We start from the raw sequence: 115,343 nt of genomic DNA, 5'->3' as shown, positions 1-115,343 counted from the left end.
CGTTTCAACGGCATGGCCGTTGCCGTCATCGGCCAGGAGAAGGGCCATGACACCAAGACGCGCCTGAAGCACAATTTCGGCAGCCCGCGTCCGGAAGGTTATCGCAAGGCGATCCGCATCATGGAAATGGCCGATCGTTTCCACCTGCCGGTGATCACCCTCATCGACACCGCGGGCGCCTATCCGGGCGTCGGCGCCGAGGAACGCGGCCAGGCGGAAGCCATCGCCCGCTCGACGGAAATGTGCCTGGGCCTGAAGGTTCCGATGGTTTCCGTCGTGATCGGCGAAGGCGGCTCCGGCGGCGCGATCGCGATCGCCACCGGCAACCGCGTCTACATGCTCGAACATTCGATCTATTCGGTCATCTCGCCGGAAGGCGCGGCATCGATCCTCTGGCGCGATTCGACCCGTGCCCGCGAAGCTGCGACCAACATGAAGATCACCGCCGAAGACCTGAAGGGCCTCGGCATCATCGACGACATCATTCCGGAGCCGGTCGGCGGCGCGCATCGCGAGCCCGAGGCCGTCATCGCCGCGACGGGCAAGGTCATCGCTTCGGCGCTGGAAGATCTCGGCAGGCTTTCGGGCGACGAAGTGCGGGCTGCGCGCCGGCAAAAATTCCTCGATATCGGCCGCAATCTCTAGTCGACAGACCTCTGCCACCCAATCAGCCAAATTTGGCCATATTGCTGATAACATTGGAGGGCGGGCGGTTTTAGTGGACAGGCCGGCGCAAGCGGTTAAGAATATCTAAAGATTACCGCTTCATTATCGTAGTCCTGTACCGAACTCGTTCGTCGTTCCAAGTCTATGTGGTCCGTACCGATGCGCCTGAAACACATTGCTCTCGCTCTCCTCGTGGCTACCGCCCTGACGGGCTGCAACGATACGCTCGATTCCGCAAGCATCGATCTGAAGAGCGTCAAGAACAAGGTCGAACAGCCCCTGCCTTCGAGCATTCTCGCCGAGATGCAGAAGAAGAACATGCCGCGCAATTCGCCGATCATGATCCGCATCCTCAAGGAAGAGGGCAAGCTGGAGATCTGGAAGGCAAGGGCCGACAACCGCTTCGAGGTGATCAAGAGCTACGACATCTGCGCTTGGTCGGGCAAGCTCGGCCCCAAGGTCAAGGAAGGCGACCGCCAGGCTCCGGAAGGTTTCTACAGCCTGACGCCGGCGCACCTGAACCCGAATTCCAAATATTATCTCGCCATCAATACCGGCTTCCCGAACCGTTACGACGCCGCAAACGGCCGCAACGGTTCGAACCTGATGATCCATGGCGCCTGCTCGTCGTCCGGCTGCTATTCGATGACCGACGAACAGGTTCTGGAAATCTACGCTTTTGCGCGCGACGCCTTCAAGGGCGGCCAGACCTCCGTGCAGCTCCAGGCTCTCCCCTTCCGCATGACCGCGGAGAACATGGTGCGCCACCGCGACAGCCAGAACTTCGACTTCTGGAAGATGATCAAGGTCGGCTACGACAATTTCGAAGTCACCAAGCGTCCGCCGGAAGTCAATGTCTGCGAGAAGAAATACGTTTTCAACCAGCAGCTCTCCGGCAATGGCACGTTTGCTCCCGCCAGTGCCTGCCCCCCCATGTCGACGCCTCCCGCGCTCGTCTCCGCGCTGACCTCCTACGAAAAGACCTATCAGGTCGCCTACGAGAAGGCCCTGGAGAAGTTCGACGGCAAGGTCTGGTATGAGCCGACAGAAGCCGAGCGCAAGGCCGTGGTCGCCGACAAGCGCAAGGGCCGCGATATCGCCTATGCCCCGACGGGAACCTCGCTCGAAGCCGGCAAGCTGCTGAGCCAGTCGGAATTCCAGGAGATGATGGAAAAGCGGATGGCCTCCCAGAACAAGCCGGCCAATACCGTGCTCGCCTCCGCAGGCCCCGTCACGTTTCGTGCCGGCTCCGCCGCCGACCGCATGAAGCAGGACCGCCTGCCGGCTGCAGCAACGGCCGCTCCCGTCGCACAGAGCACCGGTACGGTCCCGACCATCGCCACCGCCCAGGGCACGACCACCACGGTTCCGATCCCCGCCCAGAACCCGCTCGCCTATGCGGCACCGCCGATCAGCGAAGAAAAGAAGAAGCCGTTCTGGAAGTTCTGGAGCCAGGAATGACCCCGACCACCGATGGCCTCTACGACTTGAGAGGCCTGAAGTGTCCCCTGCCCGTGCTGAAGACGCGCCGCCGGCTGAAAGCCATGCAAAGCGGCACGGAGCTTGCGATCGAAACCACCGATCCCCTGGCCGGCATCGACATCCCGCATTTCTGCAATCAGGAAGGCCACGAACTGGTGCGCTCGGAAAAGACCGAGACAGGACACCGGTTTCTGATCCGCAAGGGTTGAGCGGACCTACATCCGCAGGCCGGGAACGGCGAGCGGATTGTCTTCCAGCGCCGCGCGATCCGGCCGGTCGACACGCGGCTGGCCGGTGAATGCTGCAAAAAGATCCGAGACGAAAGCTTCTTCCAACCCTTGAGTGATCAGCACCATGCGCGTGCGCCGGTCGGAGCCGCTTGGCCATTTCGGCAGGCGCTGCGGCGGGTGGAAGACGCTCTGCACCCCATGCAGCACCAGCGGCCGATCCGGGTTGTCGGAGAGCGCCACGATCGCCTTCATCCTGAGCAGCTTCTCGCCGTGGGCCGAGCGCAGCAGGTCGATGAACATCTCGATCGCCATCGGATCGATCGGCCTGTCTTGGATGATCGAGAAGGAGCGGATGTCGTCGCCATGGCGGTTCACGTCATGATGAGAGTGCTCATGGCCATGGTGATGATCATCGTGGTGGTCGTGACCATGATCGTGGTGGTCATGCTCTTCGGCATCGTTGGCCAGCTCATCGTGCAGCCAGCGGTCCACATCGGCGATCTTGGTCGCCGGGTCGTAGAGGCCGTTCACCAGAATGGCCGCCGTGCCGGCCTCGTCGCTATCGCCATCGACGATCGCAGCCCGGGGATTGAGCGCCGCGAGCCGGCCTTTAAGCGCCGCCAGCTGCGACGCATCCGCCATCGAAAGCTTCGAGATGATCAGCCGGTCGGCCACCGCCACCTGCTTCACGGCCTCCTGATGACGGTCGAGCGTCGAAACGCCGTTCACCGCATCGACCACGGTGATGACGCCGTCGAGTTCGAAATTCTGGGCGATGACCGGATTGCCCATCACCGACTGCATGACCGGAGCAGGATCGGCAAGGCCCGTGGTTTCGATGACAATGCGACGGATCGGCCTCAGGCGGCCGGTCTGGATGCCATCCATGATCGAGGCGAGCGAATCCACCAGCTCGCCGCGAACGGTGCAGCAGAGGCAGCCATTAGCGATCTCCAGAAGCGCATCGCCCGAAGCCTCGACCAGGAAATTGTCGATCCCGACCTCGCCGAACTCGTTGATGATCACGGCCGTATCGCTGGTACCCGGATCCTTCAGGATGCGGTTCAGCAGCGTCGATTTTCCTGCACCGAGAAAGCCGGTGAGGATGGAGACCGGAATCCGGCTCGGGGCAGAAGACATGATTTATTCTCGTTCAGAATGTCGGGCGCGGCTGCGGGATCGGCACGTTGGTGGCATTGGCGGCAACCGCTGCTTTCTTGGCGCCCTTGGGCGGCGGCGGCGGAGCCTCACCGCCGGAAAGCAGGGCCAGGAATGTATAGACCGGCGGCCGGGCCATTTCATGGAGATAGGGCGAATGCTGAATGGTGCGGCCCGCATCGTCACGCGTTTCGCTGCGCACCTTGGCGGCCTTCGGATTGCAGATCTCGGCGCTGACGTCTTTGACCGGAGCCGTATCGCCATAGGGTGGGAGCGCCGAGAGCGCCACGCCTTCCGGCGTCGTCGAGGTCAGCCCCTGCTGCAGGAGGTTGGCGGTATCGTCGGCGCGGCCGGCCAGGCTGTCCGAGCCGAGCACCACGGAAATCACCGAACGGCCGTCCCGCGTCGCGGAACCGATCTGGTTGAACCCGGAGGCGCAGATGAAGCCGGTCTTCATGCCGTCGGCGCCGTCGAACCGGCCTATCAGCGTGTTGAAATTGGGATATTGCTTGGCGCCGGTATCGATGCCTTCAAGCGAGAAATAGCCCTGGTATTCCGGGAAATCCTGCTTGAGCCTCAGCGCCAGCAGCGCGAGATCCCGGGCAGTCGAGAACTGGCCCGGGCCCGGCAGGCCATGCGGATTGATATATTGGGTCGAACTCATGCCGAGCGTCTTGGCCTGGGCATTCATCATCGCCACGAACTGTTCCTGCGTGCCCCCGACGGCCTCGGCCACCGCAACCGCCATGTCGTTGGCCGACTTGACGAGCATCATCTTCAGCGCGTTGTCCAGCGTCATCGTCGTGCCGGGCGTGAAATACATCTTGCTCGCCGGCTGGTCGGTCGCCCTCTTACTCATCACGACAGGCGTCTCGAGCGAGAGCTTGCCAGCCTTCATCGCCTTGAAGGTCACGTAGGCGGTCATCAGCTTGGTGAGTGAGGCCGGATACCATTTGAGGAACGCATCCTCATGGGCGATCACCCTGCCGGTCTTCGCGTCGACGACGATCTTCGGATTGGCGGCGACGTTTCCGGCGGAAGCGACAAGGGCAAGCGCCGAGAGGGCGCAGATCAGCCGGGTGGCAGAGGCGGATCGGAGGCGAAAAGTCTGCAATGTAGTTCCTCGTTCGAACGGCTTAACGAGTGTGGCGCATATGCGGCCTATATGGCCAAGCAATGGCAAAGAAGATTGATTACGTCAATCATGACAGGCACACTCCGGCCGGGAGGACTTGTCATAACCGCGTGACCAGCCAGCAACAGGGAACAGTATGCCGATTTTGAACCGGGCCGCCGAACTTCAGGCCGAAGTCAGCGAGTGGCGACGATATCTTCATGAAAATCCTGAGATTCTTTACGAGGTCGAGAACACCGCCTCCTTCGTGGAACAGAAGCTGAAGGAATTCGGCGTCGACGAAGTCGTGCCCGGCATCGGCCGCACCGGCGTCGTCGGCATCATCCGTGGAAAAGGTCCGGGAGGCCGCACGATCGGCCTCCGCGCCGACATGGACGCCCTGCCGCTCACCGAAATCACCGGCAAGCCCTGGGCGTCGAAGGTCCCCGGCAAGATGCACGCCTGCGGCCATGACGGCCACACGTCCATGCTCCTGGGTGCGGCGAAATACCTCGCGGAAACCCGCAATTTCAACGGCACGGTCGCCCTGATCTTCCAGCCCGCCGAAGAGGGTGGCGCCGGTGCGCTCGCCATGGTCGACGACGGCATGATGGAGCGTTTCGGCATCGATGAGGTCTACGGCATGCACAACATGCCGGGCATTCCGCTCGGTCAATTCGCCATCCGCAAGGGCGGAATCATGGCGGCGCCCGATCGGTTCACCATCACCATCAAGGGCCGCGGCGGCCATGCGGCCCAGCCGCACAAGACCATCGACCCGATCTTCATCGGCTCGCAGCTGGTCGGCAGCCTGCAGGCGATCGCCGCCCGCAACGCCGACCCGGTCCACTCGATCGTCATTTCCGTGACCCGCTTCGACGCCGGCACGGCGTATAACATCATCCCCGACCAGGCGACGCTGTGGGGCACGGTCCGGACGCTGAGCGAAGAGACCCGCGATCTTGCGGAAAACCGTATCCGCCAGATCGTCGAGGGCATGGTCATCGCCCATGGGGCCGAGGCCGAGATCGATTATTACCGCCAGTGCCCTGTCACCTTCAACCATGACCTCGAAACCGACCACGCGATCGGCGTCGCGGCAGAGGTGGTCGGTGCGTCGAACGTCGACACCAATGTCGAGCCGACCATGGCCGGCGAAGACTTCGCCTTCATGCTGAAACGCCGCCCCGGCGCCTTCATCTTCATCGGCAACGGCGATACGGCCGCGCTCCACAACCCCCATTATGATTTCGACGACGAGGCGATTTCCTACGGCATTTCCTACTGGGTGCGGCTGGCCGAACAGCGATTGACGGAATGAGGGAGACAAAAGGCTTGGCTAAACGCCTCGCCTTTTGTATGGAATTCCTCATGTGGTCCCATAGCTCAGCAGGATAGAGCGCAGGATTCCTAATCCTGAGGCCGATGGTTCGAATCCATCTGGGATCACCACCCTCATTTATCGCGCAATCCCCGACGTCTGATCCATCCGTTTTGGAATCGCTCAAAAGGTTTGTCCCTACGAGCGCTGTTGTGTCCCTGACGCTTCAATAGGTCTGTCCCTAAAGTAAAAACAGTTGAATTTCTCGATTTTCTCGAAATCCCAGCCTGCGAAATAAGGGTTGCGCAAAGACCTGATGTCTATTGCTTACACGCACTGCGGTTACTACATTTTTCTTCAAATTGTAGTGGAGAATCAGGCATGAAGGATTTCGAGAAGCGGAATGCCGGGTTCTCCGGGTTGGCAGGACTGTTTAATCAGGAGCCGACGCCGCCGGACCCGTTTGGACTTAGCTCGATATTTGATGCGTTAAAGCAAGACTCCGTCAGGACCCGCAGTTCGTGGAATGACCGCTTCTCCCACTGGGAGACCGCCGAGAGCACCACTGAGACGAAAGCGATTGAACGGGCGCGTGACATGGTCCACAGCGCACTTCGGGAAAACAAGTGGCTTGCGAACGAGGGCGTGATGCTCGGCCCGCAGGGCAGCTTCACCAACCGCACGAACGTCAGGAACGAGGCTGATATCGACCTGCGCGTACAGCACCCGTCGCTTCGGATCGAGTGCGACTCCAATGTCAATTTCCAAGCGGCTTATCAGGCTGGCACCTACTTCGACTCGGGAAGGCCGTTCGCCGATCTCGCCCAAGATATGCGTAACGAGATATCGCGCGATCTCAAAGCCCACTTCGGTAAAGGTGCCGTGGACGACACTGGCAAGAAAGCGATCCGCGTGGACGGGGTCGCTGGGAGCCGCGGCGAAGTGGATGTAGTCCCTTGTTTCACGCTCCACCACATCCGCGCCGGTGCTGGCTTCGTACCTTTCAACACCGTTCACGGCGTCGCCATTCTCTCCACAGACGGCAACTGGACAATGAACTACCCGGAGCAGCACATCGCGAACGGTCGGCTGAAACGCACCACAACAGGCCACCAGTTCAAGCGAATGGTCAGGATCGTAAAACGGCTCCAGACTGACATGGAGGAGTACGGCGTTCTTGAGGAACGCGTGCCGTCGTTTCTGATAGAATGCCTCATCTATCTCGTCGAGGACCATCACTTCGTCTACAACGAAGATCGCTATGACCGCCTAAAACGTATCCTCGGCCGTATTTCCGAAATCCTGTCGCAGGGAGGCTTCCTGTCCTCGTACCTGCTTCTCGAAATTAACGGCGTTAAGCCGCTTTTCGGTAGCGGCCAGGCTTGGACATTGGAAAAGGCCCAGCGGTTCGTGAGCTCGGCGCTTCGCCATCTTGGCAATCGCTGATGTGGTCCCTTTTCCAGCGCAAGACCCAGTTACTGATCATTGTGCCGGCCTCAATCCTCGCGGCGTGGGGACTTGAAGCCGTTTGGTTCTGGTACTTCGGAGAACAGACAACACCACTAAAGTGGATTTCGTTCGTTATATCCATCGTCGGCGTTGTCATGGTGGCCGTGGCCGAACTGCTCTGGTTCAGGCTTGCTCGGATTATGCCCCTCATGCAGACAAAGATGTTCCCCGATCTCAATGGAGAGTGGGTCGGGCATTTGAAATCCACCTGGATCAATCCAGAGACGGGGACGACGCTGCCGCCTATCCCCACTAGCCTGAAAATAAGCCAGACCCTCTTTACGACCAGTGTTACCTTGAAGACGGGAGAGTCGTTTTCGAAATCGACACGCGTGTTCCTCGAACCGGACTATGAAAACCGTCGCTACCGTGTCTGGTACAGCTATAACAATGATCCGCAAGCCCAGTTCTGGCATCGGAGTTCCCAACACGAAGGTGTCGCTTATCTTGACTTGGATTGGGATACGAACCGGAATCGACTTACAGGTACGTATTACACAGCCCGAAAGACCACAGGCGACATGGATGTAAGGCGGCAACCTTAGCCAGCGCGCTTTGGAGTTCGCCAATCATCGCCGGAGGAGCGGTTGTAGGCGCTCAAATCCTGCAGGGAAAAAGGGGTGTCAAGGCTTACGAGGAAAGTCTACTCGACAGCACTTTCGTCACTGCCGTCGCCGATTGATGTTGCGATAGCAGACCCTGCGAGTGGGATGATCAGATGGACACATCACCAGTACATCGCAACGATCTCGACATCCAAAAACCTCTCATCGGGAACAGGCGCGTCAACTACAATAGCTTGATCTGATGAGCTATCCGCCTTGGTCTGTGATGGAAACAACGTTAGGCCACTGGCATTCCTCGCGCTTTCCCTAAGTTTTGCGTCGAGATCAGCATCGGCCTCCTGGCCAATCATTGCAGAAATCTCATTCCCAATAGCGCCGAAGGCACTCCGTTGCCCGGAGACAGTTTCAGCCCTCTCTCTCAATTCTTCGATTCGGGCACTGACGACTTCGAACTCCTCGTCTCCCAGCGATCTTTCCAAGCTCGTAAGCAGACCAGACACGTAGTGATGCAAGGCTAGGCCGAGTCGGACTTCGTTGACATTCTCTTTACGCACCGTCGGTGTGCGGCTGAAGGAAATGCGACTTGCCGAATTAATATGATCGACGAGATCAGGCGCAATATCCTTCATAAGATCGGCAAGCTTCACTGGCATCCATGATTCTTGCAGGCCGCTTTTCGAGACCCTACCAAGCATCGTAAACTCGGCATCTGAAAACAGTACGCGACGGATATCTTTCCAGTAAGCAAGATGCTCGGTAACACCTACCAGGACCAGCGGCTTCGTTTCGACATCAAGGTTAGCGATCGCCTTCTGGTGCACCACGTACTCGATGCCACCGACCTCAATCACGCAGTATTCGACCGCCTCACCCCGGATAGGAATCAGTCCCGCGAGAAGGCGCTGGAGTAGCTTGCCCACTGCTTCAGCTTCCTCCACATCAAAAACGGCGCTGTTCCCAGCAGCGAAAATCCGCGGATAGTCTTTGGCCATACCGATAAATTCGGAAACCAACGTACCTAAGTGGAACACCCTATCGGCAGACAATTTCACTTTGAATTCTACAAGAATCCCACGTTGCAAATTCTCGGAGGAAAGGGCTGCCGATGGCCTTCGGCAGCCCTTCACGTCTTCCAAGTCTGTAAAATGAACAACATCGCTAATAGGTTCTACAAGGCGGAGGCCAGGCTTGTCGTAGAATTCTCTAAACCACGATTGAACCGTCGCTTTCCGCGAGGTCTGAAGTGTACTGCTATTACTGGTTTGAAAGCGAGAATTGACCTCAGATTTGGCAACCATCACATCAGAGGCGAGTTTAGCCTGAAACTCGCCCAGGTCGGACGCAACCTTTTGCTCGGATGTTGAGTCCGTAACGCCGCCCACCTGAGACGACAGCAGGCTGCGCAGACTTACCTCATCCAGATAGACAAACTCCCTTAAAGGCGCGGGGCGCACAGTAGATTCGGGCTCTACCGGATGAATGGTTCGCTTGCCGAAGAGCCGTCGGTACCAAGACACCATGTCTACTGTGCCTCCACTATCAACGTCTCGCGCCGAGGCCGAGAGTTTACCCGCTCGAATGCCATCGCAATGTCTTCCTGATTAATCTTGTCTCGGCCATCGGATGCTGCCACCAGCGCCGCCTCGGACCATAGAGCGGTAAGCTCCGCCGCGGACCATCCGTGGGATTGATGAGCTAAATCTTCGAGAGGGAGGTCATCCGTTACCCGCAACCGTTTTGCGCCGACTTGGAGGATGGCAAAGCGGTCCGCGAGAGTCGGCTTGCCGAACTCGATTTCCCAATCGAAACGACCTGGCCGTGTGAGGGCGGGGTCAAGTGATTCCACCCGATTTGTCGATGCTATCACGACGATGTTTTGGTCGTCGTTGAACCCGTCCATGAGCGTTAGCAACTGACCGACAAGACGTTTTGAAGCTTCATGCGAATCTTCCGCACGGCGCTCAGCGATGCTGTCGATTTCGTCGAAAAAGATAATTGCACGCCCTTTGTCGCTCTTGGTTGCGACTTCAAACAACTTCCTTATCGTTGCTTCGGTGTCTCCCACCCACTTGCTGACGATTGATGGTCCACTGATAAGATAGAAATCTGCGTCGGTTTCGTTCGCGATTATACGCGCGAGATATGTCTTCCCAGTTCCTGGTGCTCCGGTAAAGAGAATGCCTTTTATCGGTTTTGCCCCAATAGTCAGCAGGCGATCCCGATTTTTGAACTGCGTTGTGATGAGCTCGCGAGCGCGCGCAATGACGCGAGGGTAGCCGCCGAAGTCTTCGAACCTCGGTCCGGCCCCAGTTTTCTCAACCAGGTACTCTCGGCGAAGGTCGTCCGGATCAATCTCCAATTCTCGAGGACGAATTGGTCTTTCCGATACTATCGAGACAACTCCTTCGAAATCGTTGAACTCGACAGTATTATTGACCGAAACTCCCAACTCCCGATGGTTCTCGACTCGCTTGAGCCCAAGTCCGTCCTCGACGAAAAAACTGCCATCTGACTGCAAACATCGCACGACAGCCGTGGAATTTGGAACCTTGAAGAAATTGGGAGGCGCGGGCTGATAGCTGTTTTGCCCAAGTAAGATCACCTGCCCTTCATCGGGCATTCTTCCTTCCTCAATGACGTTGATGTGAGCGACGTTCCCGTTTTGATACAGCGCATGAAAGGAACTGCTTTCTTGATCGACCGCCAACACCCTTACTGGCACGCCGACGAAACGCTCCTCCGAGACTTCGCTCAATTTCCGACACTCCTCGGCAACATAGAAATCATGAACCAAGAACACGCTAAGAGTGTTGGGCTCTCGAAGATACTGTGCCAGCTCTGATATCCACCGGTTCTGACTGCGTAATCCTTCCGAGAACAACGGTTGTGATCCCCCACCCACCGAATATTCAATGTGTTCACAGCCAAACTGGTGGAATATTTCCTCCCGCCAACGATCAGGCTTGTTTTCTCAGTGGCCTGCAATCATGAATTGATCAATGAAACTGGGAGACCCCTCATGAGCAATCCATTCGAACAGCAGCCTTTTGACGGCGCGGAATTCATCGACAATCCCGAACCGCGCTGTCCATGCCTCTTACTGTTGGACGTATCGGGTTCGATGCGGGGCAAGCCCATCCGGGAACTGAACGAAGGCCTTAACCAGTTCCGCGACGAACTTTTCGCCGATTCACTCGCGGCGAAACGTGTGGAGGTCGGCTTGGTCACCTTCGGACCCGTCACCATCGTCAACGATTTCACGGGCGTGCAGAGCTGGATCGCTCCCGAATTGCGCGATCAGGGCGACACGCCTATGGGTCGCGCGATCGAGGAAGGTTTGAACATGCTCCGCGAGCGCAAGAACGCTTATCGACAGAACGGAATCTCATACTATCGCCCATGGATTTTCCTGATCACGGACGGCGGCCCGACCGATAGCTGGCAAGCCGCCGCGCAAGCCGTGAAATCCGGTGAAGCCGAGAAGGCCTTCAGCTTCTTTGCTGTTGGCGTCGAAGGGGCAAACTTTGACATCCTCTCCAAAATCAGCGTTCGCGACCCCCTCGTTCTCAAAGACATGCGCTTCCGCGACCTGTTCAGTTGGTTGTCCAGCTCGTTGAGCTCGGTGTCCCAGTCGAACCCCGGAGATGCCGTACCATTGTCCAATCCGGCAGCCCCCGACGGGTGGGCCTCGATTGCATGACAGGTGCATGGCGTTGGGCGGGCGCTAGATCGAAAGGCACCTCGCACGAGAAAACAGGGTTGCCCTGTCAGGACTACGGATGCGCAAAGGAAGTCGACGGTCCCGTTGGCCCTGTTTTCATAGCCGTGGTTTCCGATGGCGCAGGCAGCGCAATCCATGCGGATGTAGGCTCGAAGATCGCATCGGTTACCATGTTGCGGTTGGCACAAGACTTCCTCCGTCGATCGCCACGCTCGGAGCTTGGCGAGGAAACGACGTGGGAGTGGCTCGATGCCATCCGAGACAATATCAACGCCGAGGCCGAGCGTGTCAGGCTCAAACCGAGGGACTTCGCCGCCACCATCGTTGCCATCATTGCCGACGACTTAGGCGCGACAATCATCCACGTGGGTGACGGAGCAATCGCGATCAAAGCGATCAACAGCGAAACCTGGTCTGTACCCTCGTGGCCATATCAAGGCGAATACGCCTCGACAACGAGCTTTATCACGGATGATCCTCAACCCAGGCTCGACTTCGTGGCGATAGATGATCCGGTCTCGGCATTTGCGGTCTTCTCGGACGGCATTGAACGGATGGTTCTTGATTTCACCAATCGTACGCCGCATACCCCCTTCTTCGACAGGATGCTAAAGCCCGTCATGGCGCTATCGACCCCAGGTAGGGATGCCGATCTGTCGATAGCCCTCCGGAGCTATCTGTCCAGCCCAGCGGTTTGTGAGAGGACGGATGACGACAAAACACTGATCCTTGGGGCCCGTCTGTGAGCGATACATTTTTCGCCAACGGGAAGAAGATGGTCCTCGGGCCTTTACTTGGAAAAGGTGGCGAAGGTGCCGTCTACAACATTTCGGGCAGCTCGGACATCGCCGTCAAAATCTACAACGATGGGAAGGCGCCTGAACGTCACGAGAAGATCGTGGCAATGGTAGCCGCGGGGCTATCCAGCACAAGCGCCTATGTCGCATATCCGCTCGAGGTCGTGAACAGGCAGAATGGAAAGTTCGCTGGCTTCACGATGAAGAAGGCCGCGGGTTTTAAGACGGTTCATGATCTCTACGGGCCAGGAAGCCGTCGAGCAGAATTCCCAACGGCGGATGTCCGATTTCTTGTCAGGGCCGCGTACAACCTCTCCGCTGCGATAGCCAGCATCCATAAGTCGGGGTGTGTGGTCGGTGACATCAACCATTCAGGCATTCTGGTTTCCACCCAGGCACTTGTCACTCTGATCGACAGCGACTCCTTTCAGTTCAGGGACAGCCGCCGTACATATCGTTCCTTGGTCGGCGTTGCAGAATACACCCCAGCAGAATTGCAGGGAATATCGTTCGAAAACTCAGATCGCACGACCAATCATGATGCCTTCGGGTTGGCAGTATTGCTTTTCCAACTCCTGTTCCTCGGCCGACACCCGTATTCCGGGCGCTACCATGGTGGCGGGGATATGGACATCAAGACGGCCATTTCGCAGAGGCGCTTTGCGTACAGTTCCAAGCGCTCGGAAACACGAATGGAACCACCACCATACGTCCCCGCGCTAGATGACTTCGGCGACGAGGTGCGAGATGCATTTGAACTCGCGTTCTCCCGCAAGGCCGAATCGGGCAACGGGAGGCCTTCGCCAGTAGACTGGGTCGGCGTCATCGACCGCCTGCAGTCGAACCTGGTCACATGCAGTATTGATCGCTCGCATCACTACCACAAAAGCAAGGCCAGCTGTCCTTGGTGCAAGCTGGAACAGGGAATTGGCCGATCGCTGTTTGCCGCGCAGTTCGTCACACCGACCTCTATGGCCAACATCGGCGAGATCATCGCCCAGATCAGTCGGCTAAGTTCACCGCCTCGCCCGCCCAGCGCCGAGAACATCATGCCGTCGATGCGCGACCTCAAGGTATCGGACGCTGCCAAATCGAAAAAGAGCGGCCGAGCGATGAGCATGGCTGCCGCGCTCGCCGGGTTTGGTGTCGGTCTTTATGTGGCCGCAGCAATTCAAGGGCTAGTCGGTATCATCATCGCCGGGGCGTCGCTCATCTATTTCTTCTCCGCAAAGGGCGACGCGGGACCGTTTGCAACTGAACTGAAGGCCAGTACCGCCGAGTGGAATAATCAGCGGCAGATATGGGAAAAACGCGCTGGGCCAGAGCAATTCGAGGAAAAGAGAGCCCACTATCTTAGGCTGGCATCAGCTCACGCCGGACTTCCCCAGCGAGAGAACGAGAAGCTTGCTGAACTCGAACGTAAGAAACGCGATCTGCAAATGCGCAAGCATCTGGAATCGCATCTGCTCGACCGCGCGAAGGTCGCTGGTATCGGCCCAGGCCGTAAAGCAACTCTCGCCTCTTTTGGAGTGGAAACCGCGTGGGATGTTAAGTCCAGGCAGATTACGAACATCCCCGGGTTCGGCCCCGCCATGCAGGAAAAGCTTAGGAAATGGTCGAAGTCGGTTGAGCATAAGTTCGTGTTCAACGCCAATATTCCGACCGATCCCCAAGCGATCCGCGAGGTCAAGAATGACATCGCGAAGCAGCGCGCGGAACTTGAACGCGACTTGATCAAGGCTCCTTCCGACCTGCAACGCCTTATCGACGAGGCTACCCGACTGCGAGAAAATCCACCTCCCGACCTTGTGACCGCATATCGACGCATGAAACAGGCAGAGTTGGACAGTGGTCGAACGGGATAGAAAGCATGAGAGTATTTGACCTGCCGCCCGTTATCACGTGAGATCGCGCAAAAGAATTGTACCTATGAGCGCTGATGGGTGCCTAAAGCCTCGCCCTGAACTAACCTAGCGTCTCGGCCTTCTGCGGAGCCGACACGGCTTTCCGCCGGGTGGAGGCCAGTTCGTCACGCCTCTTTCTAAGCTCAGCGAAATAGGTCCTCACCGTCTCAACTTCGCGCTTCATATCATCGACGCTGGGAGAATAGGGCAACCTGCCTTTGGACCAGTCGTGACCGGAAAGCTCTGAGGTCTTGCGCATTCCGAAATGTATCGTGGTAAAGTCACTGTCCCTGACCTCAACCCCACTCAGAGACTGTGTCATCACTCCGGGCTGGAAGCGGCCGACAACACCATTGAGAAGCATCTCCTCGACCAAGCGCTCCCAAGTCTCTCTCAGCCCAGTGAAAAAATCGGTGATTTCACGTTCGTAAGCCTCGGTGTCTTTTGATGCCCTACTGGCCATGGATGTCAACTTGATGTCCAGCGCGGCCAAGCGATCCTTGGTGGACTTGACTTGCCATGGTGCATCGTCGTTTCGAACAGTGCCAAAGCCATGTTCTTCCGTTTTCACGATCCAATGTCGTAAGACATCGACGTGAGCCTCCATGGCCTGATGCCAGAGTTCATAATAGAAGCTCAATTCATGGGTGAATACGATCACCTGACGGTGCTTGGCTTCCGCAAGGATACGGGTGGCCACCTGCCGAACATGCTTATGGTCGAGCGAGGAAACGGGGTCATCTAGGATCACGCCGTCATGGCCGTCAATGGAACCGATTTCGGCGAAGAAGCACGCGAGCGACAATGCACGAAACTCGCCTTCACTCAAAATATTCGAGGTCTTCGCTGAAATCGACTTCGACAGGTCGGGCCCAACATAACTGACCCCCTTATCGGTCCGTCCAGTCACAACGACAGGGAGATACTCTATTCCCAAGTCGCCTATTTCCTTCTGTAGCCTCCTGCGGAAGTCTTCGGTCAGGTGCTTCTCGCACAGTTCAGTATTTTTGGATGAGATCGGCGCGCTATGGCGAGAAGCAATGCATCCGGAAAGCTTCAACAAGCTCACCAGTTGGCTCCTTCGTTGGAGGACCGCTGGAAGATTGTCATGGAGCTGCTTGCGTCCGCGAAGATCGCGGAGTTCGATCTTGAGGCGGTTCAAACGTTCCGGATCAGTCGCGGCAGCCTGATCAGCCGCTGCGGCGGCGGCTAGCGCGCTTGCCCAAGTTTCCACCTCGCTGGACTTGCCCGGTCCCAGTACGCCGAGGAACGTCACGTCTTGGAGTGCCTCGGCAGACTTCGTAAGAGCTGACCGAAACTCATCAGCGGATACCAACCAGTTGAGTAGGTCGTTCACGACGCTCGCTTCTGCGCTGCCTTCCACGAAGAAAGGAGTCAAAGCACTGACGATTTGATCGGCCGACGGCAGGGTCAACTGTCGTAGAAACAATACCTCGGAGGTCAGAGACGCAAGCGCTGACTCAGCTTGCTTTGCCGCTTCGTTCGCAATGAGTGCTCGGAACTTAACGAGCCTGTCGAACGCCCCATGAGATAGTTTCTGCGCGCAAAGGGGGCAAACGTCGTGATCGCCATGCGATGGCAATTCCGCCCCATGAAACGCGTTAGCGTACACCGCTACCGCATATCCAAACATCTGCTTCCACGGTTCAGAGCCGATTACCGTTGCAAGCGGGTCTTCGCGGAATTCGAGGCTCGCGGCAAGCGTCGCTGCTTGCCGGGTTGCGACGCATTTCGCTATTGTAGAGTTCAACCGTGTGATCGCGTCGGCGGACAATAGGTTTTCCGCATGTACGAGCTGCTCTTTGAGCTTTTTCAGAATGCCGACACCGCGAGTCTTCTCTTTGGCAAGAGCTGCCCGGTCGCTACGTATATCGTCCTGGACCAACTCGATCTTCGTGTCGTCAGCTGACGACCAAAGCGCGAGATTCTGAAAAGCAGTCGCGCTTGGAATGGATTTCAGAGCGGTCTTCTCGTTGAGCTTCCCGATGGCTTCGGCTTGTGGGGTGTCCCGCTCGATGTCGGGCAGAGGGCTGCCGACAATCGTCTTCAGCGGCTCCATTTCGTCGTTCAAGCGTCGGATTAGTTCCGTGCACGCCTTGACCACCCGCGGCAGCACATCCAACCCAGCCGGCAGAAACTCGATTTTGTCTTGCTTATCGGCATAGAGAGGTGCCAAGCGGCTGTCGAAGACGCTCACCCGGGACAAGGCTTGCGGAGGCGGAGCGCCCGTTTCCCACCGATGATCCTGGACCTCGGCTTGCCCTACTTTGAAGCGTACCGTGAGAGATGGCTTGGAAAGTCTGTCCGCCGAGTAGGCATTCTCGAGCACGACTTCGTCATTGCGCTCTCGCCGAGCGCGGCAAATCTGCTTTAGAAGCTTGCAGTAACCGCTTTTGCCACTTCCGTTTTCACCGTAAACGATCGTCAACCCATTGACCGCGAAAGACAGCGTTTGTCCGGATGCCAACTGCATCGCGCTACGAATGTCGTTAATCGAACCGAGCACTACAGGATCAGCGCCGTCAGCCCTATGCAACACGTGATCGACAGTAAGCGGGACTGGATCACCCGGCGCAACTGCGAGTTCGATTCCATTTGCAGCCTTAATTATAGCCAAGACCTCAACATAGTCATTTTCGACCAGATCAGGCTGCGTATAGATGCGCCGGAACAAATCCTGTTCCCAGGTTGGTCTCGTCTTCGCAAATGCGAGCAGATCATCGGTAATGCTCATAGAATCGCTTGCCCAACGTTTGTGATTTGGACAAATTACACTCGCAGAGTGTGCCTTCAATCCCTCAACTAAGTCGCGAACATGTTATTATTCGCCACTCCTGTTTTCTGGCACCGTAGCCTTAACCACCTTCGCCGTTTCTTTGAAAGGAACTCTTGCGCAGTCCATCTAAAACTGGCAAGTGACCACCCAAGGTAGAGTGGCTGAGTGGTTGAAGGCATCGAACTGATACTTCGACGGGGAGTCGCTTCTTCCGAGGGTTCGAATCCCTCCTCTACCGCCACCTGAAGCGCATGCGCGCTAGAAGTGGTATTCAGGCGGGAGCGACCAGGGAAACCTGCCCGCCTGATAGTTCAATTGGCTTACCTCGTATCCGATCGGCTGTTTCATTGTGTCATAACTTGAAGCCTCATCACTTTACCGTGGTGTTGCGGGCCGACGATATTTCAGGAACAATATGCGCTCAAACCCTCGCGCCTCGCAAACCAGTGCAAACATTGACATTAATGGAAAACGCGACCGAACTGCGCGGCAGCTAGCAGTGCACGCAAAAAGAAAAAGCCGCGTTAAGCGGCTTTTTCTCGAAAAGGTATCTCTACCGCCACCCAGCAAAAGCTGAGGCCAACTTACGTCAGCGCTTGTCAGGAGACCGCTTGCGCGGGTCGCTTTCTCCTTATCAAGCAATTCAAACTTAGAGCCCCACGACGACTCCGTCAAGATGGCATGGACCAAAAACAACTATAGCCACCTTGTGGGTGGCTATAGGACCTGCCGCCCGCTTGCACGGTTCGACGATTAGCTTTTTGCTACGGGCTGAATGTATCGATCTTGCGCGCATGCGTCAACCCATGCTTTAAACCCCTCGGCAGGGAAGGGGTTCCATGAAAATCTGTTACGTCGACGAGGCAGGCTGTACGGGTCACCTTCCCTCGGCCACCTCCGACATCCAGCCCGCACTTATCTTCGCCGGTATTATTGTCGACTACAGCAAGTTGCATGAGATCACCGACCGAGTGATTGCATTGAAGCAACGCTTCTTTCCGAAGGCGCTTCCAATAACAACCAAGCACATGGCTTGGGTTCTGCATGAGGTCAAGGGCGCTGAACTCAGGAAGGCAATATGTAGCGGCAATCGCAACGAGCGCCGACACGGCTTGGGCTATCTACAAGAAATACTCGAACTTATGCAATCTTGCGACATACGCATTACCGGACGTGTATGGATCAAGGGAATCGGTGCACCTATCAAAGGCGTTCCGATCTACACGTCATCGATCCAGTCTATTTACAGCGATTTCCAGAGCTATCTGACGTCGACCAATGACACAGGATTTGTGGTGCTGGACAGCAGGTTGAAGCATCTAAACACGCAAGTCGCACATTCAATATTTACGCAGAAATTCAAGGGAACAGGAGATGCGTACGATCGCATAATCGAATTGCCCGCTTTCTCGCATAGTGAAAACCATGCTGGGCTACAAGTGTGTGACACTTTGTGCTCTGCGATATTGATGCCCATGGCGCTTCACACATACTGCTCGGGATATGTTCAAAGCGTTCATATCAGGCCGCGCTACCAAGACATAAAGGAAAAGTTCGGTGTCGAGGTGATGCGCCTTCAGCATCGATACACGGAGGCCAGTGGCCGCCATCGCGGAGGACTCGTCGTGGCTGATGCTCTTGGTGGCCGCCCCGGGGGGCTCCTGTTCAGATGACGATTCGCGAGGTCAAAAATGGCATCGCGAAACAGCGCGCGGAGCTTGAACGCGACTTGATTAAGGCTCCTTCCGACCTGCAACGCCTTATCGATGAGGCTACCCGACTGCGAGAAAATCCACCTCCCGAGCTTGGGACCGCATATCGACGCATGAAACAGGCAGAGTTGGACAGCGGTCGAACGGGATAGAAAGCATGAGAGTATTTGACCTGCCGCCCGTCATCACAGACCTGGTGCTGGCCCGCAACCGCCTCAGACACCACTATCTTTCCGCATCGCTGGATTTCACATTAGATGGAAATCTGATCGGCGACATCGGCGAGGCCGTGGCGGCTGAACTGTTCGGACTACAACTCTCACCACGAAACGGAACAGGGATCGATGGCCATGCTCCGGATGGACGAACCGTCCAGGTGAAAGCCACGGGCACCAATCGAGGCCCTGCCTTCCGAATGGTTGATACCCGAGCTCAACATCTCCTGTTTTTAGAATTCGACCTAGACAACCTGAAAGGCGAAATCGTCTTTAATGGGCCAGAAGAGGTTGCTTTACGCTTCCTGGCTCCGAGCTGGGTGGGGCAGCGCAGCTTGACGAAAAGACAGATCAGGCAGGCGGACACAATGGTTGCGGAAAATCATCGACTGTCACGAATTCGCTGACTAGCGGTGCCTACCAAGCTGGAAAACGGTGACACACTGCTAGAGAAAACGATAATCCCGGATAGGTTGCCGTAGGAAAAATTCACAGTGCCCGGTTGACTCTCGAAAATTGTTCGCTATTTGTTCTCAACATGCAAAACAACCCGACCCACCTCATACGAATAGGTTGCCCCTCGTTGCCGCGATGATCGCGGCAACGACCACCCCTTTTGTCCGAGGATGTCATGGGAATTGCCAAGCAGGCCGCCACGCCGCGCGCCGCCAGAAACTCCGTATCAATCAGAACCTATCCGCCAACCGGAACGGTCAAGTGTGACGGCGTGAAGCTGTTCCGTTCCCAGTCGGCCCGTGATGTCGGCTGTATTCTCGATGTCAATCCGTCGGTGACGGCGTGGCGGTGCATGCCGCAGACATTCGACCTCGGCGGAGCCGTCCATCTTCCCGACTTCCAGGTGTTCGAGGAGGACGGAGGAACCATGTTCATCGACGCTCCCGACAGGGCAAGGTCGGTCGATGCCGCCCTTATGGAGGCCGGAGCCGCTCGCCTTGACGCGGGATATCGGCTGCTGTCGCGCGGCGAGCTTTACGATGGCTTCAGGCTGCTGAACGCAAGGGACCTCCTGCGCTATGCGGGCCACGTCATTCCTCTCGGCGATCGGCTGAGGTTGCTGGCCGCTCTCGACGAACACGGCTCGCTGCCGCTCGCGGAGTGCCTCAAGGCCTTCCAGGAAACGAAGCCCGTCCCAGGGATCGCGGCCCTCATCCTCCATGGCTACGTCGAGGTCGATCTCGACGATGCGCCGCTCGGTCCCGAGACGGCTGTGCGCAGGATATCGCGGTAACCGACCCCGCGTTTCCTTGTTCCCAAGCCATAAGAGAGCGTTTTCATGTCCTACAGGTCAGCCAGTCCGCGAAACTCCCCGCCCAGCCTTGCCGTCGCGGTCGCTCGCTGCGGTGTCCGCAACGCCCTGCGGCCTTTCCTTCGTCGTCCCGACATCTGCTACGTGGCGGTGCTGCTCGTCCCCGAAGGCACAGCGGACTACTACAGCCGCGCGGTATCAAGCCTCATCCGTGATCCCGTCCCTATCGACGAGGATTGCAACGAGACCGCCGTCGTCATGACCCTCTCCGACCAGACGATCGAACCGCGCACCCTGTGCGACCGCCTGAGGCATGGTCGTCAGGTGGTCGTCGTCACCGAAAAGGCCGACAGGCTCCCGCCCGAGTTCCTGGCAGGCGCCGACCTGGTCAGGAATGTCGTCAGGCCGACCCTGCAGCATCTTATGGCAGCCTCAAGGACGGCGAAGGTGCCAGGCATGACGCACGAGTTCGCCGAGTTTCTCTCGACCCAGTCCTTCGACATCATCGCGGCCGTGATCAGGCCGACACGGCCGCTTCTCAATTCGGTCCGACAGTTGCGGCGCATGGCGGAGAAGCGCGTCGAGCCGCCTGCGCCAGTGGACAAGCCGTCCGCCCTGCGTCTTGAGGAAACCCACGGCTACGGCGAGGCCAGGGACTGGGGCCTGCGGCTGGCCGAGGACATCGCAAGCTGGAAGCGCGGAGAGATCGCGTGGGAGGACGTGGACAGAGGTGCGCTCCTCTGCGGGCCGCCGGGATGCGGGAAGACCACCTACGCCAAGGCGTTGGCAGCCTCCTGCGGTGTTGAACTCGTCGTGGCCTCGGCGGGGCGCTGGCAGGCCGCCGGTCATCTCGGGGACTACCTAAAGGCGATGCGTGCCAGCTTCAAGCAGGCACAGACCAAGGCACCGTCGATCCTGTTCCTCGACGAGTTCGATTCGTTCGGCAGCCGTGAAGTGGCGGTGAACAGCGACAACCAAGACTACAAGCGCCAGGCGGTCAACGCCCTTCTCGAATGCCTCGATCCGTCCGAAGGGCGCGAGGGAGTCGTCGTGATCGGGGCCACGAACGACGCCTCCGGGATCGATCCGGCCCTCATGAGACCGGGTAGGCTCGAAATCCGGATTGACATCCCCCTGCCGGACTCGGTTTCGCGGGTGGGTATCCTGCGCCAGCATCTCTCGGGACATGTCGTCGATGGAGCCCTGGCCCGCTTCGCCAGGGCTACGCGTGGCTGGAGCGGCGCGGACATCGAGAAGCTGGCCCGCGACGTGCGCAGGCTGGCAAGGCGCCGATGTGTTCCCGTCAGCGAGGCGCTTGTCATGGAGGCCCTGCCGGCACGCCGGTTTCTGAGCGATGACGAACTGCGGCGCGTAGCCGTCCACGAAGCAGGACACGCCGTTGTCGGGACCTTGCTGTTCCCGGATAGTCTCCTTCACGTATACGTCGAACGGGACGTTCCCGCGAACTCGGTCAGCCGTGTCGTGGGCGCAGCGGTATTCCAGCATGCGACCGAGACAGTCAACACGCCTGCATATTACGACAACAGGATCGCCATGATGCTCGGCGGGATCGCGGCGGAGGAACTCGTCTTCGGCGACCGTTCAGACGGTGCCGGTGGCGATCCCTTGTCCGATCTCGGTGTCGCAAGCGATGTCGCCACGCGCATGGAGCGCTGCCTCGGGCTTGGAGAAGCTCTTTCCGTCGAGTTCGGCAATGGAAGCCGTCCACTTGAATACCTCCGTGAGCGTGATCCTGAACTCCGCCGCCTAGTTGAGGTGCGCTTGAAAGCGCAGTTCGACCGTGCGGTCGGGATGCTCGATGGAAGGCGTACCGACCTCGATGGCCTCGTGGAAATCCTTGTGACCAGAGGACGAGCTACGGGCGATGAAGTCAGGGAAATGCTATCCGACGCATCCGAAGATACCGCATCCGTCGCCCCATGACGGCTAGCGGGAGGTGCCGATCTCAGCCCTTGCAGGGATCGGCACCGAAGAAGTTAATAAAGCACGCGTGCGAAGGGTCCGCTTTAAGGGCTTGTTAATTTTCGACGCGTAGACAGCCGGTCCGCGCCGATGTGCACCAGAACAGTGCACTGGCGATACGGCCACACCGCCTCGGACCCAGGCGGCACAGAAACGGAGAAGCAGAATGCTCATACTACGAATAGGAGGTTTTGACTTCTCCGAACGAGGCTAGCCCTCTTCTGAAAAGGCATCTCCTCCAGCCGATCTTGCATGTCGCATGATGACAAGGTGGAAGGAGCCGAGCATGAACATCGCCCATACGGTCGCCCGTAACATCGCCCTCAAGAAGGCCGGATTCGGCTTCATTGTCGACGGCCGCCGCGCGCCTGTGTCGACGGCCGCGACCTCGCGCCAGTACGAGACTCCCGTTCTCCAGCTGAAGGTAAAGCACGGCCGTACCGAGGCAGGGGGCTGTAAAATATCGCGGCGGCGCTGACACCAGTCAGAGCCGCGACATCCCGCTTTTCTGGAACGAGCCGACCGAAGGACACGCCACGCGTCGTCCGGCGCTTCGTCAGGCCAAGACCGCGCGCGGCTTCACGATCTTCAACGGCACCGTGGTTTTCCACGAAAGCGAGCTTGAACATCGTGTGTCGACGATCATCCAGGCGCGTGCCGACGTGCGGGAACTCCATTCCCAGTTCCCCGTCTTGCCGTTCGCTGACGACGATGGCGTGCTCCACGACCACACCTTCGATTTCTACGTGGTGTTCGACGACGGCTACCGTGTCGCCATCGCGGTGAAACACGCCCGCAAGCAGGCGCAAATCCTCGACATGTTCGACCGGATCGCAAGTCATGACTTCTCCCACGTCGCGGACGACATGCGCCTCATGACGGAGGAGGATGCGACCTACGAGGCCTTCTATAACGCCCACGACATCCTGCGCGCCCGGGAGCATTTCGACGAGGCCGAGTATGAAACCACCCTCTGGATCGCCAAGCGTCTCGTCGGCCGCTTCAGGTTCGGAGAGTTGCTTCGAGGCTGTCCCCACATCGGAGCGCGGCGCGATGCCGTGTGGCAGCTCATCGATCACGGCCATCTGGTCCCGCTCTCCCCGGGGCGCATTTCGGACCTGACCTGGCTGACCGTGCCGTCCTGACTGTCCACTCCCGCGCCCCTTATCGTTTCCAACGGAGCCAAGAGCCTCGATGCCGAACTACGCCCTGCCCGCACGCGTATTCCACTACTCGATCGTCGAGATGGACGATACCGACCGCTTCACGAGCGGCGGCCAAGACTACGTTCCCCTGCGAGCCGACGGCGACGGCTACGTGATGCGCCACGAAGACGACGGGCGCGAGGTCTTCATGGGCCATGCGGAAATCCACCGCAAGCTGACGGAGAAGCGGGCGGCTATCCGCTACGGGTACAACAGCGTTCCCGAACAGAAGCTCCGCCTCATCTGGGGCGACGAGACTTTCGAAGGCCTTGATCCCGAAAAGCGCGTCCTCCCGAGCTTTCGCGAGAAGCTCATCCTTCGTTACGAGGACGAGTGTATGAAGGTTGGGAAAGCGCTTCCGCGCTCGGAAAAGAAGCTCCAGCCTCTTCTCGACACATGGGCCGAGGATATCAACAGAGGCACGCAGGGCGAGCGTCGCAAGCGGGGTGATCGCGGGGCCATGTCGTTCGGCGCGCCGTCGGTGCGCCAGTTCAACCGCGACTATGCCGATTACATGGGATGTGGACGCAAGACGCTCGCGCTGGCGCATCGTCATCACGGCCCCGGCAAGCGTCTGTTCATGAGCTGCCCCGAGAGCATGGCGGTCGCATACCGGGGCGCGCGTCGGTACCTGTCGCGGAAAAAGCCCACCAAGGCCCATTGCTACCTGCTGTATCGGGCCGAGCTTTTCGAGGTCAACGAGAAGCGGACGAAGAAACTGCACCTGGTCTCGAGAACCAAGTTCGAATCCATGATCAACCGGTTCGACGAGTTCGAGAAGGACGCGAGCCGCCACGGCGAGAAATGGGCTATCGACAAGTACGCCCGGAACCTGCGGACTTACGACATCCTCGCCCCCGGGCAGCGTGTGGAGATCGACGAGGTCAATATGGACCTCATGACGATACTGGTCGAAACGGGCCTGTACGAGGGGCTTCCCGAGTGGGTGCGCGCGAGAATCCCTAAGGTGCGCATCTGGTTCGTGGCTGCGATCGACGTGGCGACTAGATATGTTCTCGCGCTCAGGGCGACATTCAATCCGACGGCGAACGCCGCCATCGCCGCGCTTCGAATGATCATGACGGACAAGCGATTGCTGTCGCAGTCGGTGGGGGCAAAGACGCCGTGGATCGGCATGCTGAGACCGAAGGAGGTCTATTCGGACAACGGATCGGCGTTCATCGCCGAGCGCACCCGTGCCGTCTTCAAAGGCGCACTCGTCAGCCCGACATGCCCACCTGCCGGGGACCCCGCACGCCGCCCGTTCATCGAGAGCCTTTTCCATTCCGTCGGCCCGATGATCGCACAGTTCTTCGACGGGCGCACCTTTGGCTCGGTTGCCGAGAAGGGTGACTACGATCCGGAGGAGTTCGCCTCCCTGACCACGGACGAGTTCGTCCGGATGTTCACCTACGCGATCTGCGACATCTACCACAACAAGCCCCACGCGTCGCTCGGCGGAAACTCCCCGCACAATGCGTGGGTCCGGGCCACGCAGGAGTATCGCGTGCGGCCAGTGCCGTCGGACGAGGAGATGCTCCACATCTTCGGCGTGCCTTCGAAGCGGCCCATCTCCGACGACGGCATCACCTACAAGGGCATCACCTACGGGAGCGACGAACTCAACGTCCAGCGGATGCACCACGGCAAGAAGGAGTTCGAGATCAAGAGCGATCCTGAGAATGTCCGCTGGATCGCCGTAAAAGGCGAAGAGGGCTGGTTCACCGTGGAGAACACCGTCGGCATCAATGACGACATTACGCTTGCGGAATGGATCGCGGCCCGCAAGGAGGAACTGGCACACAACGCCACTGAGGCCGAGGACGGCATGGCGGCAATGTACGAGGCCGTCAACAGGCTTCGGCGCGCGGGAGAGTCCGCGACCGTCCGCGCCCACTTGAGCCCCGCCATTCCCGATGCAGAGGAGCATGAACGCATGGAGCGCGAAGTCATGCGCGGGTGGAAAGCCGGCACGCGACTTGCGGGTCCTCTGCCAGAACTTGTCTCGGAGATGTCGCCGCCCGCCGATCCTCTCCGCGGTCCCCCGAGGCGGGCGTTGCCCATCAACCACCTGAAATCCACCCCAGCCGCAGACCCCGCCCAGTCCGAGGAAACGACACCATCGCGGCCGATCCCGATCGTTTCCACTCTCGACTACAACGAGGACGACTGACATGACCGACACCAAGTACATGGAAGCTTCGGATTTCGCAGCTCTCAAGGCCAGTGTCCGTGCCGGTTATTTCACGACGGGCCGCGATGGAAAGCTCGCGTCCTATCTCCGGGAAATGGCCGTCAACGTGACGGACTGGGAACAGGGTGCCGGTTCGAAACGGCGTGCACTTTTCGTCATCGGGGATTCGGGCAGCGGCAAGACCCGCTCGCTACAGCACCATTTCGCCACGATGCCCGAATTCCGTCCGTACAGGAACGAGCACAGCGAAACCGTCTCGCCAGTGCTCAGCATTGACGCGCCGCGTCCTTGCAATACGAAGGCCCTGGCGATCACGATCATCACTGCGATGGGCCTTCCCACCAGGGAGCGTATGACGGAACACGCCCTCTTCGCGGTCCTCAAGTCGCAGCTTCGCGAGCGTGGCGTGAAGTACCTCCACGTAGACGAGATGCAACACGTCATGCGTCATAACACTCCGGCGGCGATCCGGCACGTGCAGGACACGCTCAAGAGTCTGATCCAGACTACAGACTGGCCGCTGCATACGATCTATTCGGGGGTCTCCGAGCTGGCGGAACTGCTCAAGGGCGATCTCCAACTTGCCAACCGTTCCCGCGTCCTGCGGTACGACGCACTCAGCTGTCCCGCAGACGCGCAGTGGATCGCGAGCATCCTTCAGAAGGTAGGAAACGAGGGATGCGGGCTGTCCTTGTCCGCCGAGCTTCTTGACGACGATTTTCCGGAGAAGCTTTGCCTCGCTGGCAACGGAGCGTTCGGATCGATGATCGCAATGGTGCAGGAGGCATGCTTCCGCGCGCTCGAGCGGGGCCGGAAATCGGTCACGATCAAGGAGTTCGCACGCAACTACGAGCGCGATACGGGATGCATGCCCCGTGACAACGTATTCACCGCCTCCCGCTGGCGCGACCTCGTGCCGGGTCACGCGCTTGCAGACCTCGCCTGAACAGAACCTCCGTCGCAAAGGAAGTCCCGATGAAGCTGCCTGTCTCGATCCCGCTCCACGACAATGAAACGCCGCTTGGTTTCGTATCTCGCCTCGCCGCTGCGAACGGGTATCCTTCACTAGAAGCCTTCCTCGGTTGCACCGAAACAAACGCACTCTCGATCATGCGCGGTGATTCAGGTTCGATGGCACTGCTGGAGGCCTGGACTGGGGAGAAGCGCAACAGGCTCGGTCGCTTCGCCGTGCAACGCGCCGACGAAAAGCTGCATTTCAGGTTGGGTGACGCGGTATTCGGCCGCGACCATCGCCGCGGTAACGCACACCGCTTTTGTGTCCAATGCGTTCAGCAGGACCTTCGGATTGAAGAAGGTCGCAAGGTCTCACGCCCGTACGTGCGGGCATGGTGGGAAACGAAAGCTATCGGGACATGCCCGCCCCACGGTTCGCGGATTACCGAAGTCGCTTGCGACAACAACAAGGATGACTTCGCTCTCTTTGTTTGGTCCAACGAACATCTGTTTGCCAACGATCATAGGGAGGTGGAAAGCCGACCGTCGCAGGAGCTTGACAGATACCTGATCGGACGCATTCGAGGTGAAATCGCCAACCCTTTCCTCGACAACCTTGAGGCATACGTCGTTGCAGGGCTTTGCAAGTATTTCGGCCGTTTTCTGCGTCGATATCGCGGTGCCGCGGTCAGCGACGACGGATCGTTCGAGACCCTTGACGATGCGGAGTACGGTTTCAACGCCGTGAAGCTGGGCGAAGCCCACATCTCGGAACTGGTTTCTGAGCTTGTACTCGGTAAAAGCTTCTCCGTGGAAGACGGTGCTTCCCCGATGGACCCCATCACGCGCTGGCTTCGGCGCAATAACGATGTTCCGGCCTACGCATCTCTCGTCGAGCTCTTTCAAGACCTCGCGGAAAGAAACATGCCGCTGGGTGAAGGCCAGATTTGCATTCTGCCTACGCGCAGGCGTTACCGTCACACCGTACGCTCGGCGAGTGTCGAGTACGGCTTGAGGGAGCAACGCATCGTCGGGCTTTTGACGAAAGCCGGCCTTCTGAAATCAGAGGAGGCAACAACTACAAAGGTCTCCTTCGACGCGGAACTGGCGAAGCCCATTCTGGAAGCGGCGCAGGATGCTCTATCCCTGACCGAGGCGGCGGCTATTCTGGGTTTGAAGGGAGCACGGTTGCACGAGATTATCGATGCCGGCTTTCTACCCCGCGTCGAGGCAGATCGCGGCGACCTGCGCATCTACACCCGCATCTGGAGGCAGGACCTGATTGGTTTTCAGCGCCGCTTGTTTGAGCGAGCGAAGACCGAGATCGATCTCGATGGCTACCTGCCGATTGTAAAGGTGGCCCACAGGTGCAACTGCCAGGTAAATGAAGTGGTCGGGATGATTTTGGACGGCCAACTTCATGGTATTGCCCGATCCGGCAACGGTGTCACGTTCGCTAATCTCTTCGTCAATTTGAAAGAAGCCCAAGGGAAGAGGCGTCTTGCAGTTAGACTGGAGATCGGAACCAATCTGCTGTCGATTGCGGAGGCTGCCGACTTATTGAATACCGCGAAATACAAAACCTACCCTCTTGTCGCCAGTGGAGTCCTTTCGTCGGTTACGAGACTCAATCGTTCTTCACGCCGCATGCAACCGTTCATCGAGCCGAAGGCTCTCGAGGATTTTCAGCGCCGTCACATTTCAGTTGCCGAAATCGCCTCGGTGTATGGCACACGCGCTGACGTAATTGTTCGACGCATGGAGTTGCTCGGCATTGAGCCGAGCTTCGACCCTGGGTCCCGACCAGGAAGATACTATTGGCGGAACGATCTGGATAAGTTCACGTTCGAACGCGCATCGGCATAACACCGCCATCATTCATTCGACGTTTTCAAAGGCTCCGTTTTCGGGGCCTTTTTTTGTTGCCTTGATTCTAGGGACACATCTGGGACAGAGCTACTAAAGCTTCAGGGACAAGCCAAACTGAACTTCCAAAAATAATGCAATATAATCAATGGCCATCTGGTTCCTCTGGGACAAACCTACCTAACCGCTCCACGTTTCGGCCTCCTTACGGTGCGAACGACGCCGCGACGGGCGGCTCCCAGCAGCGCTGCGATCAGCCAGCCGCAGAAGAGCCCGCCTGCCGCCCAGGTGAGGCCTGCAAAATCGACCGGCACGCCCGGCACGTAATCGCGCCAGGCATTCGCGAATGTCGTCGAATCAGGATTGCGCATCACCACGAAAGGCTTGGTGAACGGCGGCGCCAGCGTCAGCTCCTTCTGCTGCTCGGCGAGCATCTCATAACGCGAAAAAGTGCGCCGCATCGCTTCGCCCTGATTGCGCAGGAAGGTCTGCGGCGAGGCGGAATAGATGTTGAGTGCCTCCTGGCGGTCGAGGCCGTTGTGATTGGCCTGGGCGTCGAATTCCGAGATCAGGATCTTCAGCTCATCGAGCGCGCCGCCGATCCGCTGGCGGTATTGCTGCGCGAATTCCGGCGCCTGCGAGAAGAAGATCCCGCCAAGCAGCGCCATCGCCATCGTCAGCATTCTTCCGAGCATGAGCATGGCAAAACCTCGGTTGTTTTGCCGATCAACGACGTGGGAGCCTCAAAGGTTGCCTTGTTTCACACGCACATGCTCCATGCGGAAGCCGAGTCCGATCAGCCGACCGGCGAGATGGGCGAGCAGCGGAAAGCGGGCGATGCCCCGGATGAAGGCAGGCGGACCCTTGCTTTTGCGATCGTCCGCCTGATCCGTTCGCCGGCTGCTCCTCATCATCAACTGCAGCTTCTGCGTCGCCCTGGTCGGGAACCTGCGCCGCTTCTCGACGGCGGCGAGGTCGGCATCGGCGAGGCGCTTTTCGCGGAGCGGCGCGGCCAGGATATTGGCGGCCGCTACCGCATCCTGGATCGCCAGGTTGACGCCGACGCCGCCGATCGGCGACATGGCATGCGCCGCGTCACCGATGCAGATCAGTCCGGTCCGCCACCATTGCTTCAGCCGGTCGATGCGCACCGTCAGCAGGCTGGTATCCTCAAAGCTGCGGATTTCCTGCATCCGCTTGGCCGGCAGCGGCGAGACATCGACGACCATCCGCCGGAAGGCCTCGATGCCCTTCTCGCGGATGTCCGCAAACGTGGTGCGGCGGATCACATAACCGCATTGCCAATAGTCGCCGCGGTCGATCAGCACGAAACCCTGGCGAGGGCCGGCATGGCCCATCACCTCGCTCGGATCACCCTTCTGCTTCGACAGCTTCATCCAGACGACTTCGCTCGGGATACCGAAACTCTCCACATCGAGGCCGGCCTTTTCCCGCACGACCGAGTTGCGGCCATCGGCACCGACGACAAGCGTCGAGCGGATGGTGAGCTCTCCTTCGGGCGTCTTGAGGACGAGGCCGGAGATCGCCCCCCGGTCCTCCAAGACGTCCGTCACCCTAGCCTGCATGATCAGCCGGAAATTCGAATAGCTCCGCGCTTTTTCGGCAAGAAAACTCAGAAAATCCCATTGCGGCATGAAGGCGATGAAGCGGTTCCTGACCGGCAGCCTCGAAAAATCCGCGATCGTCACCGTCTTCCCGCCCATCTCAGCGGACAATTTTGGCGCCCGCGTGTGCGGCAGGTTTAAAAATTCGTCGATCAGGCCGAGCTCGTGCATCACCTCCAGCGTCGAGGGATGGATCGTATCGCCGCGAAAATCGCGCAGGAAATCCGCGTGCTTCTCGACGACCACGACATCGACGCCGGCGCGCGCCAGCAGGAGGCCGAGCATCAGGCCTGCCGGACCGGCGCCGGCGATCACGCAAGTCGTCTGGATTTCACGGTGTTCGCTCATCATCCCACTTCGCGCCAAGAGCATCCGTTGTGCAAGCTGCACTTGGTCGCAGGCGGGCCGAATTCAAGCCCGCTCTTGTGAGCCGTGGCTTTCGCTTGTAGACCGAAGACAGCTTTAGGAAATGGAAGACAGCATGGCCGACACCGGCAAGCGCCGTATCAGCATCCTCGGTTCCACCGGCTCGATCGGCGTCAATACGTTGGATGTGGTGAACCAGCTAGGTGGCCGCGAGACCTTCGAGGTCGTGGCAATCACCGGCAACAGCAATATCGCCCTCCTTGCAAACCAGGCTAAGGCATGCGGTGCCAGACTGGCCGTGACGGCCGACGACCGTCAGTATGCAACGCTGAAGGATGCGCTCGCTGGAAGCGGCATAGAGGTCGCCGCCGGCCGCGAGGCGCTGATCGAGGCGGGCGCTCGCCCCTCCGACTGGGTGATGGCGGCGATCGTCGGCACCGCCGGCCTTGCGCCGACGCTGGCCGCCGCAGAACGCGGCGCCGATATCGCGCTCGCCAACAAGGAATGCCTGGTTTCGGCCGGCGAACTGTTCGTCAAGGCGGTCGCAGAAGGCGGCGGACGGCTGATCCCGGTCGACAGCGAACACAGCGCCATCTTCCAGTCACTCGAAGACGACCAGCACCACGCGGTCGAACGCATCGTCCTCACCGCCTCCGGCGGACCCTTCCGCACCTGGACCCGCGAGCAGATGGCGGGCGTCACCGCGGATATCGCCCGCGCCCACCCCAACTGGTCGATGGGCCTGAAAATCTCGATCGGCAGCGCCTCGATGTTCAACAAGGCGCTGGAGATGATCGAGGCGAAACATCTCTTCGATCTGCGGCCGGACCAGATCGAGGTCATCGTCCATCCGCAATCAGTCATCCATTCCATGGTCGGTTATGCCGACGGCTCGGTGCTGGCCCAGCTCGGCTGTCCGGACATGCGCACTGCGATCGGTTATGCGCTGACCTACCCGAACCGCACGAAGCTCGATGTCGAACGGCTGGATTTCGCCAAGCTCGCAAGGCTCGATTTCGAGGCGCCGGACGAGATGCGTTTCCCGGCACTGAGGCTGGCACGAACCGCGCTCGAACGCGGCGGCATGCAGGGCGCCGTGATGAACGCTGCAGAGGAGATTTCCTTCCACGCCTTCTGCGCCGGGCGCATTGGTTTTCTCAACATGGCGGATGTCGCCGAGCAGGTGATGGACGACATGATGGGCTATGGCGCCGCGAAGACGATGGACGAAGTGTTTGCGGCAGATGCCGAAGCCCGTCGCCGCGCTGGAGAGATCATCGCGCAGAGGGAATTGGCTGCTTAGAGCGTAGCCGATCAAAAGCGCCGGTTAGCTGCCGAGGCGGCAACTCCCAACTTTCCTCATTCCTGTGACGGGCACAGGGATGAGGGCGGTGAGGTTAGCGGGACCGATCGAGAAATATCAAGCCACGTGCCGCGCCAGGGCGCAGCGAGCCCAGAGCTGGTGCAGCGAGCCGACCAGGTGCTCGATGTCCGCATCGCTATGCAGCGGCGTCGGGGTGATGCGCAGGCGTTCGGTCTTGCGCGGCACGGTCGGATAGTTGATCGGCTGCACATAGACGTTGCAGGTGTCGAGCAGGATATCCGAGATCCACTTGCACTTGGCCGCATCGCCGACAATGACCGGCACGATATGGCTGGGGTTGTGCATGTGCGGGATGCCTTGGCTGTCGAGCATCGTGCGCAGCTTCTTGACGCGGTCCTGATGGCGGACCCGTTCGAACGGGCTGGCCTTCAGATGCCGGATCGAGGCGATCGCCCCGGCTGCCAGAGTCGGCGGCAGCGCCGTTGTGAAGATGAAACCGGAGGCGAAAGAACGGATGAAGTCGCAGAGCGCAGCGGAGGCGGCGATATAACCGCCCATCACGCCAAAAGCCTTGCCGAGCGTGCCTTCGATGACCGTCAGGCGGTCCATCAGGCCTTCACGTTCGGCAATGCCGCCACCACGCGGGCCGTACATGCCGACCGCATGCACTTCGTCGAGATAGGTCATCGCGCCGTATTTGTCGGCAAGATCGCAGATTTCCTTGATCGGCGAGATATCGCCGTCCATCGAATAGATGCTTTCGAAGGCGATCAGCTTCGGCGCATTCGGATCGGCTGCCGCAAGCTTCGCTTCGAGATCGTTGAGATCGTTGTGCTTCCAGATCACCCGTTCGCACTTGGCATAACGGATGCCCTCGATCATCGACGCGTGGTTCAGCGCATCCGAGAAGATGATCAGGCCGGGAATCTTCTGGCCGAGCGTGCCGAGCGTCGCCCAGTTCGACATATAACCGGAATTGAAGATCAGGCCGGCTTCCTTGCCATGCAGATCGGCCAGTTCACGCTCAAGCATGACGTGGTAGTGCGTGGTGCCAGAAATATTCCGGGTGCCTCCCGCACCCGCGCCACAGTGATCAATGGCTTCCTTCATCGCCTCGATCACGGCGGGGTGCTGGCCCATGCCGAGATAATCGTTCGAACACCAGACCGTCACTTCCTTCGGACCATCGGGAGTATGGCGCGTGGCGCGGGGAAAATTGCCGCGGTGCCTCTCCAGATCGGCGAACACCCGGTAACGGCCTTCACCATGAAGTCCGTCCAGCTCGCTCTTGAAAAATGCCTCGAAGTCCATGCTCACACTCCAGAACCTGCCTCGGTTTTGGTTTCAGCCGCGCTTTTCGTCAACCCCGGACCTCGCGAATAGAACCAACCTGCGGCAAAAGGCCCGCTTTTTTTGAATTATTCCAATAAAAAAGTAAGCGATTCCGTAAGTACGAGAATTGATCCACGTCAAGCAGCAAAAAGAAGAGCGGTTTCCCCGCTCTTCCAAGCTTTTTACCGCTGCTCTCGATTCGCCTCAACCGGCAGACGCCACCGCCCTTTTTGCCATGACCTTTACGAGGTTGGCGCGGTATTCCGCGTTCGCGTGCAGGTCCGACATCAGGTTGGAGGCATCGACCACGACATTGCTCAGCGCATCCGGCGACCAGTTGGAAGCCAGCGCCTGTTCGAAGCCCGGATGACGGAAGACGCCGGACGAACCGGCGCCCGTCACCGCAACGCGCACGCCGCCGGCGGTTTTGGCCACGAACACACCGGTCATCGCAAACCGCGAGGCCGGGTTGTTGAACTTGGCATAGCCCGCCTTTTCCGGCGCGTCGAAGGTGACTGACGTTACCATTTCGCCCTCTTCCAGCGCGGTCTCGAAAAGACCGGTGAAGAAATCGTCGGCCGACAGCGACCGACGGTCTGTGACGATGGTCGCGCCAAGCCCGAGCAGGCCGGCGGGATAATCCGCCGCCGGATCGTTGTTGGCGATCGAACCGCCGATCGTGCCCATGTGGCGCACATGCGGATCGCCGATATGGCCGGCGAGCTTGCAGATCGCCGGACAGATGGCGGCAAGCTCCCGCGAGGCGGCAACATCCGCATGCGGCGTGGCGGCGCCGATCGTCACCTTGCGGCCTTCGATCCGGATTCCCCGGATGGCCGGAATGTGGCGAAGGTCGATCAGGTCGCTCGGCGCGGCGAGCCGCTGTTTCATGGTCGAAATCAGCGTCATGCCGCCGGACAGGTATTTGCCCTCCTCATTGGCGGACTTGAGCTTGACGGCATCTTCCACCGAGGATGCACGATGGTAGCTGGTAGCGTACATGTCTGTTCTCCTCAGTGAGCCGTCTGCAATGCCTGCCAGACCTTCATCGGGGTCGCCGGCATGGTGAGCTTGTTGTGGCCGATCGCATCGGTGATGGCGTTGATAAGCGCCGGCGGCGAGCCGATTGCACCGGCCTCGCCGCAGCCCTTGATGCCGAGCGGATTGCCCGGGCAAGGCGTGTTCTGGTGCGACAGGCTGAAGGACGGCAGGTCGTCGGCGCGCGGCATGGCATAATCCATGTAGCTTGCCGTCAGAAGCTGGCCGTTCTCGTCATACTGCACGTTTTCGAGCAGCGCCTGGCCGATGCCCTGCGCGATGCCGCCATGCACCTGGCCCTCGACGATCATCGGGTTGATGATATTGCCGAAATCGTCGGCCGCGACGAACTGGACGATATCCGTCTCGCCGGTATCCGGATCGATCTCCACCTCGGCAATGTAGCAGCCGGCCGGGAAGGTGAAGTTGGAGGGGTCGTAGAAGGCGGTTTCCTTCAGGCCCGGCTCCATGCCCGAAGGCAGGTTGTGGGCGGTATAGGAGGCGAGCGCCACCTGGAACCACGGCACCGATTTGTCGGTGCCTGCGACCTTCAGTTCGCCGTTCTCGATGACGATATCCTCTTCGGAGGCCTCCATCAGATGCGCGGCGATCTTCTTCGCCTTGGCCTCGACCTTGTCGAGCGCCTTGACGATCGCCGACATGCCGACCGCACCGGAACGCGAACCGTAGGTGCCCATGCCCATCTGCACCTTATCGGTGTCGCCGTGGACGATGTTGATGCTCTCGATGGGCACGCCGAGGCGGCCGGCGACCAGCTGCGCGAAGGTGGTTTCATGGCCCTGGCCATGGCTATGCGACCCCGTCAGCACCTCGATTGTGCCGACCGCATTGACCCGCACTTCCGCCGATTCCCACAGGCCCACGCCAGCACCCAGCGAACCGACCGCGGCAGACGGCGCGATGCCGCAGGCCTCGATATAACAGCTCATGCCGATGCCGCGCTTCTTGCCCCTGGCTTCGGATTGCGCGCGCCGGGCGGCAAACCCTGCCCAGTCGGCGGCCTGCATCGCCGCATTCAGCGAGGCTTCGTAGTCGCCCGCGTCATAGTTCATGATGACGGGCGTCTGGTAAGGGAAGGAGCGGATGAAATTCGTCCGGCGCAGTTCCGCCGGCGAGACGCCGAGTTCGCGGGCCGCCGTCTCCATGGTCCGTTCCAACAGATAGGTCGCTTCCGGACGGCCGGCGCCGCGATAGGCATCGACCGGTACCGTATTGGTATAGACGGTGCGGACATTGGCGTGGATCGCCGGGATCGCATACTGGCCGGACAGCAGCGTCGCGTAGAGATAGGTCGGCACGGCCGAGGAGAACAGCGACATATAGGCGCCGAGATTGGCGATCGTATCGACCTTCAGCGCCGTGATCCGGTTGTTGGCATCGAAGGCCATTTTCACTTTCGACACGTGGTCGCGGCCATGGGCGTCGGTCAGGAAGGCTTCGGTGCGGTCCGAGGTCCATTTCACCGGCACGCCGGTCTTCTTGGACGCCCAGAGACAGATGATCTCTTCCGGGTAGATATAGATCTTCGAACCGAAACCGCCGCCGACATCCGGCGCGATGACGCGCAGCTTGTTTTCCGGCGCGACGTTATAGAAGGCGCTCATCACCAGCCGGGCCACATGCGGGTTCTGGCTGGTCGTGTAGCAGGTATAGTGATCCTCGGCCGTATCGTAGATGCCGAGCGTGGCGCGCGGCTCCATCGGGTTCGGCGAGAGGCGGTTGTTGAGGATCTCGATCTCGGTGACATGCGCGGCCGCGGCGATCGCCTGGTCGACCGCATCCGGCTCGCCGATCTGCCAGTCGAAGATCAAATTGCCGGGCGCTTCCGGATGGATCTGCGGAGCGCCGGAGGCAAGCGCTGCAACCGCCCCGGTCACGGCCGGAAGCTGTTCGTAGTCGACGACCACGGCTTCCGCGGCATCGCGGGCCTCGCCATACGAGTCGGCAACCACGATCGCGATCGCATCGCCCACGTAACGGACCGTATCAACTGCCAGCGGATGCCAGGCGCCCATCTTCATCGGCGTTCCGTCCTTGGAATGGATCATCCAGCCGCAGATGAGATTGCCGATGCCATCCGCCTGAAGCTGCTTGCCGTCTAGCAGGTCGATGACACCCGGCATGGCTTTCGCCGCGGTTGCATCGATGTTCTTGATCTTGGCATGCGCATAGGGGCTGCGGACGAAATAGGCATATTTCATGCCCGGGACGGTCATGTCGTCCGTATAGCGGCCCTTGCCGGTCAGAAAACGCTTGTCTTCCTTGCGGGTAACGCGTGCACCGATTCCTTCGACACCCATGTTCATCTCCTCCCGAGATGGTGATTAGTGGTTGGATAGTGGGTAGGAATTAGAAGGTAGTGAGTAGTTCAAGAGCCGAAGCGCCGTGTGAACCAACGCTCACTAACAACTACTCACTACTCACTCAGCCGCCTGTCGCCCGGTTGCCATTTCGGCATCGGCGGCAAGGATCGCCTTGACGATATTGTGGTAGCCGGTGCAACGACAGATATTGCCTTCGAGCCCGGCGCGGACCGTCTCTTCGGTCAGCGTCCCGCCTTCGCGGTTGATCAGGTCGACCGCCGTCATCACCATGCCCGGCGTGCAGAAGCCGCATTGCAGGCCGTGATGCTCCTTGAAAGCGGCTTGAACCGGATGTAATTCGCCCTGGCCGGCGAGGCCCTCGATCGTCGTGATCGTCGAGCCGGATGCCTGCACCGCCAGGATCGAACAGCTCTTCACCGAAAGGCCGTCCATATGGATGACGCAGGCGCCGCACTGGGTCGTGTCGCAGCCCACATGCGTTCCGGTCAGACCAAGTTTTTCGCGGATAAAATGCACGAGCAGGGTGCGATCCTCACACTCGCCGCTCATCGCGCGCCCGTTCACGGTCAGCGTCACTTTCGTCATATGATCCTCCTCGTGTCCCTCCCGGACACGTACTCATCATTTGCTTTTTTACTAAGGGGATCAACCGCTACTTTCTACGGAAACGGCAATATTTTGGTCGGCCATCAGACAAGCGATCGCCCTCCCGATTCCACCGAATGCCGAGTAACTGTCGGCAAACCAAACCAAAAATCCTGGCTTAAAATATTGAGCTCATATGGACTCTTGCACATAGCGACCTATTGTTCCCATTGATGGTTGTTGCAGAATTGGCCCGCGGAAACGTCTGGAGCCTGCAAGACAGCCGGAAAAGACGAAGAACAAACAGGAGGATCTCATGAAGAAGGCCTTGGTGCTTTTGATGGTCGGCGCTTCGCTCGCGAGCTGCACGGCAACTGAACAGGGTGCCGGCATCGGCGCAGCATCCGGCGCCGTGATCGGTGGCCTTGCCACCGGCAATGTTCGCGGCGCTGCCGTGGGCGCTGCGATCGGCGGCGTTTCCGGCGCCTTGATCGGCTCCGTCGCCGAACAGCCGGGGCAGTGCTACTACCGCGACCGTTATGGCCGTCGCTATATCGACAGCTGCCCGCGCCGTTACTGATAAACGCGTGGATTGCAGCCAAAAATGCAGCCCCGGAGCACGCTTCGGGGCTTTTTCTTTCATGAAATCATTGCCAAGGGGTACCCGGCTTCGTCTTTTGCAGTTAGATAGTTCGCTTCGTCGGATGCTATGAGGGCTTCCAGCCGGGGGAATCCACAGTCAGTTTGCGTATGCGGAACGAAAACACTGGGCGGACAGAAAAACGGAAGCTGAGGGGAGCAGGCACCGCCGCGATGCTCGCCGCTGCACTTCTCGTCTTCCCGCCGCTTTCCGGCAACGCCTACGCTTTCAAACTCTTCGGCATCACGCTGTTCGGCGACAATGACGATACCGTCGAAGTGATCGATCCCGTCCGTTACGACGCGACGCTCGAAGCCGGCAGCGCGGACAAGGACCTCAAGAAGCGCCTCGAATCGGCCGCTTCCCTGATGACCGATGAAAAGCAGCCCGTCTCCGGCGATCTCGGTGTGATCATCAAGGCGCGCGAAGATCGCGACCGGTTGATCGCCGTGCTTTACGAAGAGGCCCGTTACGGTGGCACGGTGCATATCTCGGTCGCCGGCACCGATATCGATCGTCTGCCGCCCAACCCCACCTTCGATCACACAGGCCCCGTCCCGGTCGCCGTCCGTATCGACCCCGGCCCCGTCTTCAAGCTTGGCTCGGTTCGCTTCGACGGTGACGCGGCCGGCCACGATCCGGAAAAATACGATCTTGTTCCCGGCGGCGAGGCAGGTTCGCGCCTGATCCTCAAGGCCGGCGAACAGCTTCTCGTCGATCTGAAGAACGAAGGCCGCCCGCTCGCAAAGCTGACCCGGCGGCAGGTGACGGCCGATCATCGCACCAATACGATCGACGTCGTGCTCGGCGCCATCGGCGGTCCGGTCGCGCCGTTCGGCAGCGTCGCAGTCAAGGGATCGCGGACCGTCGATGCCGCCTTCATCAGCCGGTATTCGCGGCTCGACAAACACGGACAATATTCTCCGGTGCAGTTGAAGAAGGCCAACGACCGCCTGCGCGAGCTCGGCGTCTTCTCGAGTGTGACGATCCACGAGGCGGATAAGCTGGCGCCGGATGGTTCGTTGCCGCTGACGATCGAGGTCTCGGAAGGCAAGCATCGCTATTTCGGTTTCGGCGCCGAATATTCCTCGATCGACGGCGCCGGCCTCGAAGGATACTGGGGCCACCGCAATCTCTTCGGGGAAGCCGAATCGCTGCGCATCGAGGGCAAGGTGTCCGGCATCGGCGCGACCACCGACGTTACCACCTTCGATTATTCGGCCGGCATCATCTTTACCAAGCCGGGCGCCTTCGTACCGGAAGCGACCTTCGAATCCCGCCTGGAAGCCAAGAGCGAGACGCCCGACGTCTACGAGGCGCAGACCATCATCTACTCGGCCGGCCTTGCCTACGAGCTGAACGAGACCGACAAGCTCAAGGGCGGCGGCGAGATCGCCTATATCGACGCCGACGACGCCTTCGGCAACAACCAGTATCTCACCCTCAGCCTGCCGATCGGCTTCGAGCGCGACGCGCGGGACAACAAGCTCGATCCGACCAAGGGGTATTACGCGACGCTGTCGGCCAAGCCGAGCTACGAGCTGATGGACGGCACGATCTTCTCGTCCTTCGAGGGCTCGATCTCGGGCTATCTCGGCCTTGGACAGGAGGACCGCGTCGTGCTGGCCGCCCGTCTTGCCGCCGGAACACTGGTCGGCGGAAGCGACCTTGAAAGAATTCCGGCGACGCGCAGATTCTTCGCCGGCGGCGGCGGATCGGTGCGCGGATACGCCTATCGGGAAATTTCGCCTTACAACAGTGCCGATGAAGCCACAGGTGGACGATCTTATACTCTGGGATCTTTCGAAGTGAGGGTAAAAGTGTCAGAAAACATAGGCATTGTACCTTTTGTCGATGTCGGTACGGTATCGACCGGAATCGTGCCTGATTTTTCTGATATACGTGCTGGTGCAGGGGTCGGCATAAGATATGCCACGCCTTTCGGACCACTCAGATTGGACGTTGCGGTTCCGTTGCAGCGCTATGACGGCGGCACCCAATACGGTATCTATGCGGGCATTGGGCAAGCATTCTGAAAGGCAGTCGAAAGGGTAACGTTTAAGGCATGATGCTGATGGTTCGCCTGTTGAAATGGATCTTGAAGGCCGCGCTTGGCGTGGTCGCGATCCTGTTCGTCATGGCATTGGGCGTCGTCCTCTTCGTGGCCCTCACCCCGGTCGGCGGGCGTGTCGCCGCGGACCGCATTTCCGCCATCGTCTCCACGCCTGATCGCGGCATCTCCTTCACCCGGCCGGAAGGCCTTCTGACCGGCGATCTTCGTATCGATGCCCTTACGCTTTCCGACGACATGGGTCCCTATGCCCAGATCGGCGGCATCAAGATCGACTGGTCTCCGACGTCATTGGTGACCGGCGTCTTCCGCGCCGAGCATATCTCCGCCGACACCGTCAATTTCATCCGTGCGCCGCGTCCGCCGAAAGCTCCGGTTACCAACCAGGCGACGACCACGAGTTCCTCCGGATCGCCCCTGCCCGTCGGCATCCGCGTCGCCCAGATCGACCTGCCGGACATCAACCTCTCGCAGGCACTTTCGGGACGCGACTTCTCCCTGTCGGTCAAGGGTTCGATCAACGCAACCGGCCCCGACATTTCGCTAGATCTGCAGGCGACCCGCAAGGACGAGCCGGATGCCAAGGCTTTCGCCGACGTGGTCTACGCGCCGTCCGAGAACCGTCTGACCCTCAAGGCATCCGTCTCCGAGCCGCAGGGCGGGCTGCTTGCCCGTCTGCTGCGGCTTCCCGGCGCTCCTGCGGTGGAACTGGCGCTCGGCGGCGAAGGACCGCTTTCCGACTGGGCCGGCAAGTTGCAGGGCAGTGTCGGGGGCATTCCCGTCATCTCGGTCGACGGCAAGCATGTGCTGGTCGAAAACGGCAGGCACAGGGTGGAGGTGACCGGCGGCGGCCAGCTGTCGACGCTTCTTCCGCCCGCCTTCCGCCCGCTGTTCGGCGGTACGACCGATATCAACATCGCCGCGATCTATGCGCCGTCCGGCCGGGTGGATATCGAACGCGGCGAACTCACCTCCGGCGCCGTGAAGATCGCTGCCAAGGGGGCATGGGACCAGACGGGCGACAACAGCCTCACGGCCAGCCTCAACGGCGTGAAGGGACCGGTCGACTTCGTCTGGCCGATCAGTGGTCAGGAGAGCCGCTTCTCCTTCGAGAGCATCAATTTCACGCTGACGGGCGCTGCCACCTCCGCCCGCTTCAACGCCACCGCCGCTTTGAGCGCCGCCGACCTGCCGCAGGGACGCTTCGGGCAGATCCGCCTGCAGGCGGAAAGCGAAGACCTCAACCTCATCAGCCGCTCGGGCAGCATCCGCAGCCGTTTCACGGTGGCCCGCACGGATTTCACCAGCGACGACCTCGACCGGGTGATCCGCGGGCCGGTGACGCTGGATGCGCCGCTGAGGCTGGCCCCGCCGGCGATCGGCCTGGATGCGGCAACCTTCGACAGCGGCAATGTCAACGGCACGCTGTCCGGCGCCTATGACATGTCGAAGCAGGCAGTGACCGGCAATTTCCGGGTTTTCGCCAATCCCGCCGTTCTGCCGCCCGCGCTGGTTTCGAAATTCGAAGGCAAGCTTTCCGCCGAAGGCTATGTCAACATGGTCAGCGGCGGCCGCATCAGCCTCGAGAACTTCGTGATGCGGTCGAACGCCATCGAGGCGCATGGCAACATGCTGCTCGAAAACCGGACCGTCACCGGGCGCCTCGCCGGCCGCGTGCCGGACCTTAAGCGCTGGCTGCCCGAGGCCGAGGGGGCTGCCGGTTTCGATATTTCCGCCAAGGGGCCGCTGGCCGCCATGGGCGTCAAGGCCGTGGTCAATTCCGCCGACGCGCGGCTGGTCGGCCGCAAGCTCCAGGACATGAGCTTCGTTCTCGAGGGAACCGCCGATCCGAACGCCCCCAAGGGCAAGCTGACGGCCATAGGGTCACTCGATGGCCAGCCGATCCGCATCAATGCCGACGTTGCTTCCGTGCAGGGCCGCACCAGTGCGCCGGCGATTACTGCCGAGATCGGCCCGAACAAGCTGACCGGCGCCCTGAACTTCTCCCCCGCCTTCCTGCCGGAAGGCCAGCTCACCTTCGACTTCCCGGACGTCTCCCTGCTGGCAGCCCTCGCGGCCCAGCAGGCGCAGGGCGATCTCAAGGGAACGGTGGTGTTCAGCAATACCGGCGGCAAGGCAGGCGCTGCGATCCGGGCCTCCGGCAATGCCCTTCGCCGCGGCACGATCGAGATCGCCCAGCCCAATATCGACCTCGCCATTCCCGACATCAAGGCGATCGCGGCCCAAGGCACGGTTCGTGCCACCCGCATCGGCGCGGGTTCGGTCGGCGTCAACGACGTCAACCTCGGCGTCACCCAGGGCGGCAACAAGACCAATTTCAACCTCGCCGCCCAGTATGACAACGCCCCCCTCACCGCGGTCGGCGACATCCAGACCGGCGCCGATATGTCGGTCGGCATCGAGAGCTTCACGGCGGCACCGCGCAGCATCGCTGTCCGGCTTGCCGCGCCGACCCGCATCGCGGTCGCAAACGGCGGTGCGCGTCTTGCCGATCTGACCATAGCAACCGGGACCGGCAGCGTTACCGTCAACGGCACGGCCGGCTCGGCGCTGGATCTGACCGCCAATGTCAAAGCCCTGCCCGCAAACCTCATCAACGCGTTCGTGCCCGCAATCAACGCGGCCGGCACGATTTCCGGCACGATCAACGCCACCGGCGCCGCGTCTGCCCCTGCTATACGTTACGATTTAGAATGGAGTGATGCACAGCTTCGCCAGTCGCGCGACGCTGGCATCAATCCGTTTCGAGTCCAGGCAAGCGGCAGCTTCGCCAACGGGACAGTCACACTAGACAAGACCCGCCTGACAGGTTCGGGCGGTCTCGACCTGTCCGCCGCCGGCAAGGTCATCCTGAAGGACGGCATTCCCGCGCTCGACATCAACGCCCGCGCCAATGCCGTGCCCGCCAGCCTGGTCAACGCCTTCGTGCCGAGCCTCGGCGCCCGCGGCACGATTTCCGGCACGGTCACCACGACGGGGACGCCACAGGCCCCCGCCGTCCGTTATGACCTGCGCTGGGCCGATGCCGGCGTTGCGCAGACCACGTCCGCAGGCATCGCCCCCTTCAACATCACCGCCGGCGGCACGTTCCAGAACGGCACCGTCACCGTCGATACCCGCCTTTCGGGCGGAGGCGGCATCTCGTTGTCGGGCGGCGGCTCCGTCTCGCTCGCCGGCGAAAAGCCGCTCAATCTGAAATTCAACGGGCAGCTGCCCTTCTCGATCCTTGCCGGGCAGATGGCCGCGCAAGGGTTCGTGCTGGAAGGCACCGGTAATGTCGATCTTGCGGTCAGTGGCACGGCGGCGGCACCGGCGATCACCGGCACCGCATCCTCGTCCGGCGCCCGGCTGGTGGATGTTCGCCGTAACCTCGCCCTGACGGACCTTGCCGCCAATGTCGCCTTCGACGGCAAGAGCGCTAATATTTCCAGGCTCACGGCCAAGCTCTCGGGCGGCGGCACCGTCTCGGTCCAGGGCTCGGTCGGCATCACGCCGGGCTCGGGCTTTCCGGCTGATCTGAAGATCACCCTTGCCCAGGCATCCTATGCCGATGGCGCGCTGTTTGCCGCGACCGCGGACGGCGCCCTGACGATCACCGGCCCGCTCACCTCAGGCCCGGTCCTCGGCGGTAAGGTAACGCTGACAAAGGCGGCAATCACCGTGCCCGCCCGCCTGCCGACCTCGCTATCCGCCATCGATATCCGCCATCGCAACGCGCCGCCCGACGTGCTGCGGCAAATGGAGAAGCTGCGGCCGAAGGGCGCCAGCGGCAGCTCGAACCCGATCGCGCTCAATCTTCAGATCAGCGCCCCGAACGGCATCTTCGTGCGCGGACGCGGCATTGACGCCGAACTCGGCGGTGATCTGACCGTCACGGGCACAGCGATCGCGCCGGTTGTTGCCGGTGGCTTCAAGATGCGCCGCGGTCGTATCGTCATCCTCGCCAAGCGAATGGATTTCACCGATGGCGACATCACCTTCGGCGGCGGCCTGATCCCGGTTCTCAACATGGAGGCGAACACGACCTCCGCCGCGACGACGATCACGGTGAAGGTCACCGGCGTCGCCAACGACCCGACGATCGCCTTTTCCTCTTCCCCCTCCCTGCCGCAGGACGAGGTTCTGGCCCGGCTGATCTTCGGCCAGTCGATGTCGCGGCTGTCGCCACTGCAGATCGCCCAGCTGGCCGATGCCGTCACCCAGCTGGCCGGCGGTGGCTCCACATCGCTCCTGGAGACATTGCGCAGCAATCTCGGTGTCGACGATCTCGACATCAATACGGACGCGACCGGTCAGACCACCGTGTCGGTCGGCCGCTATATCAACAACCGCACCTATATCCAGGTGGAACAGGGCGGCGAGAGCGGCGCGGAAGCGACGATCAACCTCGATGTCGGCCGCGGTGTGAAGCTCAAGGCCGGCGCCGGCACCGAAGGCGGCAAGGCCGGCATCTTTTATGAGCGCGAATACTGATTTCGCATATTTGTGGATTCCCGCTTGCTCGGGAGAAACACATGACCTCCACGGACATCACATTGATCGGCGTGCCTCCCGAAGAGGCAGGTGATCTGCAGGATAGAAGCGATGCGAAGAACCTGCCGATCGTGGCTGCGTTCACGCGCGCTAACATTCGGCTGCTGTGGTTCGAAAGGAATATCCGGATTTCTTCCGTGCTAATTATGGCGCGATACGTATTTCGAAAAAGAAGAAGGATAGCTTAATACTTTATGCTCGAGAAATTTAGCAAATTCCAAGAAACATACGTATTTCCCCTATTTGGAATATAAATATCTATTGACCTCACGTTAATTTTTAAAGGCTATTTTTGCGGTACTCAAGTGTCGCCTGCAGCACAGCGCTTTTCTCATACGGAGACAGTTGACAGTTCGAGCCAAAACACGAACTCACGGTCGGGAGCAGCAAGCCGGATGTCCATACTTTCACTCCCAGGTGCTGACGCAAAAGCAGTACTTGCAGCGCTCAACAAGTCGCAGGCCATTATCGAGTTTGACTTGTCTGGAAACGTCCTCACGGCCAACGAGAACTTCTGCAAGACGCTTGGCTACGCGCTCTCCGAGATCGTCGGCAAGCATCACAGCATGTTCTGCGACCCGGCCTACGTGAAGTCGCAGGCCTACAAGGATTTCTGGGCGAATCTCGGCAAGGGCAATTATGATGCCGCCGCCTACAAGCGCATCGGCAAGGGTGGCCGGGAAATCTGGATCCAGGCCACGTACAATCCGGTGACCTCGGGCGGCAAGCCTTACAAGGTCGTCAAATTCGCAACCGACATCACCGCCGCGAAGCTCAAATCCGCCGAAGACGAGGGCAAGATCAACGCCATCTCGCGCACCCAGGCCGTCATCGAATTCACTCCCACCGGAGATATCCTGACCGCCAACGAGAATTTTCTCGCCTGCCTCGGCTACCAGCTTTCGGAAATCGTCGGCAAACATCACGGCATGTTCTGCGAGGCATCCTTCCGCAACAGCGCTGAATACCCCCAATTCTGGAAGAAGCTCGCCGGCGGTGAAGCGATCGCCGCCGAATTCAAGCGCATCGGCAAAAGCGACAAGGCGGTCTGGATCCAGGCGTCCTACAACCCGATCTTCGACGCCGACGGCCGCGTCTTCAAGGTGGTCAAATTCGCGACCGATATTACCGAACGCGTCCGCGCCGTCGATGACATCGCCGGCGGCCTGACCGCTCTTTCGAACGGCGATCTGACGGTCCGCATCGAAAGGCCCTTCATTTCGACGCTCGAACAGATCCGCATCGATTTCAACGAAGCCATCGCGAAACTCGCGGATGCCATGGGCACCGTCGGCGAGAATGCCGTGGGCATTGCGGGCGGCTCCAGCGAGATCCGCCAGGCTTCCGACAGCCTTGCCAAGCGCACCGAACAGCAGGCGGCGGCAGTCGAGGAGACCGCCGCGGCGCTGGAAGAAATCAGCCGCACCGTGACCGATAGCGCCAAGCGCGCGGAAGAAGCAGGCAGCCTCGTCTCGCGTGCGAAAAAGAGCGCCGAACATTCCGGCGCCGTGGTCCGCAACGCGGTGAGCGCGATGGGCCAGATCGAGAATTCCTCCCGGGAAATCTCCAACATCATCGGCGTGATCGACGAGATCGCCTTCCAGACCAACCTCCTGGCGCTGAATGCGGGTGTCGAGGCGGCACGCGCCGGCGAAGCGGGCAAGGGTTTTGCCGTCGTCGCCCAGGAAGTCCGCGAACTCGCCCAGCGTTCCGCCAGTGCGGCCAAGGAAATCAAGACGCTGATCTCGACGTCCTCCGAACAGGTCAAACAGGGCGTCTCGCTCGTCGGCGAAACCGGCAAGGCGCTTGATGAGATCATGTCCCAGGTGGACGAGATCAACGGCAATGTCGCGGCGATCGTCGAGGCGGCCCGTGAACAGTCGACGGGCATCAAGGAGATCAGCAAGGCCGTCAACTCCATGGACCAGAACACGCAGCAGAACGCTGCCATGGTCGAGGAAACGACCGCTGCCAGCCATAGCCTGGCACGCGAAGCCGAAACCCTGCGCGATCTCCTGGGACGATTTAGATTTGCGCAACATTCTTCACGTAAGATTGCAATAGCGCGACCTGATGCACGACCCGTTGCATCGCCGGCACGCAAACTCATGGCAACGGTCGCGCGGACCACAACGGGTGCCGCCGCTGCCGCTCAGGCAACGGATAGTTGGGAAGAATTCTGATGGCTACGACGATCAACTCCACAAGCTACAGCGGCGAAACGCTGGAAATCATCGCCTTTCGTCTCCATGACCAGGAATTCTGCGTCAAGACGACGACGATCCGCGAAATCCGCGGATGGGCGCCTTCGACGCCGATCCCGCATGCACCGGCCGATGTCATCGGCGTCATGAACCTTCGTGGTTCCGTGATCCCGATCATCGATCTTGCCTACAAGCTGGGCATGAAGAGCACGGTTGCCAACGAGCGCAGCGCCATCGTGGTGGCGGAAGTCCACAACATGGTCATCGGCATGCTCGTCGACCGCGTCTCGGACATCCTGACCATCCCTTCGAGCCAGGTTCAGCCGGTTCCGGAAATCTCCGCCTCCTTCGACAAGTCCTTCTCCGAAGGCATCATCGCCAACGAGAACGGCATGATCTGCTTCCTGAACCTCGCCAAGATGTTCAAGGGCACCGAAGCCGAAGATCTGGCTGCCTGATTTCTGGCGAGCGAGGCTAAAGGAAGCGCCGACGGCACATCGCGCCGCAGCGCATGACGATATCAAGGCCAAGGCGGTTGGCTGGAAAGACCTCTAAGCCGCCACGCGACTTTGAAGCCCGCAGCGTTAGACCGCCGCGGGCTTTTTTCATGACTATTCCTTCGGTTCGAACGGAGCCGGCCGGCGCCCGGCGCCCTGGCGGGCCAGCATCCAGCCGGGATATTCCGGAGCAAGCGCGCTCACCTCGTCGAGCTTTGCCATATCCTCGGCGTCCAGCTTCAGCTTTACCGCCTTCAAATTCTCTTCGAGCTGTTCCAGCCGTTTGGCGCCGATGATGACGCTCGTCACGAAGGGTTTCGCCAGAATATAGGCCAGCGCCACTTCCGCGACGCTCGCGCCGTGCCGGGCGCCGACCTCACGCATGGCGGCAACGCAGGCCCAGGCGCGATCCTTGTCGACCGGCGGAAAGTCGAAAGTGGCACGGCGGCCCTCGCCATTGCCCGGCGCGCCGGGACCATACTTGCCGGAGAGCAGCCCGCCGGCGAGCGGCGACCAGACCATCAGGCCGAGCTTCTCCTCCTGCATCAGTGGCACGATATCGCGCTCCAGGTCGCGGCCGGCGATCGAATAATAGGCCTGCACCGTCTCGAAACGGGCATAACCCTTGCGCTCGGAAATGCCGAGCGCCTTCGCCATCCGCCACGCGGCCCAGTTGGAAAGGCCGATGTAACGGACGAGACCGCGCGACACGAGATCGTCGAGCGCCCTCAGCGTCTCGTCGATCGGCGTCACCGTATCGGTGCCATGCACCTGGTAGAGGTCGATATGGTCCATCTGCAACCGTTCGAGGCTCTGCTCGACCGAATCCATGATGTGACCGCGCGAAGCGCCGCGATCATTGGGCTTGTCGCCCATCTGGCCATGGAATTTGGTAGCGATGACCACGTCCTTGCGCGGCACGCCGAGGTTCTTGATGGCCTGCCCGAGGATGTGCTCGGATTTGCCCTGAGAATAGACATTTGCGGTGTCGAAGAAATTGACACCCACTGCAAGCGAGCGTCCGACGATCCCATCTGCGGCAGCCTGGTCGAGACCGGCGACGGCAGTCCAGGGACCACCCGACGCATTCTCCCCGAACGTCATCGTGCCGAGGCAGATTTCGGAGACGAAAAGACCTGTATTGCCCAATTGATTGTAGCGCATGGAGAACTCCCGTGTGCACTGAAGATATGAAGAGATAAAAGCAGTCGTTCGGAGCCGGATCGGGCACGCGGGCGCGTGCATCTCCCAGGGAAAGCGACGTCGGGCTCCGGAACGCAATCTAGTCCGGAATCCGCCGCCGTCAATCGGAGCCGCCTCCGTTTTCATCCTCACATTTTCGTGCAGGGCAAAAAGAAAGGGCGGCACAAGCCGCCCTCCTTTCATGCTTTTCGATGGATCTCAGCCGAACAGAACCAGGCTGCTCCGCAGCGTCACCCAGACGCCCCAGAGAAGCGGGATGCCGACCACCGCCCAGGCAAGCGCCGCCTTGGCATCCAGACCGCCGGTGCCGATGCCGAAGGAACCGGTCGGGCCGGCATTCGCGGCGGCGGTCTTTGCCTGCAGCGAAGCGACTTCATGGTCCGACATGAACCACTTGTCGGAAAGCGGACGGACCAGCGAATTGGCGATCAGCCCCAGCACCAGCATGCCGGCAAGAATGTACATCGTGCCGGTATAGAGCGCCGGCCCGGCCGGGACGCCCGCCGTGAGCTGCGCTTCGCGGATGTAGTTGACGACGACGGGACCGAGAATGCCGGCCGTCGCCCAGGCCGTCAGCAGACGACCGTGGATGGCGCCGACGAACTGCGTGCCGAAGATATCCGCCAGATAGGCGGGTATGGTGGCGAAACCACCGCCATACATGGACAGGATGATGCCGAAGGCGAGCACGAAAAGCGCCTTGTTGCCCATGTCGGCAAGCGTCGGAGCGAGCGCATAAAGCACGATGCCGAGCACGAAGAACGTGTAATAGGTGTTCTTGCGGCCGATCTTGTCGGAGAGTGACGCCCAGAAGAAGCGCCCGCCGATGTTGAACAGTGACAGCAGACCAGCAAAGCCGGCTGCGATCGTAGCGATCTGCGCCTTCTGACCAGTATCGAGCTGCGAGAAGGTCAGGTTCGGCAGGCCGATCAGCGATCCGGCGAAGATTTCCTGCAGCATCGGCGACGCCATGCCGATAACCCCGATGCCGGCCGAAACGTTCAGGCACAGAACCAGCCAGATCATCCAGAACTGCTTGGTCTTGTGTGCATCCCGCAGGTGGACGTGCTTGGTGGTGATCATCGTCGTCTTGGAGACCGGAGGCGTCCAGCCTTCCGGACGCCAGCCGGCCGGCGGGATGCGATAACCGAAAGCCCCGCCCATCATGAAGCAGAAATAGATCACCGCCATGCAGATGAAGGTCTGCCATACGCCGACCGAAGCATCGGTCTTGAAATAGTTCATCAAGAGGTTGGCAAGCGGAGCACCGATCATCGCACCGCCGCCGAAGCCCATGATCGCCATGCCCGTCGCCATGCCGCGGCGATCCGGGAACCACTTGATGAGCGTCGAGACCGGCGAAATGTAGCCGAGACCAAGGCCGACGCCGCCGATCACGCCGGCGCCGATCCACATGAGCCACAACTGATGGGTCATGACGCCGATCGCTGCGACGATAATGCCGCCGCACCAGCAGCAGGCGGAGACGAAACCGGCCTTGCGCGGGCCGACCCGTTCCAGCCAGCCGCCCCAGATCGCCGCCGAGCAACCGAGCAGCACGAAGAACAGCGTGTAGATCCAGCCGAGGTCTGCGACACGCCAGTTGCAGCTTGTCGTGAACAGGGCCGAGATGAGATTGAGACTGGCGCAGGATGGATCCTGCGTGGTACCCAGAGCGCGCGAAAGCGGCAGCCAGAAAACGCTGAAGCCGTAAGCCATGCCGATGCAAAGATGAATGGCCAAAGCTGCTGGCGGCACGAGCCAGCGATTGAAACCTGGTTTTGCGATAATACGTTCCCTATCGAGGAGCCCGACATTGCCTGTCAGGCCCTCGTCCGTCGTTCCTGCAATTGCCATTTAAAATATCCTCCCTCGGATGATGGCTAGGCTCTATCCCCCCTCCGGCCCCTCACCTGCCGGATGGATGAATTCATGCGGCGCTCTCCGGAATGCTTGGTTCGGAAAGCGATTCTCCTTCGGCAGGCCCCTTGCCGCCCGGCGCACCTTCCGCCGCATCTCGACCGACGCCGACGCCCGATCCGACCTTGGCCTCCGGCCGGCGGATCAGCGTCGAGGCCTCGATGACGAGCGGCAGCAGCCCTGCCCCGCCCTTGTCGAGATGCTCGAAAAGATGCCGGCGCATGCGCGGCTCCCAGAACTTGTTGATATGCGTCGCGACGCCTTCGGCGCGCACCTTTTCCGGTTGCGACAGGAAGAAGGTGGCGATCTGGTTGGCCATCCGGACCAGTTTGTCGAGCACCAGTTGCTCGGGGCTTTGGTCATGCGACATCGGCGACAACTCCAGTGGTTATGCGATCGGTACGCGTAAAAATCTCGAAATCCTCGCCGCGCGTCAGCGCGATCAGCGTCATGCCCGCCGCTTCCGCCGTGCGGATGGCAAGTGCGGTGGGGGCGGAAATGGCAATCAGCACCGAACTTCCGAGGATCGCCGTCTTCTGCACCATCTCGACGGAGATGCGGCTGGTGACGACCACGACACCCTCTGATCCCTTGACGCCCTCGCGGATGACCGCTCCGGCAAGCTTGTCGAGCGCATTGTGGCGTCCAACATCCTCGCGCACGGCAAGCAGCCCCTTGCCCGGCAGATAAAACCCGGCCCCATGTACGGCATGGGTTTCCCGATGCAGCGGTTGGGCGCTATTGAGTGCGGCGACCGCCTCGCTCACCTCTTTCGGGCTCAGAGCCATTGCCACTGAGGAAACATCCGGCACCGGGCGCATGGCCTGCTCGATCGACTCGATGCCGCACAGCCCGCAGCCAACCGGCCCGGCCATATGCCGACGGCGAGCCCGCAGCGCATCTTCCTTGTCCTCGGCAAGCGTTACCTGCACATCGAGGCCGGCACCTTCCTCGACAACGGAAATGCTCTCGATCTCCGCCATCGACGTTATGATGCCTTCCGTGAGGCTGAAGCCAACCGCGAAATCCTCGAGATCAGCCGGAGAGCCCATCATCACGGCATGGGTCGAGCCGCCATAGGAAAAGGCGATCGGCACCTCCTCCGGCACCACCCGCGAGCCGGCACGGGTCACGCCGTTACGGCGCGCGATCTCGGGGGCTGTGGCGGTGGTGGGGAATTCAGCCATTGGACGTTGGAGCAAGGATACCCCCCTCTGCCCTGCCGGGCATCTCCCCCTCAAGGGGGGAAATTGGCAAGAAGCGCCATCTTCGCCCAATTCTCTGCACTCGTCGAAAACGAGGCGTTGCCGCGAGTCGATCTCCCCCCTTGAGGGGGAGATGCCCGGCAGGGCAGAGGGGGGTATGACGCGCGCCGACAGACACTATTCCGCCGCCTCCAGCTTCCCCGCAATCCGCCGGGACCGCCGCGACAGTTCGTCGTAATCCTCCTGCCACTCGGTCGGGCCGTTCGAGGGCGACACCTGTACCGCCGTCACCTTGTATTCCGGGCAGTTGGTCGCCCAGTCGGAGAAGTCGGTGGTGATGACGTTTGCCTGCGTGTTCGGGTGATGGAAGGTCGTGTAGACCACGCCCGGCGCGACGCGATCGGTGATCAGCGCCCGCAGCGTCGTATCGCCCGAACGGCTGGCAAGCTTGATCCAGTCGCCTTCCTTGATGCCGCGCTGTTCGGCATCGTGCGGATGGATTTCCAGCCGGTCTTCCGCATGCCAGGTAACGTTCTCGGTGCGCCGCGTCTGGGCGCCGACATTGTACTGGGACAGGATGCGGCCGGTGGTGAGCAGCAGCGGGAAGCGGGGACCGGTGCGTTCGTCGGTTGCCACATATTCGGTGCGGATGAACTTACCCTTGCCGCGCACGAACCCGTCGACATGCATGATCGGCGAGCCGACCGGATGCGCCTCGTTGCACGGCCACTGAACCGAGCCCATCTTGTCGAGATAGTCGTAGGAAACCAGCGCGAAGCTTGGCGTCGAGGCGGCGATCTCGTCCATGATCTGAGATGGATGCGCGTAGTTCCAGTTCAATCCCATGGACTGCGCCAGCTTCTGGGTAACTTCCCAGTCCGCATAACCGTTCTTCGGGCTCATCACCTTGCGGACGCGGTTGATGCGGCGCTCGGCGTTGGTGAACGTGCCGTCCTTTTCGAGGAAGGTCGAACCCGGCAGGAAGACGTGGGCGTAATTGGCGGTTTCGTTCAAAAACAGGTCGTGGACGACGACGCATTCCATCGCGGCGAGGCCGGCCGAAACGTGCTTGGTGTCCGGGTCGGACTGGAGAATGTCCTCGCCCTGGATGTAGATGCCCTTGAACGTGCCTTCGACGGCCGCATCCAGCATGTTCGGGATGCGCAGGCCCGGCTCGTTGTTGAGCGTCACGCCCCAGAGCTTTTCGAAAATGTCGCGGGTGGCATCGTCCGAGATATGGCGATAGCCCGGCAGTTCGTGCGGGAACGAACCCATGTCGCAGGAACCCTGGACATTGTTCTGGCCGCGCAGCGGGTTCACGCCAACGCCCGGACGGCCGATATTGCCAGTGACCATGGCTAGGTTGGCGATCGCCATGACGGTCGTCGAACCCTGGCTGTGCTCGGTAACGCCGAGGCCGTAATAGATCGCGCCATTGCCGCCCTTGGCGTAAAGCCGGGCTGCGCCGCGAACGAGATCTGCCGGCACGCCGGTATATGTCTCGGTCGCCTCCGGGCTGTGTGCGTCTTCCGAAACGAAACCGGCCCAGTCCTCGAATTCGGACCAGTCGCAGCGTTCGCGGATGAACTTTTCGTCGAACAGGCCTTCGGTGACGATGACATGGGCGAGCGCCGTCAGCACGGCGACGTTGGTGCCGGGCTGCAGCGGCAGGTGATAATCCGCCTCCACATGCGGCGTGCGCACCAGATCGATGCGGCGCGGATCGATGACGATCAGTTTGGCGCCCTGGCGGAGCCGCTTCTTGAGGCGCGAGCCAAATACCGGGTGCCCGTCGGTCGGATTGGCGCCGATGACGATGGCGACGTCGGTATGCTCGACCGAGTCGAAATTCTGCGTGCCGGCCGAAGTGCCGAAGGCCTGGCCGAGGCCATAGCCTGTCGGCGAATGGCAGACGCGGGCGCAGGTATCGACATTGTTGTTGCCGAAACCGGCGCGGATCAGCTTCTGGACGAGGAAGGTCTCCTCGTTGGTGCAGCGCGACGAGGTGATGCCGCCGATCGATTCACGGCCGTATTGATACTGGATGCGTCGGAATTCCGAGGCCACATGTGCAAAGGCCTCGTCCCAGGTCACTTCCCGCCACGGATCGGAAATCTTCTCGCGGATCATCGGGTTGAGGATGCGATCCTTGTGGGTCGCATAACCGTAAGCGAAGCGGCCCTTGACGCAGGAATGACCGCGGTTCGCCTGCCCATCCTTCCACGGCACCATGCGGACCAGCTCTTCGCCGCGCATTTCCGCCTTGAAGGAGCAGCCGACGCCGCAATAGGCGCAGGTGGTGACTTCCGAATGTTCCGGCTGGCCGATCGCGATCACCGACTTTTCGGTGAGCGTCGCCGTAGGGCAGGCCTGCACGCAGGCGCCGCAGGAAACGCATTCGGAATCGAGGAAAAGTTCGTGGGCGCCCGGCGAGACGCGGCTGCCGAAACCGCGGCCCTCGATCGTCAGCGCGAACGTGCCCTGCACCTCTTCGCAGGCACGGACGCAACGGGAGCAGACGATGCACTTCGACGGATCATAGGTGAAATAGGGATTCGACTCGTCCTTAGGCATCCACTTGGCGTTGATTGCGCCATCGTTGCGGGCTCTGACGTGGTTGTCGCCTTCATAGCCATAGCGAACGTCGCGAAGGCCTACCGCGCCGGCCATGTCCTGCAATTCGCAGTCCCCGTTGGCGGCGCAGGTGAGACAGTCGAGCGGGTGGTCGGAGATATAGAGTTCCATCACGCCGCGGCGAATGTCCTTCAGCCGGCCGGTCTGGGTGTGCACGACCATGCCCGGCATGACCGGCGTGGTGCAGGAAGACGGCGTTCCGTTGCGGCCTTCGATCTCGACGAGACAGAGGCGGCAGGACCCGAAGGCATCGACCATGTCGGTGGCGCAGAGTTTCGGAACCTTAATTCCGGCCTCCATGGAAGCGCGCATGATCGAGGTGCCTTCCGGCACGGTGATGGCGCGGCCGTCGATGGTGAGGGTCACCTGCGCTTCGGAGCGCGAAGCCGGCGTGCCGTAGTCGATTTCATGAACGAGGGACATGATGTTACTCCGCCGCTTCGATAAGGGGTGCCGGAGAAAAATCCTCCGGGAAATGATTCATCGCGCTCATCACCGGATAGGGCGTGAACCCGCCGAGCGCACAGAGCGAACCGAACTTCATCGTGTTGCAAAGATCAGCCAGCAGCGCCTTGTTCTTCTCCGGCTCGATACCCTGGGCAATCTTGTCGGCCGTCTCCACCCCGCGCGTCGAACCGATGCGGCAGGGCGTGCATTTGCCGCAGCTCTCGATGGCGCAGAACTCCATCGCGAACCGCGCCTGCTTCAGCATGTCGGCCGAATCGTCGAACACGGTGATGCCGGCATGGCCGATCAGCCCGTCGCGGGCCGCGAAGGCTTCGTAGTCGAACGGCGTATCGAACAGCGCGCGCGGGAAATAGGCGCCGAGGGGCCCGCCCACCTGCACCGCCTTTACCGGCCGGCCAGTCGCCGTACCGCCACCGATATGATCGACGATCTCGCCGAGCGACAGGCCGAAGGCCGTCTCGTAAAGTCCGCCATATTTGACATTGCCGGCGATCTGGATCGGGATCGTGCCGCGCGACCGGCCCATGCCGAAGTTTTTGTAGAACTCGGCACCGCGGTCCATGATGACCGGCACCGAAGCAAGCGAGATGACGTTGTTGACCACGGTCGGTCGGCCAAGAAAGCCCTGAAGCGCCGGCAGCGGCGGCTTGGCGCGCACGATACCGCGCTTGCCTTCCAGCGAATTCAGCAGCGAGGTTTCCTCGCCGCAGACATAGGCGCCGGCGCCGGAGCGGATCTCCATGTCGAAGGCATAAGCCGAGCCCATCACCGACGGGCCGAGAATGCCGGCCGCTCGGGCGATTTCCACGGCCTCAGTCATCGTCGCGATCGCATGCGGATATTCGGACCGCGTATAGACATAACCCTTGGTGGCGCCGGTCGCGATGCCGGCGATGATCATGCCTTCGATCAGCACGAAGGGATCGCCCTCCATGATCATCCGGTCGGCGAAGGTGGCGCTGTCCCCCTCATCCGCATTGCAGACGATGTATTTTTGGCTTGCCCCCGCATCCATCACCGTCTTCCACTTGATGCCGGTCGGGAAGCCGGCACCGCCGCGGCCGCGAAGGCCGCTATCGGTCACCTGGGCGACGATCTGCGCCTGCGTCATGGCGATCGCGTTTTCGAGACCCTTCAGGCCCTGATACTGGCGATAATCATCGAGCGACAGTGGATCTGTGACGCCGCAACGGGAAAAGGTCAGCCGCGTCTGCTGTCGCAGGAATGGGATGTCCTTGGTCGGCCCGAGATGCAAAGCATGCTGTCCACCCTCCAGGAAGCCCGCATCGAACAGGCCCTTGACGTCGCCGGCCTTCACCGGCCCATAGGCGATACGTTCATGCTCAGTGCGCACCTCGACCAGCGGCTCCAGCCAGAACATGCCGCGCGAGCCGTTGCGCACGATCTGGGCATCGAGCCCGCGGGCCTTAATCTCCTCGGCAATCGCTTTCGCCACCTTCTCGGCGCCCAACGCCAGCGCTGCGGCATCGCGCGGAACGAAAATCGTCACCGTCATCGGCGTGCCTCCGCAACGATTTCGGAAAGACAGAGTTCGTCGACGCGGCCAAAAACTTCGCCGTCGAGCATCGCGGCAGGCGCGCAGGCGCAGAGCCCGAGACAGTAGACCGCTTCGAGCGTCACCGCGCCATCGAGTGTCGTCTCGTGGAAGTCGATACCGAGAAGCTGCCGGGCGCGATCCGCGATGCGGTCGCTGCCCATCGACTGGCAGGCCTCGGCGCGACAGAGTTTCAGCACATGCCGGCCGGCCGGGTGGTCGCGGAATTCGTGATAGAAGGTGACGACGCCATGCACTTCGGCGCGCGACAGGTTGAGTTCGCTGGCAATGACCGGCTTCACCTCTTCCGGCACATAACCGAACTCCGCCTGGATCGCGTGCAGGATCGGCAGCATCGGGCCTTCCAGATGCTTCAGATCCCTGATGATCTGAAGCGACCGCTCGGTCAATTCACCGGCGGAAATTCGCACATTCATAGTCTGTAGCCTCCCGGGCTGATCCGCTTTCGTTTTCGGGCGTCGGCGCCACTACGACCGTAAGGGATCAGAAAGCTGGCGAAGTTGTCCGACAATCGTACTTCGCTTACTGGGAATGGAATGTTGCAACCAGGGCCGCAACCGTCAATAAAGGAGATCGGTTACGCGATAGAAAAAAGCTATCAAGCCATGGCGGCAGGAGTGAGGGTGCGAGCCTCGTGAAGCAGGGCCGAAACGAGCGGCGTAAAAGGCTCGCGATGGGTCGCGACAAGCCCAACGATATGCGTGGCTTCAGGCTCAACGATCGGGATAGTCCTGATTTCTTTTGCAAACCCGAATGATCGCGCCACGTTGCGCGGCATGATGCTCGCCCAGCGCCCGGTCCCCACATGCGAGAGAAGCACCACCATGGAGTTCGACTCGAGCATTGGCTTCACCGTCACCCCCGCTTCCGCGAGGTGCTGGTTGATGATTCGGCGGTTCTGCATGTCGGGCGTCAATAGACAGAGCCTAAGATCGGCCATCTCCTTCCAGGTCACGCTTTCCCGGTCGGCATAAGGCGCCCCTTCGGCCGTCACCAGATTGTAGCGCTCCGCATAAAGCGGCACGCTCGTCACACGCCCCAGCGGCTCGTTGTCGAGATAGGTGATGCCCGCGTCGATTTCGAAATTGTCGAGCTGCGAAAGCACCTGCAGGGAATTGCGCGAGACGACGGAAAAGGTGACCTCCGGGTGCTTGGCCTGGAAGGGCTCGGTCAATCTGGGGATCATCGCCAGCGCTGTCGGGATCGACGCCAGCCTTATATGACCGACAAGGCCCTTGCGGGCGGCGCGCATTTCCTCGCGCATCGTGCGCGCATCGCCGACGATGCGTTTGGCCCATTCCAATACGCGCTGGCCCTCCGGCGTCAGGCCCTGGTAGCGCGAGCCGCGCACCACGAGCTGCACGCCGAGGCTCTCCTCGAGCTGGCGGATCGCGGCCGAAAGCGAAGGTTGCGAAATACCGCATTCCTCCGCGGCGCGGCCGAAATGGCCTTCGCGCGCCAGGGCAATGAAGAATTCCAGCTTGTCGATCATCGCGTTCCTCCGCCGACAAGGGCTAACAAGATGACGCGGCACATACAAGCCGGCATCCGGTTACAACGATCGCTGCCGCTGGGAGCCGAACACAACCCAAACAAAAAGGCGACCCGGAGGCCGCCTCGATCTTTTGCAGAGAATTTTGAAGTATCAGGCCGGGACGACCACACCGTTGAGATGGGTCAATTCCGCCAGGAACTGCTCGAGCTTCGTCTTGTGCTCGTCGCTCTGGGCATGGTTGATTTCGCCCTGCGTCGTCTCGATCCGCTTCTGCAGCGTCGCGTGGGTCAGCTCGCTGGCCGGCACCGCGGATTCGGCAAGCAGCGTGCAGCCGGTCGGCAGGATGTCGGCGAAACCGCCGAAAACCACGTATTTGTTGACCTGGCCGGAGGCAAGCTTCACCGAAACCACACCCGGCTTGATGGTCGTCATCGTCGGCGCGTGATTGGCAAGCACCGTCATTTCGCCAAGCGTCGCCGGGATCACCACTTCGGTGACCTTTTCCGAGACGAGCAGGCGCTCGGGCGAAACCAGTTCAAAGTTGAAAGCCTCGGCCATGAAGGTTTATTTCCTCAGCGTGTTTATGCGGGAAAGGCGCGCCGGACATGGTCCCGCGCGCCATCTCGTTCAGGATCAGGCGGCTTCGGCCAGCTTCTTGGCCTTTTCCATGGCTTCTTCGATCGAGCCGACCATGTAGAAGGCAGCTTCCGGAAGATGGTCGTAGTCGCCGTTGACGAGGCCCTTGAAGCCCTTGATCGTGTCTTCGAGCGCGACGAGCTTGCCCGGCGAACCGGTGAAGACTTCGGCGACGAAGAACGGCTGGGACAGGAAGCGCTCGATCTTGCGGGCGCGGGCAACCGTCATCTTGTCGTCTTCGGACAGTTCGTCCATGCCGAGGATGGCGATGATGTCCTGGAGAGCCTTGTAGCGCTGCAGGGTCGACTGGACCTTGCGGGCGATTTCATAGTGCTCTTCGCCGACGACCAGCGGGTCGAGCATGCGCGAGGTGGAGTCGAGCGGGTCGACGGCCGGGTAGATGCCCTTTTCGGCGATCGAACGCGACAGAACCGTCGTTGCGTCCAAGTGGGCGAACGAGGTTGCCGGCGCCGGGTCGGTCAAGTCGTCGGCGGGAACGTAGATGGCCTGAACCGAGGTGATCGAGCCCTTGGTCGTGGTGGTGATGCGTTCCTGCATCTGGCCCATGTCGGTGGCGAGCGTCGGCTGATAACCCACGGCCGAAGGAATACGGCCGAGCAGAGCGGACACTTCCGAACCTGCCTGGGTGAAGCGGAAGATGTTGTCGACGAAGAACAGAACGTCCTGGCCCTTGTCGCGGAAGTCTTCAGCGATGGTCAGACCGGTCAGAGCGACGCGAGCGCGGGCGCCCGGCGGTTCGTTCATCTGGCCGTAGACGAGCGCCGCCTTGGAGCCTTCGCCGCCGCCATGCTTGTTGACGCCCGATTCGATCATTTCATGGTAAAGGTCGTTGCCTTCGCGAGTACGCTCACCGACGCCTGCGAACACGGAATAACCGCCGTGTGCCTTCGCGACGTTGTTGATGAGTTCCATGATGAGAACCGTCTTGCCGACGCCTGCACCGCCGAAGAGGCCGATCTTGCCGCCCTTTGCGTAAGGCGCAAGAAGGTCGACGACCTTGATGCCGGTGACCAGGATCTGGCCTTCGGTCGACTGTTCGACGTAGGAAGGCGCTTCCTGGTGGATGGCGCGCTTGCCGGAGGTGACCAGCGGACCGGCTTCGTCGACCGGTTCGCCGATGACGTTCATGATGCGGCCGAGCGTTTCCGGGCCGACCGGAACGGTGATCGGAGCGCCGGTATCGGTGACGTGCTGACCACGAACCAGACCTTCGGTCGAGTCCATCGCGATGGTGCGGACGGCGCTTTCGCCGAGGTGCTGCGCGACTTCGAGAACGAGGCGGTTGCCGTTGTTGTCGGTTTCAAGCGCGTTCAAAATCGCCGGCAGTTCGCCGTCGAAAGCGACGTCGACGACAGCGCCGATAACCTGGGTCACCTTGCCGAGGGACGTGCCCGTTGCGGTAGCCATGATTCTTACCCTCTTTCTTTACCTCAGAGCGCTTCCGCGCCCGAAATGATTTCGATGAGTTCCTTGGTGATCTGTGCCTGACGCTGACGGTTGTAGGAGAGCGTCAGCTTGTTGATCATGTCACCGGCATTGCGCGTCGCGTTGTCCATTGCGGACATCTGCGCGCCATAGAAGGAAGCGTTATTTTCGAGCAGGGCCCGGAAGATCTGGATCGCGACGTTCTTCGGCAGCAGGTCTTCGAGGATTTCCTCTTCGCTCGGCTCGTATTCGTAGAGCGCCGAGGAGGCAGTCGCCGGCTCGGTGGTCTCGAACTTGGCCGGGATGATCTGCGAAGCCGTCGCCACCTGCGAAATCACCGACTGGAAGCGTGCGTAAAACAGCGTCGCAATGTCGAACTGGCCGGCATTGTAGAGCGCGAGCACCTTGTGTGCCACCTCGTCCGCCTGAGCGAAACCGAGCTGCTTGACTTCGCGGAACGTCACGTAATCGACGATGTTTTCGCGGAACGTACGGCGCAGGATGTCGTTGCCCTTGCGGCCGACGGTGAGGATCTTCACCGTCTTGCCCTGGGCAAGCAGCTTCAATGCATGATCGCGGGCGAGACGGATGATCGAGGAATTGAAGCCCCCGGCCAAGCCGCGTTCGCCGGTCGCGACGATCAAGAGATGAACCTGATCCTTGCCCGTGCCCGAAAGCAAGAGCGGCGCTTCGGCGTTCCCGGCATTGGCTGCCGAAAGGCCGGCCAGCACCTTGGTCATACGTTCCGCGTAAGGACGGGCGGCCTCGGCCGCCTCCTGAGCACGGCGCAGCTTCGCCGCGGCGACCATTTTCATCGCCTTGGTGATCTTCTGCGTCGCCTTGACGGAGGCGATCCGGTTTTTCAGATCCTTAAGTGAAGGCATCCGTTATCGGTCCTCGAGATTGATCCGTTCTCAGGCGAAAGACTTGGCGTAGCTGTCGAGAGCGGCCTTCAGCTTCGCACGCGTGTCGTCGGAAAGCTGCTTCTCGGTACGGATCGTATCGAGGAGAGCCTTGCCTTCGGAGCGGAGGTACGAGAGGAAGCCCTGCTCGAACTTGCCGACATCGGCAACCGCGATCTTGTCGAGATAGCCGTTGACGCCCGCGAAGATCACCGCAACCTGCTCTTCCGTCTTCAGCGGCGAGAACTGCGGCTGCTTCAGGAGTTCCGTCAGGCGTGCACCACGGTTCAAGAGGCGCTGCGTCGAGGCGTCCAGGTCGGAACCGAACTGGGCGAAGGCGGCCATTTCGCGATACTGGGCGAGTTCGCCCTTGATCGAGCCGGCAACCTGCTTCATCGCCTTGATCTGCGCGGCCGAGCCGACGCGGGAAACCGACAGACCGACGTTAACGGCCGGACGGATGCCCTGGTAGAACAGGTCGGTTTCAAGGAAGATCTGGCCGTCGGTGATCGAGATCACGTTGGTCGGAATGAAGGCCGAAACGTCGTTACCCTGGGTTTCGATGACCGGCAGAGCCGTCAGCGAACCATTGCCGCGTTCGTCGGAGAGCTTTGCAGCGCGCTCCAGAAGGCGGGAATGCAGGTAGAAGACGTCGCCCGGGTAAGCTTCGCGGCCCGGCGGGCGGCGCAGCAGCAGCGACATCTGACGATAGGCGACAGCCTGCTTGGAAAGGTCGTCGTAACCGATCAGGGCGTGCTGGCCGTTGTCACGGAAGTATTCGCCCATGGCGCAGCCAGCGAACGGTGCGAGATACTGCATCGGAGCAGGATCGGAAGCGGTCGCGGCAACGATGATCGAGTACTGCAGGGCGCCGCGCTCTTCGAGAACCTTCACGAACTGGGCAACCGTCGAGCGCTTCTGGCCGATAGCGACGTAGACGCAGAACAGCTTTTCCGAGTCCGGGCCGTTGTCGTGAATGGCCTTCTGGTTGAGGATCGTGTCGAGAATGATCGCGGTCTTGCCGGTCTGGCGGTCACCGATGACCAGCTCGCGCTGGCCGCGGCCGACCGGGATGAGGGCGTCGATGGCCTTGAGGCCGGTCGACATCGGCTCATGAACCGACTTGCGCGGAATGATGCCCGGAGCCTTGACGTCGACGCGCGAACGGCGGGTCGCATTGATCGGGCCCTTGCCGTCGATCGGGTTGCCGAGCGCGTCGACGACGCGGCCGAGCAGTTCCGGACCAACCGGGACGTCAACGATGGCGCCGGTCCGCTTGACGGTGTCGCCTTCCTTGATCGCACGGTCGGAACCGAAGATGACGACGCCGACATTGTCGGCTTCGAGGTTCAGCGCCATACCACGGATGCCGCCCGGGAATTCGACCATTTCGCCGGCCTGGACGTTGTCCAGCCCGTAGACGCGGGCAATGCCGTCGCCGACGGACAGAACCTGTCCAACTTCGGAAACTTCAGCCTCCTGGCCGAAATTCTTGATCTGGTCTTTCAGAATTGCGGAAATTTCCGCGGCGCGGATATCCATCAGCCAACCTCTTTCAGTGCAAGCTTAAGGGTGGAAAGTTTGGTGCGAAGGGAAGTGTCGATCTGACGAGAACCAACCTTGACGACCAGGCCGCCGAGGATCGACGGGTCGATCGTCACGGTGATGGCTACGTCCTTGCCGGTTACGCCCTTCAGCGCCGACTTGAGTTCGTTTTCCTGCGCTGCGGAGAGCGCATGGGCCGAGGTGACCTCGGCAGTGATTTCACCGCGGTGTTCGGCGGCGATCTGGCGGAAGGCGCGGATCATGCCAGGCATCGCAAAAAGACGACGATTGCCGGCGACCACCTTCAGGAAATTGGCAACGAGACCGGAAATGCCAGCCCGCTCAGCAACTGCGATCACGGCCTTCTGCTGCTCCTCGGCGGAAAACACCGGGCTTGCGACCAGGCGTCGCAGGTCTTCACTCTCATCCAGCAGCGCCTGAAAACGATCAAGATCGGCACCGACCTTGTCGACCGAACCAGCCTCGAGAGACAGTTCGAAAAGCGAGGAAGCGTAACGCTCCGCTACACCGGAAATAAGCTGGGACGTGTCAGCCACGGGCACAGTTTCCCTGTATTGCCATCCAAGCGCCAGACCCTGCGGGAGAGGTGAAGCAAGAGCTTGAAATCGTTTGATTTTTTCTCAGAACCTGCAGAGCTCGCACCCTACCCTTTCCGACTTTCGCGGTCCGTCTAGCATAGGCTGTAAGGACTCGCAACACGCCTGATAACGGAAAAAGCCGGACACGCAAGGGCTGAGAGCGATTTTATACCGGAAGCGGAAGGATTTTCGGCACACTGAGGCTCATAGTCTCGAATTGAGGCGTCAGATATACCCGAAGACATAGGCGAGCGGCCCGCCGGCAAGCACAACCTGAAGTAAGGAAAATGCAATATTTCTAGGGGTGAAGCCGCGATCGAGCGCGCAGGACAGCAACCGCCCGAGAGCGGCAAATCCAAGCGCGATGCCGAGCGTCATATAGATCCAGTCCTGGGCCAGCATGATCGCCGCAAGACCGAACCCGAGATGGTGGGCACCGGTCGAGCGGACGGCCGCATACCCTTCCGGCCGTACCTCGCCGATCTGGAACGCGGTCAGGCGCAGAACGACGGCGGGAAACAGGAAGACGAAAAGGCCGAGCGCGGCAGTGGCCGCCGCACAGACAAAGGCCACCTGCTCGCCGAGTTCAGTGGGAAAATAGAGTTCCATGTCGCCTCGCATCGTTCGAATCGCCAGATTCTAGCGCAAGCGGTAAACAAGTCGCAAAGAAGCTACAGAAAACTCTGCGGGTCGATATCGAGCTGGATCTGCACCGAGCCGCGCTGTTTCGGGCCGTTTTCCAGCATCGCCCGCAAAAACGCCTGCATGTCGGAATTGCGCCGTCCGTGCACCAGCAGACGGAAACGGTGCCGGCCGCGCACCAGCGCCAGTGGCGCCTCCGCGGGACCGAGCACCGAAATGCCGGTAACCTTCGGTGCCGCCGCCCTGAGACCCCGGGCATGGGTTTCCGCATCCGCGCGCGTATCCGCCGAGACGATCAGCGAAGCGAGCCGGCCGAACGGCGGCAGGATCGCCTTTTCCCGTTCGGCAATCTCGCGCTCGTAGAAGGCCCCGGCATCGCCCGAGACGATCGCCTGCATCACCGGATGCTGCGGTTGGAAGGTCTGCAGCAGGCCATGGCTCTTGAGACCGGTTCGCCCGGCGCGACCCGTCACCTGGCTCAGAAGCTGGAAGGTGCGCTCCGCCGCGCGCGGATCGCCATTCGAAAGGCCGAGATCGGAATCGACGATACCGACCAGCGTCATCAGCGGAAAGTTATGGCCCTTGGCGACGAGCTGCGTGCCGATGACGATATCCGCCTCGCCCTTGGCGATCGCCTCCAGCTCGATCCGCATGCGCTTGACCCCGCCGAGCAGGTCCGACGACATCACGATCGTCCGCGCCTCCGGAAAATGTTTTTCGACTTCCTCGGCGATCCGCTCGACGCCCGGCCCGCAGGCGACGAGGTGGTCGAAGGTGCCGCATTCGGGACAGGCTTCCGGCGTGCGCTCCGAATAGCCACACTGATGGCACTGGATCTGGCTCTTGAACCGGTGCTCCACCAGCCAGCTCGAACATTGCGGGCACTGGAACCGGTGGCCACAGACGCGGCAGAGCGTCAGCGGCGCATAACCCCGGCGATTGAGGAAGAGCAGCGACTGCTCGCCCCGCTCAAGGGTTTTCTTCATGGCGCGCAAAAGCACCGGTGACAGGAAACCGCCGCGCTCCGGCGGGTGGCGCCGCATGTCGACGAGATGCAGGTCCGGCATCGCCGCGTCGCCGAACCGGGTCGGCAGGTGCACAGTGTTGTAGCGGCCGGCGAGGCCGTTGACCTGGCTTTCCACCGAGGGCGTCGCCGAGACCAGCACGATCGGAAAATCGCCGATCCGGGCCCGCACCACCGCCATGTCGCGCGCGTTGTAGAAGACCCGGTCCTCCTGCTTGTAGGCGGGGTCATGCTCCTCGTCGACGATGATCAGGCCGAGATCCTCGAAGGGCAGGAACAATGCCGACCGCGCGCCAGCCACCACCTTCACCTCCCCGGTCACCACGCCGCGCCAGACCTTTTCACGCATGCGGGGGGCAAGATCCGAATGCCATTCGCCGGGCTTGGCGCCGAACCGCTCCTGGAAGCGTTCGAGGAAGCTTGAGGTGAGCGCGATTTCCGGCAGCAGGATCAGCACCTGTTTACCGCGCCGCAGCGTTTCGGCGATGGCCTCGAAATAGACTTCCGTTTTGCCCGAACCCGTAACGCCGTCGATCAGCGAGGCGGAAAAGCCACCCGCCCGAATCGACTCCAGGATGTCCACGGACGCCTGTTTCTGCGGCCCCTCGATGCGGGGGCGGATATAGTCCGGGTCAGGCCGCGCCACGACCGGCGGCGGGGGCAGGAATACCGTTTCGAAAATCCCCTGTGCGGTCAGCCCGTCGACGACGCTCATCGAGACGCCGGCGGCATGCGCCAGCCCGCTGCGTGTCCACGGGATCTCCTCCTCACCGGCAAGATCGAGCACCCGGGCGCGCGCCGGTGTCAACCGCTCCGGCTGGCCGCCGAGATAGCGCAGACCCTCAACCATCGGCTCGGGATCGAGCGCGGCCGGCGCCCGGATCGCCATGCGCGCCACCAGGCCCGGCGGCGACAGCGTATAGCTCGCCACCCAGTCGACGAAATCGCGCATCTCCTTGGAGAGCGGCGGGCAATCGAAGACCAGCGTGAGCGGCCTCAGCTTCTTGGGGTCGAGCTTGTCGTCGTTGTCGCCGTCCCAGACGACGCCGATCAATTGCCGCGGGCCGACCGGCACCTGCACCACCGAACCCGGCTCCACATGAACGCCCTCCGGCACGGCATAGCTATAGGCAACAGGCACCGGCAGCGGCACCAGAACCGGTACCACCCTCACCAATGACGGCGCTTCAAACAGCGGACCGAAGAGATCGGACGAATCTATGCCCATGGGCGGCGACCATGCCCAAACCCGGAACAAAAGGGAACCCTAAACAGGACTACTCGTCGTCCTCCCCGTCGATGACGCCGGTCAGCCGCATCCCATCGATCCAGGTGGCGCCCTCCTTTCGGATCACCCGCCGAGGCCGCGTGCCGCAACGCTCCTGAACGGCTGCGGCGAGCAGTTCGGAATGGGTGACGATCCAGATCTGGCTGTGGCGCGCGGCCTGCGCGATCATGTCGGCGAGCGGCGCCAGCATGTCCGGATGCAGGCTCGCCTCCGGCTCGTTGAGCGCGATCAGCGGCGGCTGGCGATAGGACATCAGCGCCGCAGCGAGCCCCAGGAAGCGGATCTGCCCGTCGGAAAGCTCCCGCGGCTGAAACACCCGTTTGGGGAAATCGGGAAAGACCAGGCCGAATTCCGCATATTCACCCGGCTCGGGCACATGCAGTTTCCCCCCGCCAAGAGCTGCAGCAACGGCGCTGTCGAGCTCCACCGTGTCCCCGCGGGTATGCACGAGCGTCGCGAACACCGCCGCCATGTTGCCACCGTTCTGATCGAGCAGCGGCGAGGTAACCGCAAGGCAGGGCTGCCGCAGGGCGGAATCCCGATCCGTTCGAAAACCATGGAAGAACCGCCAGCCGTCGATCAGTCGTCGAAAAGCGCCGGCTTCCGGATAATGGCCGGCATCGCCGAGCAGCGCGATTGCCGTCTCTGAGGTCATCGCCTTTTCGGGATACTCCTCCATCCGACCGCTTGTCCCGCGCACCATGATCCCCGGCCCGGTGCGTTTCATCATCGTCACGGGCCGCGAACCGGTTTCAACGACAAGCTCCTCCTCCTTCACCTGCGGCTCGAAGGCAAAGCCCGCCGCGTCAACAGGCGGACGAAGCCCCGCCTCGACCCGGTAGCGGAACGTCACCGCCCGCTCTTCATCAAGAACCTCGACCTCGAGCTTGATACGGAAGTTCTTCTCCTGCCGGCGCTGACCGGACCAGAGCGCCGAGGCCATCCCGCCTTCGGCCGCGATCTCATAGGCCAGATTGCCGCGCACCGCCGCCTGCACCAGTTGCAGGGCGCGATAGAGATTGGATTTTCCGACGCCGTTCTCGCCGATGAACAGATTGACGCCGGCCAGATCCATGCGGATCGAGCGCAGCGAGCGGTAGTTGGCGGCAAACATCGAGCGAAGCAGCATGCCCTATTCCTAGCCGAAGAGCGGGATGAAAAAAATGCCGCTCAGGCGAGGCGCAGGGTGTGCGTATAGCTCTCACCGGTCAGCGGCTGAAATCCCATGGCCTGCCAGAAATGGCGGGCATCGTCGCTGCCGGCATGGACCGTCACGACCGTGGTGAAGGAGCGGGCATGTTCGATCAGCCGCTCGGCCAGACGCCGGCCGACTCCTTGGCCCCGGTATGGCTGCGATACGTAAAAACGGCGCATCCGCAGCCAGTCAGCCCGCGACGGTTCGAGCGTCATCCCTCCGACCGCGATCAACAGGTCCTGATCCTGGGCACCGAGCAGGCTTTCGCCGCGTCGTTCGAACCGATTGGTTCCCGAAGACCATTCCTCGGCAATCCGCAGGATATGATTGTAGCCTTCCTGCCTGGCGGCCTCGGCCAGCTGAACGATGTCATCGGTAAGCGGATCGCCGAGCGGCGCAATCACGACACCCATGTCCTCACGCCGCCGACGCCGTCTGCGCCTTCTCGGCGGGCTTGAAGGTCGCATCGCCATCCGCGGCAAGCTGGAACACCGTGTGCTGTTCCAGCGCCTTGGTGACCTCCGTCATATCGCCATCCAGCGCGCTCGGCGGGATCATCCGGCCGACGGTGAAATCGAAATGATCGCCCTTCTTGTTCAGCAGTTCGTAGAACACCGTCATGTCGCGCAGCTCCGTCGACCATTTGGCGAACCAGTAGAACAGGCCGGAATTGCGGGCCCGCATGTGGATCGGCAGGATCGGCAGATTGTATTTGCGCGCAAGGCTGACGGCGGAGGTCTTCCACGGCCGCTCGTTCAGCCGGCCATCCGCCCAATAGGCGATGCGCCCCGAAGGAAACAGCACCATCACCTTGCCGTCCTCGATCGTCTTGTTGGTGAGTACCAGCGTCTCGCGGGCCTTGAGTTTGGTCTTGTATTCCTCCCGCCATTCGACGGGGATGATCATCTCGGCAAACCGCGGATTGACGCGCACGGCATCGCGATTGGCGAAAACCATCATGTCCGGGCGGCGCGACTTCAGAAGGTCGAAGACGGCAACCCCGTCGGCAATCCCGGTCGGGTGATTGCTGACGAGAATGAAGCCGCCCTTTTCGGGAATGCGCTCGGCATTGGCGACCGTGACATCGAGCTTCAGAAGGTTGCTCATGTATTCGAAGCATTGGAAGCCGTTGAGGGTCGAGATGTCGTTGGCGAACTTGATCGCCTGGCCGTAACGCAGCAGCGTATAGAGAAACGGCCGCATCACCGGCCAAAGCGGGTTCTGGACGATCCGCTGGCCGCGTTCGGCAATCAATGTATCGACGATATGACCGGGTCTGCCTTGCGAGACGAGGGCGATTGTTTCCGCGAGCTGTCCAAAAGTGGTCGTAGAATCACGGCGCGCCATAGAAACTCCCGCAGACAGGACCTGCCGGATATCGCAGCCCCATATGATCGAACGATGACAACGTCAGCCAAGACTAAGGCAGGTTTAGGGATTTCGTAACGCCGTCCAGAGCAATCTGGGGCGCAACCACTCCAAATTCAACGGGTCAGATCTTGAACGAACTGCTGATCATCGCCGCACCCGATCTGACCGAGAAACGCCAGGAATGGCTTGAAAGCCTGGCGAGCGAACGCCGGCTTTCGGAGAACACGCTCGATGCCTATGAACGCGATACGCGCCAGTTTTTGACGTTTCTGACTACACATCTGGCAGGTCCGGCAAAAATTTCCGATATCCACACCCTGCGCCCCGCCGACCTGCGCGCCTTCCTGGCATCGCGCCGCCGCGATGGTTCCGGAGCCCGGTCGCTCGGCCGCCATCTTGCCGGGCTTCGTTCATTTCTTCGTTATCTCGAGCGCAAGGGTCTGGTGAATGCCGCAGCCGCCGGCGCCATCCGCGCCCCGAAGCAGCCGAAATCCCTGCCGAAGCCGCTCACCGACCGGCAGGCGCTCAATCTCGTCACGACAGGTGCTCAGCTTAAGGAAGAGCCGTGGATCGCCGCCCGCGATGCCGCCGTGCTGACCCTGCTCTATGGCTGTGGCCTGCGCATCTCCGAGGCGCTCGGCCTCCGGCCCGTCGACCTGACGCCGGGCGCCACGACACTGCGGATCACCGGCAAGGGCGGCAAGACCCGCCTCGTGCCACTGCTGCAGGTCGTGTTCGACGCGGTCGAGACCTACAGGAAGCTCTGCCCCTACCATCTGGAAGCCGAGAAGCCGCTTTTCCGAGGCGCCCGTGGCGGTCCGCTGCAGCCGGCGATCATCCAGCGGGAAATGCAGAAGCTCCGGAGCGCCTTCGGCCTGCCGGAAACCGCAACGCCGCATGCGCTGCGGCATTCCTTCGCCACCCATCTTCTCGCCGGCGGCGGCGACCTGCGCACCATCCAGGAACTGCTCGGTCATGCCAGCCTGTCGACAACCCAGGTCTATACCGGCGTCGATTCGTCAAGACTGCTGGAAGTCTACGACCGCGCCCACCCCCGCGCTTAGCCCCTTTGATCTGCGTGAACCAAGTTTTAACCAGTTGCGTTAAGCGCTTGTGCAGCCGGCATCGCTAACATGCCGACGACCCTTGCCGACGGATGACATGATGACTCCCGCCTTTGCCTCCTCCACCGGCGCTTTCATGAAGCGCGCCCAGGATTTCGTGCTGTGGCTGATCGCGGCAGCACATGTCGTGGCGCTTGCCTCCCTCCTCCTGATCCTCGGCTCATTGTCTCCGGCACACGCGGAAACGCCTGCCTGCAACGGCCGGAATCTTCTCGAAGAGATGAAGGCGGAAAAATCGCCGCTCTACGACCGGATCGTCACTGAAGCCGCCAAGGTGCCGAACGGCAAGGGCATTTTCTGGAAGATCGAGAAGGATGGAGTGGCGCCATCCTACCTGCTCGGCACCATGCATGTCTCCGATCCGCGGGTGCTGAAAATGCCGCTCGGCGCCGCCGAAGCCCATTCCAAGGCAAAGACGATCATCATCGAATCCGACGAGGTGATCGACGAAAAGAAGGCCATGGCCGCGATGCTGGCGAAGCCGGAACTGATGATGCTGACGGATGGCAGCACGATCGATTCGCTGTTGCCGAAGGAAGACGTCGCGCTGCTCGAAACCGGCCTGAAGGCACGCGGCGTTCCGCTCTCGGCGGTCTCGCGCATGCGGCCCTGGATGCTGATGGCGCTCGTCTCGGTGCCGGCCTGCGAGCTCGCCCGCAAGGCGCAGAACGTCGCCTTCCTCGACAAGAAGGTAGCCGAACAGGCCACCGCCGAGGGCAAGCCGGTCAAGGGGCTGGAAACGCTGGAAGAACAGGCCGCGGCGCTGAACGCCATCCCGATCGAACTGCATCTCAAATCACTGATCGAGACCATCAAGCTCGGCAAGCGCGTCGACGATGTCTTCGAGACGCTCACCGAAGTCTATCTTTCCGGCGATATCGGCCTTGCCATGCCGATGCTGAAGGCCGTGGCACCCGATGGCACCGAGGACGAGGCCGGTTACGGTGACTTCGAGAACCTGGTCGTCAGCAAGCGCAACCACGTCATGGCCGATAGGGCAGCCCCCATCCTTGGCCAGGGCGGCGCCTTCATGGCCGTCGGCGCCCTGCATCTGCCGGGCGACGAGGGCCTCATCGAACTCTTCCGGAAACAGGGTTTCAAGGTGACGGCGGTCAATTGACGCCGCCCGTTCTTCATCAACCACTCGTCATCCGCTTCAGCACATCGGTCTTCCAGTAGAAATGGTGCACCAGCGCGCCTGCGATATGGGCGACGATCAGCGCCCACATCAGCAGCTTCATCGGCCCTGCATGCGCGAAGGCAGCGGTCTTGTTTCCGAAATAATAGGCGCCGATCCCTGCAAACGGCATCACGAAGAATAGCGCGTAAAATGCCCAATGACCGATCTTTGCCACCACCCGCAGGAACGGCGGCTCTTGCTCCGGCTCCGGCGGCACGCCTTGGAAGAACCGCAGACAGAGCCGGACGACAGCGAGCACAAGCACGGCGATCCCCACATAGGCGTGGATGTTCGCAGCACTGACCTGTTCCGGCGTCGGCGTCTGGCCGCCGAAGAAAACCCGCCCATAGGTCTCCATCGCGTCGGAGAAGATCAGGTTGAAGAGGATCAGAAGCGCCATGATCCAATGCAGGATACGCTGTGGCATGGAGAAGGATGAAACCATTTTCTTGACCTTTTTTCAGAAGGTTAGAACGATGGAAGGCAGTCTAAGGCCATTCGCATGATGCTCAAGCGAAAGTGGCGGGCCTGTCCAAGATTTAATCCTGGAATTGATGTTTCGCAAAACAGGCCGTTGTTACCGGGTTTCAGAGCCTGCAAGCCGTCTCCCCACGTTCGAAAGCATCGCCGAAACGATCAAGTTGTGAAACGGTGTGATGACGGCAATGTAAATCCTGCCGAACAGGATCTTGCGCCGCACCAGTGTGGTGACGCCGACCGTTTTGCCTTTCGGACTGTCATCGACATCGACGACGATGCGGAAATCGAGATGATGATCATCGAACCCGAGCACGGCCTGGTGTGCCGACTGGGAAAGGACCGGAAAGAGGCCGATCATCTCCACCGTGTTCGGCGAATGGTATCCCGACGACTTGAGGCCGAAAGGCGCGACCGCCGCGTTTCTGATCGCCATCAGGACCCGCACCCAACGCGGGAAATGTCCGAGGGCAAGCCTGGCAGCCTCGATTGCCGTCAGTTCCCTTGCCGGCACGACGATTTCATAGCGATCCGCCCAATCTGCCAGGGGCAGTGCCGGGTCCGGCAGGCGGGGCGCTGTTTTGGTAGGCGTCATAGACATTTGCATCATGAGTGCCATCGCGATCCTGGATCGTGCCTCACATTAACATGCAACTGCCGCCATCGGTAAACTCGATAAGCGCTGCGGCAATATGGCCGGCGGCTGAATGCGCCTTTCCATAAACGGCAAAGGCCGCCGGATCACAGGATCCGACGGCCTTTGGGTCTCAACTCATTCTTACATATGGATCGGCTTGAAGAACGTCGCGAGTGCGGCTTCCTTGACGGCTTCCGACATGGTCGGGTGGGCATGGCAGGTGCGGCCGAGGTCTTCCGAGGAACCGCCGAATTCCATCAGCACGGCGATCTCGTGGATCATTTCGCCGGCGCCGAAGCCGACGATATGGCCGCCGAGAACCCGGTCGGTGTCCTTGTCGGCCAGGAACTTCACGAAACCATCCGTCGCCAGCATGGCGCGGGCGCGGCCGTTGGCCGTGAACGGGAACTTGCCGACCTTGTAGGCGATGCCCGCAGCCTTCAGCTCTTCCTCGGTCTTGCCGACGGAGGCGACTTCCGGCTGGGTATAGACGACGCTCGGGATGACGTCGTAGTTCACATGGCCGTGCTGGCCGGCGAGAATTTCCGCCATCGCCACACCTTCGTCTTCCGCCTTGTGGGCAAGCATCGGCCCCTTGACCACGTCGCCGATCGCATAGATGCCCTCGACATTGGTCTTGAAGTGGCCATCGATCTCGACGCGACCGCGGTTGTCGAGCTTAACGCCCGCTTCCTCCAGGCCGAGGCCTGCCGTGTAGGGCTTGCGGCCGGTGGAGATCAGCACGACGTCGGCTTCCAGCGTCTGGGCATCACCGCCCTTGACCGGCTCGTAGGTGACCTTGGCGCCTGTGGCTGTCTTTTCGACGCCGGTGACCTTGGCATCCGTGCGGATGTCCATGCCCTGCTTGGCCATCATCCGTTGGAACTGCTTGGAGACTTCGCCGTCCATGCCGCCGAGCAGCTTGTCCAGATATTCGATCACGGTGACCTTGGCGCCGAGGCGCGACCAGACCGAGCCGAGCTCCATGCCGATGACGCCGCCGCCGACCACGATCAGGTGCTGCGGCACCTTTTCGAGCGCGATGCCGCCGGTCGACGAAATGATCACCTTCTCGTCGATCTCGACATTGACGCCAGGAATGCCGGCAACGTCGGAGCCGGTGGCGATGACGATGTTCTTGGTTTCCAGTTCCTGGACCTTGCCGTCGTCGCCGGTCACCGAAACCTTGCCGGCCGAGACGATCTTGCCGGTGCCGATGAAGCCGTCGATCTTGTTCTTCTTGAACAGGAACGAGACGCCGTCGACATTCGACTTAACGGTCGCGTCTTTGTGGGCCATCATCTTTTCAAGATTGAGCTTCGGAGCAGAAACCTCGACGCCGAGCGCATCCATGCCGTGAGCGGCGTGGGCGAACATTTCGGAGGCGTGCAGCAGCGCCTTGGAGGGGATGCAGCCGATGTTGAGGCATGTCCCGCCATAGGTGGCGCGCTTTTCCACGACCGCGACCTTGAGGCCGAGCTGGGCGGCCTTCACCGCGCAGACGTAACCGCCGGGGCCGCTTCCGATGACGACGACATCATATGCCATAGTTCTTTTTCCTTCTCTTCATCTCTTAGCGCCCGCCGCTCACGTCGAGTATGGCGCCGGTTACGTAGGAAGCCGCTGGCGACAGAAAATAGAGGACGGCATCCGCCACCTCTTCCGCCCTGCCCGGCCGTTGCATGGGAACGCTGGGCGCCATGTCGCGCGCCCGGTCCGGCAGGCCGCCGGACGCATGGATATCCGTATCGATAATGCCGGGGCGGATCGCATTGACGCGCACGCCTTCGGTCGCGACTTCGCGTGCCAGGCCGATGGTCAGCGTGTCGATCGCCGCCTTCGAAGCTGCGTAATCGACATATTGGCCCGGAGAGCCCAGCTTGGCCGCCATCGATGAGATATTGACGATGGCGCCGCCCTTGCCGCCGTGTTTCGTCGACATGCGGCGTACCGCTTCCCCGGCACACAGGATCGAACCCGTGACGTTGATCCGCATCATCCGCTCGATGCGTTCGGCGCTCATCTCGTCGATGCGCTGCGGCATGTCGACGATCCCGGCATTGTTGACCAGCCCGTCCAGCCGCCCGAAATGCCGGCCGACCGCCTGAAACATCGCGGCGATCTCGGTCGCATTGCCGACATTCGCCTGGACCGCAATCGCCTCACCGCCGGCTGCCTCGATTTCGGCGACCACCTTGTCGGCGGCCTCATGATTGGATGCATAGTTCACCGCCACGCGCCAGCCACGGCTGGCGGCCATCAGCGAGATCGCCGCACCGATGCCGCGGCTGCCGCCGGTCACCAGAAGAACAGGATTTTCGCTCATGCCTTGCATTCCTTGAACTCGTACAGGTCCCAGGGAACCTGTTTCAGACCGCTCTTGCCCCACAGCGTCGAATGTCGGATCGACGGGCCGAAGCCCGGCATCAGGATCGCGTCCGGTGCCGGGGTATTCGCCGCGCCCAATATGTCGATATGACCGGTCGCCACATCAAGGGCATAGGGCACGCCGGTCCAGACGGTGCAGGCCCGAAGTTCGGCGCCGGTCGCGTCGCCTTGCGGGCAGTTGTTCGTCACCATGCCGCCCGGCCGTTTAGATTCTTCGTCGTACATCACGTTGCCGTCGAGCTTCAGCTTGCCCCCGGTGATCGTGAAGAGATGGCTGACCACGGCGGCATCCGAACCGACCGGCTTGAAGGCAAGCACCGTTCCGGCAGTAGCCTCGACGAACACGGCCTTCTCGATCGCGCATCGCTCCGCAGCCGCAGCCACGCCCGGCACCAGGCACAATATCGAAAGCCATATCTTGAAGGATGCGGTCATGGCGTCACCGGAACAGCGCGATGGTCATGGCAAGAAGCCCGATCAGGCTCACCGTCCAGACGAGAGACCGGATATAGGGAACGCCTCCAAGATAGAGCGGGATATAGACGACCCGCGAAACAAGCCAGATCCAGCCGCCGATCAGCCCCCAACCGGATGCGTCGTCGCCGGCAAAGGCGACGCCGAGCAGAAGTCCGACGAAAGCCGGATAAGTTTCCTGGAAATTCTTCGAGGCGCGTGCGGCACGACCGGCGAACTTGCCCTTCGGCTCCACTCCCTCGTCCCGCGGGCCGGCATTCCAGTCCCGGCCGAGCTCACGGGTCGAAAGCATGCCCTGCAGCAGGACATGGAAGACCAGCAGGACAACGCTCAAGGCCAGCAGCGTCATGTATGGCGTTGCGGTAACCCCGAGCGTTTCCATAGGTTCGTTCCCGTCTTAGAGATCGAGAACCAGGCGTTCCGGATCTTCGAGGCTTTCCTTGACGCGCACGAGGAAGGTCACGGCTTCCTTGCCGTCCACCATGCGGTGATCATAGGAGAGTGCCAGATACATCATCGGACGGATGACGATCTGGCCGCCGATCACCACCGGACGGTCCTGGATCTTGTGCATGCCGAGAATGCCGGACTGCGGCGCGTTGAGGATCGGCGAGGACATCAGCGAACCGTAGACGCCGCCGTTCGAGATGGTGAACGTGCCGCCCTGCATGTCGGCCATCGAGAGCGCGCCGTCACGGGCGAGCTTGCCGAGGCGGCCGATATCCTTCTCGATCTCGGCGATCGACATCTGGTCGGCATTGCGCACGACCGGAACGACCAGGCCCTTGTCGGTGCCGACGGCGACGCCGACATGGCAGTAGTTCTTGTAGATGATGTCGGTGCCGTCGATCTCGGCGTTGACAGCCGGCAGTTCCTTCAGCGCGTGGGTGACGGCCTTGGTGAAGAAGCCCATGAAGCCGAGCTTGACGCCATGCTTCTTCTCGAACACGTCCTTGTAGCGGTTGCGCAGGTCCATGACCGCCTTCATGTCCACCTCGTTATAGGTGGTCAGCATGGCGGCGGTGTTCTGTGCATCCTTGAGACGGCGGGCGATCGTCTGGCGCAGACGCGTCATCTTTACGCGCTCTTCGCGGGATGCGTCGTCAGCCGAGGAAACCGGACGCGGTGCCGCCGGAACAGCAGGCGCGGCGGCCGGAGCGGAAATGCCCTTGGCGACCGCAGCGATCACATCGCCCTTCAGAACCTGGCCACGCTTGCCCGAACCATCGATATCGGCAGTCGAGATGTTGTTGTCCGCAGCGATCTTGGCGGCAGCCGGAGCAGCCGGCATCGAGGTCGCGGCAGCAGAAGCGCTGGCGGCAGCGGCGACCGGTGCCGCAGCAGCCGGTTCGGCAGCCTTGGCCGGTGCGGCTTCCGCAGGCTTTGCAGCCGGAGCGGCGGCAGCAGTACCGGCAGCACCTGCAGCGATCTGGCCGAGCAGGGCGCCGAGGCCGACGGTCTCGCCGTTGGCGGCAACGATCTCGGTCAGAACGCCGGCAGCCGGCGACGGAACCTCGACGGTCACCTTGTCCGTTTCGAGCTCGAGAAGCGGCTCGTCGGCCTTGACCGTATCGCCGACCTTCTTGAACCAGGTGCCGACGGTCGCCTCGCTGACGGATTCTCCGAGGGTTGGGACGCGGATTTCAGTGGCCATTGTGTGAGTTCCTGAATGGTTGTTTTCGTTTAGACGGCGGCCGCGGCACCCGCCGCAGACGTCCGAAGAATGATGGATGGCATGGGAGACGTTTCGAAGCGGAAGCCGAGAGCTGCCTTGATCACCGGGTCGTCGTCGCCGAGCGCCTGGGCGGCGGCCGCATCCGCGGCCTCCACCACCGCGATGCCAAAAGCCCCGCCTTCTGCGAAGACGGGACCGACAGCGATCGCGACGCCGGTTTCCGCAAGGCCCCGCCAATAGGCGCCGTGGGCCTGCATCGCCGTCATCTCGTCCGGCGTTGCATCATGCGGAAAGCTCGGCCGCGGCGACACGAGCTTCAGGTGAAAATAGGCCATCCGCCCTACCCCTAGCCGCCCAGCGCGTCTTCGAGGAAGGCTTCCAGCTGTGCGAGATGCTTCGACATCTGGCCCGTTGCAGGCGAAGCCGCTGCCGGCCGGCCCGTGTAACGAACGCGCTGATACTTGGCATCGATATGCGCCAGAACCCATTCCAGATACGGATCGATGAACGACCAGGCACCCATGTTCTTCGGCTCTTCCTGGCACCAGACCATTTCCGCGTTGCGGAAGCGGGAAAGCTCGTTGATCAGAGCCTTGGCCGGGAACGGATAGAGCTGTTCGATGCGCAGCAGGTAGATGTCGTCGATGCCGCGCTTTTCGCGCTCTTCGAGCAGGTCGTAATAGACCTTGCCGGTGCAGAGCACGACGCGACGGATCTTGGCATCCTTCTGCAGCTTGATCGGACCGTCCTTGATGACTTCCGCATCGTCCCAGAGGAGACGATGGAAGGAAGACTCGCCGGCCATTTCGGCAAGCGTCGAGGTGGCCCGCTTGTGGCGCAGCAGGGACTTCGGCGTCATCAAAAGCAGCGGCTTGCGGAAATCACGCTTCGTCTGCCGGCGCAGGATGTGGAAATAGTTCGCCGGCGTCGTGACGTTGGCGACCTGCATGTTGTCTTCGGCGCACATCTGCAGCCAGCGTTCCAGACGGGCCGAGGAGTGTTCCGGACCCTGACCTTCATAGCCATGCGGCAGAAGGCAGACGAGGCCGGACATGCGCAGCCACTTGCGTTCGCCCGACGAGATGAACTGGTCGAACACCACCTGCGCACCGTTGGCGAAGTCGCCGAACTGGGCTTCCCAGAGGGTCAGCGCATTCGGGCGGGCAAGCGAATACCCGTATTCGAAGCCGAGAACCGCCTCTTCCGAAAGCATCGAGTTGATGACTTCGTAACGGGCCTGGGTCGGCGACAGGTTGGCGAGCGGGATGTAGCGTTCTTCGGTGTCCTGATCGTAGAGAACCGAGTGGCGTTGGCTGAACGTGCCGCGTTCGCAATCCTGGCCGGACAAGCGGATTTTGGTGCCTTCAACGGCAAGCGAGCCGAATGCCAGCGCTTCCGCCATGGCCCAGTCGATGCCCTCGCCGGTCTCGACCATCTGGGCGCGGTTTTCCATGAACCGCTTGATGGTGCGGTGCGCGTTGAAGCCATCCGGAATGGTCGACAGCTTGCGGCCGATCTCCCGCAGTTCCTTCATCGGCATGGCGGTCTTGCCGCGGCGCTGTTCGTCGGCATTGTCAGCCGAGCGCAGGCCCGACCACTGGCCGTCAAGCCAGTCGGCCTTGTTCGGCTTGTAGCTCTGGCCGGCCTCGAACTCGGTTTCGAGATTGGCGCGCCAGTCGGCCTTCATCTTCTCGAATTCGCCGTCGGTGACAAGGCCTTCGGCGATCAGGCGGTCGGCATAGATCTGCGCGACCGTCTTGTGGGCGCGGATGACCTTGTACATCTTCGGCTGGGTGAACGCCGGCTCGTCGCCTTCGTTATGGCCGAAGCGGCGGTAGCAGAACATGTCGATGACCACCGGCTTGTGGAACTTCATCCGGTATTCGGTCGCGATCTTGGCAGCGTAAACGACCGCTTCCGGATCGTCGCCGTTGACGTGGAAGATCGGCGCCTCGATCATCTTGGCGACGTCGGACGGATAGGGCGACGAACGCGAGAAGGCCGGGTTGGTGGTGAAGCCGATCTGGTTGTTGACGATGACGTGCATCGTGCCGGCGACGCGGTGGCCGCGCAGGCCTGAAAGGCCGAGGATTTCGGCAACGACACCCTGGCCCGCAAACGCCGCATCGCCGTGCAGCAGCAGCGGCAGGACCTTGGAGCGTTCCTTCAGCGGAATGATGTCGCCGTCCCAGGCCTTGGCGAGCATGTCCTGCTTGGCGCGGGCCTTGCCCATGACGACCGGGTTGACGATTTCGAGATGCGACGGGTTGGCCGTCAGCGACATGTGAACCTTGTTGCCGTCGAATTCACGGTCCGACGATGCGCCGAGATGGTACTTCACGTCGCCCGAGCCTTCGACTTCGTCGGGCTTGAACGAACCGCCCTTGAACTCGTGGAAGACGGCGCGGTGCGGCTTGTGCATCACGTTGGTCAGCACGTTCAGGCGGCCGCGATGCGGCATGCCGAGAACGACTTCTTCAAGGCCTTCCTGGCCGCCGCGCTTGATGATCTGTTCGAGCGCCGGGATCAGCGATTCACCGCCGTCGAGGCCGAAGCGCTTGGTGCCCTTGAACCGGACGTCGAGGAATTGTTCGTAACCTTCCGCTTCGACCAGCTTGGAAAGGATTGCCTTCTTGCCTTCCGGCGTGAATTCGACGCCCTTGCCGGGGCCTTCGATGCGCTCCTGGATCCAGGACTTTTCTTCCGGATTGGAGATGTGCATGAATTCGACGCCGAGCGTCGAGCAATAGGTCCGCTCGAGGATCTCGATCATTTCGCGCAGCGTCGCGTGTTCGAGGCCGAGCACGTTGTCGATGAAGATCTTGCGGTCGTAATCGGCTTCCGTAAAGCCGTAGGCCGTCGGAGAAAGCTCGTTATAGTCCTCGACCGCGCTGGCAATGCCGAGCGGGTCCAGCTTGGCGTGCAGGTGGCCGCGCATGCGGTAGGCGCGGATCATCATGATGGCGCGGACGCTATCGCGCGTCGCCTGCAGCACATCGGTTTCGCTGACCGGCTTGCCGGTCGCGGCAGCAGTTGCTTCCGCCTTCGCCTTGACCTTGGTTTCGATCGCCTTTTCGACGAGCGGCCAGTTGCCATCGAGTGCCGAGACCAGTTCGCCATTGGCCGTGATCGGCCAGTTCTTGCGCTGCCAGGAGGCTCCCTTGGCCGCCGCCTTCACATCGTCCGGATTGTCGGCGAGCGCCTTGAAAAAGGCCTGCCATTCCGGCGCGACGGATGTCGGGTCGTCCTCGTACCGGGCATGAAGCTGCTCGATATAGGCCGCATTCTGTCCGTCGAGGAAAGAGGTGATGAGGAACTGCTCGTTGGCTTCTTGCCGTGCCATGGTTATCTGCGGGCGCCGCGCCCGCCTCCTGACGTAATCGGAACCGGAAAATACTTCCGGCCTCCGCATTTTCTTGGTCTTCGTCTTGGTACCGAACCGCGCTTGGCGGTCACACGCCACCAAAGTGGTGAGACGCGAAACATGGACAGGCGAAACAATGGGACGCTTCGCCTGTCCGAAGCTTGTCGGATCAATCGCCACCTATCTATCGGCGGCGAGTGTCCTTTATGTGGCGTCAGCCCTTCAGGACTTCAACCAAGGTCTTGCCGAGACGGGCCGGAGAAGGCGACACTCTGATGCCTGCCGATTCCATCGCCGCGATCTTCGATTCCGCGTCGCCCTTGCCGCCGGAAACCACTGCACCGGCATGGCCCATGGTGCGGCCCTTCGGTGCGGTACGGCCCGCGATGAAGCCGGCCATCGGCTTGCTGCGGCCCTTCTTGGCTTCGTCCTTCAGGAACTGCGCCGCGTCTTCTTCAGCCGAGCCGCCGATTTCGCCGATCATGATGATCGAGGTCGTGGCGTCGTCAGCGAGGAACATTTCCAGGACGTCGATGAACTCGGTGCCCTTGACCGGGTCGCCGCCGATGCCGACGGCGGTGGTCTGGCCGAGGCCTTCGTTCGAGGTCTGGAACACGGCTTCGTAGGTCAGCGTGCCCGAGCGGGAAACGATGCCGACCGAACCCTTGCGGAAGATCGAGCCCGGCATGATGCCGATCTTGCATTCTTCCGGCGTCAGGATGCCCGGGCAGTTGGGGCCGAGCAGTCGCGACTTGGAGCGGTCGAGGCGAGCCTTGACGCGCACCATGTCCATGACCGGAATGCCTTCGGTGATGCAGGTGATGAACGGGACTTCGGCTTCGATCGCCTCGATGATCGCGTCTGCCGCACCTGCCGGCGGAACGTAGATCACAGTCGCGTCGGCGCCGGTCCGTTCCTTGGCTTCGGCGACCGAGGTGAAGATCGGCAGCGACGTACCGTCGACGCCGGACGACCACGATTCGCCGCCCTTCTTGGGATGAACGCCACCCACCATCTTGGTGCCGTAGTAGGCAAGCGCCTGCTCCGTATGAAAGGTGCCGGTCTTCCCGGTCAGGCCCTGGACGATGACCTTGGTGTCTTTATTGACGAGAATAGACATTGCTTCCGGTCCTTCCAGGTTAGGCTTCGATCGCCGCGACGATCTTCTTCGCCGCGTCGTCAAGGTCGTCAGCCGCCGTGATGGCGAGACCAGATTCGTTCAGGATCTTCTTGCCGAGCTCGACATTGGTGCCTTCGAGGCGCACGACGAGCGGAACCTTCAGGCCGACTTCCTGCACGGCCGCGACAACGCCTTCGGCGATGACGTCGCAGCGCATGATGCCACCGAAGATGTTGACGAGGATGCCCTCGACCTTCGGGTCGGCGGTGATGATCTTGAAGGCCGCAGCGACCTTCTCCTTGCCGGCGCCGCCGCCGACGTCGCAGAAGTTAGCCGGCTCCTTGCCGTAGAGCTTGATGATGTCCATCGTCGCCATGGCGAGACCGGCACCGTTGACCATGCAGCCGATATTGCCGTCGAGAGCAACGTAGGCGAGGTCCCACTTGGAGGCCTCGATTTCCTTGGCGTCTTCTTCGGTCTCGTCGCGCAGCGCCTTGACGTCGTCGTGGCGGAAGAGCGCGTTGCCGTCGAACGACATCTTGGCGTCGAGGACGCGCAGGTGGCCGTTCTTCATGACGATCAGCGGATTGATCTCGAGAAGAGCCATGTCCTTCTCGTTGAAGGCCTTGTAGAGCAGCGGGAAGAGCGACTTGGCATCTTCGGCAGCAGCGCCGTCGAGTTCCAGAGCCTTGGAGATCGCAGCGATATCGGCAGCCGTCACGCCGGCTTCCGGATCGATGGCGATCGTGTGGATCTTCTCAGGCGTGTCGTGGGCAACGGCTTCGATGTCCATGCCGCCTTCGGTCGAAACGACGAAGGCAACGCGGCCGACCGAGCGATCGACCAGCAGCGAGCAATAGAGTTCGCGGGCGATGTCGGCGCCGTCTTCGATGTAGAGGCGGTTGACCTGCTTGCCGGCTTCGCCGGTCTGCGCGGTCACCAGCGTGTTGCCGAGCATTTCCTTGGCATGCGCCTTGGCTTCCTCGATCGAGAAGGCCAGGCGAACGCCGCCCTTGGCGTCGGGGCCGAGTTCCTTGAACTTGCCCTTGCCGCGACCGCCGGCATGGATCTGGCTCTTGACGACATAGAGGGGGCCTGGAAGCGACTTCGCAGCAGCCTCGGCCTCTTCGGCCTTCAGGATCGCGACACCTTCCGCAACCGGCGCACCATAGCCCTTCAGCAGAGCCTTGGCCTGATATTCATGAATGTTCATGGGTTTATCCCTGTTTCGATGACTTCAGCGCGTCGATTACTTGAGAGCAGGCGCGATGTTGATGCAGGCTTCGCAGAGGCCGGCAACAGCGCCGACGGACTTCTGGAAGGCGGCTTCCTCGTCCTTGTTGAACTCGACTTCGATGATGCGCTCGACGCCGCCGGCACCGATGATCGTCGGAACGCCGACATACATGTCCTTCACGCCGTACTGGCCGGAGAGATAGGCGGCAGCCGGCAGAACGCGCTTCTTGTCCTTGAGGAAGGATTCGGCCATTTCGATTGCCGATGCTGCCGGAGCATAATAGGCCGAACCGGTCTTCAGCAGGCCGACGATTTCGGCGCCGCCGTCACGGGTGCGCTGGATGATTTCTTCGAGACGTTCCTTGGTGACCCAGCCCATCTTGACGAGGTCGGTGAGCGGAACGCCGCCGACGGTGGAGTAACGGGCGAGCGGCACCATCGTGTCGCCATGGCCGCCGAGAACGAAGGCGGTGACGTCCTGGACGGAAACGTTGAATTCCTCTGAGAGGAAGAGACGGAAGCGGGCCGAGTCGAGCACGCCGGCCATGCCGACGACCATGTTCTTCGGCAGGCCCGAGAACTTCTGGAGAGCCCAGACCATCGCGTCGAGCGGGTTGGTAATGCAGATCACGAAGGCGTTCGGGGCATATTTCTTGATGCCGGCGCCGACCTGTTCCATGACCTTCAGGTTGATGCCGAGCAGGTCGTCGCGGCTCATGCCCGGCTTGCGGGCGACGCCGGCGGTGACGATGCAGACGTCAGCGCCTTCGATGGCAGCATAATCACTGGCGCCGGAAAGCTTGGCATTGAAGCCCTCGACCGGGCCGGACTGGGCGATATCGAGGCCCTTGCCCTGCGGAATGCCGTCGGCGATGTCGAAGAGGACGATGTCGCCCAGTTCCTTCAGGCTGGCGAGATGCGCCAGCGTGCCACCAATCATGCCAGAACCAATAAGTGCGATCTTCTTGCGCGCCATCGAAAAGCTTCCTTTCGAGATCCGAATCCATGGCAGACTACGGCTCGCCTACCAATGTGCCAGACCGCATACCGCCATCCGCTCAAAATGGCAATCGATTATTTTCCACTCAAGTTTTTCAATCGGTTAGATGTTAAATATCTTACGTAAACGTAAGATATTCTGTCACCAAACCGTTAAACTCAGCGGCGCTTTTCCTGGTGCAATGCGAGATAGTCAGGGCTGCGCATCTCAAAAAGACGCGAGACGGTGCGGTCGAACTCGAAGCCTTCTGTGCCTTTTCGCTCCAGGAGGATATGTTCCGGCGCCGCGGCCGCGGAGACGTAGAGCCGCACCGTGTGGTCGTAGAGCGCGTCGACAAGATTGATAAGCCGCTTGGTTTCGTTGCGCTTCTCCGGCCCGAGCTGCGGAACGTGCTCGACGAAGATGGCGTCGAAGCGATCGGCGAGCGCCAGATAGTCCGACGCTCCGAGCGGCTTGCCGCAGATGTCCTTGAAATCGAAACGCGCCGCCCGGCCCGCCGCGGACGGCACATGGATGCTGCGGCCCTTCATCGGGATCTCGACGGGCGCCGCCTTCTCGCCGTCGGTCACCTGATGCCAGGCGGATTCCATCGCCGCGTCGGCGCGCCCGTCGAGCGGCGTCACGTAGACCGGCAGGCTTGCGAGCTTCTGCATCCGGTAGTCGTTCGGAGAATCCAGCGTGACCACATCCACATAGCGGTTGAGCAGCGCGATGAACGGCAGGAACAGCCCGCGGTTCAGCCCGTCCCTGTAGAGATCGTCCGGCGCCACGTTGGAGGTCGCGACGAGAACGCAGCCGAGCCCGAACAGCTCCGTGAACAGCCGCGCCAAAATCATCGCGTCGGTGATGTCGGTGACCGAAAACTCGTCGAAGCAGAGAAGCTCAGCTTCCGCGAAGAGCGCGGCGGCGACCGGGGGCACGGGGTCCGCCTGCTTGGTTTCTCCGCGCTTCAGCTTCTGCCGGTGTTCGTGGATGCGGTTGTGCACATCCGCCATGAATTCGTGGAAATGCGCCCGGCGCTTCTTGGTCGTCGGGGCTTTCTTGAAGAACATGTCCATCAGCATGGTCTTGCCGCGCCCGACGCTGCCATGCACATAGAGACCACGGATTTCGCGCGGCCGGCCGCCACCCTTGGCAAAGAGCCAGCCGAGCGAGCTTTTCTTCTTCGCGGGTTTCGTCTCGCGAAGGCAGGTCAGAAGATGGTCGAGCTTGGCCGCAACCGCGAGCTGGGCCTTGTCGGCGGTCAACACGCCCGACACGGTCAGAGCCTTCAGCTCCTCACCGACGCTCGTCGTGTATTCGGGGATGGGTTCCAACCGGACGCCCTCGAAACTGTGGGGGACCGCTTAGCGGCTGAGGCTGACCGGCTGGCCGGAATTCATCGTGCCGTCGAAGCGGTTCTCGGCGCTCTTGTAGACGCGTCCGATCACGTCGCCGGCCCGGTTCTTGAACTGCACCATCTTGCCGGACACTTCCCAGGAGCCCATCGCCGTCAGTTCGCCGGCACAGCCGCGGGTACCGCCGCGCGAGCCGCCGCCGAGATTGGTGAGCGTCAGGAACATGTCGCAGGACGAGCCGCCGTTGGACACACGCCAGTTGCCGACCATGCCTTCCTTCTTGACATCGAGAGCACTCGCAGGCGGTGCGGATGGATTGGCCGACGCCATGGCAGGATTTGCGCCGGGTGCGGTCGGAAACTGGGAAGAACCCGCGGTGCCAGGGGGCGGCGGCAGCTGGCCGCCTTGAACGGACGGCACCGGCTGCGCCTGAAGCGGCGCCGGCTGAGAAGGCTGGGCGGGCAGATCACTGTAGGGGCTATAGGAAGTGCGCTGGCAACCGGCAAGCGCTAAAGCAAGAACAAGTCCCGTCGCCACATATCTGAACTGCATCATCAAACTCCTGCTTTCAGCCAGTACCCGCCACCGATGCCACTGAATTGAGACCGAATTATCGTAAACCACCTTGGTTAATCAAGTCGTACTGGAACAATTCGGTATACGCTTTAAGAGGAATGCGGCCGGGCGTCCGGTTCCCGCAGACGCGCGAACCGAAGGCACCGAGGGTCGAGAGCGCTCAGACGCGGCGCTCGACCATCATCTTCTTGATTTCGGCGATGGCCTTGGCCGGGTTCAGACCCTTCGGGCAGGTCTGGGCGCAGTTCATGATCGTGTGGCAGCGATAGAGCCGGAAGGGATCCTCGAGATTGTCGAGGCGCTCGCCCTTGGCTTCGTCTCTGGAGTCGATCAGCCAGCGATAGGCCTGCAGCAGGGTGGCCGGGCCGAGATAACGGTCGCCGTTCCACCAGTAGCTCGGACAGGAAGTCGAGCAGCAGGCGCAGAGAATGCACTCGTAGAGGCCGTCGAGCTTCTGGCGGTCTTCGTGGCTCTGCTTCCATTCCTTGGCCGGCGGCGGCGAAACCGTCTTCAGCCACGGCTCGATCGAGCGGTGCTGGGCGTAGAAGTTGGTGAGGTCCGGAACCAGGTCCTTGACGACAGGCATATGCGGCAGCGGATAGACCTTCACGGTGCCCTTCACGTCGTCCATGCCCTTGGTGCAGGCGAGCGTGTTGGTGCCGTCGATGTTCATGGCGCAGGAGCCGCAGATGCCTTCGCGGCAGGAGCGGCGCAGCGTCAGCGTCGGGTCGATATTGTTCTTGATGTAGAGCAGACCGTCGAGAACCATCGGGCCGCAATCGTCGACATCGATGTAATAGGTGTCGATGCGCGGGTTCTGGCCGTCATCCGGGTTCCAGCGGTAGATGCGGAATTCCCGGACATTCTTGGCACCTGCCGGCTTCGGCCAGGTCTTGCCTTCGGTCATCTGAGAGTTCTTGGGGAGAGCGAGTTCAACCATGGTCCAGTTCCCTCAGATCAGTACACGCGTGCCTTCGGCTCGATCTTGTAAGGATCGATGCCTTCGGCGATGAGCTCGGTATGGACCGGGCGGTAGTCGAGCTTGACCTCGCCGCTGTCGTTGACCCAGGCAAGCGTGTGCTTGCGCCAGTTCTCGTCGTCGCGGCCGCCGAACGGGCCGGACGTGTAGTCTTCGCGGGCATGGGACCCACGGCTTTCCTTGCGGGCTTCCGCGCCGACCACCGTGGTGATCGCGTTCGCCATCAGGTTCTGCAATTCGAGCGTCTCGACGAGGTCAGAGTTCCAGATCATCGAGCGGTCGGTGACCTTGAGGTCCTTCATCTCGCTCCAGATCGCCGACATCCGCTTGCAGCCCGATTCCAGCGATTCCTGGGTACGGAACACCGCGGCGTCGTCCTGCATGGTGCGCTGCATCTTGTCACGCAGCACCGCAGTCGGCGTGCCGCCATTGGCGTTACGCAGGCCGTCGAAACGGTCCATGATCTTGTCGCAGGCGGCGATGTTGAGCGCCGGGATCGGCTCGGCCTTGTTGATCACTTCGCCGGCGCGGATCGCCGCGGCGCGGCCGAAGACCACGAGATCGATCAGCGAGTTGGAGCCGAGACGGTTGGCGCCGTGAACCGAGGCGCAGCCCGCTTCACCGACGGCCATCAGGCCCGGCAGCAGCCGTTCCGGATTGTTGCTGTCGGCATTGAGCACTTCACCCCAGAAATTGGTCGGGATGCCGCCCATGTTGTAGTGGACGGTCGGCAGAACCGGGATCGGCTCGCGGGTCACATCCACGCCTGCGAAAATCTTGGCGCTCTCGGAAATGCCCGGCAGGCGTTCGTGCAGGACGGCCGGATCGAGATGGTCGAGATGCAGGAAGATGTGGTCCTTGTTCTTGCCGACGCCGCGGCCTTCGCGGATTTCCAGCGTCATGCAGCGCGAAACCACGTCACGCGAGGCAAGGTCCTTGGCCGAAGGGGCATAACGTTCCATGAAGCGTTCGCCCTCGGAATTGACGAGGTAACCGCCTTCGCCGCGCGCGCCTTCGGTGATCAGACAGCCCGAACCGTAGATGCCGGTCGGGTGGAACTGAACGAATTCCATGTCCTGCAGCGGCAGGCCGGCACGTGCCACCATGCCGCCGCCGTCGCCGGTGCAGGTATGGGCAGACGTTGCCGAGAAGTATGCGCGGCCGTAACCGCCGGTCGCCAGCACCACCATCTTGGCGGCGAAGCGATGGATCGTACCGTCGTCGAGGTTCCAGGCGACCACGCCGGTGCAGCGGCCGTCATCCGACATGATCAGGTCGAGCGCGAAATATTCGATGAAGAATTCCGCGTTGTTCTTCAGCGACTGGCCATAGAGCGTGTGCAGGATGGCATGGCCGGTGCGGTCGGCTGCCGCGCAGGTGCGCTGCACGGGAGGTCCGGCGCCAAAGTTCTGCATGTGGCCGCCGAACGGGCGCTGGTAGATCTTGCCCTCTTCATTACGGGAAAAGGGCACGCCGTAATGCTCGAGTTCGTAGACGGCCTTCGGCGCTTCCATGACCATGTACTGCATGGCGTCGACATCGCCGAGCCAGTCGGAACCCTTGACGGTGTCATAGAGGTGCCACTGCCACGAGTCCGGCGTCATGTTCTGCAGCGAGGCGGCGATGCCGCCCTGGGCTGCGACGGTGTGCGAGCGGGTGGGGAAAACCTTGGTGATGCAGGCGGTCTTGAAACCCTGTTCGGCCATGCCGAGCGTGGCGCGAAGGCCAGCACCACCGGCGCCGACGACGATCACGTCATAGGAATGGTCGACATAGGTATAGGCTTTGCCGTTCTGGGCGATGGGAGTGACTGATGCCATGACGGGTTATCCTGCGAATGCGATTTTCAGAACGGCGAACAGACAGAGCCCGGCGATCAAAATCGAGAAGAAGGTGTTGAGCATGATCAGCGCGACCTTGGCGAATTCGCCGTGCACATAGTCTTCGATGATGACCTGCATGCCGAGCTTCATGTGAATGACGCCGGAGATGACGATGAGGCCCATGATGACGGCGACGAACGGGTTCGACAGCGCGGCGATCACTTCCGGATAGGGCTTTCCGGCATAGATGATCATGAAGATGACGAAGAAGAGCATCAGCGGCACGTTGGCGACGGCCGTAAGGCGCTGGCGCCAGAAATGATCGGTGCCGTCCTTGGCGGAGCCCAGTCCGCGGACTTTTCCGAGCGGGGTACGCATATCCATGGATGAGAACCTTACCGAACGAGGAAGCCGATCACCCAGACCAGCACGGTCAGACAGAGCGATGCGATGATATTGGCGATGGCGAGCTTGGTGGAGAATTCCTTCTCGAAACCGTAGCCGAGGTCCCACATGAAATGGCGGAAACCGCCGAGCATGTGGTGGATCAGCGCCCAGGTATAACCGAGCAGCACGAGCTTGCCGAGAAGGCTGCCGAGCGCCCAGTTGGCCCAGTCGTAATAGGCCGGGCCGCTGGCGGCGGCGATCAGCCACCATGCCACCAGGATGGTGCCGACATAAAGCGCACCGCCTGTGATGCGGTGCACAATCGACATGATCATGGTGGGGATTGGCTTGTAGATTTGAAGATGCGGCGACAGGGGCCGGTTATTTGTCACATTCGCCATCAGAACCTCGCGGCGTCGTATGCGGTATCAAGGGCGGGCGCCCAACAATGCACTGTGCCGAAGAAATGTGCATTGCATCATTGGCGTGGTTTAATCGCACGGATGTCTGACGACAAGAACAATTCAAACCGATTTTCAATTTAATCGATTGTGTCTTTCTCGTGGCTGGTGCGGCTCAAACCCGGCGAGCACATTAACTACGATTTGGAAAGATTTCGTTGCCGCCGGGACGGGACGAGCCGTTTTATGATAACGTTTCGTTAATCATATCTTCCGGAGTTCGCCATGATCGCGAATCGCATCAAGCCAGTCCTGGCCGCCGCGGCGCTTTTTGCGTCGCTCGCATCCGCCGCCAACGCCCGCGACGGCTGGAGCGACGCCGGCAGCGGCGTCTATCGCCTTGGAAGCAATCGCTGGGTCGAGCGGGCAGACAACATGTCGGATGTCGAAGGCTTCCGCGTCTTCTATACCGGCACCGCATCGTTCGTCCACAAGCTCGGCATTTTCAGCGGCGCGCTGCAGGCCCGCCCGATCCCCGATTTCGGCGTCTATTTTTCGCGCTATTTCTCGGAAGACTACTGGCGGGGACAGGAAGGCCGCGTGGTGCTCGCGCCCAAGGCCAAGATCATCGATGTCGACGCCGGCCTGCGCGGCTTCGGAAACGCCTGCTCCTACGAATTCGGCGTCTGCGTCATCCGCGGCGGAAATTGAACCGCGACGCGGCAATAGCCACGCATGTACGGCCGGACGGCCCCGTGCAGCTATCCGGCCAACTCCGTCTTTAAGTCTCGCCACTTTCAGCCCATCGCACGCCATGCCGCCGGCGGCGTGCCGTACGTTCGTGAAAAGGCACGGCTGAAAGCCGCTTCGGTCGCATATCCGGCATCGTAGGCGATCGCGGCAATCGCCTGCCCCGTCGTTGCCAGAGCGACGCTCGCCAGATAAAGGCGCCACTCACGCACATATCGGACAGGTGAAGTCCCGAGGATCGTCTGGAAACGTTCCGCCAGCACGCTGCGCGACATCCCCGACGCGGTCGACAGTTCCCCCAGCGACCAGTCGCGCGTCGGATCGTCATGAATGAGTGACAGGCAGCGCGACAGCGCCGCGTCGGCCAGCGCTGCCAGCCAGCCGGCGGCCTGCGGTTCGGCCATGGTGATCTGGTGGCGCAGGATCTCGATAAACAGTATTTCGGTCAGCCTAGGCAGCATGGAGATCCCGCCCGCCCGTGGCATGTCGACCTCGTCCACCATTTGCCGGATGGTCGAGCGCAGCCAGTCTCCGTCATTCGCACCGCGCGTCCTGACATGGATCAGTTTCGGCAGCGCTCGCCTCAGCGGCGCAAAGCTCAACGCGTCGCACTGGAGATAGCCGCAGAGCAGCCTGACCCCTTGCGTGTCATCACCGTGGCGAATGACCGGAATTTGGCGCCACGGCTTCGGCGGCAGTTGCCGCGTCGGGTTGACGATCGCGCCGTCACCCCCTGAGCCCAGCTGGTGCCCGGTGCCGAAGGGAAAGACAAGCACGTCGCCCGGCTCGAGCGCCGCCTCCTGGCCTTCCATCTTCAGCCAGCAATGGCCGGCGGCGACGATGTGAAACGGTACCGTGCCGATTGCCTTCCCCGAGAGCTTCGCCATGGAGGGGGTGGCATCCGTCTGCCAGTTGCCGGAAGGCATGAAGCAGAACTGCAACGACCCTGAAAGGCGGATTGTGGACAACAGAGCCGACAGCACGTCGTCCCGCGCCACGCCACGCGTCAGGTCAGGATTTTCGGACAAGCCTTCACGCATCTCGGCCAAAGACAGGTTTCGCCCGCCTTCCTACAGTGAGCACGTCAACTCAACCGTGGGAGGATACAATGCAAACCCCGACTGATAAACTGGTAGTGCTCGTCACCAAGGGAATCGATTCCGAACTTTCATCCGTCGCCTTCACGATTGCCAATGGCGGCATCACGGCGGGGCTCAAGGTCTCGGTATTTCTGACCAGCGCCGCGATCGATCTCGTCCGCAAGGGCGGGCAACGGATGACCCATGTGGCGCCGCTCGATCCGCTGGCACAATCGATCGACGATTTCCAGAAACGTGGCGGCACGATCTGGGCATGCCCGCCTTGCGTTAAATCGCGCGGTTACGACGAGAACGACCTGCTCGAGGGCGTCGTTATCGTGGGGGCAAGCGCAATGCACGCCGAGATCAAGGACGGAGCCGCCACGCTCTCGTTTTGATCACCACGAACATCCGGTGGGACCGTGCGGTGGGGCTTGTCACATCCTCTCCTCCGCTCGGCCCTATCGCTGCCGCGGCAATGACAGGCAAGCCTTATGGAGCAAACCGCCAGACCGTCGTCTTCTTCACTTCGCTGTCCTCCAGCGCCCGGGTGACCGGCACCTGATAGACGGCCAGTTGCTCGAGCCGGTCCTTCGGGAAATAGCTGCGGCCGGGATCGCCGACCAGAACCAGCTTCCCCTCGCCCGCAAGCCGCGTGAGCCACGGGATCAACGCCGCCGCAAACTCCCAGTCGTAGAAGACGTCGCCGGCGAGGATCACCTCCGCCTCGACTGCCCTGCCGAGTTGGTCTTCGGCCGTGGAGCGGATCTCGACTTCGTTGGCCGCGGCATTCAGCGCTATGGCGCTCGCAGCCCAGGGGTCGATATCCGCCGCCAGCACGTCGGCAGCGCCCGCGAACTTCGCGGCGATCGCCACCAGGCCGGAGCCGCTCGCAAAATCCATGACCCGCCTGCCCGCAACCGTTTCCGGATGGTCGAGAATGTAGCGGGCAAGCCCCTGGCCGCCTGCCCAGGCAAAGGCCCAGTAGGGTGGCTGCAGGCCGATCTCCTGCAGATCCTCCTCCGTCTTCAGCCAGAGATCATGCGCCTCGCTCGCCAGATGCAGCCGGATCTCCGGCACATGCGGCGGGCTGACGAGGTCGGTATTCTCAAGGACGAAGGTCCGCGGATCGGTTTTCAAAATCCGCTCAATCCGGGGAGCGCGGCGGTTTGTCGAGACCGCCGAGTTTGCAGATCTCGAAATATTCCTCCTCGGTCACCGGCTGAACCGAAAGCCGCATCGAGGTCACCAGCGACATCTTCTCGAACTTCGGATTGGCCTTGATGTCCTTCAGCGTCACCGGCTTCGGCACGTCGGTCACGGCGCGGATATCGACGCAATCCCACTTCGGATCGCCCTTGGCACTCGAATCGGGATGCGACAGCGCGCAGACCTCGACGATGCCGACGATCTCCAGCCCGTCATTGGAGTGGTAGAAGAAACCCTTGTCGCCGATCTTCATGGCCCGCATGTTGTTGCGCGCCAGGTAGTTGCGCACGCCGGTCCATTCGGTGCCCTTTTCGCCCGCCGCCTTCTGCTGTTCCCATGACCAGGACGACGGTTCGGATTTATAAAGCCAGTACGCCATGTGTCGCCTCACTCCGGCTTGTTGAAGACCCAGTTCCAGGCTTTCACTTCGACCTTCTCGAACAGGCCGGCCATATAATAGGGATCGGCTTCGGCAATCGTGCGGGCAGCAGCCATGTCTGCGGCTTCGACAACCACGAGGCTGCCGTTCGGCTTGCCGTCATCATCCAGGAACGGACCTGCGAACTTCAGAACCCCCTCGGCATTGAGCTTGTTCAGGTGCTCCACATGGGTCGGGCGGGTTTCCATCCGGACGTTCAGATGGCCGGGCTTGTCGGTGCACAGAAACGCAAACAGCATCAGTCTCTCCTTGCATGGGCTTTTTGGGGGAATGATCTTATTCAGTGGTGATCGGCCGGGTCATCAACTGTTCCATGGCCGTCATGATATCGAGCTTGCCGTCGATGATGTCGGCCACCGCGTTGGTGACCGGCAGCTCGACGGAGAATTTTTCGCCGAGACGCGCCGCGACGGAGGCCGCAAAGGCACCCTCGACCAGCGGCCCGCCCACCGTTTCCGCGGGGTCGCCCCAATTCCCGCCAGTTTGGCCGAGCGCAATGCCGAACCGCAGGTTGCGCGATTGATGGCTGTTGCCGGTCAGCACCAGGTCGCCGAGGCCCGACAAGCCGCGCACCGTATCCGCCTTGCCGCCCATCGCCTCGATCAGCCGCGACATTTCAGCCAAGCCTCGTGAGATCAGCGCCGCACGCGCCGAATCGCCGAGCCCGGCGCCTTCGATGATGCCGCAGGCAATCGCCAGCACGTTCTTCAGCGCCCCGCCGAGCTGCACGCCGATCCGGTCGGTGGAGGCATAGAGGCGGAACGTGCGGCTGGAAAGCGCGGTGGCAAGCCGTTCTGCCAGCGCACGATCGGCTGCCGCAATTGCCATCGCCGTCGGCAGGCCGCGGGCGATATCCGCCGCAAAGCCCGGCCCGGACAGCACGGCGACCTGATGATGCGGCAGTTCCGCTTCCAGAACCTCGGTCAGCAGCCGGCCGGAAGACTTGTCGATGCCCTTGGCGCAGGTGACGACCACCGCGCCCTCCGCCAGATAAGGGCCGTAGTGCCGCGCCGCATCCGCCTGCGCCTGCGAAGGCATGGCGAACAGAACAAGGCTCGCCTCGCCGATCGCATCCGGCTCGGCGGAAAACTCCAGCGCATCCGGCAGGGGCACGCCGGGAAGTGCTGCATCATGCACCCGGTCGTCGCGAAGATCGCTCATCAGCGAGGGATCGCGGCCGATCAGGGTGACCGGATGCCGGCCTTCCAGCGAAATCACCGCGGCAAGTGCCGTGCCGAAGGCGCCGGCGCCGATGACGACGATCCGTTCACGAGCACTCATGCCTTGGCCCCCCGCTTGCCGGAACCGAGCAGCGTTTTTGCGTCCTTGTCGAGCGGCCAGCGCGAGCGCGGCGCCACATCCATTCCGTCGGTCGGCAGATCTTCCGCCATCCGCTCGAGCCCCGCCCAGGCGATCATCGCCGCATTGTCGGTGCAGAGCCGCAGCGGCGGCGCGATGAAGCGGAAACCGTTTTCGATGCAGAGCGCCTGCAGCGTGCGGCGGATTTCCTGGTTGGCGGCAACGCCACCCGCGACGACCAGCGCCCGGTCGACATCGAGATGCGCAAACTCCTGTTTGAACCGTGCCAAGCCTCGGCCGATGCGGTCGCGCAGCGTCCGCGAAATCGCCTTCTGGAAAGAGGCGCAGATATCGGCGACGTCCTGGTCGCTGAGCGGCGCAATCTCGGTCGCCGCCTGGCGCACCGCCGTCTTGAGGCCGGAGAAGGAGAAATCGAGCCGCGCCTCGCCGACCAGTGGCCGCGGCAGCGAGAACCGGTCCGGGTTGCCCTTCAGCGCCGCCTTTTCGACCGCCGGCCCGCCGGGATAGGGGAGCCCCAGCAGCTTTGCCGTCTTGTCGAAGGCTTCGCCCAGCGCATCGTCGATCGTCGTGCCCCAGCGCTCGTATTCGCCGACACCACGCACCAGAACCAGCTGGGTATGGCCGCCGGACACGAGCAGCATCAGGTAGGGAAAGGAAAGCCCGTCGGTCAGCCGCGCCGTCAGCGCATGGCCTTCGAGGTGATTGATCGCCATCAGCGGCTTGCCGGCGGCCCGCGCGATCGCCTTCGCCGTCATCAGCCCAACGATCAGCCCGCCGATGAGGCCCGGCCCTGAGGTCGCGGCAATCGCATCGACCTCGTCGAGCGACACATTAGCGCGGGTGAGCGCTTCCTCGATCAGGCCGTCCAGCGCCTCGACATGCGCGCGCGCCGCGATCTCCGGCACGACGCCGCCATAAGCGCTGTGTTCGTCGAGCTGCGACAATACGACGTCGGAGAGGATTTCGCCGCGGCCGTCCTCATGGCGCGCGACGACGGAAGCCGCCGTCTCGTCGCAGCTAGTTTCAATGCCGAGGATGCGAAGAAAGGTCGCCATGGGCCTATCGATAATTGCGATGCCGGATAAACCGGTCTACGAAAGCCTCCGGTAACAACGGAATGACGCGGATGCAAACAAAACCTTTCCGGATCGGCACGCGCGGCAGCCCGCTGGCGCTCGCCCAGGCTTCCGAAACGCGTGCAAGGCTGATGACGGCGCATGGCCTGCCGGAGGACATGTTCGAGATCGTCGTGCTGTCGACGACCGGCGACCGGATCACCGACCGATCGCTCTCGGAACTCGGCGGCAAGGGCCTGTTCACCCAGGAGCTGGAGGAAGGGCTGATCTCCGGCGATCTCGATTTCGCCGTGCATTCCTCCAAGGACATGCCGACAAAACTCCCCGACGGCCTGCGTCTCGCCGCCTACCTGCCCCGCGAAGATTTTCGCGATGCCTTCATCGGCCGCACGGCTCATACGCTGGCCGCACTCCCGGATGGCGCAACCGTCGGCTCCTCGTCGCTGCGCCGCCAGGCGCTGATCCGCCGCATCCGGCCGGATATCAACGTCATCACCTTCCGCGGCCTCGTCGAAACCCGGCTGCGCAAGCTGAACGAAGGCCAGGTGGATGCGACCCTGCTCGCCTATGCCGGCCTCAAGCGCCTCGGCAAGCAGGACGCGGTCACCGAACTGCTCGACCCGGCCGACTTCCCCCCGGCACCGGCGCAGGGCGCCATCTGCGTCGAAAGCCGTGTCAGTGATGCCCGCATCGATGCGCTTCTCGACCCGATCAACGACCGGCCGACCTACGACGCCGTCTCCTGCGAACGGGCCTTCCTGGCCGCGCTCGACGGTTCCTGTCGCACCCCGATCGGCGGTTACGCCGTCTGCGAGGGCGACCATCTGAAATTTTCGGGCCTTATCCTGACGCCGGATGGCCGCAAGGAACATTCGATCGAGACCGAAGGCAAACGCGCCAACGCGGAAAAGCTCGGCCGGCAGGCGGGCGAAGCGGTCCGCGCGGCGGCCGGCACCGATTTCTTCGAAGGCTGGTCGTAAAGCCATGCGGGTCGTCGTCACCCGCCCCGAAAGCTCGGCCCGCCGGACCGCCGAACGGCTGCGGAACCTCGGCCATCAGCCGGTCCTGCTGCCGCTGACCAGGGCGATCCATCATCCGGACGCCGCCGCGGCAGCGCTCGCCGGTCCGCATGCCGCGCTCGCCGTCACCAGCGCCGAAACACTCCGAGTGCTGTCCCTGCTAGGCGAGCGCCTGACCCCGTTTCTCGGCCAAACCCTCTACGCCGTCGGAGAAACGACGGCGAAGGCGGCCGAAGAGGCCGGCTTCCGGAATATTCGCTCGGGCGCCGGAACGGGGGCCGAACTTGCTGAACTCATTGCAGGCTATGCATCCACTTTCGATGCGCCTTTGCTCTATCTCGCCGGGAAGCCGCGCTCACCGAAATTCGAGGACGGGCTGCGGACGAATGATGTCCGGTTCGTGACGGCCGAAGTCTACGAGATGACGCCCATAGCCTACGATGAAGTTTACATCCGTAGCGTCCTGCTTGAGCCGCCCGTGGACGCGGTGTTTCTCTATTCGCGCGAAAACGCCCGGCTGTTCTGCGATTTCGCTGCACCGCACCTGAGGGAACTTGCATCCGTGCAGTTCGTTTGCCTCAGCGACAATGTGGCCGAAATCGTTCCGCGGGAATTTCATAGAAATATCAAGATCGCCGGCCACCCTGACGAGGACGGGATTTTCGCACTCCTTTAGTAGAGGGGTGGCGGCAAAATCCCGACCGCCCCTTTCTTTCCGATGACCCACCCACTAGTTTCCTGTGAGCGCATGCAAAAAGAGGTCGAGATGGTACCGGAACAACCACCCCGCCGATCCAAGCCAGACAAGGAGCCGGTCACGATCGACCTGACCGCCGAGCAATCGGATGTCGTCGCCGAGCCCGTCCGAAGCAATGACACCGATGACGCGGTGAGCGCGACCGAGCCTGCCGAAGACGTTTCCGCAAGCGCCGAAGAACCGGCCAAGGCCGAGCCCACGGACGAGCCGGCATCCAGCCCTTCGGCCGCAGACGAGCCGCGTTATGACGACCCCTGGTCTGCCGCCGCCCAGACCGAACCGCAGCCCGCGACCGTGGCCCCCGAACCGGAACCGACCCCGGCTGCACCTCAGCGCCCGAGCCCCGCCACGTCGACGCTGATCGCCGCCGGCATTTTCGGCGGCATCGTCGCGTTGCTGCTGGCCGGCAGCATGCAATATGCCGGTTACCTGCCCGGCGCCACGCCCGCCCCGGCCGCTTCCAACACGGCCGGCCTCTCCTCCGAGATCGCGGCACTGCGCCAGGAAATCACAGCACTCAAAAACCGGCCTGTAGCTGCAGCGGCCCCCGATGCCGCGCTCGCCAGCCGCGTCGCCGCCCTTGAGGCAGCCCCCCGGACACCGAGCGGCGCCAGCGAACAGGCGCTTGGCGCCCTGAAGGCCGATCTCGACCGGCTCCGCACGACCGTCCAGTCGGCCGCAAGCGCCGATTCCGGGCTCGCCCAGCGCCTGGACCAGGCCGAGGCCAAGCTGAACGATCGCGGCCCCGAACAACAGGTTGCCCGCGCCGTCGCCGCGGCAGCCCTCAAGGCCGGCATCGATCGCGGCGGCCCGTTCGAGACCGAACTGCAGACTTTCATGACAGTCGCCGGCGACGATCCGGCGGTCGCCGACCTCCAAAAGTTCGCTTCCGCCGGCGTGCCCGCTCGTGCCGAACTGCAGCGCGACTTCCCCCGCATTGCCGATGCGATGCTGGAAGCAACCGCCCAGCGGGACCCCAACGAGGGCATTGCCGGCCGGCTGCTGTCCTCCGCCATGTCGGTCGTCAAGGTCCGCCGGGTCGGCGATGTTCAGGGCGAAACCCCGGATGCGATCGTCGCCCGCATGGAGAATGCGCTGCGCAACGGCGATCTCCAGGCCTCCGTCCGCGAATGGGACGCGCTGCCGGAACCGGCAAAGGCCGTCTCGCGCGATTTCAAGCAGAAGCTCGATGCCCGCATTCAGGTGGAAAATCTCGTGGGCGGAACGCTGTCGCGCGCCGTCGCCGGCACCCAAGGCTGAGGACGGAAGAACCGGATGGTCAGACTTTTCATTTTTCTCGTTGTGGTGCTGGCTCTCGGCTGGGGTTTCTCCTGGCTTGCAGATCGCCCCGGCCTGATTTCCATCACCTGGCAGGACCACCTGATCGAAACCAGCCTGATGGTGGCCGCCACCGCCATGGTCGCGCTGGTCGGCGCCGCGATGCTCCTCTGGTGGATCGTCGGCGTGATCTGGACCTCGCCCTATTCCGTCCGCCGCTATTTTCGCGCCCGCAAGCGTGACCGCGGCTATCAGGCGCTGTCGACCGGCCTGATCGCCGCCGGCGCCGGCAATGCGCTGCTTGCCCGCAAGATGAGCCTTCGCACCCGCGGCCTGATCAGCGCCGACCAGGAGCCGCTGATCCATCTCCTCGAAGCCCAGGCGGCGCTCATCGAAGGCAAGCACGACGAAGCCCGAAAGAAATTCGAGCAGATGGCCGAGGATCCGGAAACCCGGGAACTGGGCCTGCGCGGCCTCTACATGGAAGCCCGCCGCCTCGGCGCCAACGAGGCCGCCCGCCAATATGCGGAAAAGGCCGTCGAACACGCGCCCTACCTGCCCTGGGCCGCCCAGGCAACGCTCGAATCCCGCAGCCAGTCCGGCCGCTGGGACGATGCGATCCGCCTGCTCGACCAGCAGCGCATGGCCAATATCCTCGAAAAGCCGCAGGCCGAACGCTGGAAGGCCGTGCTCCTGACCGCCAAGGCAAACGACCGGCTGGAAGGCGATCCGAAGGGCGCCCGCGACGATGCGATGGCCGCCCTGAAACTCGCCAGGGACCTGGTACCCGCCGCCGTCATCGCCGCCAAGGCCTGGCTGCGCGAGGACAATGTCCGAAAGGCCGCGTCCACCCTCGAGGGCGTCTGGAAGCTCGGGCCGCACCCGGAAATCGCCCGCGCCTATATTCGCGCCCGCAGCGGCGACAGCACCGTCGACCGTCTGAAACGCGCCGAAAAGCTGGAGGCGATGCGCCCCAACAATGTCGAATCGCTGCTGGCCGTCGCCCAGGCGGCTCTCGACGCCCAGGAGTTCAAAAAGGCCCGCGCCAAGGCGGAAGCCGCCGCCCGCATGGAAGCCCGCGAGGCCGTCTACCTGCTGCTCGCCGATATCGAGGAAGCCGAGACGGGTGACCAGGGCCGCGTTCGTCACTGGATGGCACAGGCCCTGCGTGCACCCCGCGATCCGGCCTGGGTGGCCGACGGTTTCGTCTCGGAAAAATGGCTACCGCTTTCCCCGGTCACCGGCCGGCTCGACGCCTTCGAATGGAAGGCACCGTTCGACCAGCTCGAAGGCCCGGTCGAGGAGGGTTCGCTGGCGGCCGACACCGCGATCGCCAGCCTGCCGCCCGTCAGCGCGGTCAACGCCGAGCCCCGCGCCGAGCCCCGCGCCGAGCCCCGCGCCGAGGAGGCGCCCAAGCCGATCCTCTTCCCGGTCAAGCCCGCTCCGCAGGAGGTTAAGCCGCCTCAGAAAGAATTAGCTGTTGCAGCAAAAACACCAACCCCGGCGAATGTGACCCCGAAGGACGGAAAACCCCCTGAAAATGAAGGGGAGCCCGTTCCCTTTTTCGGCCGTCCGCCGGATGATCCGGGTGTGAAAGATCCCGACGCCGCGCAGCCCGCAACCAGGCTCCGGCTATTCTAGAACGGCGAGGGCCTGGAGATAGATGTTAGATCGCATTCAGGCCTTCCTCCACACGCTGACCGGATCCCACCACACGCAGGAATTCGCGCCCGATGATCCGCGGGTGGCCTTTGTCGCACTCTGTTTCCAGGTTATGGAGGCGGACGGCAACATCTCCGATCAGGAACAGCAGAAGTTTCGCGACCTGCTGCGCGAACGCTACGACCTCAGCGAGGATCGGCTGAAGGCGCTGATCGAGGTCGGCCACCAGGCCGGCAGCGAGGCGGTGGATTATTACCGCTTCACGTCCGATCTGAGAAAACACCTCGTCAACGAAGAAGACCGCGTCGAACTGCTCGGCATCCTCTGGGATATTGTCTATGCCGACGGTCAGCGCAGCGAGATCGAGGATCACGTGATCTGGAGGATCGCCGATCTCCTGGGCGTCTCGTCGCGCGACAGGGTTCTGGAGCGCCAGCAGGCCGCGGCGCGCGCAACCGCGGGAGACGAGGGAGGAGACTGAGGACGTTGTCGGTATGTTGATGCTTGCCTCCCGTCATCCCAGGAAACTCCCCGTGCTCATCGTCCCGGCACTTCAGGCCGGCTGAGCCGTTCTTTCTTCCCGGTCCGGTGCCTCCAGGCTGTCGATCCGGCGCAGCTTCGGGAAACCCATCGACCAGATGATCGCCACGGCCAGCGTGCCGATGCCACCGATGACCACCGCCGGCACGGCGCCGAAGATCGAGGCCATCGTACCCGCCCGGAATTCCCCGAGTTCGTTGGACGCGCCGACGAACACCATGTTGACCGCATTGACCCGGCCGCGCACCGCGTCCGGCGTCCAGAGCGCAATCAGCGTCTCGCGCACATAGACCGAGATCATGTCGGATGCGCCCATCAGCATCAGCGCCGAGATCGAAATCCAGGGCGTCGCCGACAGGCCGAAGATCAGCGTGCCCACCCCGAACAGACCGACGCCGATGAACATCGCCACACCGGCATGGTGGCGGATCGGATAGAAGGCGAGGTAGATCGCGACGATGATCGCGCCGACGCCGGGCGCCGCCCGCAGCATGCCGAGACCCCAGGGGCCGAGTTCGAGAATATCGCGTGCAAAGATCGGCATCAGCGCCACCGCGCCGCCGAGAAGCACGGCGAAAAGATCGAGCGAGATCGCCCCGAGCACGATCTTTTCCTGCGAGATGAAGTGGAAACCGGCGAGGATCTGGCCCCAGCTCACCTTCTCGGCCGCATTGCGCTGCGGAGGCTTCGGGATCATGAAGACCAGAGCGGCCGCCAGGATGAGAAACGCGAAGGCGACGGAGTAGGCGGCAACCGCGCTGACACCGTAAAGCAGGCCGCCGGCCACCGGACCGAGGATCGCCGCCGTCTGCCAGGACGAGGAATTCCAGGCGACCGCATTCGGCAGGTCCTGTTCCGGCACCAGGTTGGGTCCGAGCGACTGGACCGCCGGCCCCATGAAGGCGCGCTCGATCCCGAACACGATCAGGATGCCGAAGACCGGCCAGGGCGAAAAGGAATGCGTGACGGTGAGTATCAGGAGTGCGCCGGCGCAGAGTGCGCCGACCACCATGCAGGCCGCCACGATCACACGCCGGTTGTAACGGTCGGCAACGGAGCCGGTGACGAGGATCAGCAGCAGCGACGGCAGGAACTGGAAAAGCCCGATCAGGCCCAGATAGAGCGGATTGCTGGTCACGTCATACATCTGCCAGCCGACGGCAACGCTGACGATCTGGATCGCAAAAGCCGCGAAAAGCCGGGAGAAGAAGAAGCGAGTGTAAGACGAGTGCCGGAAAGCGGCAAAACGATCGCCCGAGACGGGAAGAGACATGAGGCAGCACTTTCAGCGGGACCGGAAGCCGGCAAGACGCCCGTCACCCGCCAACATGATCAGCGCGGGGGCAGTGCTGTTAGTTCGCCAATGTCGACATGTCTGTCAACACGGAAAACGGTTCGGCGGAATATTCTGCAACCGCCGACCTCGCCGCTTCCGGGCCGCTGGGAAGGCCGGATATTCTGCTCAAGCGGGAGGTTGTCCCGCTCACACCTTGACCGAGCTGCTTCTTGCGGTGTCGCGGGACGGAGCCAGGACGCGGACGGCAACGGCGCACCAACAGACGTCGGAGCAGACTTCCAAGCGCAAGGCCTAAGGCTGAGGCCAAGGACCCGCTATAGACAACTCACGCTACCGACAGACGCGTAGGCCGCGAAGAAGCAGCCGGCCAACCCGAGCGTCAGTATCGTCCCGTGAACCGACGCCCTGACATACCCTGTCGCCCGTGGTCGGAACGGCACGGTCACGAGCACAATCAGGCTCAATGCCGCCAGTAACATCAGTATCAGCTTCAAGGGCCACATTAAGAGAGGAAGAACGATCCAGCAGCTCGCGAAAGTATAGGGGCCAGCGGTTGCGTAGGCCGCCAAGACCAGTGCCAACCAGACGGCGATGTGGGCCCACTCAGCCGTGGCCAGTCTTCCCATGGGATCTCCCGTTTGGATGCTCCACCCTAGCCGATATTGTCGGCAACGCAAATATGGATCCAGTATGGCCGCCAGGGGCCGACTGAAGCCTTCGGGCACGCATACCTTGCCGAGTACAATCCCACGGTATGGTTCTTTCGACGCTGTCGTTATCGACCTCGATGCGACCGTCGGTCAGGAAGATGCAGAGACCATACCTGCGGCAGCAGCGGCGCGGACGGCGCTCCGACATAGTCGAGACCGTCCGGCCGATGATTGCCGCCGGGTGGCGATCGACACGAGAGCGCCGCCCGTTAAACATGATTCGGCAGAGGCCCGGACACGGTACTTGCTCGGGAGTTCGTCAATGTCTACATGTCTGTCAACAAAGAAATGGAGACGTTAATGCTCGCCCTGTTTCAGACCATCGATTTGGCCTTGAACCTCTATACCTGGGTGCTGATCGCCAGCGCCATCTTCTCGTGGCTCTATGCCTTCAACGTCATCAATTCGAGAAACCAGTTCGTCGATGCGATCGGCCGCTTCCTGTTCAACGTCACCGAGCCGGTGCTGCGACCCATCCGCCGTATCATGCCGGATCTCGGCGGCATCGACATCTCGCCGGTCATCCTGCTCCTGATCATCTTCTTCATTCGCTCGCTGATGTGGACGTCGATCTATCCGCTGTTTGCGTGAGCGGGCGACCCTATAGCAAGCATTCCGACCATCTGCGGCTCGCAATCCGGCTGACCCCGAATTCGGGCCGCAATGCTGTCGACGGCATGGAGACCGCTGCCGCTGGCGACGTTTTCCTCAAGGCACGCGTCACCGCGGTGCCCGAGGACGGCAAGGCCAACAAGGCGCTGATCCTGCTGCTGGCCGACACGTTCCGTCTGCCCAAATCCTCCATTTCGATCATGTCTGGCGAAACCGCGCGCAAAAAAATCCTCCGGATCGATGGCGACCCGGAGGATTTGGAAGAGAAGCTCGAAAAGTTTCTGAAAGCCTGACGGCTTACTTCTGGGCCTTGTAACGCTCGATGGCTTCGACGATCAGCGTCTTTGCCACGTCGACATTCTGCCAGCCGCCGATCTTCACCCACTTGCCGGGCTCCAGATCCTTGTAGTGCTCGAAGAAATGCTCGATCTGCTTCAGCGTGATCTCGGGCATGTCGGTATAGTTCTTGATCTTGTCGTAGCGCTGGGTCAGCTTCGGAACCGGCACGGCGATGATCTTTTCGTCCTTGCCGCCGTCGTCTTCCATGATCATCACGCCGATCGGGCGCACGTTGATGACGCAGCCCGGAACCAGCGGACGGGTATTGCAGATGAGGACGTCGATCGGATCGCCGTCCTCCGAAAGCGTGTGCGGTACGAAGCCGTAATTGCCCGGATAGGTCATCGGCGTGTAGAGGAAGCGGTCGACGACGAGAGCGCCGGCTTCCTTGTCCATTTCGTACTTGATTGGCTGGCCGCCCACCGGCACTTCAACGATGACGTTGACGTCTTCAGGCGGATTCTTGCCAACGGAAATTGCATCGATACGCATTCTGGTCCCCGATGAGGTTCGACAAAGTTATGCGTCGATAGCGGGAATCATGCTGCAAGGCAACAAGGCTTTGACGCCAAAGTTGGACCGCCGCAGGCACTGCAACATTAGAAAGCGTTCAAATTCAAGAATAATTCAAATCCCGCAGATCAGGGCCAGACGAAGCCGATCTTGCGAAGCTGGGTGCCGCCGAAATCTTCCATGCCTTCGGCGAGATCCACGCCGCCATGCCGCCGGAAAAACCGCGCCGCATGCTCGCTGTCCTCCAGGCACCAGACGACCAGGCCTTCGCAGCCGAGCGATTTCAACAGCCGGCGGCTTTCGCCGAACAGGCGGCGGCCGAGGCCGATACCCTGGAATTCGGGACGCAGATAGATCTCGTAGACCTCGCCGTCATAAGGCAGGGCGCGGGCGCGGTTCAGGCCGATCGTGGCATAACCGGCGACCTGGTCGGCGACATCGAGAACCAGAAGCGTCGCCGGACCGCGCGTCGCCTTGCGCCACCAGGCTTCGCCCCGGCGCTCCAGCATCTGGGTCAGCGGCTTGTAGGGAATGAGCCCTGCATAGGCCTGAGTCCACGCCTGGCGATGCGCCTCGGATATGGCGCGGGCGTCTTGCGGTTCGGCCCGCCGGACATCGATCGACAACGTTTTCATAACGCTTACTCTAGGCCCTGAAGCAGGCAATCCGCCATTCCGCCATTATGCGTAGCGGCGATTGCCCACAGACTTCTCATGTGGACGACGAGGCAACGTTAACGTGTTTTTAACCTTTGCGACAAGACCGGGCGCGGCAAAGGCACAAAAAAACCCCGGCATTTCTGCCGGGGTTTGAAAGTCTCCAGAGCAAGCTCTCGGGATCAGGCGATCTTCGCCTTGCCGAAGCGCTTGCGGTCGTTGGCGTCGAGATAGGTCTTGCGCAACCGAATGTTCTTCGGCGTCACTTCCATCAGCTCGTCGTCCTGAATCCAGGAGAGAGCGCGGTCGAGCGTCATGCGGATCGGCGGGGTCAGGCGAACCGCTTCGTCCTTGCCGGCAGAACGGATGTTGGTCAGCTGCTTGCCCTTGAGGACGTTGACCTCGAGGTCATTGTCTCGGCTGTGAATGCCGATGATCATGCCCATATAGACCTTTTCGCCCGGCTCGATGATCATCGGGCCACGGTCTTCCAGGTTGAACATCGCATAGGCAACAGCTTCGCCGGCCTGGTTGGACAGCAGCACGCCATTGGTGCGGCCGCCGATTTCACCCTTGTAGGGCTGATAGTCGTGGAACAGGCGGTTCATGATCGCCGTGCCGCGGGTATCGGTCAGAAGTTCCGACTGGTAACCGATCAGGCCGCGGGTCGGAGCGAAGAATACCAGACGGACGCGGCTGCCGCCGGACGGACGCAGCTCGGCCATTTCGGCCTTGCGCTCGGACATCTTCTGCACGACGACGCCGGAATGTTCTTCATCGACGTCGATGACGACTTCCTCGATCGGCTCCATCAGCGTGCCGTCCTCGGACTTGTGCATGACGACGCGCGGACGCGACACGGCAAGCTCGAAGCCTTCGCGGCGCATGGTTTCGATGAGAACCGCGAGCTGCAATTCGCCGCGGCCGGAAACGTAGAACGAATCCTTGCCTTCGGCTTCCTCGATCTTCAGCGCGACATTGCCTTCGGCTTCCTTGAACAGGCGGTCGCGGATGACGCGGCTCGTGACCTTGTCGCCTTCGGTGCCTGCCAGAGGCGAGTCGTTGACGAGGAAGGACATGGTGACCGTCGGCGGGTCGATCGGCTGTGCATGCAGCGCTTCGGTGACGGACGGATCACAGAACGTGTCGGCGACCGTGCCCTTGGAGAGGCCGGCGATCGCGACGATATCGCCCGCATGCGCTTCGTCGATCGGCGTGCGTTCGATGCCGCGGAAGGCGAGGATCTTGGAGATACGGCCGGTTTCGACCGTCTTGCCGTCCTGGCTCAGAACCTTGACGGCCTGGTTCGGCTTGATCGAGCCGGAATGGATGCGGCCGGTGATGATGCGGCCGAGGAAGGGGTTGGCTTCGAGCAGCGTGCCGATCATGCGGAACGCGCCGTCTTCGTCACCGACGCTCGGCTCGGGAACGTGCTGCAACACCAGGTCGAGAAGCGGGGCAAGGCCCTGATCCTTCGGACCTTCCGGGTTGACGTTCATCCAGCCGTCGCGACCGGAACCGTAAAGGATCGGGAAATCGAGCTGTTCGTCGGTGGCGTCGAGGTTTGCGAAGAGGTCGAAGACTTCGTTGATGACTTCTTCGTGGCGGCCGTCCGGGCGGTCGATCTTGTTGATCGCGACGATCGGGCGAAGGCCGACCTTCAGCGCCTTGCCGACCACGAACTTGGTCTGCGGCATCGGGCCTTCCGACGAGTCCACGAGAACGATCGCGCCGTCCACCATCGAGAGAATACGCTCGACTTCGCCACCGAAGTCGGCGTGGCCGGGCGTGTCGACGATGTTGACGCGCACGCCCTTCCACTCGATCGAGGTCGCCTTGGCAAGAATGGTAATACCGCGTTCCTTTTCCAGATCGTTGCTGTCCATCATGCGCTCGGTGGTGCGCTGATTTTCGCGGAACGAGCCGGACTGCTTCAGAAGTTCGTCAACGAGAGTGGTCTTCCCATGGTCGACGTGTGCGATAATCGCGATATTGCGCATTTTCATGTTTGAATCTCTGAGCTCTTGGCGCGGCGACGGGAGGCGGCGCCCAATTCGTTTTGCGGCCTCATACCCTGTTTTTCGCATTTGCGAAAGGGGTGAGCGCGATGATGGTTGACTGCTATTCCGCCACCAGCCCGCTGCGCCTCAACAGGGTCAGCAAGAGGAGCGGCAGCAGGGTGGTCATCACGATTGCAATGAAGGCCATGGCCATGCCGAGCCCGATCGACCCCTGTTCGAACTGCCTCCAGATGAATGTGGCAATCGTCTGCATGCCGACCGGGGCGACGACAACCGAGGCGACCAGCTCGCGCGAGGCAAGCGCAAAGACAAGCAACATAGCCGAGGCAAGGCTCGGGAAGACGAGCGGCAGCAGGATGCGCCGGAAGGCCGTCAGGCTGCTAGCACCGAAGACGCGCGCCGCCGCCTCCAGATTGTCGCCGATCTGCTGGAAGGCGGCCGTGGTGTAGCGCACCGGCTGCGGCAGCAGGATGCAGCAATAGGCGAGCAGCAGGATGAAGGCGGTGTTGTAGGGCGTCGCCGGCAGCCAGGGCATGTTCCAGGCCAGAATCAGCCCGACCGCGACGACAATGCCCGGCAGCGCATTCGGCAATATGGTCATCACGTCGATCGTTGTGCGCCCGCGCATCCGCGTCTTGACCACCGTATAGGCCGCCGTCACGCCGACCAGCCCGGTGATCAGGGCCGTGGCAATACCAAGCGAGAAGCTGTTGACCAGAGCCCCGAGCGCGCCGGCACTGTTGCTGAAAACGGCGATGAAATTGTTGAGGCTGAGATTGCCGAGTGCCAGCCCGCCCGAAATCGTCCGCGACAGGGCCGTCGCCAGGATTGCCAGGAGCGGCACGCCGGTCGCCAGGAAGGCCACGACCGAGAAGGCGATCATCACGGGCACTTTCAGGGCGCCGAGCGGGCGCTTGTCCTTGGCAGTCGGCTTGCCACCCACCGTCTGGTAGGAGCGTCGCGAAAGGATCCACCGCTGCAGCAGGAAGGTCACGAGCGACATGCCGACCAGCAGCAGCGACAGGATCGCCGCGCCCGGAAGATCGATCGGCCAGTCGGTGATGCGCAGGTCGATGCCGGTCACCAGGACCTGGAACCCCGCCCGGCGGCCGAGCGCCGCCGGCGTGCCGTATTCCTCGATGGCGGCTGCGAAGACCAGCATCAGGCTTGCGGCCAGGCCGGGGGCCGACAACGGCAGCGTGATCCGCCAGAAGGCCCGCGCCGGCGTCGCGCCAAAAACGCGGCCGACATCGGCGTAGCGCGAACCAACAGCTTCGACCGTCCGCGACACCGCGAAATAGACGACCGGAAAGGTGTTGAAGGCCATGACCAGCGTCATGCCGAACAGGGAAAACAGGAAGGGAGCGAGGTTGAAGCCGACCAGCTGCTGCAGGTAACCGCGCGGCTGCAGCGTCATGATCCAGCCGAGCGTCGCGATATAAGGCGGGATCATGAACGGAACGAGCAGGACCACATCCCAGAACGGCGCGTAGGGAATGCGGTAGAGCGCCCGGAAGACGCCGAGCGGCACGGCGACCACGGCCGAGGCAAGCACCACGCAGCCGCCGAGCAGCAGCGTATTGCCGGCCATGCCGATCAGCGCGCTATCGGCGAGCGTCGCCAGCAGCGAAGAGAAAGGCCCCGCGAACGAGCCCTGTCCGAGATGGGGGAAAATGCCTTGCAGCACCACGGCGATGAAGGGAACGGCAACGACGAGGACCAGGCCCGCAATCGCGAGCCAGGCGGCCGGAGCCGCACCGCCGATACCATTCGCCTTCATCGCGCGTTCCTTACTTGCCGCCGTAGATCTTGGTGATCTCGGCCAGCGTTTCCTTGCGCTTGCCGTAGACGGCAGCGGTATCGTACTTCAGCAGCTTCAGGTCGCCGATCAGCGGGCGGTTTGCCGGGATGTCGGTACGGGCCGGCATCAGCATTTCATCGGCAACGGCCTTCTGGCCTTCGTCTGACAGCATGTAGTCGATGAACTTCTTGGCGTCGTCCTGGTTCTTGGACCAGTTGAGGATCATCGCCGGGCGCGGCGCGATGACCGTGCCGGAAGCCGGGAAGATCACGTCGATCGATTCACCCTTGGCCTTGGCAGCGAGCGTGATGTAGTCGACGGCGCCGAAGACCGCGGCCTTGGCACCCTGCAGGACCGGGTTCAGGGCATCGGCATTGGCGCCGGCAACGATCGCGCCATTGGCCTTCAGGTCGTTGAAGAGCTTGAAACTGTCCTGGCCGGCGAGAGCGGCGGTCAGTTCGAAGGACGAGCCGGACTGGGCCGGATCCGGGATGTTGACGAGGTCCTTGTATTCCTTTTTCGTCAGGTCGGCCCATTCGGTCGGCTTCAGCGTGCCGCTCTTGGTGTTCCAGGCAATCCCGAGAGCCGAAATCCCTTGCGCGACCGCGCCTTCCGTCTTCAGGAAGTCAGGAACCTTGGCAGCGTTCGGGCTCGAATACTTGACGAGCCAGCCGCGCTTGGCGAAATCGGTCGCGGTATCCCAGGAAGCCGAGACGAGAACATCGACGACCGGATTTGCAGCCTCGGCTTCGATACGGGCCATGACCTTGCCGGTCGTTGCCTGGAAGACATTGACCTTGATGCCGGTCTGCTTGGTGAAGCCGGCCGACAGCTTGTCGATCAGGCTCTGGGGACCGGCGGTATAGACGGTGACGTCGGCATGGGCGACGCCAGCCATAAGCGCTGCGGCAACGATGCCGAAAGTGATGCTCTTCAATGATTTAAGCATGTTGCAAACTCTCCTTTTTGGATGAATGAATGCGTGGGGAAAACCAGCGGATCTGGTCCGTGTCGATCGAAAGGCCGACGTCGTCGCCCGGACGAAGCTTGACGCGGCTGAGAACCTGCAATTCGATATGGCTGGGGCCGACGAGCGAGACGGTCGCCAGGTGCCCGTCGCCGCGGAACTGCGAGCGCAGCACGGTGGCCGCCAGACGCCCCGGCCCGATGTCGCCGATCGAGATCGAGCCGACCGGGATGAGCACGCGGGCGCTGGTGCCGGCAGCGGCGGCATCCCGCAGCAGCGCTACGTCGCTGCCCTTGAAGACCCACAGCCCGTCGCGATGTTCGAGCTCGGCGATGCCGCCGAGGCGCAGGAAATCCGCCACCTCGGGCGTCGCCGGCTTGTCGATCAGCTGGTCGGGAGAGGCGAGCTGCTCGATCAGCCCGCCGCGCATGACGGCAACGTCGTCGGCAAGCGTCAGCGCTTCCGCATGGTCGTGCGTGACATAGATGGCAGTCAGGCCGAGCGTGGCGATCAGTTCGGCGAGTTCGCCGACCATGTTTTCGCGCAGCTCACGGTCAAGGTTGGACAGCGGCTCGTCGAAAAGGATGAGCTGCGGCTCGGCGACGATCGCACGGGCGATCGCCACACGCTGCTGCTGGCCGCCGGACAGATCGCTCGGGCGGCGATCCGCATAGGCGCCAAGGCCGACGCGTTCCAGCGCCCGCATCGTGCGAGACTGGCGCTCGGCCTTGCCGAGTCCGCGCATCTCGAGCGGAAAGGAGACATTGCCGCCGACCGTCAGATGCGGCCACAGCGCGTAATCCTGGAAGACCATGCCAAGATTGCGCTTTTCGGGCGGCGCGAACGTCCCGGCCGCAGCATCGGCAACCACCTGGCCGGCAATGGCGATCGAACCCTTGGTCGGGGCCAGCAATCCGGCGACGAGGCGCAGAAGCGTGGTCTTGCCGCAGCCGGAGGGACCGAGCAAGGCAAGCGTCTTGCCCTTCGAAAGCGAGATATCGATGCCCTTGAGAACCGGCGTCGCGCCGTAATGCAATTCCACCCCGGCCGTCGAGACGGCGGCATGGGTCGCTGGGGGCTGAAAGGTCATGGGAAACCGGCATCGGTTGGAGGCGATGCCGGTGTCCTATTAAGGTTCCATGACAGTGGTGTTACGGTTTGATGACAACCGGATGACAGGCCGATGATTGGTAAATCACCGGCATGCCGCGTCGCCTGAGCCCGGGATCACAGTCGCTCTCAGGCGTCGCTGCCGGAAAGCTCCTCGACCATGGCCAGACCCTTTTTCTTCAGCATCGCCTGCGGGTCCGGCAGCTTGCCGCGGAAGGCCTTGTAGGTATCTTCCGGGTCAATCGAACCGCCGACCGAATAGATATTGTTCTTGAGCTTGCGCGCCATGACCGGATCGAACGCGTTGCCGGTCTCCTCGAAGGCGGAGAAGGCGTCCGCATCGAGCACTTCCGACCACATGTAGGAATAGTAGCCGGCCGAATAGCCATCGCCCGAAAACACATGCTGGAAATGCGGCGTCGCATGGCGCATGACGATCGACGTCGGCATGCCGAGCTCGGCCAAGACCTCACCCTGCACCGCCATCGGATCATCGACCGCGTCGCGGGTGTGGAACGCCATGTCGACCAGCGCCGACGAGGTGAATTCCACCGTCGCGAAGCCGGCGTTGAAGGTGCGCGCCGCCAGCACCTTGTCGAGCAGCGCCTTCGGCATCGGTTTGCCGGTCTCGTGATGCACGGCATATTTTTCGAGAATTTCGGGCACGGTCAGCCAGTGTTCGTAGAGCTGCGACGGCAGTTCGACGAAATCGCGCGACACGCCGGTGCCGGAGACCGACGGATAGGTGACATCCGAAAGCATGCCGTGCAGCGCATGGCCGAACTCGTGGAACAGCGTGCGGGCGTCGTCGAGAGACAGCAGCGCCGGCTTGCCTTCGGCGGGCTTGGCGAAGTTGCAGACATTGTAGATGATCGGCAGCTCGCCTTGCGCACCGTTCTTCAGCGGCAGCTTGTGCTGCGACTGGAGGGAATTCATCCAGGCGCCGGAGCGCTTCGAGGAGCGGGCGAAATAGTCGCCGAGGAACAGCGCCTTCAGCTTGCCGTCCTCGTCGCGAACCTCGAATACCCGCACGTCCGGATGATAGGCGGCGACACCCTTCACCTCGACCACCTTGACGCCGAATAGCCGCTCGGCGACGTCGAAGCAGGCCTCGATGATCTTTTCGAGCTGCAGATAGGGCTTCAGCTCCGTTTCGGAGAAATCGAAGGTCCGCTGGCGCAGCTTCTCGGCGTAATAACGCCAGTCCCAGGGCATGACCTCGTGGTTCTTGCCTTCCTCGGCAATCAACCCGCCAAGGCTTGACTCTTCCTCCAGTGCCCTGGTGCGCGCCTTGTCCCAGACCCCGCGCAACAGCCCGTTCACGGCTTCCGGCGTCTTCGCCATCGTATTGTCGAGCTTGTAGGCGGCGAAATTCTCGTATCCGAGCAGTTTTGCCTTTTCGGCCCGAAGCGCCAGCGTCTCGCGCACGATGCCGAGATTGTCGGTCTCGCCACCGTTCGCGCCGCGTGCCGCCCAGGCCTTGAACGCCTGTTCGCGCAGGTCCCGCCGGGTAGAGAAGGTCAGGAACGGCTCGATGATCGACCGCGACAGCGTCACGAGATAGCCATCCGTCTCGCCCCGCTCGCGAGCAGCAGACGCCATGGCGTCGCGCAAGATGGTCGGCAGGCCGCCGAGCTCGGCTTCATCGACAAGTTTCAGCGACCAGCTCTTCTCGTCGCCGAGCACGTTCTGGCCGAACTGGGCGCCGAGCCCGGCAAGCTTCTCGTTGATATCGGCAAGCCGCTGCTGCTCGGTCTTGGCGAGTTTCGCACCGGCCTTGACGAAGCCCTTCCAGTGCCGCTCGAGCACACGCTCTTCCTCGAGCGTGAGGCCAAGCTCCTTGCGCTTTTCCCAGAGCGTATCGATGCGGGCAAACAGCGCCGCGTTCATGCCGATCTTCGAATAGTGGCGGGACATTTTTGGCGCGATCTCGCGCTCGAGCGCCTGGATATTCTCGTTGGTATGCGCGCCGGCCTTGCCCCAGAACAGCGCCGAAACGCGCGACAGCTCGTCGCCCGCGGTCTCCAGCGCCACGACCGTATTGGTGAAGGTCGGCTCTTCCGGATTGTTGGCGATCGCATCGATCTCCGCTTCGTGGATGCCAAGTGCCTCGTCGAAGCCGGGCGCGAAGTCCTCGTCCTTCACCTGATCGAAACGCGGCAGGCCGTGATGGCCGTTCCAGTTCACGAGAGCGGGGTTCACCAGAAGATTAGAAGACATGCAAATATCCTTCGTAACGATGCTTCGCCATTCATATAGGAGAAGGCGGCAGGAATGGGTATGCGCCCGTTCATTTTCGTCTTTCGGCAAGAAATCATACACAATAATTAACGGTTATTAACCATTTGACGCAGTGCAGTAATCAAAGGTAATTTTAGCCCAGTATCCGATGAATCAGGATATAGCCATGGAAATCAGTTCCTTGCGCTGGTCTACCAACTTACTGCAAAGAGACCACTCTCGAAACAATAAAGTCGAGAAATCATCGGAGCACGGAAGTCGGCAGAGCCAGATCACCTTTCAGGTGCCCGACACGGATGAATCGCCGATTGACTATTCGGCGATCACCCCGCGGGATCTGCGCGCCCTCGCGCTCGAAAACTACCAGGCAGGCCGGATCGACCAGGAGACCTACATAACGCTCTCCGAAGAACTTCCAACTCATGCCGTCGATGCTCAGGGACAGTTGGTAGACCTCTCGCAAGTCACCGACGAAACCGGCTTCAATTTCCACGATTTTTACCGCAATCAGCTCGAAATCGCCATGTCGCTCGGCGATACGTCCCGCGCCAATGTCCTGCGCGCGGTCATGGCCTTCATCGAAGTCTGATCGGAAAGCGCGTATGCCTTCAGGCGCGCCGGTACCCGAACAGGCCTGGCGCCGAATGCCAGAGAGCCTGCACCGCAAAGCCGATGAACAGCAGGCCGGAAAGCCGGACGATCACCCTTTCATGTTTCCGGTAGAAGCGCCGCACAACGCCGGCGCCGATAATCCCGATCAGCACCAGGTCAGCCGTCAGAAACCCCACCAGGGACACCGCGAGAAGAACCGGCAGCTCGCTGAAATCCAGCGCATCGGCTGAACTCGCGAGCAGGGCCGTAAACGTCGCCAGCGCCACCGGATAGCCCTTCGGATTGGTCAGCCCGAAGATCAGCCCGCGCCGCAGCGGCTTCTCGACCGTCATCAGGCCGCCGCCGTTCTCCTTCGGCTTCGCCCGCAAGGCGCTCCAGCCGATCCAGCCGAGATAGAGGCCGCAGAAAACCCCGAGCATGTCGAAGAATGTCGTGCCGATCGTCTTGGCGCCGATGATCGCCACCAGCGCCAGCCCGGACCACAGGATATCCCCCGCCAGATGCCCGCCCATGAAGAAGGCCCCGGCCTGCCTTCCCTGCCCGGCACCGATGCTGAGCAGCGCCAGGAAGGCAGGGCCAGGAATGAGCGTGTAGGCGAGCGCCGCGAAAAAGGCGCCGGCAAGCAGTGATGAGGACATGGAGAAGCTCCGTCGGAAGGCTGCGACAATTTCGCCGCAGGTTTTGCCGCTGTCAATGCAACCGCACCCGGTTTTCCATTTGCCTCTTCCCCGAAAGATAGTAAGGGTGCCTTACAAAATTTGCAGAGAAGGCGAAGGGCGCCGAGGGATATGGACAGTTTGGGATTTCTGGTTGTCGACAGTGCCCGATTGCTGCGCGCCGCCTTCGAACGCCGCATCGCCCAGGCCGGGCTCGGCCTGACGCCCGGCGAGGCGCGAGCCCTGATGAGCATCGCCGCCATTGACGGCAGCCGTCAGCTCGACATTGCCGCCCGCATGGGGGTCGAACCGATGACGCTCTGCGCCTATCTCGACAAGCTGGAGGCGCTCGGACTGGTCGAAAGGCAGCAATGCTCCGCCGACCGCCGTGCCAAGCGGGTCAAACTCACCGGTGCCTCCGACGAGATGATCGGCTCGATCCGCAAGGAGCTGAACGCTATCCTGGCCCAGGCGACCGAAGGCCTGAGCGAGGAAAACAACCGCATCCTGCGCGAGGCATTGGCCATGTTCAACGCCAACCTCCAGGCCGTAACCCCTTCCGTTGTGCTCCAGACCGCATTCGATGAAAGCCGATAACATGCCGCCTGTCCCCGCTCGGATGAGCGAGCGCCGAACCACGATCATCGGCGCGCTCCTGACGGCGATCGGACCGATCTCGATGGCGATCTACACGCCGGCCATGCCGGAACTGGTGCATGCCTTCTCGACCACGGAAGCGGCGATCAAGATGACGCTGTCGCTCTATTTCGCCGGGTTCGCGCTGGCGCAGCTGGTCGCCGGCCCCGTTTCCGACGCCTTCGGCCGCAAGACCGCCTCGTTGAGCTTCCTCCTGATCTACCTTGCCGGTTCGCTGCTGGCGGCCTTTGCGCCGACGGTCGAATGGGTGCTCGCCGGCCGCCTCATCCAGGGTATCGGCGCCTCGGTCGGCATCACCGTGTCGCGCGCCATCGTGCGCGATCAGTTCAACGGCGGCGACGCGGCCCGGATCATCAACACGATGGGCATCATCCTGGCGATCGGGCCCTCTCTCGGCCCGACGATCGGTGGCCTTGCACTCGCCGCCTTCGGCTGGCGATCGGTCTTTGTACTGATGGTCGGCTTCGGGGCCCTGCTTGTTTTCCTCTCCACCGTCTGCCTCAAGGAGACAACCGTGCCGGATCGCAGCCGGCTGAAGCCGCTGCGGCTCGTCCAGGCCTATGCGGAAATCATCGCCCTGCCGCGCTTCCTGTTTACCGCGGTCGTTCTGGCCGGCGCCGTCGGCTCGATGTATGCCCAGGCGGCCGTGCTGCCGTTCATCCTGATTGAGAGGGTCGGGCTGACGCCGACCCAGTTCGGCATGAGCATGCTGATGCAATCCGGCTTCTTCCTGATGGGGTCGGTCTGCCTCCGCGTTATCTCGAGATGGCTGCCGGCTGAACGCGCGCCCCTCGTCGGACTGGTTCTCAGCGGCAGCGGCGGCCTCATCATGGCCCTTTCGGTCCATTACCTGCCGCCATCCTTTCTGTCAGTCATGGGGCCGGTCGCCATGTGCGCCTTCGGGATCGCCTTCGTGTCGCCCTACATGACCGCGGCAGGCCTCATCCCCTTCCCGCATATCGCCGGGTCTGCGTCGGCGATGATGGGCTTCATCCAGATGGGCGCCGGCTTCGTCGGCGGTGTCGCCGCCGCCTCGATCGGCGCGCCGCTGCCGGCCTTCGGCATCATCATCCCGACCATGCACTTCATCGCCGTGCTCGGTTACATCGGTTTCCGCATCGCCAGCCGCAGGGCATGAAAAAGCCCGCTTCCCTTGTCGGCAAGCGGGCTTCGATGATCGGGATGGATGTGCGGATTACTTGCCGAGATTGCGCTTGGCAAGCGTGCGCAGGCGCAGCGCATTGAGCTTGATAAAGCCCGCCGCATCCTTCTGGTCATAGGCGCCCTGGTCGTCCTCGAAGGTGACCAGCTTGTCGGAATAGAGCGACTTGTCGCTCTCGCGGCCGATGACCATGACATTGCCCTTGTAGAGCTTCAGCGTCACTTCGCCTTCCACATGCTCCTGGCTCTTGTCGATCAGTGCCTGCAGCATTTCGCGCTCCGGCGAGAACCA

Annotated in this window: 101 protein-coding genes, 2 tRNA genes and 1 pseudogene (1 of these 104 running past the window's edge); 41 read left to right on the top strand and 63 right to left on the bottom strand. The window is 61.7% G+C overall.

What is annotated here, in order from left to right; genetic code table 11:
• The 3 genes from PMI07_RS17850 to PMI07_RS17840 all read left to right on the top strand — a co-directional run.
• Window positions 1–645, top strand: the 3' portion of a protein-coding gene (locus tag PMI07_RS17850) for an acetyl-CoA carboxylase carboxyltransferase subunit alpha (RefSeq protein WP_007753759.1). 309 nt of this gene lie to the left of the window's left edge; 645 of the gene's 954 nt are visible here — the last part of the coding sequence; its start codon lies beyond the left edge, outside the window; the stop codon is at window positions 643–645.
• 180 nt (window positions 646–825) lie between these two features.
• Window positions 826–2,127, top strand: coding sequence for a murein L,D-transpeptidase family protein (locus PMI07_RS17845; RefSeq protein ID WP_007753760.1), 1,302 nt, complete (start codon window positions 826–828; stop codon window positions 2,125–2,127).
• Window positions 2,124–2,357 (top strand): sulfurtransferase TusA family protein, encoded by a 234-nt coding sequence (locus tag PMI07_RS17840; protein ID WP_007753761.1) that lies wholly within the window; start codon window positions 2,124–2,126, stop codon window positions 2,355–2,357. The genes PMI07_RS17845 and PMI07_RS17840 overlap by 4 nt, the downstream gene beginning before the upstream one ends.
• 6 nt (window positions 2,358–2,363) lie before the next feature.
• On the opposite strand, the gene PMI07_RS17835 is transcribed toward PMI07_RS17840, so the two are convergent.
• Window positions 2,364–3,518, bottom strand: a complete 1,155-nt coding sequence (locus PMI07_RS17835; RefSeq protein WP_007753762.1) for a GTP-binding protein — start codon at window positions 3,516–3,518, stop codon at window positions 2,364–2,366.
• A gap of 13 nt (window positions 3,519–3,531) precedes the next feature.
• Window positions 3,532–4,611, bottom strand: coding sequence for a D-alanyl-D-alanine carboxypeptidase family protein (locus PMI07_RS17830; RefSeq protein ID WP_051484219.1), 1,080 nt, complete (start codon window positions 4,609–4,611; stop codon window positions 3,532–3,534).
• Window positions 4,612–4,807: 196 nt separating this feature from the next.
• On the opposite strand from PMI07_RS17830, the gene PMI07_RS17825 reads away from it, so the two are divergent.
• The 4 genes from PMI07_RS17825 (at window position 4,808) to PMI07_RS17810 (ending at window position 8,025) form a co-directional block, all read left to right on the top strand.
• Complete coding sequence (locus PMI07_RS17825) at window positions 4,808–5,971, top strand: M20 aminoacylase family protein (RefSeq protein ID WP_007753769.1); 1,164 nt, start codon at window positions 4,808–4,810, stop codon at window positions 5,969–5,971.
• A 54-nt stretch (window positions 5,972–6,025) separates the two neighbouring features.
• Window positions 6,026–6,102 (top strand) — tRNA-Arg (locus PMI07_RS17820).
• Between the two features lie 250 nt (window positions 6,103–6,352).
• Window positions 6,353–7,417: a hypothetical protein gene (locus PMI07_RS17815; protein ID WP_007753772.1), complete on the top strand. Its 1,065-nt coding sequence runs from the start codon at window positions 6,353–6,355 to the stop codon at window positions 7,415–7,417.
• A complete protein-coding gene (locus PMI07_RS17810) occupies window positions 7,417–8,025 on the top strand; it encodes a hypothetical protein (protein ID WP_007753776.1) in 609 nt (202 codons plus the stop codon). Before PMI07_RS17815 ends, PMI07_RS17810 begins: the two co-directional genes overlap by 1 nt.
• 182 nt (window positions 8,026–8,207) lie before the next feature.
• On the opposite strand, the gene PMI07_RS17805 is transcribed toward PMI07_RS17810, so the two are convergent.
• Together PMI07_RS17805 and PMI07_RS17800 are read right to left on the bottom strand one after the other, a co-directional pair.
• Window positions 8,208–9,566 (bottom strand): hypothetical protein, encoded by a 1,359-nt coding sequence (locus PMI07_RS17805; protein ID WP_007753779.1) that lies wholly within the window; start codon window positions 9,564–9,566, stop codon window positions 8,208–8,210.
• A gap of 2 nt (window positions 9,567–9,568) precedes the next feature.
• Window positions 9,569–10,801 (bottom strand): ATP-binding protein, encoded by a 1,233-nt coding sequence (locus PMI07_RS17800; RefSeq protein ID WP_007753788.1) that lies wholly within the window; start codon window positions 10,799–10,801, stop codon window positions 9,569–9,571.
• A gap of 264 nt (window positions 10,802–11,065) precedes the next feature.
• Between PMI07_RS17800 and PMI07_RS17795 the strand changes: the two genes are divergently transcribed.
• Genes PMI07_RS17795 through PMI07_RS17785 form a run of 3 tightly spaced genes read left to right on the top strand, consistent with a single transcriptional unit; the run spans window position 11,066 to window position 14,429 of the window.
• Window positions 11,066–11,746: a VWA domain-containing protein gene (locus tag PMI07_RS17795; protein ID WP_007753789.1), complete on the top strand. Its 681-nt coding sequence runs from the start codon at window positions 11,066–11,068 to the stop codon at window positions 11,744–11,746.
• Window positions 11,743–12,513 (top strand): PP2C family serine/threonine-protein phosphatase, encoded by a 771-nt coding sequence (locus tag PMI07_RS17790; protein WP_007753790.1) that lies wholly within the window; start codon window positions 11,743–11,745, stop codon window positions 12,511–12,513. The genes PMI07_RS17795 and PMI07_RS17790 overlap by 4 nt, the downstream gene beginning before the upstream one ends.
• On the top strand, window positions 12,510–14,429 hold the full coding sequence (locus tag PMI07_RS17785) for a protein kinase domain-containing protein (RefSeq protein ID WP_245277189.1): 1,920 nt from the start codon (window positions 12,510–12,512) through the stop codon (window positions 14,427–14,429). Before PMI07_RS17790 ends, PMI07_RS17785 begins: the two co-directional genes overlap by 4 nt.
• Window positions 14,430–14,529: 100 nt before the next feature.
• Here the strand turns inward: PMI07_RS17785 and PMI07_RS17780 are convergent, their stop codons facing one another.
• Window positions 14,530–17,223, bottom strand: coding sequence for an AAA family ATPase (locus PMI07_RS17780; protein WP_007753792.1), 2,694 nt, complete (start codon window positions 17,221–17,223; stop codon window positions 14,530–14,532).
• Window positions 17,224–17,416: 193 nt separating this feature from the next.
• On the opposite strand from PMI07_RS17780, the gene PMI07_RS17775 reads away from it, so the two are divergent.
• From PMI07_RS17775 to PMI07_RS17730, 10 genes are all read left to right on the top strand, one after another.
• Window positions 17,417–17,506 (top strand) — tRNA-Ile (locus tag PMI07_RS17775).
• Between the two features lie 598 nt (window positions 17,507–18,104).
• The gene (locus PMI07_RS17770; protein ID WP_007753793.1) at window positions 18,105–18,938 is read left to right on the top strand and encodes a DUF3800 domain-containing protein; all 834 of its coding nucleotides are present in this window, start codon (window positions 18,105–18,107) and stop codon (window positions 18,936–18,938) included.
• Between the two features lie 196 nt (window positions 18,939–19,134).
• Window positions 19,135–19,599, top strand: coding sequence for a hypothetical protein (locus PMI07_RS17765; RefSeq protein ID WP_007753794.1), 465 nt, complete (start codon window positions 19,135–19,137; stop codon window positions 19,597–19,599).
• 224 nt (window positions 19,600–19,823) lie between these two features.
• The gene (locus PMI07_RS17760; RefSeq protein ID WP_007753797.1) at window positions 19,824–20,441 is read left to right on the top strand and encodes a hypothetical protein; all 618 of its coding nucleotides are present in this window, start codon (window positions 19,824–19,826) and stop codon (window positions 20,439–20,441) included.
• A gap of 45 nt (window positions 20,442–20,486) precedes the next feature.
• Window positions 20,487–22,403 carry an AAA family ATPase gene (locus tag PMI07_RS17755; protein WP_024163893.1) on the top strand — a complete coding sequence of 639 codons (1,917 nt, stop codon included), beginning with the start codon at window positions 20,487–20,489 and terminating at the stop codon, window positions 22,401–22,403.
• Between the two features lie 325 nt (window positions 22,404–22,728).
• A complete protein-coding gene (locus tag PMI07_RS17750; RefSeq protein ID WP_007759710.1) occupies window positions 22,729–22,920 on the top strand; it encodes a hypothetical protein in 192 nt (63 codons plus the stop codon).
• Between the two features lie 121 nt (window positions 22,921–23,041).
• On the top strand, window positions 23,042–23,587 hold the full coding sequence (locus PMI07_RS17745) for a Tn7 transposase TnsA N-terminal domain-containing protein (protein WP_245277188.1): 546 nt from the start codon (window positions 23,042–23,044) through the stop codon (window positions 23,585–23,587).
• A 49-nt stretch (window positions 23,588–23,636) separates the two neighbouring features.
• Complete coding sequence (locus PMI07_RS17740; protein ID WP_007759713.1) at window positions 23,637–25,820, top strand: Mu transposase C-terminal domain-containing protein; 2,184 nt, start codon at window positions 23,637–23,639, stop codon at window positions 25,818–25,820.
• Between the two features lies 1 nt (window position 25,821).
• A complete protein-coding gene (locus PMI07_RS17735; RefSeq protein ID WP_007759714.1) occupies window positions 25,822–26,787 on the top strand; it encodes an ATP-binding protein in 966 nt (321 codons plus the stop codon).
• A gap of 29 nt (window positions 26,788–26,816) precedes the next feature.
• Window positions 26,817–28,661, top strand: a complete 1,845-nt coding sequence (locus PMI07_RS17730; RefSeq protein ID WP_007759715.1) for a TniQ family protein — start codon at window positions 26,817–26,819, stop codon at window positions 28,659–28,661.
• Between the two features lie 176 nt (window positions 28,662–28,837).
• Here the strand turns inward: PMI07_RS17730 and PMI07_RS17725 are convergent, their stop codons facing one another.
• Together PMI07_RS17725 and PMI07_RS17720 are read right to left on the bottom strand one after the other, a co-directional pair.
• Window positions 28,838–29,362: a DUF2937 family protein gene (locus PMI07_RS17725; protein ID WP_007759716.1), complete on the bottom strand. Its 525-nt coding sequence runs from the start codon at window positions 29,360–29,362 to the stop codon at window positions 28,838–28,840.
• Window positions 29,363–29,404: 42 nt separating this feature from the next.
• On the bottom strand, window positions 29,405–30,634 hold the full coding sequence (locus PMI07_RS17720) for an FAD-dependent oxidoreductase (RefSeq protein WP_245277187.1): 1,230 nt from the start codon (window positions 30,632–30,634) through the stop codon (window positions 29,405–29,407).
• Between the two features lie 133 nt (window positions 30,635–30,767).
• Here PMI07_RS17720 and dxr point away from each other — a divergent pair, with 133 nt between their 5' ends.
• Entirely contained in the window at window positions 30,768–31,955 is a 1,188-nt protein-coding gene (gene dxr / locus PMI07_RS17715) for a 1-deoxy-D-xylulose-5-phosphate reductoisomerase (RefSeq protein WP_024163891.1), read from the top strand.
• 117 nt (window positions 31,956–32,072) lie between these two features.
• Here dxr and hemA read toward each other — a convergent pair whose 3' ends face one another.
• From hemA to PMI07_RS17695, 4 genes are all read right to left on the bottom strand, one after another.
• Window positions 32,073–33,287, bottom strand: coding sequence for a 5-aminolevulinate synthase (gene hemA / locus PMI07_RS17710; protein ID WP_007759179.1), 1,215 nt, complete (start codon window positions 33,285–33,287; stop codon window positions 32,073–32,075).
• A 225-nt stretch (window positions 33,288–33,512) separates the two neighbouring features.
• Complete coding sequence (locus PMI07_RS17705; RefSeq protein ID WP_007759180.1) at window positions 33,513–34,310, bottom strand: xanthine dehydrogenase family protein subunit M; 798 nt, start codon at window positions 34,308–34,310, stop codon at window positions 33,513–33,515.
• 11 nt (window positions 34,311–34,321) lie between these two features.
• A complete protein-coding gene (locus tag PMI07_RS17700) occupies window positions 34,322–36,667 on the bottom strand; it encodes a xanthine dehydrogenase family protein molybdopterin-binding subunit (RefSeq protein ID WP_007759181.1) in 2,346 nt (781 codons plus the stop codon).
• Window positions 36,668–36,787: 120 nt separating this feature from the next.
• Window positions 36,788–37,276 carry a (2Fe-2S)-binding protein gene (locus PMI07_RS17695; protein ID WP_007759182.1) on the bottom strand — a complete coding sequence of 163 codons (489 nt, stop codon included), beginning with the start codon at window positions 37,274–37,276 and terminating at the stop codon, window positions 36,788–36,790.
• 316 nt (window positions 37,277–37,592) lie between these two features.
• Between PMI07_RS17695 and PMI07_RS17690 the strand changes: the two genes are divergently transcribed.
• From PMI07_RS17690 to PMI07_RS17665, 6 genes are all read left to right on the top strand, one after another.
• Window positions 37,593–37,856 carry a glycine zipper domain-containing protein gene (locus tag PMI07_RS17690; RefSeq protein ID WP_007759184.1) on the top strand — a complete coding sequence of 88 codons (264 nt, stop codon included), beginning with the start codon at window positions 37,593–37,595 and terminating at the stop codon, window positions 37,854–37,856.
• 233 nt (window positions 37,857–38,089) lie between these two features.
• Window positions 38,090–39,952 (top strand): autotransporter assembly complex family protein, encoded by a 1,863-nt coding sequence (locus PMI07_RS17685; RefSeq protein ID WP_007759187.1) that lies wholly within the window; start codon window positions 38,090–38,092, stop codon window positions 39,950–39,952.
• Between the two features lie 29 nt (window positions 39,953–39,981).
• Window positions 39,982–44,481 carry a translocation/assembly module TamB domain-containing protein gene (locus PMI07_RS17680; RefSeq protein ID WP_037087441.1) on the top strand — a complete coding sequence of 1,500 codons (4,500 nt, stop codon included), beginning with the start codon at window positions 39,982–39,984 and terminating at the stop codon, window positions 44,479–44,481.
• A gap of 41 nt (window positions 44,482–44,522) precedes the next feature.
• The gene (locus PMI07_RS17675; protein ID WP_007769373.1) at window positions 44,523–44,729 is read left to right on the top strand and encodes a hypothetical protein; all 207 of its coding nucleotides are present in this window, start codon (window positions 44,523–44,525) and stop codon (window positions 44,727–44,729) included.
• Window positions 44,730–44,936: 207 nt separating this feature from the next.
• A complete protein-coding gene (locus tag PMI07_RS17670) occupies window positions 44,937–46,724 on the top strand; it encodes a PAS domain-containing methyl-accepting chemotaxis protein (protein ID WP_007769364.1) in 1,788 nt (595 codons plus the stop codon).
• Entirely contained in the window at window positions 46,724–47,203 is a 480-nt protein-coding gene (locus PMI07_RS17665) for a chemotaxis protein CheW (RefSeq protein ID WP_007769363.1), read from the top strand. Before PMI07_RS17670 ends, PMI07_RS17665 begins: the two co-directional genes overlap by 1 nt.
• A 153-nt stretch (window positions 47,204–47,356) precedes the next feature.
• Here PMI07_RS17665 and PMI07_RS17660 read toward each other — a convergent pair whose 3' ends face one another.
• The 18 genes from PMI07_RS17660 to PMI07_RS17575 all read right to left on the bottom strand — a co-directional run bounded on the left by PMI07_RS17660 (window position 47,357) and on the right by PMI07_RS17575 (window position 68,367).
• Window positions 47,357–48,406 (bottom strand): aldo/keto reductase, encoded by a 1,050-nt coding sequence (locus PMI07_RS17660; protein WP_007769361.1) that lies wholly within the window; start codon window positions 48,404–48,406, stop codon window positions 47,357–47,359.
• Between the two features lie 237 nt (window positions 48,407–48,643).
• Window positions 48,644–50,302, bottom strand: a complete 1,659-nt coding sequence (locus PMI07_RS17655) for an OFA family MFS transporter (RefSeq protein ID WP_007769357.1) — start codon at window positions 50,300–50,302, stop codon at window positions 48,644–48,646.
• A gap of 73 nt (window positions 50,303–50,375) precedes the next feature.
• Window positions 50,376–50,735, bottom strand: a complete 360-nt coding sequence (locus tag PMI07_RS17650) for a formate dehydrogenase subunit delta (protein WP_007769354.1) — start codon at window positions 50,733–50,735, stop codon at window positions 50,376–50,378.
• Complete coding sequence (gene fdhD, locus PMI07_RS17645) at window positions 50,725–51,552, bottom strand: formate dehydrogenase accessory sulfurtransferase FdhD (protein ID WP_037087438.1); 828 nt, start codon at window positions 51,550–51,552, stop codon at window positions 50,725–50,727. The genes PMI07_RS17650 and fdhD overlap by 11 nt, the downstream gene beginning before the upstream one ends.
• A 195-nt stretch (window positions 51,553–51,747) precedes the next feature.
• Window positions 51,748–54,627, bottom strand: a complete 2,880-nt coding sequence (gene fdhF / locus PMI07_RS17640; RefSeq protein ID WP_007769345.1) for a formate dehydrogenase subunit alpha — start codon at window positions 54,625–54,627, stop codon at window positions 51,748–51,750.
• A gap of 4 nt (window positions 54,628–54,631) precedes the next feature.
• Entirely contained in the window at window positions 54,632–56,188 is a 1,557-nt protein-coding gene (locus PMI07_RS17635; RefSeq protein WP_007769342.1) for an NADH-quinone oxidoreductase subunit NuoF, read from the bottom strand.
• Window positions 56,185–56,664: a formate dehydrogenase subunit gamma gene (locus tag PMI07_RS17630; protein WP_007769337.1), complete on the bottom strand. Its 480-nt coding sequence runs from the start codon at window positions 56,662–56,664 to the stop codon at window positions 56,185–56,187. The genes PMI07_RS17635 and PMI07_RS17630 overlap by 4 nt, the downstream gene beginning before the upstream one ends.
• A 182-nt stretch (window positions 56,665–56,846) precedes the next feature.
• Window positions 56,847–57,740 (bottom strand): LysR family transcriptional regulator, encoded by an 894-nt coding sequence (locus tag PMI07_RS17625; protein WP_007769334.1) that lies wholly within the window; start codon window positions 57,738–57,740, stop codon window positions 56,847–56,849.
• Between the two features lie 153 nt (window positions 57,741–57,893).
• Window positions 57,894–58,301 carry a F0F1 ATP synthase subunit epsilon gene (locus PMI07_RS17620; RefSeq protein ID WP_007769330.1) on the bottom strand — a complete coding sequence of 136 codons (408 nt, stop codon included), beginning with the start codon at window positions 58,299–58,301 and terminating at the stop codon, window positions 57,894–57,896.
• Window positions 58,302–58,376: 75 nt separating this feature from the next.
• Entirely contained in the window at window positions 58,377–59,807 is a 1,431-nt protein-coding gene (atpD, locus tag PMI07_RS17615; protein ID WP_007769327.1) for a F0F1 ATP synthase subunit beta, read from the bottom strand.
• 23 nt (window positions 59,808–59,830) lie between these two features.
• A complete protein-coding gene (locus PMI07_RS17610) occupies window positions 59,831–60,709 on the bottom strand; it encodes a F0F1 ATP synthase subunit gamma (RefSeq protein WP_007769324.1) in 879 nt (292 codons plus the stop codon).
• Between the two features lie 30 nt (window positions 60,710–60,739).
• Window positions 60,740–62,269 (bottom strand): F0F1 ATP synthase subunit alpha, encoded by a 1,530-nt coding sequence (gene atpA / locus PMI07_RS17605; RefSeq protein ID WP_007769311.1) that lies wholly within the window; start codon window positions 62,267–62,269, stop codon window positions 60,740–60,742.
• Complete coding sequence (locus PMI07_RS17600; protein WP_155956559.1) at window positions 62,269–62,835, bottom strand: F0F1 ATP synthase subunit delta; 567 nt, start codon at window positions 62,833–62,835, stop codon at window positions 62,269–62,271. The genes atpA and PMI07_RS17600 overlap by 1 nt, the downstream gene beginning before the upstream one ends.
• Window positions 62,836–63,096: 261 nt before the next feature.
• Window positions 63,097–63,480, bottom strand: a complete 384-nt coding sequence (locus tag PMI07_RS17595) for a hypothetical protein (RefSeq protein WP_007769305.1) — start codon at window positions 63,478–63,480, stop codon at window positions 63,097–63,099.
• A gap of 62 nt (window positions 63,481–63,542) precedes the next feature.
• A complete protein-coding gene (locus tag PMI07_RS17590; protein WP_024163889.1) occupies window positions 63,543–65,765 on the bottom strand; it encodes a primosomal protein N' in 2,223 nt (740 codons plus the stop codon).
• Window positions 65,766–65,814: 49 nt separating this feature from the next.
• Window positions 65,815–66,954, bottom strand: coding sequence for an AAA family ATPase (locus PMI07_RS17585; protein ID WP_007754445.1), 1,140 nt, complete (start codon window positions 66,952–66,954; stop codon window positions 65,815–65,817).
• Window positions 66,955–66,995: 41 nt separating this feature from the next.
• The gene (locus PMI07_RS17580; protein ID WP_007754443.1) at window positions 66,996–67,433 is read right to left on the bottom strand and encodes a GNAT family N-acetyltransferase; all 438 of its coding nucleotides are present in this window, start codon (window positions 67,431–67,433) and stop codon (window positions 66,996–66,998) included.
• A gap of 4 nt (window positions 67,434–67,437) precedes the next feature.
• A complete protein-coding gene (locus PMI07_RS17575) occupies window positions 67,438–68,367 on the bottom strand; it encodes a 1-acyl-sn-glycerol-3-phosphate acyltransferase (protein WP_007754441.1) in 930 nt (309 codons plus the stop codon).
• Window positions 68,368–68,519: 152 nt separating this feature from the next.
• Between PMI07_RS17575 and PMI07_RS17570 the strand changes: the two genes are divergently transcribed.
• Both PMI07_RS17570 and PMI07_RS17565 read left to right on the top strand, forming a co-directional pair.
• Complete coding sequence (locus PMI07_RS17570; protein ID WP_007754439.1) at window positions 68,520–69,455, top strand: tyrosine recombinase XerC; 936 nt, start codon at window positions 68,520–68,522, stop codon at window positions 69,453–69,455.
• A 100-nt stretch (window positions 69,456–69,555) separates the two neighbouring features.
• Window positions 69,556–70,635 (top strand): TraB/GumN family protein, encoded by a 1,080-nt coding sequence (locus tag PMI07_RS17565; protein ID WP_007754438.1) that lies wholly within the window; start codon window positions 69,556–69,558, stop codon window positions 70,633–70,635.
• 16 nt (window positions 70,636–70,651) lie between these two features.
• Here PMI07_RS17565 and PMI07_RS17560 read toward each other — a convergent pair whose 3' ends face one another.
• From PMI07_RS17560 to sdhC, 18 genes are all read right to left on the bottom strand, one after another.
• The gene (locus PMI07_RS17560) at window positions 70,652–71,140 is read right to left on the bottom strand and encodes a cytochrome b/b6 domain-containing protein (protein WP_007754437.1); all 489 of its coding nucleotides are present in this window, start codon (window positions 71,138–71,140) and stop codon (window positions 70,652–70,654) included.
• 132 nt (window positions 71,141–71,272) lie between these two features.
• Window positions 71,273–71,767 (bottom strand): DUF2867 domain-containing protein, encoded by a 495-nt coding sequence (locus tag PMI07_RS17555; protein ID WP_037087434.1) that lies wholly within the window; start codon window positions 71,765–71,767, stop codon window positions 71,273–71,275.
• Between the two features lie 183 nt (window positions 71,768–71,950).
• On the bottom strand, window positions 71,951–73,357 hold the full coding sequence (gene lpdA, locus PMI07_RS17550; protein WP_007754435.1) for a dihydrolipoyl dehydrogenase: 1,407 nt from the start codon (window positions 73,355–73,357) through the stop codon (window positions 71,951–71,953).
• A gap of 25 nt (window positions 73,358–73,382) precedes the next feature.
• Window positions 73,383–74,135: an SDR family oxidoreductase gene (locus tag PMI07_RS17545; protein ID WP_024163888.1), complete on the bottom strand. Its 753-nt coding sequence runs from the start codon at window positions 74,133–74,135 to the stop codon at window positions 73,383–73,385.
• A complete protein-coding gene (locus PMI07_RS17540; protein ID WP_007772586.1) occupies window positions 74,132–74,632 on the bottom strand; it encodes a hypothetical protein in 501 nt (166 codons plus the stop codon). Before PMI07_RS17540 ends, PMI07_RS17545 begins: the two co-directional genes overlap by 4 nt.
• Before the next feature lie 4 nt (window positions 74,633–74,636).
• Entirely contained in the window at window positions 74,637–75,053 is a 417-nt protein-coding gene (locus PMI07_RS17535) for an MAPEG family protein (protein WP_007772588.1), read from the bottom strand.
• Between the two features lie 15 nt (window positions 75,054–75,068).
• Window positions 75,069–76,325, bottom strand: a complete 1,257-nt coding sequence (gene odhB / locus PMI07_RS17530; protein WP_024163887.1) for a 2-oxoglutarate dehydrogenase complex dihydrolipoyllysine-residue succinyltransferase — start codon at window positions 76,323–76,325, stop codon at window positions 75,069–75,071.
• Between the two features lie 29 nt (window positions 76,326–76,354).
• Window positions 76,355–76,681, bottom strand: coding sequence for a YciI family protein (locus PMI07_RS17525; protein ID WP_007770249.1), 327 nt, complete (start codon window positions 76,679–76,681; stop codon window positions 76,355–76,357).
• Window positions 76,682–76,692: 11 nt separating this feature from the next.
• Window positions 76,693–79,689, bottom strand: a complete 2,997-nt coding sequence (locus PMI07_RS17520; protein ID WP_007770247.1) for a 2-oxoglutarate dehydrogenase E1 component — start codon at window positions 79,687–79,689, stop codon at window positions 76,693–76,695.
• Between the two features lie 235 nt (window positions 79,690–79,924).
• Window positions 79,925–80,830 (bottom strand): succinate--CoA ligase subunit alpha, encoded by a 906-nt coding sequence (sucD, locus tag PMI07_RS17515; RefSeq protein ID WP_007770245.1) that lies wholly within the window; start codon window positions 80,828–80,830, stop codon window positions 79,925–79,927.
• A 19-nt stretch (window positions 80,831–80,849) separates the two neighbouring features.
• Window positions 80,850–82,043, bottom strand: coding sequence for an ADP-forming succinate--CoA ligase subunit beta (gene sucC, locus PMI07_RS17510; RefSeq protein ID WP_024163886.1), 1,194 nt, complete (start codon window positions 82,041–82,043; stop codon window positions 80,850–80,852).
• 36 nt (window positions 82,044–82,079) lie between these two features.
• Window positions 82,080–83,042 carry a malate dehydrogenase gene (mdh, locus tag PMI07_RS17505; protein WP_007757753.1) on the bottom strand — a complete coding sequence of 321 codons (963 nt, stop codon included), beginning with the start codon at window positions 83,040–83,042 and terminating at the stop codon, window positions 82,080–82,082.
• A 182-nt stretch (window positions 83,043–83,224) separates the two neighbouring features.
• A complete protein-coding gene (gene zapE, locus PMI07_RS17500; RefSeq protein ID WP_007757756.1) occupies window positions 83,225–84,382 on the bottom strand; it encodes a cell division protein ZapE in 1,158 nt (385 codons plus the stop codon).
• A gap of 30 nt (window positions 84,383–84,412) precedes the next feature.
• On the bottom strand, window positions 84,413–84,955 hold the full coding sequence (locus tag PMI07_RS17495) for a protease inhibitor Inh/omp19 family protein (protein WP_007757758.1): 543 nt from the start codon (window positions 84,953–84,955) through the stop codon (window positions 84,413–84,415).
• Between the two features lie 184 nt (window positions 84,956–85,139).
• Window positions 85,140–85,919: a succinate dehydrogenase iron-sulfur subunit gene (locus tag PMI07_RS17490; RefSeq protein WP_007757759.1), complete on the bottom strand. Its 780-nt coding sequence runs from the start codon at window positions 85,917–85,919 to the stop codon at window positions 85,140–85,142.
• Between the two features lie 17 nt (window positions 85,920–85,936).
• Window positions 85,937–87,778 carry a succinate dehydrogenase flavoprotein subunit gene (gene sdhA, locus PMI07_RS17485; RefSeq protein ID WP_007757760.1) on the bottom strand — a complete coding sequence of 614 codons (1,842 nt, stop codon included), beginning with the start codon at window positions 87,776–87,778 and terminating at the stop codon, window positions 85,937–85,939.
• A gap of 6 nt (window positions 87,779–87,784) precedes the next feature.
• Window positions 87,785–88,165: a succinate dehydrogenase, hydrophobic membrane anchor protein gene (gene sdhD / locus PMI07_RS17480; protein WP_007757762.1), complete on the bottom strand. Its 381-nt coding sequence runs from the start codon at window positions 88,163–88,165 to the stop codon at window positions 87,785–87,787.
• A gap of 11 nt (window positions 88,166–88,176) precedes the next feature.
• Window positions 88,177–88,569 carry a succinate dehydrogenase, cytochrome b556 subunit gene (gene sdhC, locus PMI07_RS17475; protein WP_007757763.1) on the bottom strand — a complete coding sequence of 131 codons (393 nt, stop codon included), beginning with the start codon at window positions 88,567–88,569 and terminating at the stop codon, window positions 88,177–88,179.
• A gap of 285 nt (window positions 88,570–88,854) precedes the next feature.
• Between sdhC and PMI07_RS17470 the strand changes: the two genes are divergently transcribed.
• Window positions 88,855–89,280: a hypothetical protein gene (locus tag PMI07_RS17470; RefSeq protein ID WP_007757765.1), complete on the top strand. Its 426-nt coding sequence runs from the start codon at window positions 88,855–88,857 to the stop codon at window positions 89,278–89,280.
• An 86-nt stretch (window positions 89,281–89,366) separates the two neighbouring features.
• On the opposite strand, the gene PMI07_RS17465 is transcribed toward PMI07_RS17470, so the two are convergent.
• Window positions 89,367–90,359, bottom strand: a complete 993-nt coding sequence (locus tag PMI07_RS17465) for an AraC family transcriptional regulator (RefSeq protein ID WP_007757772.1) — start codon at window positions 90,357–90,359, stop codon at window positions 89,367–89,369.
• A gap of 68 nt (window positions 90,360–90,427) precedes the next feature.
• On the opposite strand from PMI07_RS17465, the gene PMI07_RS17460 reads away from it, so the two are divergent.
• A complete protein-coding gene (locus PMI07_RS17460) occupies window positions 90,428–90,796 on the top strand; it encodes a DsrE family protein (protein WP_007757774.1) in 369 nt (122 codons plus the stop codon).
• A 94-nt stretch (window positions 90,797–90,890) separates the two neighbouring features.
• Here PMI07_RS17460 and PMI07_RS17455 read toward each other — a convergent pair whose 3' ends face one another.
• The 5 genes from PMI07_RS17455 to tsaD are packed head-to-tail and all read right to left on the bottom strand — an operon-like array spanning window position 90,891 to window position 94,421.
• Window positions 90,891–91,538 (bottom strand): methyltransferase, encoded by a 648-nt coding sequence (locus PMI07_RS17455; RefSeq protein WP_007757777.1) that lies wholly within the window; start codon window positions 91,536–91,538, stop codon window positions 90,891–90,893.
• Window positions 91,539–91,545: 7 nt separating this feature from the next.
• Window positions 91,546–91,986 carry an EVE domain-containing protein gene (locus PMI07_RS17450; protein WP_007757779.1) on the bottom strand — a complete coding sequence of 147 codons (441 nt, stop codon included), beginning with the start codon at window positions 91,984–91,986 and terminating at the stop codon, window positions 91,546–91,548.
• Window positions 91,987–91,994: 8 nt separating this feature from the next.
• Window positions 91,995–92,285, bottom strand: coding sequence for a YciI-like protein (locus tag PMI07_RS17445; RefSeq protein WP_007757780.1), 291 nt, complete (start codon window positions 92,283–92,285; stop codon window positions 91,995–91,997).
• A 37-nt stretch (window positions 92,286–92,322) separates the two neighbouring features.
• Window positions 92,323–93,327 carry an NAD(P)H-dependent glycerol-3-phosphate dehydrogenase gene (locus tag PMI07_RS17440; protein ID WP_024163885.1) on the bottom strand — a complete coding sequence of 335 codons (1,005 nt, stop codon included), beginning with the start codon at window positions 93,325–93,327 and terminating at the stop codon, window positions 92,323–92,325.
• A complete protein-coding gene (gene tsaD, locus PMI07_RS17435) occupies window positions 93,324–94,421 on the bottom strand; it encodes a tRNA (adenosine(37)-N6)-threonylcarbamoyltransferase complex transferase subunit TsaD (protein WP_007769782.1) in 1,098 nt (365 codons plus the stop codon). The genes PMI07_RS17440 and tsaD overlap by 4 nt, the downstream gene beginning before the upstream one ends.
• A 71-nt stretch (window positions 94,422–94,492) precedes the next feature.
• Between tsaD and hemC the strand changes: the two genes are divergently transcribed.
• The 5 genes from hemC (at window position 94,493) to PMI07_RS17410 (ending at window position 99,639) form a co-directional block, all read left to right on the top strand.
• Window positions 94,493–95,422 (top strand): hydroxymethylbilane synthase, encoded by a 930-nt coding sequence (hemC, locus tag PMI07_RS17430; RefSeq protein ID WP_007769783.1) that lies wholly within the window; start codon window positions 94,493–94,495, stop codon window positions 95,420–95,422.
• A 4-nt stretch (window positions 95,423–95,426) separates the two neighbouring features.
• On the top strand, window positions 95,427–96,137 hold the full coding sequence (locus tag PMI07_RS17425; protein WP_007769787.1) for a uroporphyrinogen-III synthase: 711 nt from the start codon (window positions 95,427–95,429) through the stop codon (window positions 96,135–96,137).
• A 90-nt stretch (window positions 96,138–96,227) separates the two neighbouring features.
• On the top strand, window positions 96,228–97,478 hold the full coding sequence (locus PMI07_RS17420) for a mitofilin family membrane protein (protein ID WP_007769789.1): 1,251 nt from the start codon (window positions 96,228–96,230) through the stop codon (window positions 97,476–97,478).
• Between the two features lie 15 nt (window positions 97,479–97,493).
• Window positions 97,494–99,137 carry a heme biosynthesis protein HemY gene (locus PMI07_RS17415; RefSeq protein ID WP_007769793.1) on the top strand — a complete coding sequence of 548 codons (1,644 nt, stop codon included), beginning with the start codon at window positions 97,494–97,496 and terminating at the stop codon, window positions 99,135–99,137.
• A gap of 22 nt (window positions 99,138–99,159) precedes the next feature.
• Window positions 99,160–99,639 (top strand): TerB family tellurite resistance protein, encoded by a 480-nt coding sequence (locus tag PMI07_RS17410; protein WP_007769795.1) that lies wholly within the window; start codon window positions 99,160–99,162, stop codon window positions 99,637–99,639.
• Between the two features lie 72 nt (window positions 99,640–99,711).
• Here the strand turns inward: PMI07_RS17410 and PMI07_RS17405 are convergent, their stop codons facing one another.
• The gene (locus tag PMI07_RS17405) at window positions 99,712–100,971 is read right to left on the bottom strand and encodes an MFS transporter (RefSeq protein ID WP_007769798.1); all 1,260 of its coding nucleotides are present in this window, start codon (window positions 100,969–100,971) and stop codon (window positions 99,712–99,714) included.
• A 1,034-nt stretch (window positions 100,972–102,005) separates the two neighbouring features.
• Between PMI07_RS17405 and PMI07_RS35370 the strand changes: the two genes are divergently transcribed.
• Entirely contained in the window at window positions 102,006–102,296 is a 291-nt protein-coding gene (locus tag PMI07_RS35370; protein WP_007769801.1) for a YggT family protein, read from the top strand.
• A complete protein-coding gene (locus PMI07_RS35365; protein ID WP_007769802.1) occupies window positions 102,293–102,610 on the top strand; it encodes a DUF167 domain-containing protein in 318 nt (105 codons plus the stop codon). The genes PMI07_RS35370 and PMI07_RS35365 overlap by 4 nt, the downstream gene beginning before the upstream one ends.
• Window positions 102,611–102,614: 4 nt before the next feature.
• Here PMI07_RS35365 and ppa read toward each other — a convergent pair whose 3' ends face one another.
• The 7 genes from ppa to PMI07_RS17355 all read right to left on the bottom strand — a co-directional run bounded on the left by ppa (window position 102,615) and on the right by PMI07_RS17355 (window position 111,944).
• A complete protein-coding gene (gene ppa, locus PMI07_RS17385) occupies window positions 102,615–103,148 on the bottom strand; it encodes an inorganic diphosphatase (RefSeq protein WP_007769804.1) in 534 nt (177 codons plus the stop codon).
• 149 nt (window positions 103,149–103,297) lie between these two features.
• Entirely contained in the window at window positions 103,298–103,804 is a 507-nt protein-coding gene (locus PMI07_RS17380) for a GNAT family N-acetyltransferase (RefSeq protein ID WP_007769806.1), read from the bottom strand.
• Window positions 103,805–104,007: 203 nt separating this feature from the next.
• Window positions 104,008–105,831, bottom strand: a complete 1,824-nt coding sequence (gene typA, locus PMI07_RS17375) for a translational GTPase TypA (protein WP_007769808.1) — start codon at window positions 105,829–105,831, stop codon at window positions 104,008–104,010.
• A gap of 115 nt (window positions 105,832–105,946) precedes the next feature.
• Window positions 105,947–107,626: an iron ABC transporter permease gene (locus tag PMI07_RS17370; RefSeq protein ID WP_007769809.1), complete on the bottom strand. Its 1,680-nt coding sequence runs from the start codon at window positions 107,624–107,626 to the stop codon at window positions 105,947–105,949.
• A 10-nt stretch (window positions 107,627–107,636) separates the two neighbouring features.
• Complete coding sequence (locus PMI07_RS17365; protein WP_024163884.1) at window positions 107,637–108,596, bottom strand: ABC transporter substrate-binding protein; 960 nt, start codon at window positions 108,594–108,596, stop codon at window positions 107,637–107,639.
• Complete coding sequence (locus tag PMI07_RS17360; RefSeq protein WP_007764702.1) at window positions 108,589–109,704, bottom strand: ABC transporter ATP-binding protein; 1,116 nt, start codon at window positions 109,702–109,704, stop codon at window positions 108,589–108,591. The genes PMI07_RS17365 and PMI07_RS17360 overlap by 8 nt, the downstream gene beginning before the upstream one ends.
• 149 nt (window positions 109,705–109,853) lie before the next feature.
• Window positions 109,854–111,944, bottom strand: a complete 2,091-nt coding sequence (locus PMI07_RS17355) for a M3 family metallopeptidase (RefSeq protein ID WP_007764698.1) — start codon at window positions 111,942–111,944, stop codon at window positions 109,854–109,856.
• Between the two features lie 187 nt (window positions 111,945–112,131).
• Here PMI07_RS17355 and PMI07_RS17350 point away from each other — a divergent pair, with 187 nt between their 5' ends.
• A complete protein-coding gene (locus PMI07_RS17350) occupies window positions 112,132–112,554 on the top strand; it encodes a hypothetical protein (RefSeq protein WP_007764695.1) in 423 nt (140 codons plus the stop codon).
• A gap of 19 nt (window positions 112,555–112,573) precedes the next feature.
• Here the strand turns inward: PMI07_RS17350 and PMI07_RS17345 are convergent, their stop codons facing one another.
• Window positions 112,574–113,215 (bottom strand): LysE family translocator, encoded by a 642-nt coding sequence (locus PMI07_RS17345; protein ID WP_007764692.1) that lies wholly within the window; start codon window positions 113,213–113,215, stop codon window positions 112,574–112,576.
• 150 nt (window positions 113,216–113,365) lie between these two features.
• Between PMI07_RS17345 and PMI07_RS17340 the strand changes: the two genes are divergently transcribed.
• Window positions 113,366–113,830, top strand: coding sequence for a MarR family winged helix-turn-helix transcriptional regulator (locus PMI07_RS17340; protein ID WP_007764690.1), 465 nt, complete (start codon window positions 113,366–113,368; stop codon window positions 113,828–113,830).
• Between the two features lie 22 nt (window positions 113,831–113,852).
• The gene (locus PMI07_RS17335; protein WP_024163883.1) at window positions 113,853–115,028 is read left to right on the top strand and encodes a multidrug effflux MFS transporter; all 1,176 of its coding nucleotides are present in this window, start codon (window positions 113,853–113,855) and stop codon (window positions 115,026–115,028) included.
• Between the two features lie 57 nt (window positions 115,029–115,085).
• On the opposite strand, the pseudogene PMI07_RS17330 reads toward PMI07_RS17335, so the two are convergent.
• A pseudogene (locus PMI07_RS17330) lies at window positions 115,086–115,343 on the bottom strand (argininosuccinate synthase domain-containing protein); the annotation flags it as partial.

Source organism: Rhizobium sp. CF080, assembly GCF_000282095.2.
Taxonomy (GTDB): Bacteria; Pseudomonadota; Alphaproteobacteria; order Rhizobiales; family Rhizobiaceae; genus Neorhizobium.
This window is presented reverse-complemented; position numbering and strand designations above follow the sequence as displayed.

Coding starts and splice junctions, on each gene's coding strand:
- PMI07_RS17845 (WP_007753760.1), top strand. CDS start 826: ATGCGCCTGAAACACATTGCTCTCGCTCTCCTCGTGGCTACCGCCCTG.
- PMI07_RS17840 (WP_007753761.1), top strand. CDS start 2,124: ATGACCCCGACCACCGATGGCCTCTACGACTTGAGAGGCCTGAAGTGT.
- PMI07_RS17835 (WP_007753762.1), bottom strand. CDS start 3,518: ATGTCTTCTGCCCCGAGCCGGATTCCGGTCTCCATCCTCACCGGCTTT.
- PMI07_RS17825 (WP_007753769.1), top strand. CDS start 4,808: ATGCCGATTTTGAACCGGGCCGCCGAACTTCAGGCCGAAGTCAGCGAG.
- PMI07_RS17815 (WP_007753772.1), top strand. CDS start 6,353: ATGAAGGATTTCGAGAAGCGGAATGCCGGGTTCTCCGGGTTGGCAGGA.
- PMI07_RS17810 (WP_007753776.1), top strand. CDS start 7,417: ATGTGGTCCCTTTTCCAGCGCAAGACCCAGTTACTGATCATTGTGCCG.
- PMI07_RS17805 (WP_007753779.1), bottom strand. CDS start 9,566: ATGGTGTCTTGGTACCGACGGCTCTTCGGCAAGCGAACCATTCATCCG.
- PMI07_RS17795 (WP_007753789.1), top strand. CDS start 11,066: ATGAGCAATCCATTCGAACAGCAGCCTTTTGACGGCGCGGAATTCATC.
- PMI07_RS17790 (WP_007753790.1), top strand. CDS start 11,743: ATGACAGGTGCATGGCGTTGGGCGGGCGCTAGATCGAAAGGCACCTCG.
- PMI07_RS17780 (WP_007753792.1), bottom strand. CDS start 17,223: ATGAGCATTACCGATGATCTGCTCGCATTTGCGAAGACGAGACCAACC.
- PMI07_RS17770 (WP_007753793.1), top strand. CDS start 18,105: ATGAAAATCTGTTACGTCGACGAGGCAGGCTGTACGGGTCACCTTCCC.
- PMI07_RS17765 (WP_007753794.1), top strand. CDS start 19,135: ATGAGAGTATTTGACCTGCCGCCCGTCATCACAGACCTGGTGCTGGCC.
- PMI07_RS17760 (WP_007753797.1), top strand. CDS start 19,824: ATGGGAATTGCCAAGCAGGCCGCCACGCCGCGCGCCGCCAGAAACTCC.
- PMI07_RS17755 (WP_024163893.1), top strand. CDS start 20,487: ATGTCCTACAGGTCAGCCAGTCCGCGAAACTCCCCGCCCAGCCTTGCC.
- PMI07_RS17750 (WP_007759710.1), top strand. CDS start 22,729: ATGAACATCGCCCATACGGTCGCCCGTAACATCGCCCTCAAGAAGGCC.
- PMI07_RS17740 (WP_007759713.1), top strand. CDS start 23,637: ATGCCGAACTACGCCCTGCCCGCACGCGTATTCCACTACTCGATCGTC.
- PMI07_RS17735 (WP_007759714.1), top strand. CDS start 25,822: ATGACCGACACCAAGTACATGGAAGCTTCGGATTTCGCAGCTCTCAAG.
- PMI07_RS17730 (WP_007759715.1), top strand. CDS start 26,817: ATGAAGCTGCCTGTCTCGATCCCGCTCCACGACAATGAAACGCCGCTT.
- PMI07_RS17725 (WP_007759716.1), bottom strand. CDS start 29,362: ATGCTCATGCTCGGAAGAATGCTGACGATGGCGATGGCGCTGCTTGGC.
- PMI07_RS17720 (WP_245277187.1), bottom strand. CDS start 30,634: ATGAGCGAACACCGTGAAATCCAGACGACTTGCGTGATCGCCGGCGCC.
- dxr (WP_024163891.1), top strand. CDS start 30,768: ATGGCCGACACCGGCAAGCGCCGTATCAGCATCCTCGGTTCCACCGGC.
- hemA (WP_007759179.1), bottom strand. CDS start 33,287: ATGGACTTCGAGGCATTTTTCAAGAGCGAGCTGGACGGACTTCATGGT.
- PMI07_RS17705 (WP_007759180.1), bottom strand. CDS start 34,310: ATGTACGCTACCAGCTACCATCGTGCATCCTCGGTGGAAGATGCCGTC.
- PMI07_RS17700 (WP_007759181.1), bottom strand. CDS start 36,667: ATGGGTGTCGAAGGAATCGGTGCACGCGTTACCCGCAAGGAAGACAAG.
- PMI07_RS17695 (WP_007759182.1), bottom strand. CDS start 37,276: ATGACGAAAGTGACGCTGACCGTGAACGGGCGCGCGATGAGCGGCGAG.
- PMI07_RS17690 (WP_007759184.1), top strand. CDS start 37,593: ATGAAGAAGGCCTTGGTGCTTTTGATGGTCGGCGCTTCGCTCGCGAGC.
- PMI07_RS17685 (WP_007759187.1), top strand. CDS start 38,090: ATGCTCGCCGCTGCACTTCTCGTCTTCCCGCCGCTTTCCGGCAACGCC.
- PMI07_RS17680 (WP_037087441.1), top strand. CDS start 39,982: ATGATGCTGATGGTTCGCCTGTTGAAATGGATCTTGAAGGCCGCGCTT.
- PMI07_RS17675 (WP_007769373.1), top strand. CDS start 44,523: ATGACCTCCACGGACATCACATTGATCGGCGTGCCTCCCGAAGAGGCA.
- PMI07_RS17670 (WP_007769364.1), top strand. CDS start 44,937: ATGTCCATACTTTCACTCCCAGGTGCTGACGCAAAAGCAGTACTTGCA.
- PMI07_RS17665 (WP_007769363.1), top strand. CDS start 46,724: ATGGCTACGACGATCAACTCCACAAGCTACAGCGGCGAAACGCTGGAA.
- PMI07_RS17660 (WP_007769361.1), bottom strand. CDS start 48,406: ATGCGCTACAATCAATTGGGCAATACAGGTCTTTTCGTCTCCGAAATC.
- PMI07_RS17655 (WP_007769357.1), bottom strand. CDS start 50,302: ATGGCAATTGCAGGAACGACGGACGAGGGCCTGACAGGCAATGTCGGG.
- PMI07_RS17650 (WP_007769354.1), bottom strand. CDS start 50,735: ATGTCGCATGACCAAAGCCCCGAGCAACTGGTGCTCGACAAACTGGTC.
- fdhD (WP_037087438.1), bottom strand. CDS start 51,552: ATGGCTGAATTCCCCACCACCGCCACAGCCCCCGAGATCGCGCGCCGT.
- fdhF (WP_007769345.1), bottom strand. CDS start 54,627: ATGTCCCTCGTTCATGAAATCGACTACGGCACGCCGGCTTCGCGCTCC.
- PMI07_RS17635 (WP_007769342.1), bottom strand. CDS start 56,188: ATGACGGTGACGATTTTCGTTCCGCGCGATGCCGCAGCGCTGGCGTTG.
- PMI07_RS17630 (WP_007769337.1), bottom strand. CDS start 56,664: ATGAATGTGCGAATTTCCGCCGGTGAATTGACCGAGCGGTCGCTTCAG.
- PMI07_RS17625 (WP_007769334.1), bottom strand. CDS start 57,740: ATGATCGACAAGCTGGAATTCTTCATTGCCCTGGCGCGCGAAGGCCAT.
- PMI07_RS17620 (WP_007769330.1), bottom strand. CDS start 58,301: ATGGCCGAGGCTTTCAACTTTGAACTGGTTTCGCCCGAGCGCCTGCTC.
- atpD (WP_007769327.1), bottom strand. CDS start 59,807: ATGGCTACCGCAACGGGCACGTCCCTCGGCAAGGTGACCCAGGTTATC.
- PMI07_RS17610 (WP_007769324.1), bottom strand. CDS start 60,709: ATGCCTTCACTTAAGGATCTGAAAAACCGGATCGCCTCCGTCAAGGCG.
- atpA (WP_007769311.1), bottom strand. CDS start 62,269: ATGGATATCCGCGCCGCGGAAATTTCCGCAATTCTGAAAGACCAGATC.
- PMI07_RS17595 (WP_007769305.1), bottom strand. CDS start 63,480: ATGGAACTCTATTTTCCCACTGAACTCGGCGAGCAGGTGGCCTTTGTC.
- PMI07_RS17590 (WP_024163889.1), bottom strand. CDS start 65,765: ATGGGCATAGATTCGTCCGATCTCTTCGGTCCGCTGTTTGAAGCGCCG.
- PMI07_RS17585 (WP_007754445.1), bottom strand. CDS start 66,954: ATGCTGCTTCGCTCGATGTTTGCCGCCAACTACCGCTCGCTGCGCTCG.
- PMI07_RS17580 (WP_007754443.1), bottom strand. CDS start 67,433: ATGGGTGTCGTGATTGCGCCGCTCGGCGATCCGCTTACCGATGACATC.
- PMI07_RS17575 (WP_007754441.1), bottom strand. CDS start 68,367: ATGGCGCGCCGTGATTCTACGACCACTTTTGGACAGCTCGCGGAAACA.
- PMI07_RS17565 (WP_007754438.1), top strand. CDS start 69,556: ATGACTCCCGCCTTTGCCTCCTCCACCGGCGCTTTCATGAAGCGCGCC.
- PMI07_RS17560 (WP_007754437.1), bottom strand. CDS start 71,140: ATGGTTTCATCCTTCTCCATGCCACAGCGTATCCTGCATTGGATCATG.
- PMI07_RS17555 (WP_037087434.1), bottom strand. CDS start 71,767: ATGACGCCTACCAAAACAGCGCCCCGCCTGCCGGACCCGGCACTGCCC.
- lpdA (WP_007754435.1), bottom strand. CDS start 73,357: ATGGCATATGATGTCGTCGTCATCGGAAGCGGCCCCGGCGGTTACGTC.
- PMI07_RS17545 (WP_024163888.1), bottom strand. CDS start 74,135: ATGAGCGAAAATCCTGTTCTTCTGGTGACCGGCGGCAGCCGCGGCATC.
- PMI07_RS17540 (WP_007772586.1), bottom strand. CDS start 74,632: ATGACCGCATCCTTCAAGATATGGCTTTCGATATTGTGCCTGGTGCCG.
- PMI07_RS17535 (WP_007772588.1), bottom strand. CDS start 75,053: ATGGAAACGCTCGGGGTTACCGCAACGCCATACATGACGCTGCTGGCC.
- odhB (WP_024163887.1), bottom strand. CDS start 76,325: ATGGCCACTGAAATCCGCGTCCCAACCCTCGGAGAATCCGTCAGCGAG.
- PMI07_RS17525 (WP_007770249.1), bottom strand. CDS start 76,681: ATGGCCTATTTTCACCTGAAGCTCGTGTCGCCGCGGCCGAGCTTTCCG.
- PMI07_RS17520 (WP_007770247.1), bottom strand. CDS start 79,689: ATGGCACGGCAAGAAGCCAACGAGCAGTTCCTCATCACCTCTTTCCTC.
- sucD (WP_007770245.1), bottom strand. CDS start 80,830: ATGTCTATTCTCGTCAATAAAGACACCAAGGTCATCGTCCAGGGCCTG.
- sucC (WP_024163886.1), bottom strand. CDS start 82,043: ATGAACATTCATGAATATCAGGCCAAGGCTCTGCTGAAGGGCTATGGT.
- mdh (WP_007757753.1), bottom strand. CDS start 83,042: ATGGCGCGCAAGAAGATCGCACTTATTGGTTCTGGCATGATTGGTGGC.
- PMI07_RS17495 (WP_007757758.1), bottom strand. CDS start 84,955: ATGCAGTTCAGATATGTGGCGACGGGACTTGTTCTTGCTTTAGCGCTT.
- PMI07_RS17490 (WP_007757759.1), bottom strand. CDS start 85,919: ATGGTTGAACTCGCTCTCCCCAAGAACTCTCAGATGACCGAAGGCAAG.
- sdhA (WP_007757760.1), bottom strand. CDS start 87,778: ATGGCATCAGTCACTCCCATCGCCCAGAACGGCAAAGCCTATACCTAT.
- sdhD (WP_007757762.1), bottom strand. CDS start 88,165: ATGGATATGCGTACCCCGCTCGGAAAAGTCCGCGGACTGGGCTCCGCC.
- sdhC (WP_007757763.1), bottom strand. CDS start 88,569: ATGGCGAATGTGACAAATAACCGGCCCCTGTCGCCGCATCTTCAAATC.
- PMI07_RS17470 (WP_007757765.1), top strand. CDS start 88,855: ATGATCGCGAATCGCATCAAGCCAGTCCTGGCCGCCGCGGCGCTTTTT.
- PMI07_RS17465 (WP_007757772.1), bottom strand. CDS start 90,359: ATGCGTGAAGGCTTGTCCGAAAATCCTGACCTGACGCGTGGCGTGGCG.
- PMI07_RS17460 (WP_007757774.1), top strand. CDS start 90,428: ATGCAAACCCCGACTGATAAACTGGTAGTGCTCGTCACCAAGGGAATC.
- PMI07_RS17450 (WP_007757779.1), bottom strand. CDS start 91,986: ATGGCGTACTGGCTTTATAAATCCGAACCGTCGTCCTGGTCATGGGAA.
- PMI07_RS17445 (WP_007757780.1), bottom strand. CDS start 92,285: ATGCTGTTTGCGTTTCTGTGCACCGACAAGCCCGGCCATCTGAACGTC.
- PMI07_RS17440 (WP_024163885.1), bottom strand. CDS start 93,327: ATGAGTGCTCGTGAACGGATCGTCGTCATCGGCGCCGGCGCCTTCGGC.
- tsaD (WP_007769782.1), bottom strand. CDS start 94,421: ATGGCGACCTTTCTTCGCATCCTCGGCATTGAAACTAGCTGCGACGAG.
- hemC (WP_007769783.1), top strand. CDS start 94,493: ATGCAAACAAAACCTTTCCGGATCGGCACGCGCGGCAGCCCGCTGGCG.
- PMI07_RS17425 (WP_007769787.1), top strand. CDS start 95,427: ATGCGGGTCGTCGTCACCCGCCCCGAAAGCTCGGCCCGCCGGACCGCC.
- PMI07_RS17420 (WP_007769789.1), top strand. CDS start 96,228: ATGGTACCGGAACAACCACCCCGCCGATCCAAGCCAGACAAGGAGCCG.
- PMI07_RS17415 (WP_007769793.1), top strand. CDS start 97,494: ATGGTCAGACTTTTCATTTTTCTCGTTGTGGTGCTGGCTCTCGGCTGG.
- PMI07_RS17410 (WP_007769795.1), top strand. CDS start 99,160: ATGTTAGATCGCATTCAGGCCTTCCTCCACACGCTGACCGGATCCCAC.
- PMI07_RS17405 (WP_007769798.1), bottom strand. CDS start 100,971: ATGTCTCTTCCCGTCTCGGGCGATCGTTTTGCCGCTTTCCGGCACTCG.
- PMI07_RS35370 (WP_007769801.1), top strand. CDS start 102,006: ATGCTCGCCCTGTTTCAGACCATCGATTTGGCCTTGAACCTCTATACC.
- ppa (WP_007769804.1), bottom strand. CDS start 103,148: ATGCGTATCGATGCAATTTCCGTTGGCAAGAATCCGCCTGAAGACGTC.
- PMI07_RS17380 (WP_007769806.1), bottom strand. CDS start 103,804: ATGAAAACGTTGTCGATCGATGTCCGGCGGGCCGAACCGCAAGACGCC.
- typA (WP_007769808.1), bottom strand. CDS start 105,831: ATGAAAATGCGCAATATCGCGATTATCGCACACGTCGACCATGGGAAG.
- PMI07_RS17370 (WP_007769809.1), bottom strand. CDS start 107,626: ATGAAGGCGAATGGTATCGGCGGTGCGGCTCCGGCCGCCTGGCTCGCG.
- PMI07_RS17365 (WP_024163884.1), bottom strand. CDS start 108,596: ATGCTTAAATCATTGAAGAGCATCACTTTCGGCATCGTTGCCGCAGCG.
- PMI07_RS17360 (WP_007764702.1), bottom strand. CDS start 109,704: ATGACCTTTCAGCCCCCAGCGACCCATGCCGCCGTCTCGACGGCCGGG.
- PMI07_RS17355 (WP_007764698.1), bottom strand. CDS start 111,944: ATGTCTTCTAATCTTCTGGTGAACCCCGCTCTCGTGAACTGGAACGGC.
- PMI07_RS17350 (WP_007764695.1), top strand. CDS start 112,132: ATGGAAATCAGTTCCTTGCGCTGGTCTACCAACTTACTGCAAAGAGAC.
- PMI07_RS17345 (WP_007764692.1), bottom strand. CDS start 113,215: ATGTCCTCATCACTGCTTGCCGGCGCCTTTTTCGCGGCGCTCGCCTAC.
- PMI07_RS17340 (WP_007764690.1), top strand. CDS start 113,366: ATGGACAGTTTGGGATTTCTGGTTGTCGACAGTGCCCGATTGCTGCGC.
- PMI07_RS17335 (WP_024163883.1), top strand. CDS start 113,853: ATGAGCGAGCGCCGAACCACGATCATCGGCGCGCTCCTGACGGCGATC.